Annotated in this window: 103 protein-coding genes and 1 tRNA gene (1 of these 104 running past the window's edge); 50 read left to right on the top strand and 54 right to left on the bottom strand. The window is 55.9% G+C overall.

Annotation, left to right across the window (positions count from 1 at the left end; genetic code table 11):
* A protein-coding gene (locus AB7E06_RS10695) for a bile acid:sodium symporter family protein (protein ID WP_427956886.1) crosses the window boundary here: on the top strand, positions 1 to 826 show its 3' portion. The gene continues 107 nt to the left of window position 1, outside the view; only the last 826 of its 933 coding nucleotides appear in the window; its start codon lies off the left edge, out of view; the stop codon is at positions 824 to 826.
* Positions 827 to 939: 113 nt separating this feature from the next.
* Here AB7E06_RS10695 and AB7E06_RS10690 read toward each other — a convergent pair whose 3' ends face one another.
* The gene (locus AB7E06_RS10690; protein WP_108727333.1) at positions 940 to 1,845 is read right to left on the bottom strand and encodes a DMT family transporter; all 906 of its coding nucleotides are present in this window, start codon (positions 1,843 to 1,845) and stop codon (positions 940 to 942) included.
* Between the two features lie 699 nt (positions 1,846 to 2,544).
* Between AB7E06_RS10690 and infA the strand changes: the two genes are divergently transcribed.
* The 5 genes from infA to lysS all read left to right on the top strand — a co-directional run bounded on the left by infA (position 2,545) and on the right by lysS (position 8,128).
* Positions 2,545 to 2,817, top strand: coding sequence for a translation initiation factor IF-1 (infA, locus tag AB7E06_RS10685; protein WP_094196433.1), 273 nt, complete (start codon positions 2,545 to 2,547; stop codon positions 2,815 to 2,817).
* Between the two features lie 111 nt (positions 2,818 to 2,928).
* On the top strand, positions 2,929 to 4,638 hold the full coding sequence (locus AB7E06_RS10680) for a methyl-accepting chemotaxis protein (RefSeq protein ID WP_108728696.1): 1,710 nt from the start codon (positions 2,929 to 2,931) through the stop codon (positions 4,636 to 4,638).
* Between the two features lie 111 nt (positions 4,639 to 4,749).
* A protein-coding gene (gene prfB, locus AB7E06_RS10675) for a peptide chain release factor 2 (RefSeq protein WP_108727332.1) occupies positions 4,750 to 5,854 on the top strand; the annotation gives its coding sequence in 2 pieces (ribosomal slippage) (positions 4,750 to 4,830 and positions 4,832 to 5,854; 1,104 coding nt in all).
* 1 nt (position 5,855) lies between these two features.
* The gene (locus AB7E06_RS10670) at positions 5,856 to 6,593 is read left to right on the top strand and encodes an SDR family NAD(P)-dependent oxidoreductase (protein WP_321278328.1); all 738 of its coding nucleotides are present in this window, start codon (positions 5,856 to 5,858) and stop codon (positions 6,591 to 6,593) included.
* A gap of 11 nt (positions 6,594 to 6,604) precedes the next feature.
* On the top strand, positions 6,605 to 8,128 hold the full coding sequence (gene lysS / locus AB7E06_RS10665) for a lysine--tRNA ligase (protein WP_094196431.1): 1,524 nt from the start codon (positions 6,605 to 6,607) through the stop codon (positions 8,126 to 8,128).
* 183 nt (positions 8,129 to 8,311) lie between these two features.
* On the opposite strand, the gene AB7E06_RS10660 is transcribed toward lysS, so the two are convergent.
* The 8 genes from AB7E06_RS10660 to uvrB all read right to left on the bottom strand — a co-directional run bounded on the left by AB7E06_RS10660 (position 8,312) and on the right by uvrB (position 16,065).
* On the bottom strand, positions 8,312 to 9,328 hold the full coding sequence (locus AB7E06_RS10660) for a Bug family tripartite tricarboxylate transporter substrate binding protein (protein WP_427956879.1): 1,017 nt from the start codon (positions 9,326 to 9,328) through the stop codon (positions 8,312 to 8,314).
* Between the two features lie 281 nt (positions 9,329 to 9,609).
* Positions 9,610 to 10,488 (bottom strand): methylglyoxal synthase, encoded by an 879-nt coding sequence (locus tag AB7E06_RS10655; RefSeq protein ID WP_042479804.1) that lies wholly within the window; start codon positions 10,486 to 10,488, stop codon positions 9,610 to 9,612.
* Positions 10,489 to 10,494: 6 nt separating this feature from the next.
* Entirely contained in the window at positions 10,495 to 10,818 is a 324-nt protein-coding gene (locus AB7E06_RS10650; RefSeq protein WP_094196429.1) for a HesB/IscA family protein, read from the bottom strand.
* Between the two features lie 53 nt (positions 10,819 to 10,871).
* Positions 10,872 to 11,255 carry an iron-sulfur cluster assembly scaffold protein gene (locus tag AB7E06_RS10645; RefSeq protein ID WP_094196428.1) on the bottom strand — a complete coding sequence of 128 codons (384 nt, stop codon included), beginning with the start codon at positions 11,253 to 11,255 and terminating at the stop codon, positions 10,872 to 10,874.
* Positions 11,252 to 12,445 carry an IscS subfamily cysteine desulfurase gene (locus AB7E06_RS10640; RefSeq protein ID WP_346548755.1) on the bottom strand — a complete coding sequence of 398 codons (1,194 nt, stop codon included), beginning with the start codon at positions 12,443 to 12,445 and terminating at the stop codon, positions 11,252 to 11,254. The genes AB7E06_RS10645 and AB7E06_RS10640 overlap by 4 nt, the downstream gene beginning before the upstream one ends.
* A gap of 34 nt (positions 12,446 to 12,479) precedes the next feature.
* Positions 12,480 to 12,956, bottom strand: coding sequence for a Fe-S cluster assembly transcriptional regulator IscR (iscR, locus tag AB7E06_RS10635; RefSeq protein ID WP_021446710.1), 477 nt, complete (start codon positions 12,954 to 12,956; stop codon positions 12,480 to 12,482).
* Between the two features lie 142 nt (positions 12,957 to 13,098).
* The gene (locus tag AB7E06_RS10630) at positions 13,099 to 13,590 is read right to left on the bottom strand and encodes a low molecular weight protein-tyrosine-phosphatase (protein WP_162988252.1); all 492 of its coding nucleotides are present in this window, start codon (positions 13,588 to 13,590) and stop codon (positions 13,099 to 13,101) included.
* Between the two features lie 453 nt (positions 13,591 to 14,043).
* Complete coding sequence (gene uvrB / locus AB7E06_RS10625; RefSeq protein WP_094196425.1) at positions 14,044 to 16,065, bottom strand: excinuclease ABC subunit UvrB; 2,022 nt, start codon at positions 16,063 to 16,065, stop codon at positions 14,044 to 14,046.
* Between the two features lie 84 nt (positions 16,066 to 16,149).
* Here uvrB and AB7E06_RS10620 point away from each other — a divergent pair, with 84 nt between their 5' ends.
* From AB7E06_RS10620 to lexA, 3 genes are all read left to right on the top strand, one after another.
* The gene (locus AB7E06_RS10620) at positions 16,150 to 17,352 is read left to right on the top strand and encodes an aromatic amino acid transaminase (RefSeq protein WP_094196424.1); all 1,203 of its coding nucleotides are present in this window, start codon (positions 16,150 to 16,152) and stop codon (positions 17,350 to 17,352) included.
* 71 nt (positions 17,353 to 17,423) lie between these two features.
* Positions 17,424 to 17,984 (top strand): GNAT family N-acetyltransferase, encoded by a 561-nt coding sequence (locus AB7E06_RS10615; RefSeq protein WP_094196423.1) that lies wholly within the window; start codon positions 17,424 to 17,426, stop codon positions 17,982 to 17,984.
* A 107-nt stretch (positions 17,985 to 18,091) separates the two neighbouring features.
* Complete coding sequence (lexA, locus tag AB7E06_RS10610) at positions 18,092 to 18,751, top strand: transcriptional repressor LexA (protein WP_108727327.1); 660 nt, start codon at positions 18,092 to 18,094, stop codon at positions 18,749 to 18,751.
* A gap of 459 nt (positions 18,752 to 19,210) precedes the next feature.
* Here the strand turns inward: lexA and lon are convergent, their stop codons facing one another.
* The 4 genes from lon to tig form a co-directional block, all read right to left on the bottom strand.
* A complete protein-coding gene (gene lon, locus AB7E06_RS10605; protein WP_094196421.1) occupies positions 19,211 to 21,676 on the bottom strand; it encodes an endopeptidase La in 2,466 nt (821 codons plus the stop codon).
* A gap of 275 nt (positions 21,677 to 21,951) precedes the next feature.
* Entirely contained in the window at positions 21,952 to 23,253 is a 1,302-nt protein-coding gene (gene clpX, locus AB7E06_RS10600) for an ATP-dependent Clp protease ATP-binding subunit ClpX (protein WP_094198325.1), read from the bottom strand.
* A 100-nt stretch (positions 23,254 to 23,353) separates the two neighbouring features.
* The gene (clpP, locus tag AB7E06_RS10595) at positions 23,354 to 24,007 is read right to left on the bottom strand and encodes an ATP-dependent Clp endopeptidase proteolytic subunit ClpP (protein WP_021446711.1); all 654 of its coding nucleotides are present in this window, start codon (positions 24,005 to 24,007) and stop codon (positions 23,354 to 23,356) included.
* On the bottom strand, positions 24,007 to 25,317 hold the full coding sequence (tig, locus tag AB7E06_RS10590; protein WP_094196420.1) for a trigger factor: 1,311 nt from the start codon (positions 25,315 to 25,317) through the stop codon (positions 24,007 to 24,009). The genes clpP and tig overlap by 1 nt, the downstream gene beginning before the upstream one ends.
* Positions 25,318 to 25,490: 173 nt before the next feature.
* Here tig and AB7E06_RS10585 point away from each other — a divergent pair, with 173 nt between their 5' ends.
* Both AB7E06_RS10585 and AB7E06_RS10580 read left to right on the top strand, forming a co-directional pair.
* The gene (locus AB7E06_RS10585; RefSeq protein WP_427956866.1) at positions 25,491 to 26,702 is read left to right on the top strand and encodes a CaiB/BaiF CoA transferase family protein; all 1,212 of its coding nucleotides are present in this window, start codon (positions 25,491 to 25,493) and stop codon (positions 26,700 to 26,702) included.
* Between the two features lie 123 nt (positions 26,703 to 26,825).
* Positions 26,826 to 26,910, top strand: a tRNA-Leu gene (locus tag AB7E06_RS10580).
* Positions 26,911 to 27,721: 811 nt separating this feature from the next.
* Here AB7E06_RS10580 and AB7E06_RS10575 read toward each other — a convergent pair.
* The gene (locus AB7E06_RS10575) at positions 27,722 to 29,212 is read right to left on the bottom strand and encodes an MFS transporter (protein WP_406846441.1); all 1,491 of its coding nucleotides are present in this window, start codon (positions 29,210 to 29,212) and stop codon (positions 27,722 to 27,724) included.
* 112 nt (positions 29,213 to 29,324) lie between these two features.
* On the opposite strand from AB7E06_RS10575, the gene soxR reads away from it, so the two are divergent.
* Positions 29,325 to 29,783, top strand: coding sequence for a redox-sensitive transcriptional activator SoxR (gene soxR / locus AB7E06_RS10570; RefSeq protein ID WP_230018564.1), 459 nt, complete (start codon positions 29,325 to 29,327; stop codon positions 29,781 to 29,783).
* A gap of 120 nt (positions 29,784 to 29,903) precedes the next feature.
* Here the strand turns inward: soxR and AB7E06_RS10565 are convergent, their stop codons facing one another.
* The 3 genes from AB7E06_RS10565 to AB7E06_RS10555 all read right to left on the bottom strand — a co-directional run bounded on the left by AB7E06_RS10565 (position 29,904) and on the right by AB7E06_RS10555 (position 32,061).
* On the bottom strand, positions 29,904 to 30,440 hold the full coding sequence (locus AB7E06_RS10565) for an AmiS/UreI family transporter (protein WP_094196416.1): 537 nt from the start codon (positions 30,438 to 30,440) through the stop codon (positions 29,904 to 29,906).
* Between the two features lie 389 nt (positions 30,441 to 30,829).
* Positions 30,830 to 31,717, bottom strand: coding sequence for an arsenic resistance protein (locus tag AB7E06_RS10560; RefSeq protein WP_427957035.1), 888 nt, complete (start codon positions 31,715 to 31,717; stop codon positions 30,830 to 30,832).
* 101 nt (positions 31,718 to 31,818) lie between these two features.
* A complete protein-coding gene (locus tag AB7E06_RS10555) occupies positions 31,819 to 32,061 on the bottom strand; it encodes a hypothetical protein (protein WP_094196415.1) in 243 nt (80 codons plus the stop codon).
* A 126-nt stretch (positions 32,062 to 32,187) separates the two neighbouring features.
* Between AB7E06_RS10555 and AB7E06_RS10550 the strand changes: the two genes are divergently transcribed.
* Positions 32,188 to 32,631: a hypothetical protein gene (locus AB7E06_RS10550; RefSeq protein ID WP_094196414.1), complete on the top strand. Its 444-nt coding sequence runs from the start codon at positions 32,188 to 32,190 to the stop codon at positions 32,629 to 32,631.
* Between the two features lie 15 nt (positions 32,632 to 32,646).
* On the opposite strand, the gene AB7E06_RS10545 is transcribed toward AB7E06_RS10550, so the two are convergent.
* Positions 32,647 to 33,570: a DNA/RNA non-specific endonuclease gene (locus tag AB7E06_RS10545; protein ID WP_427956859.1), complete on the bottom strand. Its 924-nt coding sequence runs from the start codon at positions 33,568 to 33,570 to the stop codon at positions 32,647 to 32,649.
* A gap of 186 nt (positions 33,571 to 33,756) precedes the next feature.
* Entirely contained in the window at positions 33,757 to 34,158 is a 402-nt protein-coding gene (locus tag AB7E06_RS10540; protein WP_230018566.1) for a DUF1090 domain-containing protein, read from the bottom strand.
* A gap of 347 nt (positions 34,159 to 34,505) precedes the next feature.
* On the opposite strand from AB7E06_RS10540, the gene AB7E06_RS10535 reads away from it, so the two are divergent.
* Entirely contained in the window at positions 34,506 to 34,826 is a 321-nt protein-coding gene (locus AB7E06_RS10535; RefSeq protein WP_230018568.1) for a DUF202 domain-containing protein, read from the top strand.
* A 17-nt stretch (positions 34,827 to 34,843) separates the two neighbouring features.
* Here AB7E06_RS10535 and AB7E06_RS10530 read toward each other — a convergent pair whose 3' ends face one another.
* The 3 genes from AB7E06_RS10530 to AB7E06_RS10520 all read right to left on the bottom strand — a co-directional run bounded on the left by AB7E06_RS10530 (position 34,844) and on the right by AB7E06_RS10520 (position 38,100).
* The gene (locus AB7E06_RS10530) at positions 34,844 to 35,311 is read right to left on the bottom strand and encodes a PaaI family thioesterase (RefSeq protein ID WP_199827879.1); all 468 of its coding nucleotides are present in this window, start codon (positions 35,309 to 35,311) and stop codon (positions 34,844 to 34,846) included.
* A gap of 40 nt (positions 35,312 to 35,351) precedes the next feature.
* The gene (locus AB7E06_RS10525; protein WP_268253675.1) at positions 35,352 to 37,181 is read right to left on the bottom strand and encodes an SLC13 family permease; all 1,830 of its coding nucleotides are present in this window, start codon (positions 37,179 to 37,181) and stop codon (positions 35,352 to 35,354) included.
* Positions 37,182 to 37,293: 112 nt separating this feature from the next.
* The gene (locus tag AB7E06_RS10520) at positions 37,294 to 38,100 is read right to left on the bottom strand and encodes a sulfite exporter TauE/SafE family protein (RefSeq protein WP_230018572.1); all 807 of its coding nucleotides are present in this window, start codon (positions 38,098 to 38,100) and stop codon (positions 37,294 to 37,296) included.
* 106 nt (positions 38,101 to 38,206) lie between these two features.
* On the opposite strand from AB7E06_RS10520, the gene AB7E06_RS10515 reads away from it, so the two are divergent.
* On the top strand, positions 38,207 to 38,974 hold the full coding sequence (locus AB7E06_RS10515) for an AraC family transcriptional regulator (protein ID WP_121740096.1): 768 nt from the start codon (positions 38,207 to 38,209) through the stop codon (positions 38,972 to 38,974).
* A 121-nt stretch (positions 38,975 to 39,095) separates the two neighbouring features.
* Here AB7E06_RS10515 and AB7E06_RS10510 read toward each other — a convergent pair whose 3' ends face one another.
* Positions 39,096 to 40,001 carry a hypothetical protein gene (locus tag AB7E06_RS10510; protein WP_230018574.1) on the bottom strand — a complete coding sequence of 302 codons (906 nt, stop codon included), beginning with the start codon at positions 39,999 to 40,001 and terminating at the stop codon, positions 39,096 to 39,098.
* 842 nt (positions 40,002 to 40,843) lie between these two features.
* Here AB7E06_RS10510 and dapD point away from each other — a divergent pair.
* The 6 genes from dapD to AB7E06_RS10480 all read left to right on the top strand — a co-directional run bounded on the left by dapD (position 40,844) and on the right by AB7E06_RS10480 (position 48,667).
* The gene (gene dapD, locus AB7E06_RS10505; RefSeq protein WP_427956851.1) at positions 40,844 to 41,662 is read left to right on the top strand and encodes a 2,3,4,5-tetrahydropyridine-2,6-dicarboxylate N-succinyltransferase; all 819 of its coding nucleotides are present in this window, start codon (positions 40,844 to 40,846) and stop codon (positions 41,660 to 41,662) included.
* Between the two features lie 2 nt (positions 41,663 to 41,664).
* A complete protein-coding gene (dapE, locus tag AB7E06_RS10500; protein ID WP_427956848.1) occupies positions 41,665 to 42,801 on the top strand; it encodes a succinyl-diaminopimelate desuccinylase in 1,137 nt (378 codons plus the stop codon).
* Positions 42,795 to 43,718, top strand: a complete 924-nt coding sequence (gene prmB, locus AB7E06_RS10495) for a 50S ribosomal protein L3 N(5)-glutamine methyltransferase (protein ID WP_427956845.1) — start codon at positions 42,795 to 42,797, stop codon at positions 43,716 to 43,718. The genes dapE and prmB overlap by 7 nt, the downstream gene beginning before the upstream one ends.
* Entirely contained in the window at positions 43,715 to 45,640 is a 1,926-nt protein-coding gene (locus AB7E06_RS10490) for an ABC-F family ATP-binding cassette domain-containing protein (protein WP_094196405.1), read from the top strand. Before prmB ends, AB7E06_RS10490 begins: the two co-directional genes overlap by 4 nt.
* A gap of 494 nt (positions 45,641 to 46,134) precedes the next feature.
* The gene (locus AB7E06_RS10485; protein ID WP_230018577.1) at positions 46,135 to 46,512 is read left to right on the top strand and encodes a hypothetical protein; all 378 of its coding nucleotides are present in this window, start codon (positions 46,135 to 46,137) and stop codon (positions 46,510 to 46,512) included.
* A gap of 235 nt (positions 46,513 to 46,747) precedes the next feature.
* The gene (locus AB7E06_RS10480; RefSeq protein WP_427956840.1) at positions 46,748 to 48,667 is read left to right on the top strand and encodes an alkaline phosphatase family protein; all 1,920 of its coding nucleotides are present in this window, start codon (positions 46,748 to 46,750) and stop codon (positions 48,665 to 48,667) included.
* A gap of 32 nt (positions 48,668 to 48,699) precedes the next feature.
* Here the strand turns inward: AB7E06_RS10480 and AB7E06_RS10475 are convergent, their stop codons facing one another.
* The 6 genes from AB7E06_RS10475 to purN all read right to left on the bottom strand — a co-directional run bounded on the left by AB7E06_RS10475 (position 48,700) and on the right by purN (position 56,388).
* Positions 48,700 to 49,008, bottom strand: a complete 309-nt coding sequence (locus AB7E06_RS10475) for a c-type cytochrome (RefSeq protein WP_094196403.1) — start codon at positions 49,006 to 49,008, stop codon at positions 48,700 to 48,702.
* A gap of 53 nt (positions 49,009 to 49,061) precedes the next feature.
* On the bottom strand, positions 49,062 to 50,282 hold the full coding sequence (locus tag AB7E06_RS10470) for a sulfite oxidase (RefSeq protein WP_094196402.1): 1,221 nt from the start codon (positions 50,280 to 50,282) through the stop codon (positions 49,062 to 49,064).
* 393 nt (positions 50,283 to 50,675) lie between these two features.
* Entirely contained in the window at positions 50,676 to 52,970 is a 2,295-nt protein-coding gene (locus AB7E06_RS10465) for a UvrD-helicase domain-containing protein (RefSeq protein WP_094196401.1), read from the bottom strand.
* Positions 52,967 to 54,193 carry a DesA family fatty acid desaturase gene (locus AB7E06_RS10460; RefSeq protein WP_094196400.1) on the bottom strand — a complete coding sequence of 409 codons (1,227 nt, stop codon included), beginning with the start codon at positions 54,191 to 54,193 and terminating at the stop codon, positions 52,967 to 52,969. The genes AB7E06_RS10465 and AB7E06_RS10460 overlap by 4 nt, the downstream gene beginning before the upstream one ends.
* A 99-nt stretch (positions 54,194 to 54,292) precedes the next feature.
* The gene (locus tag AB7E06_RS10455) at positions 54,293 to 55,558 is read right to left on the bottom strand and encodes an RsmB/NOP family class I SAM-dependent RNA methyltransferase (protein ID WP_230018809.1); all 1,266 of its coding nucleotides are present in this window, start codon (positions 55,556 to 55,558) and stop codon (positions 54,293 to 54,295) included.
* Positions 55,559 to 55,731: 173 nt separating this feature from the next.
* On the bottom strand, positions 55,732 to 56,388 hold the full coding sequence (gene purN, locus AB7E06_RS10450; RefSeq protein ID WP_094196398.1) for a phosphoribosylglycinamide formyltransferase: 657 nt from the start codon (positions 56,386 to 56,388) through the stop codon (positions 55,732 to 55,734).
* Positions 56,389 to 56,437: 49 nt separating this feature from the next.
* Here purN and AB7E06_RS10445 point away from each other — a divergent pair, with 49 nt between their 5' ends.
* From AB7E06_RS10445 to AB7E06_RS10415, 7 genes are all read left to right on the top strand, one after another.
* A complete protein-coding gene (locus AB7E06_RS10445; RefSeq protein ID WP_094196397.1) occupies positions 56,438 to 57,403 on the top strand; it encodes a bifunctional riboflavin kinase/FAD synthetase in 966 nt (321 codons plus the stop codon).
* A complete protein-coding gene (gene ileS, locus AB7E06_RS10440; RefSeq protein ID WP_427956832.1) occupies positions 57,393 to 60,233 on the top strand; it encodes an isoleucine--tRNA ligase in 2,841 nt (946 codons plus the stop codon). The genes AB7E06_RS10445 and ileS overlap by 11 nt, the downstream gene beginning before the upstream one ends.
* Positions 60,226 to 60,759: a signal peptidase II gene (lspA, locus tag AB7E06_RS10435; RefSeq protein WP_094196395.1), complete on the top strand. Its 534-nt coding sequence runs from the start codon at positions 60,226 to 60,228 to the stop codon at positions 60,757 to 60,759. The genes ileS and lspA overlap by 8 nt, the downstream gene beginning before the upstream one ends.
* A 20-nt stretch (positions 60,760 to 60,779) precedes the next feature.
* Positions 60,780 to 61,964: a bifunctional phosphopantothenoylcysteine decarboxylase/phosphopantothenate--cysteine ligase CoaBC gene (coaBC, locus tag AB7E06_RS10430; protein WP_427956829.1), complete on the top strand. Its 1,185-nt coding sequence runs from the start codon at positions 60,780 to 60,782 to the stop codon at positions 61,962 to 61,964.
* Between the two features lie 74 nt (positions 61,965 to 62,038).
* Complete coding sequence (dut, locus tag AB7E06_RS10425) at positions 62,039 to 62,500, top strand: dUTP diphosphatase (protein ID WP_123049011.1); 462 nt, start codon at positions 62,039 to 62,041, stop codon at positions 62,498 to 62,500.
* A gap of 132 nt (positions 62,501 to 62,632) precedes the next feature.
* On the top strand, positions 62,633 to 63,628 hold the full coding sequence (rlmF, locus tag AB7E06_RS10420) for a 23S rRNA (adenine(1618)-N(6))-methyltransferase RlmF (RefSeq protein WP_427956825.1): 996 nt from the start codon (positions 62,633 to 62,635) through the stop codon (positions 63,626 to 63,628).
* A 325-nt stretch (positions 63,629 to 63,953) separates the two neighbouring features.
* Entirely contained in the window at positions 63,954 to 65,138 is a 1,185-nt protein-coding gene (locus AB7E06_RS10415; RefSeq protein ID WP_427956822.1) for a restriction endonuclease, read from the top strand.
* Between the two features lie 429 nt (positions 65,139 to 65,567).
* Here the strand turns inward: AB7E06_RS10415 and AB7E06_RS10410 are convergent, their stop codons facing one another.
* Positions 65,568 to 66,245: a type 1 glutamine amidotransferase domain-containing protein gene (locus tag AB7E06_RS10410; RefSeq protein WP_125277489.1), complete on the bottom strand. Its 678-nt coding sequence runs from the start codon at positions 66,243 to 66,245 to the stop codon at positions 65,568 to 65,570.
* Between the two features lie 536 nt (positions 66,246 to 66,781).
* On the opposite strand from AB7E06_RS10410, the gene AB7E06_RS10405 reads away from it, so the two are divergent.
* Entirely contained in the window at positions 66,782 to 67,471 is a 690-nt protein-coding gene (locus AB7E06_RS10405; RefSeq protein ID WP_395029341.1) for a VIT1/CCC1 transporter family protein, read from the top strand.
* A gap of 55 nt (positions 67,472 to 67,526) precedes the next feature.
* Here the strand turns inward: AB7E06_RS10405 and AB7E06_RS10400 are convergent, their stop codons facing one another.
* Positions 67,527 to 68,030, bottom strand: coding sequence for an SDR family NAD(P)-dependent oxidoreductase (locus AB7E06_RS10400; RefSeq protein ID WP_257790049.1), 504 nt, complete (start codon positions 68,028 to 68,030; stop codon positions 67,527 to 67,529).
* Positions 68,031 to 68,506: 476 nt separating this feature from the next.
* Between AB7E06_RS10400 and AB7E06_RS10395 the strand changes: the two genes are divergently transcribed.
* On the top strand, positions 68,507 to 69,646 hold the full coding sequence (locus AB7E06_RS10395; protein WP_159063911.1) for a hypothetical protein: 1,140 nt from the start codon (positions 68,507 to 68,509) through the stop codon (positions 69,644 to 69,646).
* Between the two features lie 212 nt (positions 69,647 to 69,858).
* Here AB7E06_RS10395 and AB7E06_RS10390 read toward each other — a convergent pair whose 3' ends face one another.
* From AB7E06_RS10390 to clpS, 11 genes are all read right to left on the bottom strand, one after another.
* A complete protein-coding gene (locus AB7E06_RS10390; protein ID WP_427956817.1) occupies positions 69,859 to 70,596 on the bottom strand; it encodes an ABC transporter ATP-binding protein in 738 nt (245 codons plus the stop codon).
* Positions 70,593 to 71,429 carry an ABC transporter ATP-binding protein gene (locus AB7E06_RS10385; protein WP_427956814.1) on the bottom strand — a complete coding sequence of 279 codons (837 nt, stop codon included), beginning with the start codon at positions 71,427 to 71,429 and terminating at the stop codon, positions 70,593 to 70,595. The genes AB7E06_RS10390 and AB7E06_RS10385 overlap by 4 nt, the downstream gene beginning before the upstream one ends.
* Positions 71,426 to 72,532, bottom strand: coding sequence for an ABC transporter permease subunit (locus AB7E06_RS10380; RefSeq protein WP_376912741.1), 1,107 nt, complete (start codon positions 72,530 to 72,532; stop codon positions 71,426 to 71,428). Before AB7E06_RS10380 ends, AB7E06_RS10385 begins: the two co-directional genes overlap by 4 nt.
* On the bottom strand, positions 72,529 to 73,461 hold the full coding sequence (locus AB7E06_RS10375) for a branched-chain amino acid ABC transporter permease (RefSeq protein WP_094196387.1): 933 nt from the start codon (positions 73,459 to 73,461) through the stop codon (positions 72,529 to 72,531). Before AB7E06_RS10375 ends, AB7E06_RS10380 begins: the two co-directional genes overlap by 4 nt.
* Before the next feature lie 128 nt (positions 73,462 to 73,589).
* Entirely contained in the window at positions 73,590 to 74,747 is a 1,158-nt protein-coding gene (locus tag AB7E06_RS10370) for a branched-chain amino acid ABC transporter substrate-binding protein (RefSeq protein WP_376912740.1), read from the bottom strand.
* 128 nt (positions 74,748 to 74,875) lie between these two features.
* Positions 74,876 to 78,649 (bottom strand): trifunctional transcriptional regulator/proline dehydrogenase/L-glutamate gamma-semialdehyde dehydrogenase, encoded by a 3,774-nt coding sequence (putA, locus tag AB7E06_RS10365; protein WP_427956809.1) that lies wholly within the window; start codon positions 78,647 to 78,649, stop codon positions 74,876 to 74,878.
* Positions 78,650 to 78,760: 111 nt separating this feature from the next.
* A complete protein-coding gene (locus tag AB7E06_RS10360; protein ID WP_427956806.1) occupies positions 78,761 to 79,375 on the bottom strand; it encodes a PqiC family protein in 615 nt (204 codons plus the stop codon).
* On the bottom strand, positions 79,372 to 81,024 hold the full coding sequence (locus tag AB7E06_RS10355; protein ID WP_427956803.1) for an intermembrane transport protein PqiB: 1,653 nt from the start codon (positions 81,022 to 81,024) through the stop codon (positions 79,372 to 79,374). The genes AB7E06_RS10360 and AB7E06_RS10355 overlap by 4 nt, the downstream gene beginning before the upstream one ends.
* A gap of 10 nt (positions 81,025 to 81,034) precedes the next feature.
* On the bottom strand, positions 81,035 to 82,324 hold the full coding sequence (locus AB7E06_RS10350) for a paraquat-inducible protein A (RefSeq protein WP_234354400.1): 1,290 nt from the start codon (positions 82,322 to 82,324) through the stop codon (positions 81,035 to 81,037).
* Between the two features lie 3 nt (positions 82,325 to 82,327).
* On the bottom strand, positions 82,328 to 84,649 hold the full coding sequence (gene clpA, locus AB7E06_RS10345) for an ATP-dependent Clp protease ATP-binding subunit ClpA (RefSeq protein WP_094196382.1): 2,322 nt from the start codon (positions 84,647 to 84,649) through the stop codon (positions 82,328 to 82,330).
* Between the two features lie 93 nt (positions 84,650 to 84,742).
* A complete protein-coding gene (gene clpS / locus AB7E06_RS10340) occupies positions 84,743 to 85,066 on the bottom strand; it encodes an ATP-dependent Clp protease adapter ClpS (RefSeq protein ID WP_026482895.1) in 324 nt (107 codons plus the stop codon).
* Between the two features lie 165 nt (positions 85,067 to 85,231).
* Here clpS and AB7E06_RS10335 point away from each other — a divergent pair, with 165 nt between their 5' ends.
* Positions 85,232 to 85,477 carry a cold-shock protein gene (locus AB7E06_RS10335; protein WP_003801483.1) on the top strand — a complete coding sequence of 82 codons (246 nt, stop codon included), beginning with the start codon at positions 85,232 to 85,234 and terminating at the stop codon, positions 85,475 to 85,477.
* Positions 85,478 to 85,523: 46 nt separating this feature from the next.
* Positions 85,524 to 85,994, top strand: coding sequence for a DUF192 domain-containing protein (locus AB7E06_RS10330; RefSeq protein ID WP_094196381.1), 471 nt, complete (start codon positions 85,524 to 85,526; stop codon positions 85,992 to 85,994).
* On the opposite strand, the gene pcaF is transcribed toward AB7E06_RS10330, so the two are convergent.
* Positions 85,995 to 87,200 (bottom strand): 3-oxoadipyl-CoA thiolase, encoded by a 1,206-nt coding sequence (gene pcaF / locus AB7E06_RS10325; protein WP_094196380.1) that lies wholly within the window; start codon positions 87,198 to 87,200, stop codon positions 85,995 to 85,997.
* A gap of 324 nt (positions 87,201 to 87,524) precedes the next feature.
* Here pcaF and bfr point away from each other — a divergent pair, with 324 nt between their 5' ends.
* Complete coding sequence (gene bfr / locus AB7E06_RS10320; protein WP_042487888.1) at positions 87,525 to 87,989, top strand: bacterioferritin; 465 nt, start codon at positions 87,525 to 87,527, stop codon at positions 87,987 to 87,989.
* Between the two features lie 139 nt (positions 87,990 to 88,128).
* On the opposite strand, the gene sodB is transcribed toward bfr, so the two are convergent.
* Entirely contained in the window at positions 88,129 to 88,707 is a 579-nt protein-coding gene (gene sodB / locus AB7E06_RS10315) for a superoxide dismutase [Fe] (RefSeq protein WP_094196379.1), read from the bottom strand.
* 54 nt (positions 88,708 to 88,761) lie between these two features.
* The gene (xseA, locus tag AB7E06_RS10310; protein WP_094196378.1) at positions 88,762 to 90,108 is read right to left on the bottom strand and encodes an exodeoxyribonuclease VII large subunit; all 1,347 of its coding nucleotides are present in this window, start codon (positions 90,106 to 90,108) and stop codon (positions 88,762 to 88,764) included.
* A 426-nt stretch (positions 90,109 to 90,534) separates the two neighbouring features.
* On the opposite strand from xseA, the gene AB7E06_RS10305 reads away from it, so the two are divergent.
* The 10 genes from AB7E06_RS10305 (at position 90,535) to AB7E06_RS10260 (ending at position 98,149) form a co-directional block, all read left to right on the top strand.
* On the top strand, positions 90,535 to 91,140 hold the full coding sequence (locus AB7E06_RS10305) for a MotA/TolQ/ExbB proton channel family protein (protein WP_094196377.1): 606 nt from the start codon (positions 90,535 to 90,537) through the stop codon (positions 91,138 to 91,140).
* Positions 91,140 to 91,544 carry an ExbD/TolR family protein gene (locus AB7E06_RS10300; protein ID WP_094196376.1) on the top strand — a complete coding sequence of 135 codons (405 nt, stop codon included), beginning with the start codon at positions 91,140 to 91,142 and terminating at the stop codon, positions 91,542 to 91,544. The genes AB7E06_RS10305 and AB7E06_RS10300 overlap by 1 nt, the downstream gene beginning before the upstream one ends.
* Positions 91,541 to 92,620, top strand: coding sequence for a tetraacyldisaccharide 4'-kinase (gene lpxK, locus AB7E06_RS10295; RefSeq protein WP_230018607.1), 1,080 nt, complete (start codon positions 91,541 to 91,543; stop codon positions 92,618 to 92,620). Before AB7E06_RS10300 ends, lpxK begins: the two co-directional genes overlap by 4 nt.
* On the top strand, positions 92,620 to 92,805 hold the full coding sequence (locus AB7E06_RS10290; protein WP_094196374.1) for a Trm112 family protein: 186 nt from the start codon (positions 92,620 to 92,622) through the stop codon (positions 92,803 to 92,805). The genes lpxK and AB7E06_RS10290 overlap by 1 nt, the downstream gene beginning before the upstream one ends.
* A 1-nt stretch (position 92,806) precedes the next feature.
* On the top strand, positions 92,807 to 93,571 hold the full coding sequence (kdsB, locus tag AB7E06_RS10285; protein WP_427956789.1) for a 3-deoxy-manno-octulosonate cytidylyltransferase: 765 nt from the start codon (positions 92,807 to 92,809) through the stop codon (positions 93,569 to 93,571).
* Between the two features lie 102 nt (positions 93,572 to 93,673).
* Entirely contained in the window at positions 93,674 to 94,330 is a 657-nt protein-coding gene (gene adk, locus AB7E06_RS10280; protein WP_094196372.1) for an adenylate kinase, read from the top strand.
* A 63-nt stretch (positions 94,331 to 94,393) separates the two neighbouring features.
* On the top strand, positions 94,394 to 95,158 hold the full coding sequence (locus tag AB7E06_RS10275; RefSeq protein ID WP_108727303.1) for a 3-hydroxyacyl-CoA dehydrogenase: 765 nt from the start codon (positions 94,394 to 94,396) through the stop codon (positions 95,156 to 95,158).
* A gap of 18 nt (positions 95,159 to 95,176) precedes the next feature.
* A complete protein-coding gene (gene murJ, locus AB7E06_RS10270) occupies positions 95,177 to 96,730 on the top strand; it encodes a murein biosynthesis integral membrane protein MurJ (protein WP_094196370.1) in 1,554 nt (517 codons plus the stop codon).
* Positions 96,731 to 96,786: 56 nt separating this feature from the next.
* Positions 96,787 to 97,050 carry a 30S ribosomal protein S20 gene (gene rpsT, locus AB7E06_RS10265; RefSeq protein ID WP_094196369.1) on the top strand — a complete coding sequence of 88 codons (264 nt, stop codon included), beginning with the start codon at positions 96,787 to 96,789 and terminating at the stop codon, positions 97,048 to 97,050.
* Positions 97,051 to 97,207: 157 nt separating this feature from the next.
* The gene (locus AB7E06_RS10260) at positions 97,208 to 98,149 is read left to right on the top strand and encodes a 2-hydroxyacid dehydrogenase (RefSeq protein ID WP_427956784.1); all 942 of its coding nucleotides are present in this window, start codon (positions 97,208 to 97,210) and stop codon (positions 98,147 to 98,149) included.
* 55 nt (positions 98,150 to 98,204) lie between these two features.
* Here AB7E06_RS10260 and AB7E06_RS10255 read toward each other — a convergent pair whose 3' ends face one another.
* Positions 98,205 to 98,519, bottom strand: a complete 315-nt coding sequence (locus AB7E06_RS10255; RefSeq protein WP_094196367.1) for a DUF3579 domain-containing protein — start codon at positions 98,517 to 98,519, stop codon at positions 98,205 to 98,207.
* Positions 98,520 to 98,771: 252 nt separating this feature from the next.
* Here AB7E06_RS10255 and argF point away from each other — a divergent pair, with 252 nt between their 5' ends.
* Positions 98,772 to 99,713 carry an ornithine carbamoyltransferase gene (gene argF, locus AB7E06_RS10250; RefSeq protein ID WP_094196366.1) on the top strand — a complete coding sequence of 314 codons (942 nt, stop codon included), beginning with the start codon at positions 98,772 to 98,774 and terminating at the stop codon, positions 99,711 to 99,713.
* A gap of 276 nt (positions 99,714 to 99,989) precedes the next feature.
* Here the strand turns inward: argF and AB7E06_RS10245 are convergent, their stop codons facing one another.
* The 7 genes from AB7E06_RS10245 to AB7E06_RS10215 all read right to left on the bottom strand — a co-directional run bounded on the left by AB7E06_RS10245 (position 99,990) and on the right by AB7E06_RS10215 (position 108,960).
* Positions 99,990 to 100,697 carry a response regulator gene (locus tag AB7E06_RS10245; RefSeq protein ID WP_094196365.1) on the bottom strand — a complete coding sequence of 236 codons (708 nt, stop codon included), beginning with the start codon at positions 100,695 to 100,697 and terminating at the stop codon, positions 99,990 to 99,992.
* Positions 100,694 to 103,363 (bottom strand): DUF4118 domain-containing protein, encoded by a 2,670-nt coding sequence (locus AB7E06_RS10240; RefSeq protein ID WP_395029327.1) that lies wholly within the window; start codon positions 103,361 to 103,363, stop codon positions 100,694 to 100,696. Before AB7E06_RS10240 ends, AB7E06_RS10245 begins: the two co-directional genes overlap by 4 nt.
* A gap of 45 nt (positions 103,364 to 103,408) precedes the next feature.
* A complete protein-coding gene (gene kdpB / locus AB7E06_RS10235; protein WP_199827878.1) occupies positions 103,409 to 105,493 on the bottom strand; it encodes a potassium-transporting ATPase subunit KdpB in 2,085 nt (694 codons plus the stop codon).
* Between the two features lie 14 nt (positions 105,494 to 105,507).
* On the bottom strand, positions 105,508 to 106,182 hold the full coding sequence (gene kdpC, locus AB7E06_RS10230; RefSeq protein ID WP_094196363.1) for a potassium-transporting ATPase subunit KdpC: 675 nt from the start codon (positions 106,180 to 106,182) through the stop codon (positions 105,508 to 105,510).
* 12 nt (positions 106,183 to 106,194) lie between these two features.
* Positions 106,195 to 107,898, bottom strand: coding sequence for a potassium-transporting ATPase subunit KdpA (gene kdpA / locus AB7E06_RS10225; RefSeq protein ID WP_199827877.1), 1,704 nt, complete (start codon positions 107,896 to 107,898; stop codon positions 106,195 to 106,197).
* Between the two features lie 137 nt (positions 107,899 to 108,035).
* On the bottom strand, positions 108,036 to 108,131 hold the full coding sequence (kdpF, locus tag AB7E06_RS10220; RefSeq protein WP_107685428.1) for a K(+)-transporting ATPase subunit F: 96 nt from the start codon (positions 108,129 to 108,131) through the stop codon (positions 108,036 to 108,038).
* 76 nt (positions 108,132 to 108,207) lie between these two features.
* Entirely contained in the window at positions 108,208 to 108,960 is a 753-nt protein-coding gene (locus AB7E06_RS10215) for a type 1 glutamine amidotransferase (protein ID WP_094196361.1), read from the bottom strand.
* A gap of 247 nt (positions 108,961 to 109,207) precedes the next feature.
* Here AB7E06_RS10215 and AB7E06_RS10210 point away from each other — a divergent pair, with 247 nt between their 5' ends.
* From AB7E06_RS10210 to AB7E06_RS10185, 6 genes are all read left to right on the top strand, one after another.
* Complete coding sequence (locus AB7E06_RS10210) at positions 109,208 to 110,275, top strand: LacI family DNA-binding transcriptional regulator (protein WP_094196360.1); 1,068 nt, start codon at positions 109,208 to 109,210, stop codon at positions 110,273 to 110,275.
* A 152-nt stretch (positions 110,276 to 110,427) separates the two neighbouring features.
* Positions 110,428 to 111,393 carry an ABC transporter substrate-binding protein gene (locus AB7E06_RS10205; RefSeq protein WP_230018814.1) on the top strand — a complete coding sequence of 322 codons (966 nt, stop codon included), beginning with the start codon at positions 110,428 to 110,430 and terminating at the stop codon, positions 111,391 to 111,393.
* Positions 111,394 to 111,421: 28 nt separating this feature from the next.
* Complete coding sequence (locus AB7E06_RS10200) at positions 111,422 to 112,228, top strand: ABC transporter permease (protein WP_427956774.1); 807 nt, start codon at positions 111,422 to 111,424, stop codon at positions 112,226 to 112,228.
* A gap of 7 nt (positions 112,229 to 112,235) precedes the next feature.
* On the top strand, positions 112,236 to 113,048 hold the full coding sequence (locus tag AB7E06_RS10195; protein WP_427956771.1) for an ABC transporter permease: 813 nt from the start codon (positions 112,236 to 112,238) through the stop codon (positions 113,046 to 113,048).
* The gene (locus AB7E06_RS10190; RefSeq protein WP_094196356.1) at positions 113,038 to 114,123 is read left to right on the top strand and encodes an ABC transporter ATP-binding protein; all 1,086 of its coding nucleotides are present in this window, start codon (positions 113,038 to 113,040) and stop codon (positions 114,121 to 114,123) included. Before AB7E06_RS10195 ends, AB7E06_RS10190 begins: the two co-directional genes overlap by 11 nt.
* A 75-nt stretch (positions 114,124 to 114,198) precedes the next feature.
* Positions 114,199 to 115,032, top strand: coding sequence for a phosphodiesterase (locus AB7E06_RS10185; protein WP_094196355.1), 834 nt, complete (start codon positions 114,199 to 114,201; stop codon positions 115,030 to 115,032).
* 215 nt (positions 115,033 to 115,247) lie between these two features.
* Here the strand turns inward: AB7E06_RS10185 and AB7E06_RS10180 are convergent.
* Positions 115,248 to 115,343 (bottom strand): IS3 family transposase (locus AB7E06_RS10180; RefSeq protein WP_427955672.1); only part of this gene is annotated, 96 nt, incomplete at its 5' end.

The raw sequence follows: 115,343 nt of genomic DNA, 5'->3' as shown, positions 1-115,343 counted from the left end.
AGGCGCTTATATTGTTCCACTTCTGGGCATCATCATGTTCGGTATGGGGCTGACTTTATCGCGCCAGGACTTCGCTGAGGTGTTCGTACGCCCGGGCCGAGTGGCTGTGGGTGTTCTGGGTCAATTCCTCATCATGCCCGTCTTGGCCTGGTCCCTGGCCTATGCGTTTTCCTTGCCGCCCGAATTAGCGATTGGCGTCATTCTGGTTGGCTGCTGCCCTGGCGGGACCTCATCCAACGTAATGACCTTCCTGGCACGTGGTGACCTGGCCCTGTCGGTTGCCATTACCTCGGTCTCCACTTTGCTGGCGCCTATCGTCACCCCCGCCCTGATTTACATGCTGGCCAGCCAATGGCTGGAGGTCAGCGCCTCGGCCATGTTCTGGTCCATTGTTCAGGTCGTGATTCTGCCCATTGCCCTGGGTGTTATTGTGCAGTCCCTGCTGGGCGAAAAAATCAAAGCGGGCGTGGCTGCCCTGCCCCTGGTCTCTGTCGTGGCAATTGTGGCTATCGTAGCTGCGGTTGTAGCCGGCAACCAGGCCAAGATTGCGACCAGCGGCCTGCTGGTATTTTCGGTCGTTGTCGTGCATAACACCCTAGGCTACATACTGGGCTATGTATTGGCCCGCCTGAACGGCATGCCGTTGCCACAACGCAAAACCCTGGCAATTGAAGTAGGCATGCAAAATTCCGGTCTAGGCGTAGCTCTAGCCAGTGCCCACTTCTCGCCTCTGGCCGCCGTGCCCAGCGCCATTTTCAGTGTCTGGCACAATATTTCCGGTCCTTTGGTCGCGACGATTTTCCGCCGCATGGGTAATGGCAAGTAACCCTCTGCTGGCACGTTCAAGAACTTGAACCCGAGCCTACAAAGTAAAAAAGGACGCTCTACCGGGCGTCCTTTTTTCGCTGGAGCCCCCCCAATACCAGGTGCTCTCAGGCCTTAGCTTTTACGTGACGATACATAAATTCCGCCCACAATCAGAAGGAACGCCGCGCCGTGGTAGAGCTTGGGGGTATCGCCCAGAATAAAAACGGACATCAAGGCCGCAAATACCGGCATCAGGTTCACGAAAAAACCGGCGGTTGCGGCACCGACTCGTTGGACAGCCACCCCCCAGCAGCGCAAGGCAATCAAGGCGGGACCGGTGCCCACATACAAAATAGCCAGCAGTAAGCCCCAAGACCAATCGATATGCCAGTCCGTGAATGTCCACTCCATGGCGGCAAATGCACCGGACCAGATCAAGCCAAAAAACACCTGCGCCATCACGACGGTGGCCCATGTCTGTGCGATGACACCCTCATGGCGACGCGTACTGAGCATCCAGCTATAGATCGCCCAGGCAATGGTGGCGATCACCATATAGACATCGCCCGGCACAAAACGGAAGGCCATCAGCTCTTGCCAATCCGCACGAGTCAATACCAGCACCACACCCAGCAAAGACATCAAACCACCGACCAGTTGCCGCCCATTGACTGTAGATTTGAAAAACAGGCGGCCGATCACCAGCATCCAGAACGGCAAGCTGGCATTGACCAGCGTCACGTTAATGGGGGAGGAACTTTGCAGTGCCAGATATTGCAAAGCGTTATAGATCCCTATGCCCAGCAAACCCAAAATGGAGTAGCGTTTCCAGTTGGCCCACAAATTGCTGCCGCGTCGCAGCACTTGCCGTCCCACAAAAAGCAAGATGGTGAACGCCACCAACCAACGAAAAAAATTCAGGGTAATAGGCGGCACCTGATCATGAATCAAGCGTCCGACGATGGCGTTACTGGCCCACAAAATCGTAGGTAAAACCAGTAAAGCCGTCGTGCCAGGGGTCAGTTTCTGAGTGCTCACAACATGTCCTAAAAAACGGCAACGGCGCGTGTGATCCCTGCTCAGGTCAACACGGCGCCGCTACGATGGGGCTAGTATATAGGCAAGCATGCCCTGCCCTCTACGCCTTTACCCGCCTGCTTGTGACCATGCAGGCTGGTCAATCTTTGACCAATCCATAAATATTATTTATAATCATACAATTGTCACGTCATGGCGCTGATTGAGTTTTATTGGCCCATCCCATCCACGCTCGTCTGGCTTTGACAACATCAGATGCAGCTACCCAGGGTAAATCGACCTTGAAACACCCCCACTTTTGGGAATAAAGCTTGACCCGATCAAGCGCCCCAAGTGCATTACTTGGCACCACAACCAGCACTCTTAACCGCAAGGGACTGTCCCGCGCGTCGTTATGCAGGTCTACGTTTCTGGCAAGTATTCGTGTTTTTGCCCGTTTTTCAGGTAGGCAGACCCTGTCTGCCCTGGCCGGTTCTTCCCACGAACGGCGGGCGTGTTTTCAATTTGATCAACCCGACCCTGTCTGGAACCCAACCGTTCTGACAGACACAGATTCACCTCAATTTTCATGGGCCTAGTGCAAGGCTGGACACCAGACACCGTTTGTACGGTTTGTCGGTCTGCCTGGTTGCCACGCCCGTCCCCGTCCCGCCCAGCAGGGCCTGACGGGAATCATTATTTTTAAAGGAGTCCCGATTTATGGCCAAAGAAGAGCTACTTGAAATGCAAGGTTCCGTCACCGAAATCCTGCCTGACTCACGCTTTCGTGTCACCCTGGACAACGGTCACGCCGTTATCGCCTACACGGGCGGCAAAATGCGCAAGCACCACATCCGTATTCTGGCTGGCGACAGCGTCACCCTGGAAATGTCGCCCTACGACCTGAGCAAAGGTCGCATCATTTTCCGCCACTTGCCCAAGCGTGTTGGCGCCCCGACCTCTGCCCCTCGCCGCCCCCCCCACCGTCGTTAAGACATAGCGCCACACCCCTGTCACAATCAGATGCAAAGATAGGTGCGCCTGACAGGGGTGCGACAAGAGCCATCAGCGCTTGGGTGCACCCCACTCTTTGTGGGAGTCGCCTTGAAAAAACTACTGACGCTCAAAACCGGCTTTATCGCCTACTTTGCAACCCTGAGCCTGTTTTTAGTCCTGATGCTGATTGCCCTGCAGCACCTGAGCAACAGCATCGAACAACGCAAGCACCTGGAAGCCCAGCGCCACGACACCACGGCGCTCAGCAAAGACTTCAAACGCATCAGCGAATTGCTCAGCCGTCAGGCCATCGCCTTTGTCTCCAGCGAGCAAATTGAATTTCAGGATAACTTCCGCCGTCTGCTGGCGGTGTTTACCGGTGCCCAAGCCGATCAGGAAGGGGTCACCTTAGCAATGCTGGACCGTTTCAGGGATCTGGAGCTGGAGCCGGCTGAGCAGGATTTGCTGCGCTCTGCCTATGAACAGACCCTGGCCCTTAGTCAGGTTCAGTCCGAGGCGATTCAAACGGCCAGTGGCCAGTTTGAAGATGACAACGGCACGATCCGCATTGCCTTGCCCAATGCCTTGATGGCCAAAGTGCTGGTGTTCAGCCAGCAATACATTCAAGCCTCCGCCCAAATCACACACACACTGGATGAATTCGAGCATCAATTCAGCGAACGCCTGGACCGTTCTCTGGATCTGGCTGGCCGCAGCAGCGATCGTGCTTTCAGCCTTGCACTGGCCGCTCTGGCTCTGTTTTTCATCGCCAGCTCAGCGGCCCTGCGCTTGCTCTATCGCTCCATCAAACAACCCCTGGATCAAGGCGCAAATCTGGCCAAGGAACTGGCCAAGGGTAAACTCAACGCCCAGCTCAACGTCCGTCGTCACGACGAGTTCGGCACCTTGTTAAGCGCCCTGAACGGAATTGGGCAGGGCGTGCAAACCGTCGTACATCAGATCCGTGAACAAACTGGCCTGATCCGCGATGGCTCAACAGCAATTGTGTCGGCAAGCCATAACCTGGGCGAACAAATTCTAGAGCAGTCCACTGAGCTGAACCAGACGGTCAAAACCATGAATCAACTGGCCGATACCGTCAGACAGAACGCCAAACAGGCCCGAACGGCCGACCAACTGGCTCAAGACACGTCCAGTCAGGTCGCACAGGGCAACCAGGCCGCCCAAAACTTGCTCGATACCATCAACGCCATTGCCGACAGCTCACACAAAATGAGCGAGATCACCAAGCTGATCCGCAGCATTGCCTTCCAGACCAATATTTTGGCCCTGAATGCTGCCGTGGAAGCCGCCCGAGCGGGTGTGCACGGTCATGGCTTTGCGGTGGTTGCCGCTGAAGTGCGTAATTTGGCTTTGCGCTCCACCGATGCCTTGCAACAAGTTTCCACCTTAATTTCCAGCTCGGTCGAACAAACCGAACAAAGCTCGGTGGCCGCGCGCGGCATGGCGCAGGTCATGGCCAGCACACAAGACAAAGTCAATGAAATGCGCAGTATTGTGGCCGATATTGCCCAGGCCTCTCAGGATCAGGCGACACATATCGAATACGTAAACCAGGTCATGACGCGTCTGGACCAGCAAGGTCAGTCCAACCGCCAACTGCTTGAACACAGTGCCCACACGGCCCAGGAGCAGTTGGAACAAACGACGTTTCTGGCCCAGGTGGTGGCCCATTTCAGCCTGGATAGCGATCTTGCTGAACCCTCTGCCCCCACTGTGCCCACCCTCTCACACCGACCTTCCTATCAATCTGCGTCCACCTATCGCACCGCTGCTTGCACAATGTCCAGTTCCTGAGCGGCCAATACGTGCCATAGACCTCCGATAAGGGTAAAATCGGAAGTTTGCCGCGCGCCGCCCTGCTGGCTGGCGCGGATGGCACCTCAAATATAGGAAAGCCGCTGAATCATGGAATCGGAACGACTTAATCAACTGGAAGCCCGCCTTGCCGATTATTCGGAGCGGGAAAATGCCTTACGGAGGTATCTTTGACTACGATGACAAAGCGCATCGTTTGCACGTAGTCAATGCCGAACTCGAGGACCCCAACGTCTGGAACGACCCTCAACACGCCCAGGATCTGGGCCGCGAAAAGAAAAGTCTGGAAAACGTGGTGCATGTGCTGGACGCCTTGCACACGGGCTTGAAAGATTCCCAGGATCTGTTTGAGCTTGCCGCGATGGACGATGACGATGCCACCATCGCCGCCATCGAGGAAGATTGTGCCGCCATGGCCAGCCGCATCGAAGAGCTGGAATTTCGCCGCATGTTCTCCAACCCTGCCGATCCGCTCAATTGCTTTATGGATATTCAGGCCGGTGCGGGTGGTACCGAAGCCCAGGACTGGGCCTCCATGCTGCTGCGCATGTATGTGCGCTATGCCGAACACAAAGGCTTTAAGGCTGAAATCCTGGAACAGTCTGACGGTGACGTTGCCGGTATCAAATCGGCCACCATCAAGATTGAAGGCGATTACGCCTACGGCTTTTTGCGCACTGAAACCGGCGTGCATCGTCTGGTTCGCAAAAGCCCTTTCGACTCGTCCAACGGCCGTCACACCTCGTTCACCAGCGTATTCGTCTACCCGGAAATCGATGATTCCTTTGAAGTGGAAATCAATCCGGCCGACTTACGTATCGACACCTACCGTGCCAGTGGTGCGGGTGGTCAGCACATTAACAAAACCGACTCGGCCGTTCGTATTACGCACGAACCCAGCGGCATTGTGGTGCAGTGTCAGAACGACCGCTCGCAGCACCGTAACCGTGCTGAAGCCATGCAAATGCTGAAATCGCGTCTGTACGAGCTGGAAATGCGCAACCGCATGGCCGAGCAGCAAAAGCTGGAAGACTCCAAGAGCGATGTGGGTTGGGGCCACCAGATCCGTTCCTACGTGCTGGACCAAAGCCGCATCAAGGACTTGCGTACCAACTACGAAAGCTCCAATACCCAGAAGATTCTGGATGGCGACCTGGATGCCTTTATTCAAGCCAGCTTGAAACAAGGGGTTTAATATGCACACTTCCACGCTGACTGTTCTAAGCGGTGCCTCTCGCGGCCTGGGCTTGTCCCTGGCGCGTCAGGCGCTGGCTGCTGGCCATCAGTTGATCACTCTGGCCCGCAGCGAACTGCTACTGGATGCGCCCCAAGGGGCTCATCAGCATCTGCAAGTGGATCTGGCCAGCGCGGAAGGCGCACAAGAGGCTGCCAAGGCCCTGCAAGCCTTGATCAGCCAGACACAGGCTCAACGCTACGTCCTCATTAATAATGCAGGCACGGTTGATCCCGTTGGGCAGGCCAGCCACCTGCTCGATGCCCAGGCCATTACACAGGCGCTGCAATTGAATGTCGCCAGTGTCATGAGCCTGACCGCCGCCTTTTTGCAAGGCGCCCCCAAGGATGCCCAGCGCCAGGTGCTCAATATCTCCTCGGGTGCTGGCCGCAAGCCCGTTTCGGGCTGGGCCGTGTATGGCTCCAGCAAGGCAGCACTGGATTTCTATACGCAAACCCTGAAACTGGAAAATCCCGAGCTGGCCGTTTGCTCTCTGGCTCCGGGCGTGGTCGATACGGATATGCAAGGCCATATCCGTAGCCAGTCCCGCGATCAGTTCCCGAACCTGAGCCGCTTTATCGACCTGCATCAGCAAGGCCAGCTAAGCAGCCCGGACGATACCGCAGAGCGAATTTTGCGCCACCTGAACAGCCCGGAGTTTGGCCAGCACGTCCTGGACGACATCCGCCACTACGAATAAGTACTGACACAATGACTGAATCGCTAGACACTTCCGCACCCGTCGTAGACGAAAACCGCCTGATTGCCGAGCGTCGTTCCAAGCTGGACCGCCTGCGCGAAAATGGCATCGCCTACCCCAACGATTTTCGCCCTGATGCCCACGCTGCCGAGCTGCACAAGCAATACGGCGAGCAGGACAAAGAGGCGCTGGCTGCAAGCCATAAAGTCGTGAAAGTGGCTGGCCGCATGATGCTCAAGCGTGTCATGGGCAAAGCCAGCTTTGCCACGCTGCAAGATGCCTCCGGCCGTATCCAGATCTATCTGGACAAAGCCGCACTGGGTGAAGAGAACTATGCGCAATTCAAGGGCTGGGATATCGGTGACATCCTGGCCGTGGAAGGCACCGTCTTCAAAACCAATAAGGGCGAACTATCCGTGCACGCCTCCAGCGTGCGCCTGCTGGCCAAGTCCCTACGTCCCCTGCCCGACAAATTCCACGGTCTGGCCGACCAGGAATTGAAGTACCGTCAGCGCTACGTCGACCTGATCATGGGTGAAGACACCCGTCAAACCTTCCTGGCCCGCAGCAAGGTCATGAGCAGCCTGCGTCAGCACATGGCCCAGGCCGATTTCCTGGAAGTGGAAACCCCGATGCTGCACCCCATTCCGGGTGGCGCATCGGCCAAACCCTTTGTGACCCACCACAATGCGCTGGACATGGAAATGTACCTGCGTATTGCTCCCGAGCTGTACCTGAAGCGTTTGATCGTGGGCGGTTTCGAGCGCGTGTTCGAGATCAACCGCAACTTCCGTAACGAAGGCGTCAGCCCTCGTCACAACCCCGAATTCACCATGATGGAGTTCTACGCGGCCTACACGGATTACCAGTGGCTGATGGACTTCACCGAAAACCTGATACGCGAAGCCGCGATCAGCGCCCGTGGTACCGCTACCCTGCAATATCAGGAACGCGAGCTGGATCTGAGCCTGCCTTTTGATCGCCTGACCATTACCGGCGCCATCATGAAGTACGCGCCTTCCTACCAGATCGAACAACTGGAAGACATCCAGTTCCTGCGTACTGAGCTGGCTCGCCTGAAAGTGGACGTGAACTCGCCCCCGCTGCGTGATGCCGGCCTGGGTGCCTTGCAACTGGCTCTATTTGAAGAAACAGCCGAATCCAAGCTGTGGCACCCCACTTTCATCGTGGACTACCCCGTAGAAGTGTCGCCGCTGGCACGTGCCTCGGACACCCAGGAAGGCATTACCGAGCGCTTTGAGCTGTTCATCACGGGTCGCGAGATTGCCAATGGCTTCTCGGAGTTGAACGACCCTGAAGACCAGGCCGCTCGCTTCCAGGCTCAGGTTCAGGCCAAGGATGCTGGCGACGAAGAAGCCATGTTCTACGACGCGGACTACATCCGTGCCCTGGAATACGGCATGCCTCCTACAGGCGGCTGCGGTATCGGTATCGACCGACTGGTCATGTTGCTGACCGATAGCCCTGCTATCCGTGACGTGATCCTGTTCCCGCACCTGCGTCGCGAAGACTAATCACAGTCTCAAGACAGAAAAACGCGCGGCCTTGACCGCGCGTTTTTCTTTATGCGTCTTCGCCCCCCATACGCACATACGCACATACGCACATACGCACATACGCAGCTATTCTGTCTGTTCGGGAACCGCCCCTCACTCCCATCGCCGCATTAGCCAGCCCCAAGCCCGTAAGGGCAGACATCACTCAGGTTTGATACCAGCAACGGCCGCTACGTCACGAAACAAAGCAATATCACGCGCCACAATCTGATCCAGCGACTCAGCCGATCCAGGGGCGATCACAAAGCCCAGTTCCTCCAGAGGAGCAGCAAACTCGCGGGAACCAAGTACAGCCGTAATATCGCGATTCAGCACAGCGACGACCTCATCGGGCGTGGCACGTGGCACAAAGATGCCCTGCCAACTTTCGATCACGAAATCAGATACACCCAACTCATGAAAAGTGGGAACATCCGGCAAAACCTTCGAACGCTCCAGCGACGTCACCGCCAGAGGAATGAGCTCACGCTTCTGAATGTTCTGGGTTGTCCCAGAGATATCAATAAGCGCCGCATCTACATGCCCGCCTAATATGTCCAAAACAGCCGGCGCCCCTCCCGCGTAAGGGATGTTATTGGTTTGCGTACCCAAACGCTGATTAAGCATCTCGACAGCCAGATGATAGATACTGCCATAGCCAATCGGCAGCGCGGCGGATACTTCGCCAGGTCGCTGTTTAAGCAGCGTCACGTACTCATCAAAATGGCTGACACCCAAGCCTGGGCGAACTACCAACACCTGCGAATTAACAATGGTACGAGTTACGCCACGAACATCGGTCGGGCTATAAGGTAGTTTGCGGCCAAGGGCAGCATTGATCGCGAGCTGGTCACCACTGGACAACAACGTGTGGCCGGTCGGTGCCGCGCGAACGACCCGGTTGACACCAAGACTGGTGTGCGCGCCGGGCACATTGTCCACAATCACTGTTTGTTGCCACAATTCGGCAAGGCTTTGCGCCAGCATTCGCGCAATGCGATCGGCGTTGCCACCCGGATTCACCGGAACAACAATGCGCACGGGCCCCGAAGGGAAGTCATCGAGCTGCTGCGTGTGTGCCGACGCCGTAATAAATGCAGCACCTAGTGAGGAAACAGCACCTCCAAGCCGGGCAAGCATACCCGCACCCATAGCATTCAAGATCATGCGACGATTCAAGCCTGCCTCCGGTATCTCCACACTGCCCTATTGACTGGGCGACATTGTCTTGCGGTGCTTGCAAATCACGATCGTAGTCTAGAGAAGCCCCGCCCACGGATCAAGCAGACCTTTCCCGTGTCATTGATCAAGGCCCTGCCAGGGATGTTCGTACAGTCAGGGAAACTGGCCCAACGAACCTCATGTGAAACAAAAAAGGACGCTTTTAAGCGTCCTTTTTTACTGCCATCACAAGGTTTTTAAATAAACCTTGCAAGGCCTGTACGTCCATCCCTGCACAATCAATCCACCGGCAAACGCATCACCGCCTGTGCCCATTTATGGGCCACTTCGGGCGAGGAGAAACACGAAGCCTTATCTGCCACCACACGCACCGCGCGTTCCAGCAACTGGATGTCGGCCTCGTGCTGACGTGCGACGTGCGGGTCCTCGAAGAAGATCACACGCTGGCAACGGTTTTCCAGTACCAGCTCGGCAATTTGCGCATCGCCGCCCAAAGGACCGCTTAGATAAGACTGAATCCAGGGGGTTTCCTTGGGCCAGCCTTTGGACCAAGCCAGCTCGTTCAACAAGCGACTGGTCGTCCCTGTTCCCACGCGTTGGCCAAAACGGGACAGCAGGTCGAAATGCTTGTCAGCGAACTCAACCATCTTGTCCTTGAGTGCATCGTGCGCGATCAAGGCCAGAGTTTGGTTGGGGAAGTCAAAAATACGTTTGCAGCTGGAGTCGGGCCACAGGCCACGACTGACTCGCTCCACTTCAATCCATTCAATCGCCCCCATCAGGGTCGAAATAAAAGGACGACCATGCGTAATGCACTGACGCTTGAGCGCCAATGCTTCCGGGAAAATGGAAGATGGGTCTACCGGGTCAATCAGATAAATGGCGCCATCAAAAGGCGGAGTGCCATCCGGGCTTTGTGTGACCCGGGCAACCAGCTTCATCAAGCCGCCATCACGACCATAAGGATAGCGAACCAGGCCGCCATAGCCTTCCAGCAGGCCCGAACGCTCGATGGCATTACAGGTACGACCCACCGTATAAAGCTCAACTTCCAACTCGCGAATACCGCTGGCTGAGCGCCGCAACCACTGAAACAAAGCCGCATCTGCCGAATCATGGTGCAACTGATTGGCCGCCAAACCGAAACGTAATGACATGAGTTCCTACACGGTAAACGATTCGCCACACCCGCAGGAGGCTTTCTCGTTTGGATTGATGAATTTAAAACCTTCATTGAGGCCATCGCGGCCATAATCCAGACGCGTGCCATCAATAAAGGGCAGGCTCTTGGGATCAACAAACAGTTTAACGCCGTGCTCTTCAAACAGTTGATCGCCTTGAACCGGCTCATCAACAAAATCCAGCTTGTAGGCCAGACCCGAGCAACCGGTCAGACGTACACCTAAACGTAGCCCCAAACCGCCCCCGCGTTTTTTCAAATGACGCTGGATATGTTCTGCGGCGGGCTGAGTAAGAGAAATAGACATAATCTTTTCCTTTCTATAAACCTGAAGGGGATTCAGCCTTCAGGCTTGGACAACTAAAACGCGCCTTTGTTCTGTACCGAGGCAACGGCAGCCTGAACCGCCTCCTGGACCAACAAAGCACAATGCACTTTGACCGGTGGCAATTCCAATGCTTGCTGCACATCCGTGGACGAGAACTGGGCCGCTTGCTCCAGACTGCGATCTTGCAGCCATTGCGCCGCAAATGAAGCAGCTGCGATGGTACAGCCACAGCCATAAGCCTTGAAACAGCTCTCCTGAATCTGACCCTGCTCCGATACTTTGAGCTGGATACGAATCAAGGCCCCGGTTTGGTAGCTTCCTGCCTCCCCCGTGCCTACGTCAGCATCACTGCTGTTCATGACACCCACATGACGCGGGCGCAGAAAATGCTCCATGACAGCGTCACTATATCTCATTGCGTGAACGGCTCCGAAGCGGACTCGCTCCATAAAGGAGAGATGGCCCGCAATTGTTCAACCACACGACCGATGGCGGCAATCGTGTCATCAATGTCCTGCTCGGTCGTGAAACGGCCCAGACTCAAACGCAAGGAACTGTGTGCCAACTGATCGCTACGACCCAGGGCCGTCAATACATAAGACGGCTCCAAACTGGCCGACGTACAGGCCGAGCCACTGGACACGGCCAAATCAGTCAGGGCCATCATCAGGGCTTCACCCTCGATGTGATCCACACTGATGTTCAGGTTATGTGGCACACGCTCATCGAAGGTGCCGTTCAGGTACAAATCTGGGATCTGCTGCAAACCAGCCCACAGCCGATCACGCAGCGCGGTGATGCGCTGATTGTCTGTATCCATTTCCTGGGCGGCCAACTCAAACGCACGTCCCATGCCCACGATCTGATGTGTGGCCAAGGTGCCGGAACGAAAGCCGCGCTCGTGACCTCCACCATGAATCTGCGCTTTCAGACGCACCGCCGGTTTACGGCGGATATACAAGGCACCTATCCCTTTGGGACCGTAGGTCTTGTGGGCCGACATGGACATCAAATCCACCGGCCATTCCTGCAGATTGATCGCCACCTTGCCGGTAGCCTGGGCGGCGTCCACATGGAACAGCACCTTGTGCTCACGGCAAATTGCACCCAAAGCCTGCACATCCTGAATCACACCAATTTCGTTATTCACCAGCATGACCGAGGCCAGGATGGTATCGGGACGAATGGCTTGTTCAAACGCCTGCGGATCAATCAGACCACTGGGCAGGACATCCAGAAAGGTGACTTCAAACCCTTCGTCCTGCAAGGCCAGACAGGTGTCGAGCACGGCCTTGTGCTCCGTACGGACGGTAATAATATGGCGGCCCTTGGACTGATAAAACTGTGCGGCACCCTTCAAGGCCAGATTGATGGCTTCGGTCGCACCGGAAGTCCAGACGATTTCTCGCGGCTCTGCCCCGACCAGGGAGGCAACCTGACGACGCGCCTGATCCACGGCTTCTTCCGCATCCCATCCATAAGGATGGCTGCTGGAGGCGGGATTGCCAAATCGTTCCGTCAACCAGGGAATCATGCTGTCGGCCACACGCGGGTCTACCGGTGTGGTGGCGGCATAATCCATATAAATACGCTGAGCGCGACTCATACAAAACTCCGGAGTCAGTAGCGGCGACTGCCCGCTATAAAGTACATTCTTCTGGCTGACCGGCTTCCTGAGCGGCCAACTTGAGCTGACGCAGACGCTGCTGATCAACCAAGTCCTGTAGCGAGACAGAGTCCAGATAATCGACCATTTTACGACTAAGCGTCGCCCAAAGCTCGTGAGTCATGCACTCGCCTTTCTGCCCATTTGTGCCCTGCTTGCAATTACCCTTGCCACCACACTGGGTAGCATCAACGGGCTCATCGACCGCAAACACAATGTCAGCAACGGTGATGTGGCGGGCCAGACGCGCAAGCGTATAGCCACCACCCGGACCCCGCACACTATCGACCAGTTCATGGCGGCGCAACTTGCCAAATAACTGTTCAAGATAGGAGAGCGAGATACCCTGTCGCTGGCTGATGCCTGCGAGCGTCACCGGTCCACTTTGCTGGCGCAGCGCAAGATCGATCATCGCGGTTACGGCGAAACGCCCTTTTGTCGTCAAACGCATGATAGTTTCCTTGCCAAAGGCGAAAGCGGCCGGATTGCCAAGGGCAAATCCGACCAATTTGGTCCAGTATAGCAAATACAGGGGAAACTACCGTGCTTGAGCGTGTGTTTTTACACTTATACTGCAGTGTTATTTTAGTCGCTCAGGCAGCACGGTAATTGGGTACGCGCTTGCGAACCAACTCGAATACGCCCTGGCAGGCATCCTCAATATAGTCCATGACCTTATTGAAGCCATCCTGGCCACCATAATAAGGATCAGGCACGGTAGCCGCTTCGTAATCAGTGGCAAAACGCATCAGCAACATGAGCTTGTGACGGTACATGGGAGGACACATTTGCTGCAAGGCAGCGTGATTTTCCCAGTCCATGCTCAAGATAAGGTCGAAGTTGCGAAAGTCCTCGCGCTGGACCTGTCGGGCCTGATAGGTAGAGATGTCATAACCGCGTTTACGAGCGGCTATCTGTGCGCGTGTGTCAGGATGCTCGCCAACATGAAAGCCATGCGTGGCGGCTGAGTCCACCAAAATAGCCTCCGACAAACTGGCTTGGTCAACCAGTTGGCGCAAGACACCTTCGGCGCTGGGGGAGCGGCAAATATTCCCTGTACAGACAAACAGAACCTTACTCATAATGCGTCAAAGTCTGCGGGAAAACCCCAAATAAGGCAAGACGGAGCAAGGGCCTAAAACAGATCCCCGATACGGCCTTGGAAACAGCAAACCCGGATCGTTTGGGGGCTGCAAATAAGAACAGTACGCCGGTGCTTGAAGTTTGGAATAAACCAAAGGCGCGGCACCCTTTGCTTAGCGGATACTGCGCCTTCACGAGATGAGATAAATCAAGCAATACACCTGAGCGATGAAAGCCGGTAGCGGAACCGTGCTTTTACTGTCTTTTCGTCCAAGCCTAGTTGCGAATACACAACAGCAACAAGCAAAGATGAAAAAGCTCCACGTTCCCAGGAAGGGGTTAAGCCTGATACCGACACACACACGCCCCATCTGGTCCAAGCGAAGGTTTGCGCTCCTGCCCAAGGCACACTGCAAGGGGCAAGCCCTTGCCTGATGCCATTAGGCCAAGGGCCGTCACGCCATCAGCAACTTGGCCTTGAGCCTTTGCAACTTGTCGCGCGCAGCCGCAGCTTGTTCGAACTCCAGGTTACGGGCGTGATCCATCATCTCTTTTTCCAGACGCTTGATCTCACGTGCTGCCGCCTTCTCGTCGCGAATCAAGGCTTCTGGCACGTCCTCGCGCAAGCTGGCGGTAGGATCCGAAGCCACAACGCCGTCAATCAATTCGCGTACCGCCTTGTTCACGCCGCGCGGCGTAATGCCATGCTCTTCGTTAAAGGCGATCTGCTTGGCACGACGACGCTCGGTTTCCTCGATAGCGCGACGCATGGAGTCTGTCATTCTGTCGGCATACAAAATGGCCTTACCGTTCAGATTACGCGCTGCCCGACCTATGGTTTGAATCAGGCTGCGCTCGGAGCGCAGGAAGCCTTCCTTGTCCGCATCGAGAATGGCCACCAAAGACACTTCAGGCAAGTCCAGGCCCTCGCGCAACAAGTTGATCCCGACCAGCACATCGAATACGCCCAAGCGCAAATCACGGATAATCTCGGCCCGTTCCACGGTATCAATGTCCGAATGCAAGTAACGCACCCGGATGCCATTCTCGGACAAGTAATCCGTCAAGTCTTCGGACATACGCTTGGTAAGCGTTGTCACCAGCACACGATCTTGCTGCGCCGTACGCAACTTGATTTCACCCAGCAAATCATCGACTTGGGTGGTGGCAGGACGAACTTCAATTTCGGGATCCACCAGGCCGGTAGGCCGCACCACTTGCTCGACCACGTTGTCGGCATGTTCTTGCTCGTAAGCAGCCGGTGTGGCCGACACGAACACGGTTTGCGGCATGCGACGCTCGAACTCTTCCAGCTTCAAGGGCCGGTTATCCATGGCCGACGGCAGGCGGAAACCGAATTGCACCAGCGTTTCTTTACGCGAGCGGTCACCACGGTACATCGCTCCCAACTGCCCGATCGTGACGTGGCTTTCATCAATAAACATCAGGGAGTTACGCGGCAGGTAATCAATCAGCGTTGGTGGCGGATCGCCGGGCGCCGCCCCTGACAAGTGGCGGGAGTAGTTCTCGATGCCTTTGCAAAAACCCAGCTCCTGCAGCATTTCCAGATCAAAACGGGTGCGCTGCTCCAGGCGTTGGGCCTCGACCAAATGCCCTTCCCGCGTCAGAAATTCCAGACGCTCACGCAGTTCCAGCTTGATGGTTTCAATTGCCCGCAACACCGTTTCACGGGGGGTCACATAGTGCGAACTGGGGAACACAGTAAAACGGTTCAGCTTCTGCACCACTTTGCCAGTTAGCGGATCAAACAGTTCCAGCTCTTCCAGTTCGTCATCAAACAGACTGACCCGCAAGGCCAACTCGGCATTTTCCGCCGGGAAAATATCGACCACTTCGCCACGGGCCCGAAACACACCACGCTGGAAGTCCAGGTCGTTGCGCTCGTACTGCATGGCAACCAGCCGGGCCAGCAGCTCCTGCCGAGCGATTCGGTCGCCCTTGCGTAGCGTCAGCACCATCGCATGGTAGTCGCCAGGATTACCAATACCGTAGATGCAAGAGACCGTGCCCACAATAATGGTGTCCGGTCGCTCCAACAGGCTTTTGGTGGCCGACAAACGCATCTGCTCGATGTGTTCATTGATGGACGAGTCTTTTTCAATAAACAGATCGCGCGATGGCACATAGGCCTCGGGCTGGTAGTAATCGTAATAAGAGACGAAGTATTCCACGGCATTGCGTGGGAAGAACTCGCGCATCTCTGCGTACAGTTGCGCGGCCAGGGTTTTATTGGGTGCCAGAACAATGGCCGGACGCCCTGTCCGAGCAATAATATTCGCCATGGTATAGGTCTTGCCCGAGCCCGTTACCCCCAACAGGGTCTGGTACATCAAGCCGTCATCAATCCCCTCGACCAACTGCTCAATTGCCGCTGGCTGGTCACCAGCAGGCAAATAAGGTTGGAAAAGCTTGAAGGAACTCCCTGGAAACTCTTGAAAGGCAGGCTCAAATTTCATGCTAGACACACTTTAGGGTAAGCCCGTATTATCACATTAATGCTTTGTTTTTCTACCTTTCTGCGCTAACGCCCCCATATCATCATGACATCGCTCTTCGAAACCGTCGAACTGGCTCCACGCGACCCTATTTTGGGTTTGAATGAACAATACAATGCCGACGAACGCAACGGCAAAGTTAATTTGGGAGTCGGTGTTTATTACGACGATCAAGGGCGTATCCCGATTTTGCAGGCTGTTCAACAAGCTGAAGACGCCTTGATGAGCAAGGCCGCTGCACGCAGCTACCTGCCTATCGAAGGTATCAATACCTACAACCTGGGTGCTCAAACCCTGTTGCTAGGCGCCGACTCCCCCGTTATTGCCGAAGGCCGTGCCTTGACGGTGCAATCCCTGGGCGGTACCGGCGCACTGAAAATCGGTGCTGACTTTCTGCACCAACTGCTGCCACAGTCCGAGGTTTACATCAGCGATCCAAGCTGGGAAAACCACCGTGCTCTGTTCGAGCGCGCCGGCTTCAAGGTCAACACCTACGCGTACTACGATGCCACCACTCATGGCCTGAACTTTGAGGGCATGATCGCTTCGTTGCGTGCCATGCCTGCCCAGTCCATCGTGGTCTTGCACGCGTGCTGCCACAACCCCACCGGCGTGGACCCCAGCATGGAACAATGGGCCCAGATCGCCGAACTGATCAAAGAGCGTCAACTGGTTCCTTTCCTGGACATCGCCTATCAAGGCTTTGGTGCCGGTCTGGAGGAAGACGCCAGCGTGGTACGCCTGTTTGCCAAGCTGGGCCTGTCCATGTTCATCAGCTCTTCTTTCTCCAAATCCTTCTCGCTATACGGCGAACGCGTCGGCGCCCTGACACTGGTCACGTCCAGCAAGGACGAAACGTCCCGCGTGCTGAGCCAGGTCAAGCGCGTGATTCGCACCAACTATTCCAACCCGCCAACACACGGCGGCAAGGTTGTAGCCACTGTCCTGAGCTCACCCGAGCTGTTCCAGACTTGGGCTACCGAACTGGCTGGCATGCGTGATCGCATCCGTGACATGCGTGCACAACTGGTTGCCAAGCTGAAAGAACATGGTGCCACCCAGAACTTTGACTTCGTACTGCAACAGCGCGGTATGTTCTCCTACTCCGGCCTGACGGCCGAGCAAGTAGAACGCCTGCGCCAGGAACACGGCATTTACGCCGTCAGCAGTGGCCGTATCTGCGTTGCTGCGCTCAACAGCCAGAACATTGATGTCGTGGCCAAAGCCATCGCTCAAGTCCTGAAATAAGCTGGCCGTCCTTACCGCCTCCAACGCCCTTCTTCGGAAGGGCGTTGTCGTTCCGGACCTTGGAGTACCCCATGACAGACGCTATTTCCCTGCACACCGAACGCCTGATCCTGCGCCCCTGGAAACCGACCGACCTCGAGCCCTTTTACCGATTAAATAGCGACCCCCACGCGCTGCGCTTTTATCCGGCCACCCTGGACCGCGAACAAAGCGATGCTATCGCCCACCGCAGCCAAAGCCTGATCGAAGAACATGGCTGGGGGCCCTGGGCTGTGGAGCTGAAGGAAAAAGGGGCCTTCATCGGTATGGTCGGCTTGAACCGCCCAACTGCTGAGCTCTACTTTCAGCCTTGCGTAGAACTGCTCTGGCGTCTTCTGCCTGAATACTGGGGCAAAGGCTACGCCACCGAAGCCGCCCGAGCCTGCATGGATTTTGCCTTTAACGAACTGGACCTGGAGCAAATTGTGGCGTACACCGCTCAGTTGAACCGGCCTTCGCAAACCGTCATGCAACGCCTGGGCATGACAAAACAAGCCGGCACCTTTGCTCATCCTGGCGTACCTGTGGGCCACCAGCTTGTCCCTCACGTGCTGTACACGCAGGATCGCAAAGACTGGTCTCCATCTGCCTGAACAGACCTCGAAGGGTCGAAAATTAAGCCTTTAAGGTCCCCAAAGCTTGCAAAAACGGCAACTGTAACGCACAATCTTTACTGTATATATATTCAGCAGACAATACTATGACCGCCAAGCTCACTGCACGCCAGCAACAAGTGCTGGACATTATCCGTTCTGAAATCGAACGGACGGGTTTCCCCCCCACTCGCGCAGAAATTGCTCAAGTGCTGGGTTTCAAATCCGCCAATGCGGCCGAAGATCATTTGAAAGCTCTGGCCCGCAAAGGCGCGATCGAGCTAACCGCCGGTGCCTCGCGCGGCATACGCCTGCTTGGCACGGATACACGCGACCATGCTGCGCCCAATAGCAGCCCATTGGCCAATCTGACTGACGCCCTCTTACTGCCCATTATTGGCCGCGTTGCTGCCGGTAGCCCTATTCTGGCTACTGAGCATATCGAGCGCGAAATTGGTGTTGCCCCTACCCTGTTCACCCAAACGCCTGATTACCTGCTACGTGTGCGCGGCCTGAGCATGAAAGACGCCGGAATTTTTGACGGCGATCTGCTGGCCGTCAAAAAAGCTAGCGAAGCGCGTAATGGGCAGATCGTGGTGGTCCGCATTGGTGATGATGTCACCGTCAAGCGCCTGTCGCGCTCCAGCAATCAGGTCATCCTTTTACCTGAGAACGCGGACTTTGAACCCATCATCGTTACCGACCCGGACTCTCTGTCCCTGGAAGGTATTGCTGTAGGCCTGATTCGTACCAGCCCGCTGCATTAAACCTTGTCTCTCTAGGCTATCAGGCCTGTTTTATGAGCTTGGTGCACCTGATAAGAGAAAAACCCCATATACCGTTTGGTGCATGGGGTTTTTTTACTGGTCAAAGTGCATGCCGCTATACAAGTTTGAGCAGATTAACGGCGACAAGCGCTTTGACTATGGCCATCACGGTATGTCTGCAGTTGCAGTCATGGCTGCAATCGTGGGGGCAGCCATACCTGGCCCCCCCACATGCCTACATGCCTACATGCCTACATGCCTACAGCAAGAGTTGAGCAGCCGTAAACCTCTCGCGCAAGCTTGCGACCCTCACCTTCCTCATATCATTGCCCAAAGATCTGGCTCCCACTGCTGTCAACATGGCTAACCTCAAAGCCACGATCAGTCTGACCAAAATGCAAACAGGCTACCTTGGGTTCAAGGTAGCCTGTTTCACTGCTTGCTTACTACTGCTGATGCTTAGTGCTTGAAGGACTCCGAGCCCGTGCCTGCGGCACGAGTGGCGGCCAAAGCCTCAGCAGCCAGGCGAGCCACCTCTTCGTCGCTCAGAGGCGTGACGGCGTCTTGCAGGGCCACTTCTAATACACGATCAATCCAACGCACTGGAATGATCTCCAGCGTGTTCTTCACGTTATCTGGAATGTCGGCCAAGTCTTTGACGTTTTCCTCCGGAATCATCACCGTTTTGATGCCACCGCGCTGCGCTGCCAACAGCTTCTCTTTCAAGCCGCCAATAGGCAAAACTTCGCCGCGCAAGGTGATTTCACCCGTCATGGCCACATCAGAGCGAACCGGAATACCCGTCAGACTGGACACAATAGCCGTGGTGATGGCGATACCAGCCGATGGACCATCCTTGGGCGTAGCGCCTTCAGGAAAGTGCACATGCAGGTCGCGCTTCTCGAACACCGTGTTGGGGATGCCCCATTTCTGGGCACGCGAACGCACCACTGTGCGGGCCGCCTCAACGGACTCTTTCATCACATCGCCAATCGAACCGGTGCGTAACACATTGCCTTTACCGGGCATATCGGCCACTTCAATGGTCAGCAGATCGCCACCCACCTCGGTCCATGCCAGGCCGGTCACCTGTCCAATCTTGTTCTCCTTCTCGGCCAGGCCGAAGGAGTAGCGACGCACACCCAGGTACTCGTTCAGGTTCTCCGAATTGACCACCAGAGTTTCCTGTGTCAGGGCCTTGTTACGGGCAGCACGCGTACCAGCCTGTGGATTGGCCACCAGCAGCTTGCGAACCACCTTGCGGCAGATCTTGCTGATTTCACGCTCCAGCGAGCGTACACCCGCCTCACGCGTGTAGTAACGCACGATGTCGCGTACAGCATCTTCGGTGACTTCCAGCTCACCAGCACGCACACCGTTGTTCTTCATCAGCTTGGGCAAGAGGTAATCAAAAGCAATGCGTACTTTTTCGTCTTCGGTGTAGCCAGACAAACGAATCACTTCCATACGATCGAGCAAGGCCGGTGGAATATTCAGGGTGTTACTGGTTGCCACGAACATCACGTCGGACAAGTCGTAGTCCACTTCCAGGTAGTGATCCTGGAAAGTGTGGTTTTGTTCAGGGTCCAGAACTTCCAGCAATGCCGAGGAAGGATCGCCACGGAAATCCGCGCCCATCTTATCGATCTCGTCCAGCAAGAACAGCGGATTACGTACACCCACCTTGCTCATGTTCTGAACAACCTTGCCGGGCATAGAGCCAATATAGGTACGACGGTGACCACGGATCTCGGCCTCGTCACGTACGCCACCCAAAGCCATGCGAATGAACTTGCGGTTCGTTGCCTTGGCAATGGACTGACCCAGCGAAGTTTTACCCACGCCTGGAGGGCCAACCAAACACAGGATCGGAGCCTTCAATTTGTCCACACGTTGCTGAACTGCCAGGTACTCAACAATCCGCTCTTTAACTTTTTCCAGACCAAAATGGTCCGCATCCAATACTTCCTGTGCATTGCTCAAGGAATTATTGATACGGCTCTTTTTGCGCCAAGGCAGACCAACCAGCGTTTCAATGTAGTTGCGCACCACCGTGGCTTCAGCTGACATGGGCGACATCAGCTTGAGCTTCTTCATTTCAGCTTCAGCTTTCTTGAGCGCCTCTTTGCTTAGCTGAGCCTGCTCGATGCGTTTTTCCAGTTCCTCGACATCGGCACCATCCTCGCCTTCGCCCAACTCTTTCTGAATCGCCTTGACCTGCTCGTTCAGGTAGTAGTCGCGCTGGCTCTTTTCCATCTGCTTTTTCACACGGCCGCGAATGCGTTTTTCGACCTGCAAAATGTCGATTTCACCTTCCAATTGCGACAGCAAGCCTTCCAGACGCTCCATGGCCTTGGGCGTTTCCAGCATGCCCTGCTTTTGCTCCAGCTTCAACGGCAAGTGAGCAGCAATGGTATCGGCCAGCCGGCCAGCGTCATCGATCCCGGTCAGGGAAGTCAGAATTTCCTGAGGGATCTTTTTATTCAGTTTGACGTACTGTTCGAACTGACCCAGCACAGCGCGGCGCAAGGCTTCGGTTTCAGCCGCATCACCGGCATCGCCAGGCACTTCAACCACCGAGGCCATAAAGTGGGTGTCAGCATCCTGAACCTGAGTGATACGAGCGCGTTGCAAGCCCTCTACCAGCACTTTTACGGTGCCATCAGGCAACTTGAGCATTTGCAAAATACTGGCCGCACACGCAATTTCGTAGAGATCCTCAGGAGCGGGATCGTCCTTGCCTGCGGACTTTTGCGCCACCAACATAATGTTATTGCCGGACTCCATCGCCAGCTCAAGGGCTTTTATCGAGCGAGGCCGACCAACAAAAAGCGGAATCACCATGTGAGGGAACACCACTACATCGCGCAAGGGAAGCAGCGGCAGCTCAATAGGTTCCGTAGAAAGAATCTGGCTCGCAGACATAGTCATTTCCTATAAATGTCCTTAGACGCAAAAGGGAAGCCTGGGCTTCCCTTTCACGGTTTAACCTGTTGTAGCTCAGATTGTGGCGAATTTTGATATTTCAAGTAGGCCGTACGAACATTAGAACAGAACTTCACAGAGTTAAAGAGAGACAAATTTTTATGTCTGGTGGCCATCATGAACACCCACTCTTTTCTCTTTACCTTCGCCTGTCGCCCGGTCTTGCCTGTGCCCTTCCGGTCAGAGCCAGACAGAGCACAAACAAGGAGATATCTCTAAGCTACTGCGTTCTTCAAGGGCGACTCAGTGTCACTGGCTTCACTATCTGACAAAGTGCGACCCAAAATCAATTCGGGTTTACTCTTTCCGGCAACGGCGTCCTCGGTCAGCACCACTTTGCTGACATCCTTGCGCGACGGCAACTCGTACATCGTGTCTAGCAGCGCTTGCTCGACAATGCTGCGCAAGCCGCGGGCGCCTGTACGACGTTTGATGGCACGCTGGGCCACAGCACGTAGCGCGGCAGGTTGAACTTCCAGCTCCACACCTTCCATGCTCAGCAGTTTCTGGAACTGCTTGACCAAGGCATTGCGTGGCTCGGTCAAAATGCGGATCAAGGCATCTTCGTGCAACTCTTCCAGTGTGGCGACCACAGGCAATCGTCCTACCAGCTCAGGAATCAGACCGAATTTGATCAGATCCTCGGGCTCGGCCTCTGCAAACAGCTCACCTACGCCACGCTCGGATTTGGCTTTCACCGAAGCGGAAAAACCGATGCCGGATTTTTCTGTACGGTCACGAATCACCTTTTCCAGGCCATCAAAGGCGCCGCCTACGATAAACAGGATATTGGTGGTGTCGACCTGTACAAAGTCCTGGTTCGGGTGTTTGCGACCACCTTGTGGAGGCACCGAAGCCACGGTACCCTCGATCAGCTTGAGCAGTGCCTGTTGCACGCCCTCACCCGATACGTCGCGGGTGATCGACGGGTTATCCGACTTGCGGGAAATCTTGTCGATTTCATCGATATAAATAATGGCACGCTGCGCTTTTTCCACATCGTAATCGCAGTTTTGCAGCAGCTTCTGAACGATGTTCTCGACATCCTCACCCACGTAACCGGCTTCGGTCAGGGTGGTCGCATCGGCCATCACAAAAGGCACATCCAGCATGCGGGCCAGCGTTTGAGCCAACAGCGTTTTGCCCGAACCGGTAGGCCCGATCAGCAAAATATTACTTTTGGACAGTTCCACATCGTCACGGCCTGCCTTGCCGCCACGAATCCGTTTGTAGTGGTTATATACCGCTACGGCCAAGGTGCGCTTGGGCGTCTCCTGGCCAATGACATAACCGTCCAGAAACTCTTTGATTTCCTGGGGGGTGGGCAATTCTTTACGTTCACCATCAGGAGTGGCGCCCGCAGCTTCGTCACGAATGATATCGGTACACAGATCAATACATTCGTCGCAGATGAACACCGACGAAGGTCCAGCGATCAGTTTCTTGACCTCATGCTGGCTTTTATTGCAAAACGAGCAATGCAGAACTTTCTCGTCGGCCGATTTCTTTTCGGACATAAATTTAAATTTCACTTCAGGATGGTAAAAGGACGGGAACAAGTCCCGCCCCCGAACAGCCATAGTACTGCTTCAGATCGATCCCTGTTGGGACGGATGATTATTCGTCACGCGTATTCATCACCTTGTCGATCAGGCCATAGGCCACAGCGTCTTCAGCTGCCATGAAGTTATCACGCTCGGTATCGAGCTCGATACGCTCGACAGGCTGGCCGCAGTTCTCGGCCAGAATCTTGTTCAAGCGTTCACGCAGACTCAGGATTTCCTTGGCCTGAATCTGGATATCGGAAGCCTGACCACGCGCACCGCCCGAAGGCTGATGAATCATGATGCGCGAGTTAGGCAAGGCAAGGCGCTTGCCCTTGACGCCCGAAGACAACAAGAAAGCACCCATGCTGGCAGCCATGCCGGTACACAATGTCGAGACTTCCGGCTTGACGAACTGCATCGTGTCGTAGATGGCCAGGCCTGCGTAGACCGAACCACCGGGCGAATTGATGTAGAGCGAAATATCTTTCTCGGGATTTTCCGACTCCAAAAACAGTAGCTGGGCCACAATCAGGTTGGCCGAGTTGTCATGAACCGGGCCCACCAGAAAGATGATGCGCTCGCGCAGCAGACGGGAGTAGATGTCGTAAGACCGCTCTCCACGACCAGACTGCTCAATCACGATGGGCACGTAGCCCAGACCCGTAGGGGCAACGGACTGCCCCCCATGCATTGAAGCGTAGAAGTCGACAAAGGTTGACGACATTAGTTGGTTCCCATGATTTGGTCGAACGCCACCTCCTCGTCGGACACCTTGGCCTGGGACAGTACGTGCTCGACGACGTTGTCTTCGAGTACCACTGCCTCAATCTCGGCGCGACGCTGGCGATCGGACAAGTAGTAGGCCACCACTTGGGCGGGCTGTTCATAGTTCTGGGCAAACTCTTCGATGCGGGTACGAACCTGCTCGGGCTTGGCTTGCAGTTCAGCAGCCTTGACCAGCTCGGAGACCAGCAGACCCAGACGCACACGGCGTGTGGATTCTTCCTGGAAAGCCTCGGCAGGGATAGGCATCTTGTCTGCGTCGGGCACGCCACGGTCTTTCAGTTCAGCACGAGCCGAAGCGATACGGCCTTGGACATCGTTGTCTACCAGAGCCTTGGGCACCTCAAATTCGCTGGCGGACAACAAAGCATCCATCACGGCGGATTTATTGCGAGCATGCACACGAGCCTTGATTTCGCGCTCGATGTTGGCACGGATGTCTGCCAGCAAAGCGGCTACATCACCTTCGGCCTGACCCAGGGACTTGGCAAATTCAGCATCCAGCTCGGGCAGAACGGGCTGGGCCACGTCTGTCACGGTGATCTTGAATTCAGCGGTTTTGCCAGCCACTTCCTTGCCGGTGTAATCGGCCGGAAATTCCAGGGGGAATGTTTTGGTTTCGCCTGCTTTCATGCCGGCAACGGCAGTTTCAAACTCGGGCAGCATGCGGCCACGACCTTGCAGGTATTGGAAACCTTCAGCGCTACCACCTTCGAAAGGAACGCCGTCAATGGTGCCCACAAAGTCCAGAGTGATGCGATCATCTTCCTGGGCTTCGCGATCAGCGCTGGACTCGTAGTTGGCGCGTTGCTTGCGCAACACGTCTACGGTGCGCTGGATGTCTTCGTCGGTCACAGGCGTATTGGCACGCTTGATTTCCAGCTTGGACAGATCGGGCAAGGCCACTTCCGGATAAACTTCGAAGGTCGCGGTAAAGGCCATCGTGCCTTCAGCAGGCTCGCCTTCTTTGGCTTCCAGATTAGGAGTGCCGGCTACGCGCAATTTGGAGTCCTGGATCACTTTGTCCAGGGCTTTGCCGATTTCTTCGTTGATGGCGTCGTAACGAATACCAGGGCCGTGGCTGCGCTCGACAACGGACAAAGGCGCTTTACCGGGACGGAAGCCCTGTACCTTGGCCGTGCGAGCCACACGCTTGAGCTGGGCCTGGACTTGTTTTTCTACGTCGGCCACCGAAACGACCACATCGACTCGGCGCTCCAAGCCGGACAGAATTTCAACCTCGGGCTGCATTGAAGACCTATATTAAATTGAGTAATTGATAAGAGTAATCCGGCATTTTACCGGAAACTGGCACGGTAAATCCAAACAAACGTATTTTGAATCATAATTTCCTGTCAAGACAATACAGCCGTGCCGGACTATGATCCCTTACTTTACCTTCCCTACGCAAGACTGATATGCACATGACTACCCCTTTGGGCGGCATCCGGGTCCTGGAACTGGGCCAATTGATCGCCGGCCCCTTTGCTGCCAAGATCCTGGGCGAATTTGGCGCGGACGTGATCAAGGTCGAATCCCCTAAAGGCGGCGACCCCTTGCGTAAATGGCGTTTGCTGCATGACGGTAACTCGGTCTGGTGGGAGGTGCAATCACGTAACAAAAAATCGCTGGCCTTGGACCTGCGCCAAGCGCAGTGCCAGGACGTGATCCGGGCATTGGTAAAAGAGTGTGACATACTGATCGAAAATTTCCGTCCCGGTGCCCTGGAAGAATGGGGGTTGGGTTGGGAAGCCCTGAAAGCCATCAACCCAGGCTTGATCATGCTGCGCGTGTCGGGCTACGGCCAGACAGGCCCTTACAAGGACAAACCTGGTTTTGGCGTGATTGGCGAAGCCATGGGTGGTTTGCGTCACCTTAGCGGTGAAGCCGGACGCCCACCGGTACGGGTTGGCGTCTCCATTGGAGACTCTCTGGCGGCCTTGCACGGTGTCATCGGCATCATGATGGCCCTGCGCCAACGCGAGCAAAACCAGGGTGTAGGTCAATATATTGACGTGGCCCTGTATGAATCCGTTTTCAACATGATGGAGAGCCTGCTGCCGGAATACTCGGCTTTTGGCGCAATACGAGAACCTGCCGGCAGCAGCCTGCCCGGTATCACCCCCAGCAATGCCTATGTCTGCAAAGACGGCAAATATGCCCTGATTGCCGGTAATGGTGACAGCATTTTCAAGCGTTTGATGAACGCCATTGGCCGCGCCGATATGGCAGAAAATCCCGACTATGCTCACAACGATGGTCGCGCACGGCATGCAGGCGTGATTGATGCCGCTATCGGTCACTGGGCCAGCGCCCTGGAGCTGGACAAGGTACTGGAGATTCTTGACCAGGCCGGCGTTCCGGCAGGCCGCGTGTATGACATCGCCGATATTGCGACCGACCCCCACTACCAGGCCCGCGACATGCTGCTTGACAGTAATTTGCCGGATGGCACACCGCTTAAAGTGCCGGGCATTGTTCCCAAGCTTAGTGACACTCCCGGCGGTATTTACCGCCTTGCTCCCCATCTGGGCCAGGACACCGAAGAAATCCTGAATCAACTGGGCATCAGCGCCGAGCAACAGGCCGACTGGCAAGCACGTGGGCTGATCGCAAAAAGCCCAAAACGTCAATAAAACAAAGCGGTACAAAAACGTTTGAGGGCCACATCAAGATGGCCCCTAATCAATTTGCTTCCCCATAAGGCAGACTACTTGCCTAGGGTGAAAATCCACGCTAGAATCTACTTCTTTCGTGCTGCGAACGTGGCGGAATTGGTAGACGCACCAGATTTAGGTTCTGGCGCCGAGAGGTGTGAGAGTTCGAGTCTCTCCGTTCGCACCAAAGCATGAAAACCGTTGATTCAAAAAATTAATTTTAAACAAAATCAACGACTTAGCTTTCCCCCTAATGGCTTTTGATAGCCTGTTTTCACATATTGAACATCGTAAGCCCCATAAAGACCCCACGAAAACAGGCCATCGCCAGCATCAGCAAACCCACTTCTGGGTATCGAACCCGGATAAAACTGCCTCTGTTGCACAATCAGCCCTCTTATCGGGAAAGCCGGATCTTTTCGACTAAACAGGAAGCGCAGACCTGGGCGATGCAACGCGCGCTTTACCTTATCTCCCCTACGTTTGAGACCGCTCGCCTTGAATCGGCATAAGATGACACGCTCATCGTTGGCATCAAAGCCGCACGCCTGGCCAACTCAAAAGCAGCAAAATGTGCAATCGACCCAGTCATTTCTCAGAGCCCACACAAGTCTGCAATGAGGGTCGCTGCGCTTGCTCAAACACAAGCTTCAGACACAAAAAAGCCGCTCTTGGTGAACGGCCTTTTTATTTGGGTTTGAGGACTATTCCTGCCTATCATGCTTGCCGGGAAAGTCACTAGGCCAACGCATGGGCTTAGGTTCCGGATCGGGCCTGGGGGCTGGATTGGGAGAAGGGATACCATTCACGTCCGAACCTCCTTCACATAACAATCAAAAGTGTGCAAGGCCACGCATTAATTGCACTAAATACTATACCAATGGTGGAAAATCACCAGCCTTCTAGTATTTACCCCAGTGCAACATGGCACCACGTCCTCAGATCAAGCGTTCTCCGGGAAACGTAGTACGGACACGAAAGCAGACTTGCACTTCCTTTTAATCAGACTGTTTTTTAGCCTTGCAGTTCCGTGCGACTATGATCCCAAACAATGGCGCGACGGCAAATACGCCAAATAGATAATAAGCAGCCTGACGCGTCCCCGCCACTCCACCCGGATCAATAAGTCCACCTGCATTGGCAACCATCCCCGCCAAAGCCGCTCCGCTGGCCGTTGCGAAGAGCTGAATGGTGGTGATGGATGCCCCGGCCAGTTCTTGCTCCTGAACAGAAGCGGCTTTTAACACCCGTATCAGCAGGTGGGGCCAGGCCAGTCCTACTCCCAAGCCGATCAGCGCCAGTGCCAAACAAATCGGAACCAGGTCCAGAAACAGGCCCGTGCTGGTCTCCGGTACCAGAAAGGTGAGCCCTAGCATGCCCAGCAAGCCGCAAACCGGCCCGACCAGAATCGCCCGCTCAATCGCCCGTCCGCTCAGCCCCGAGCTGATGACAGCACCTACCGTCCAACCCGCTCCCATCAAGGCGGCCAGGTAGCCCGCCACCAAAGGAGACTGCTGATGCAAAACTTGCAGAAAAAGCGGTGCGAAAACCTCTCCGCTAGTGACAGTCAACACCAACAAGGACATCAAGGCATACAAACCGGCAATCTCGGAACGAAACTGAAAGGTCCCCGACGGCAACAAGCGGCTTGGCGAACGTTTTTCGACGGCAATCAAGGCGGCACCCAACACAAACGCCAGCGCCAGGCCCAGGACATTGTGCACCAGCTCTACCGAGGTGCTACCCGCAGAAATAGCCAGCACAGCCAGCGTCAATAAAATCAGCTGAATCAACGGGATAGATGCCTTTGCCTCAGTGCCGGATTGAGGCTCCCGTTTAGGCAAGACACCAGAAGCCACTACAGCAAAAAGAACTGCGATCAGGGCAACGGATCCAAAAGCAGCCCGCCACATGCCCCACTGCGCAAACAGGCCGCCGATCGCCGGGCCAGCAAGGGTGGCCACACCCCACATGCCCGACACCAAAGCCATCGCACGGGGCCATAACTGCTCGGCAAAAACCACGCGAATCATGGCGTAGGCCAATGCAAAGAGCAAACCCCCACCTATGCCCTGAACAAAGCGACCGAACAGCAAAATGGACATGCTGGGTGCCCCCGCACAAATCACCGCCCCCACCGCAAAGGTCACGGCGGCCAGGCCGTAGCTTCCTTTAGGGCCTGTCATGGCCAGCAACTTGGGGGACAAGGCCGAACCCAGGATGGATGCCACCACAAACAAGGTCGTGTTCCAGGCATAGAGATCCAGTCCGCCGATATCCTGCACAACCGTAGGCAAAATGGTGGTCGCAATATAAACATTGACGGCATGCAGCACCACGCCGCCCGCCAGCACCAGTGCACGCATGGCATTGGCGCCAGACAATAAATCCCCCCAGGCTGACTGGCTGGGCGCCCCCTGCCCCCCATTCGCGGCCAACTGGTCTTGTGCCGCTGGCACCTCGCCCGCAGGGGCTTGCTGATTCTTCATAAGATCTCGACTCGTTCACAATAAGACGCCCCGCTGCTCAAGGAGCTTGCAGGGGCAAGAGTCGTCTTTTATAAAACCTCATGCATAGATGAGGTCAAGAGAATCAGTCACCATGAAAATCGACATTACTATCCCGCTATCGGTAGGCGAAGTTGCACGCCGCAGCGGAGTAACCATTGCCACCGTGCATCACTATGAGGCCAAAGGCTTGATTCAAGGCTGGCGCAGCGATGGCAATCAGCGACGGTATCACCGCGAGGTTTTGCGGAAGATCGCGGTAATCAAAATTGCCCAAAGAGCCGGTATTCCGCTGGCAACAATCAAGGAGGCCTTGGATGAGCTGCCATCCGGCAAGCCACTACAGGCCAAGGACTGGGCGCTGCTCTCAACCCGCTGGCGCGACATGCTCAATGATCGGATCCGCAGCCTGACCCAACTTCGTGATGAGCTGGATGGCTGCATAGGCTGTGGATGCTTGTCCATGACGAATTGCCCGTTACGAAACCCGGGGGATCAATTGTCATTGGTGGGAGATGGGGCTGTGCTACTGAAGCAGAAGAGCACCATTTAAGGCATTCACCAGCAGGATCTGCTCAATTAGGCAAAGAGCCTTCAATGCCGCCCTGAGGGCCCGGTCGGGATGCCGGGCCTGTTCTTATGGGGATTTTTATCAAGCGAATACTAAGCCGCTTTAAATCACGCCCCAGAAATACAGCAAGGCAGGCAGCAGCGCCGTCAACACTCCCTGTACGGCGGACACCATGCCTGTCAAGCGGGCAATGGGTTTATTCAGGACCAGCAGCAAGAAGAACAGGAACCAGAGGACGGCCCAAGACAGCCAGCTTAGCACTTGCCAATAATCAAAAATCCGCTCGGCAAGACTCAGGTTGGTGATCGCGGCAGGAACGGCAATGCAGGCCACCGCCAGGGAGTACCAACCCAGCGCACGGCCGTCACTGCCAGTAAAGGCGTTCACCCCGACCCAGAAATAGGTCAGGGCAAACAGGCCCAGGTAAATGGCGGACAAGGGGGAGTACACCACGCTGTTGGCCGGATTCAGGATGTGAGACATGCAGATGAATCCCAGCACGGCGGTGAACAAATTAACAATGGCAGCATCTTTAGCATCCACCAGCCTGCCCGCGTGGTGACCTTCAGAATAGTAGAGACGAACACCATTCACGAACAGGCACAGGCCTGCAAACGCCAGAAAAGCGGCAACTAGCATTTTGAAGATTTCCTAAGTAATAGAAAGCGGACACAGAACATGCCCGCAACATGATGTTGCACTCAGAGCCGAGGCGGAGCAGATCATAGAGCCTGGTAGCCCAATCGCCATGTATGTTTTTTTATAAGCTCTATAAGAAAAAACCGCGCATTTTTACGGCGGTTTTCCAGTGAGTAATCATCCTAAAAAGCAGGGGTTTTGCACGGGCTTGAACAGGTCAGATCAGCCCTTACCCATTTTGAGAGCGAAACCTAGCCGAAAACAGGACAAACGTTCTCCATCAATACGTGGAAAATCCCATCGAATTCAGGACAAGCGTGCTGCAAATGATATTTGCCAGCCAACAAACGGCTTACACAAGAAACCACTCAAGCCTGTTCGTTTTAGCCTCAGCGAGCCAATACGCGCACATAGACCAGTTGCGCCAGCAACTCCACCAAGGTCTGGGTCAAAATGATAGCGGGCAACAAGGGCAAGGCACCTGGAATAGCCAGGGCCAAAGGCAGAACAACCAGGGAGTTACGAGTCGCGCTACTAAAGGCCACTGCTCGTCGCAAAGGGACTTCCAGACGTACTTGTTGCGCCAGCACCCAGCCAATGACAGGAGCCAGGACGGCAAACAGAACATACACTGGCAAGACGCGCCACAACACATCCAGCGCCGGCTCCAATTGCCTCAAAACGGCAGCTACCACAATAAACAACGCCAAGGCGGTAGCCGGGACAGGCGCCAGGCCTAAACCCGTCTGGATCTGCGCCCAGACGCGACTTTTCCCAGCAAGATACTGAGTCGCCCCCGCCAATAGCAGTGGAGTCAAAATCAGAAAAAAGAAGGCGTCCAGAAAAGGCCCGGCCTTGATGTACAGGCCAAACTGTTCTCCCAATGCCAACTTCAGGAACAAGGGTAAAAGCAGCATTTGCACCACAAGCAGCACCGGCGTAGCCGCTAGCAAGCTTCGCGCATCTGCACGGCCTAATTGAGCAAACGTGACAACGTAGTCAATGCAAGGGGCCAGCAGCACCAGCAACACACCCAGACGCAGCATGGTATGGTCTGGCAGCAAGGGCAGCAGCGCAAAGACAAAGAGAGGAATCAGACAAAAATTGGCCACGAGCAGCACGGCCAAAAAGCGCAGTTGCGTCAGCGCCTTACCCAGTTGAGAAACAGGCACCTGCAAAAAGGTGACATACAACATGAAAGCCAGTGCCGGATTGATCCAGTCGACCAAACTGGCCGGCATCACCCAGACACTGGCCATCAAACCGGCCAGCAACATCGCCACACAATAAATGGCGATTTGCCGACTTTCCAACGCTTCACGAATCACGGTCAGCACCTCGCTTGGCAGCAAACCCGCAGCACTGCCGTGAAAAAACCTTACAGACCGCTACGACGCAAACGGGCGGCCGACTGACGATTCAAGTCCCGAGCCTCACGCTCGGCATATTCGCTTTCACCAGCTTCGTAGCGACCTTCATGCATGCAGGACTCACGATCCCAGGTACATTCATTGAAGAGTTTGGAGACGGGGCCACCGCCTGGTTTGGCCGAAGAACACGCCGCCATCAAGGCAGTCAAACCAATGACCGCAGCACCTTGGATCAGTCGTCGAAGCATCATTTCGTCTTCCCTACAAAAAATCTTTTCTTACCGCAAATCGAAACGACAGCCAATCGCGGACAATACGAACACTGTACCCCGAGGCCTAAAAGCTCGTCGATTCCCTTTCCTGTTAATTTGCAATTTATGACTCAAGAACAATTTCTGCTATTGGCCCAAATTTTGCACTTATCACCCAGCCCGGAGCTTGAGCACGAGACGCAACGTCCAGACGGGCCCCTTAGCCCAGAGGCACAACAAATCCTGGCTCTACATCATCAACTCAAGCAGGCCTATGTTATTCACCGGCCCACCGCGTTTCGGGTTGTGGTCAGCCATGACGATCTGGATCGATTCCCTGGCGCGCTGGACCTAAAACAGGGCATGCGCGTCCAACTTGTCTCCTACATCAGTGAACGCTACATCAACGTTCGCATCACCGAAGTTCCCTCTACACCCAAGGCCTATTTCCGAGGGATGGTCACGGAGCAAAACACCGGCTACACGCTATTTGAAGTCGGGGACAGCGTGTATTTTTCTGAAGATCAAGTGCACGCTGTCCTCAAGCCGTCGGCCGGGCGACATCCCTGATCCCGGGTCCCGCCTCTATCCCAAGGTTTTCAGGCTGGAATCGGGCAACAAATGCAGCCCAGTCCGACGGACAAACTCTTCGTAGCTGATGGGTGGGCTAACGCGAGTGGACGCCTGATTCGCCTGCCAATGTACCCAGGAGCGTCGAGTGCTTGCGTCGTACACCAACTTGAATAAATGACTGGGAACGGCAACCTGACTAGCGCCAATGCTTGCCGCACGGCGCGCATACACTGGCCCGGTAAAGACATAGACATTACCGGCAGCACGGGCGACGTATTTACGAGTATCCGCTTCAATCTTGTTCCAGGGACCGGCATTATGAGCCTGGTTTTGCGGCACCATATTAGCCAAAGAAAAGCTTTGGGCCATACTCTGTGCAGAGGCCATGTCCCCTGCCGGCGCCATATGTCCACGTGAAAATCCCGAGCCCCGGTAATCATTCAGTTCGGCGCGTTCCGCCTGAGGCAAACGGCCTTCAGCATAAAAACGATCCGTACGCTTGACGCCCTTGGCCGACTGAATCTGTTGCCGATTCAAACGCTGCACAACAAACACCGGGGTTTTGGTTTGGCCGCTATGCAAAATCGCAAAAGCGCTAAAGCATAACTCCCGTTGCGCATAAGCCATGGGCACAACAGGCCGTGAACCGGGAAAGAACTGGGGGCATTGCGCAAAAGAGGTCTGGACATACCCATCAATGGCAGCAGGGACGGGAGCACTGTCTTGCTGAACGACCGTGGGCCAACCCAAAGACACCAGAAACGGCTCAAGACTTTGCCAGTTCAGCCCCTGGGGATGAAGCCAGGCAGTCGCAAGCCCAAAACTAGTGAGGGCCGCTGCAATGACTGATTTCAAAAATCGGGACGGGCTACTCTGCCCTACCTTCTTTCTACTACTGGTTTTTGTACCGCGACGACCTGTGCTTTTTCTGCTCATACCACTCTTGTTTTATGCTTGGTCGGCCTACATCATTGCGCCGACTGCACCTGTGATTATAAGCAGTCCTTTCTATATAAAAGGAACGTGCCCCCACCGGGAGCACGTATTTCCTTCTGACTCCTGCCTTTTTCAGTCCATTTGATGAGCCTAGCAGAAGCGGATTCAAAAGCTGGAGCGCGCTTCTTACTTTGCGCTCAAGGCCTGCAGCTCTTTCAATTCCTCTTGCAACTGCTCCAGCTTGGCGCGATCGCGCTCCAGCTTTTTCTCCAGCTCCTGCACCTTGTCTTGCCGCCCTTCAGCACGCTTTTCGGCGATTTCGTCAATACGATCCTGAATGTCCTCTTCTTGCTCGCGGATATCATCCTGCACATCGCGCAGCAAGTCAGCATCTCGACAATGCATTTGCACATTGGCCAATGCGCGCTGCAGACCACGCTCGCGGTGCACATTCCCGTGCTGGCGCGCATAGTCGATCTGGTTCTGGATCTCAGCAGCCCGATACTGGCAAGCTGGGTTATCCGCCCAGGCGGGCAAAGCCATCACACCTAAAACGGCACTCACGCACCATACAGAGCTTTTCATCATGATTACTCCTGCTGTGTTCCTGTGGAACACCATCATACAAGCGCATTCGCTGTTTACCTGGAGTGGACGCTTATAACAAACTTCGTCGTCTTGTCACGAATACGTGATTAAATTCGAAGATTCCTTCGTTTATGTCATGATCAAGTAACAGAATTGTCGCAAATTGTGCCAAAGAACTTACACAACGTGTCTTTAAGCATAAAACAGTTCAGTTACACTCAAAATCCTCATAAAGCAAACTTTTACTTTTCATCGTGTCCAACATCACCATCAGGAAATGGATCTTTTTCCTGTGCGCTGCTTTGATTGTTTTGTGGCTCTTTCCCTTTGCGCACATCAACGAAAGTTTGCTCAACTCCTCCCAGGCGTATTCCGCCTGGCATACCAGTGTGCTCAACTCCTTGATGCCTTTGTCGATCCTGGCGGTTGCCAGCTTGATCTGGGCAGACAAAGCAGTGTCCGCCTGCCTGGCCATGGCCGTCAACACCGTCTTGTTTTCACTGGCGATCAAAAATATCTGTGATACCGCCGACCGTTTCTCTCACGTGTGCGGTATTGATGTTTCTGTTTCCTACGGAGCCATGCTCTATGGGCTGGGCATGGCGGCGCTGTGGGTATTACTACTTAGCTATCGCTGGAAAAATCCTAAAGAGCGGTCCGGTCCCTGATGCAGCCCAGTCTGGTATCAGGACTTCTCCGCCCGCCCCTGCATCACCATAATCGTTTGCTGCATCAACGCACATAAGGTGTGCTTGCCCTCTTCCATGGCAAATACCTCGGCCTGCGTCACGATCAAACTGCGGCCCTGACGAACCACAGACCCTCGGGCCAATAAAGACTCCCCTTTGGCCGGCGCCAGAAAATTCAGCTTGTATTCCACGCTGAGCACGCTGGCGCCCAAAGGCGTACAGGTCATGGCGGCATATCCTCCGGCCGAATCAGCAATCATGCCCACAACACCACCATGTACAAATCCGTGCTGTTGCTGAACCCCCTCCCAATGCGGCAGATGGATCTCGACCAGGCCTGCCTCGACCAACGGCATGGTGGCGCGAATCAAGCTCATTGCCTGCTGGCGGGAAAAACTGTCTTGCACGGCTTGCCGCATGGATGGGTCCAATGCGGGCTTAGCAGAAGCGAGGGCTGAACGCATGGCTGAGGTCTTCTTTATTTTTATCGTGGATACAGCGGTGTCAAACGGGATTGAACGGCCAGAAAACGGGAATCAACATCACGCCCAAGACCCAGAAAATCAAGTTCAAGGGCAAACCGACTTTCAGAAAATCCGCAAACCGATAACCACCCGCGCCATAGACCATCGTATTGGTTTGGTAGCCCACGGGGGTTGCGAAACTAGTGGAAGCAGCAAAGGTCACCGCGATCAAAAAAGGCGTGGGATCAACCCCCATCATTTTGGCCGTGGACATCCCTATGGGCGCCAGTAACACCGCAGCGGCGGCATTGCTCATAAACTCGGTCAAGACCAAGGCCATCAGATAAACCACTGCCAGCACCGTCAACGGTCCAAAAGACTCGACCAAGCCGACCGTGTTTTCCACCAGAAACTGGGCGGCCCCCGTCTCACTCATAGCCAATCCCAAGGGCAACAAACCAGCCATCAAGATAATGATGCGCCAATCGATGGCGTCGTAAACATCATCTGCCTTCAGGCAACCGGCCAGCGTCATGGCTACGGCACCGAGCAATGAGGTGACACTGATGGGCACCCAGCCCAAGGCAGGCACCACAATCACCAAGGCCATGGTGACCAGGGAAAAAGGTGCGCGCCAGCCCATTTCTTTTTCAGCCTCACGCTCGGAGAGCACAATAATATTGCTGTCAGCCCGCAAGTCAGCCGCCTCGGAGGCCGGGGTCAACATCAACAAAATATCGCCCACCTGTAAACGTACAGCACGCAACTGCTCACGCAAGACCTGGCCACGGCGATGAATCCCCAACACAGTGGCATTCCTGTGCCAGCCCGCCCTCAAGCTGCCCAAGGTACGCCCGCTGATACGCGAACGCGGCGCAATCATGACCTCCGTCAAAACCTGATCAACCTGTTCAAAAGATCGTTGCTCCAACTTGAACTGCGGATCTACTTCCAGACCCGCTTCTTTGCGCAACTCATCCAGCTTGGTCCAATCTCCACGCGCCAACAGCACATCGTCCTGCTCAATCTTCTGCTCTCGCGGCCCCCACACTTTGATATCACCGCGCAACAGCTCCAGCACAAAGACGCCATACTGCTCACCCAACTTTGCGTCGCCAACAGACTGACCGATCAAGGAGGAGTCCGGCATGACGCGCAGTTCGGTTATGTACTTGCCCAACTCATATTGCTCGACCAGCTCGCCACCGCGCGCCGCAGGCAATAGCCAGCGCCCTACTGTCAGTAAATAAATACAACCGACTGCCATGCAAATGACACCCAGCTTAGTAAATTCAAACATCGTGAAGCCTGGATGCCCCATGTCGCGGGCAATGGCATTGACCAACAAGTTGGTAGACGTTCCAACCAAGGTACAGACCCCGGCCATTTGCGAGACATACGACAAGGGAATCAGCGCTTTGGAGGCTGACATACTTATCCGTGCGCTAGCGGCCATCACGATAGGAATGAATACCGCCACCACTGCCGTGTTATTGACAAAGGGGGCAATCACCGCCAGGACCAGAAACAAAAGCACCAGAAACTGAAGTGGGGAGCGGGCCTTGCCCAGCAAATCCCCAATCCCTGACAGCGCACCGCTATTTTGCAGGCCGGCGGCCAACACAAACATCGCAGCGACGGTGACTGTGGCCGGATTACTGAAGCCGCCTACGGCCTGTTCAGGAGTCACCAAGCCCAGAATAGCCAAGGTGCCAAGCACCAATAAAGCAATCGCGTCGATTCGGAGTTTTTCTGTGGCAAACAAGACAATCGCAACTAAAGCCAGGCCCAAAACCACTGCAATTTCGATTGTCATGTTGCCCCACTCCTGTTTATTCTGTGCTGCCAAGTATAGGTAAAAATGCAGCACCCCAAGCGCTGCATTTCGCCGTACTGAACAAAAAAACACAAGTTTTTCAAAACAGGCAAAGCGAAACCTGCTGCATCAGGTAGATGCTGATACCGCAGCGCCCTGGTCAGACCTAGACCAACAGCATCACCAGGAACACCCCTGCCAACAAGGCGATATAGGCTTTGGCGTGAATGCGGTCGGGGATCTTGCCAATCCAGCGTGAGGTAAAACGAATCCCCAGCCAGGAACCCAGCACCAATACCAGACAGGCACGCAGGTCGATGTAACCCGCATGCCAAGGCCCCAATGAGTCTGCATTCCAGGCCAGCATCGCGTAGCTCAGGCTGCCCACCACCGCCATAGGCAAGGACAAGGGATTTGCCGCTGCTGTGGCGGCCGTCATGCTGGCACCGCGTCGGCGCATCAAAGGTACCGTAATCACGCTCCCGCCCACGCCCAAAAAGGCGGCGATCGCACCAATAAGAACGCCGGCCCCGGCGCTGCTGGCCTTGCTTAAAGGGCGCATGGCCTTGCTTGCTGTCTGCGTAAAACCCGCTCGAAACAGGCTATCAAGAATCGTCAGGCCCAGATACACAACAAAAACCCAACGCACCCAGGCCCCACTCAAGGCCATGGCCGCTACCGCACCGGGAATCGCCCCCAGGGCGATAAACCAGAGCAAAGGACGCACCTGCCCCCAAGGCACGGTGCCAGCCTTGTGATGGCGCCAACTGGACAGGCCAGCCCCAAAGATCATGACGCAGGTGGATGTGGCCACCGCAATATGCATGGCCGCCTGCCCCATCTGGCTGTCTGCGCCATACAGAGCAATCAACACCGAATACAGCACGGGAACCACCACAAAGCCACCACCGAAACCAAACAGCACGGTGGTCACCCCGGCCAGCAAACCAAAAAACAGCAATAGCAAATACATAGTCGCCCATCAAAAGAGATACCAAAACCCAAGAATAGGTCGCTCCGCCTTGGCTGACATGCTAAAACCGGTCATTAATACTTTCGTTTCGGCCAGAGGCTTGCTGATGCACAATGTACGACTGGATAGCGTGGATGCCACCCCCCGCCCCTTGCTGGCGATTGGCACGGACTACGCCCCGGGCACTCTGCTGGACTTTCATGTACACCGGCGGGCGCAAATGCTCTATGCCATGACAGGCTTGATGGAAGTAGAAACGGACGATGGCGCCTGGGTCATTCCACCCTACAGTGGCGTCTGGATTCCGGCCGGCAAGCGCCATCGCGTGCGCATGCAAAGCGCCAGTACGCGCAGTCTATATATAGAACCCGAGGCCGCCCCCCGCCGCAGCACACATTGCGAAGTGCTGGTGATTACGCCCTTGCTGCATCACTTGCTGCTGGCCTCCCTGGCCTTGCCCGCCTTGTACGAGGAAAATGGCCGCGACGGTGCCTTGGCTCAACTTCTCTTGCATGAAGTTGGCCTGGCACACACCATGCCGCTCTTTGCGCCCATCCCCCAAGATTGCTCCTTGGCCGCTCTGTGCAAAGCATTCCTGGGCCAGCCTAATATCCAAAGCACGCCAGAACAATGGGCCAAGCAATTGAACAAAAGCCTGCGCAGCTTCACACGTCTGTTCCGGCAGCAAACCGGCATGAGCTTTAGCGAATGGCGGCAACAAGCCTGCCTGTTGACAGCCTTGACCAAGCTGTCTGCCGGCCAATCAGTCACCCAGATTGCGCTGGACCTGGGCTATGACAGTGCCAGTGCCTTTTCCACCATGTTCCGTCGCCGTTTAGGGCAAGCTCCCAGCAACTTTATTCGTGTTCCCTGACGCGTCGGGCCAGGCAGCAGCTTGATCGAAGCGGATACAAAAAGGCCCCCGAAGCTCTGAAATTCGGGGGCCTTGCACCGCTCGCTTCAAGGGATAAGCGGTTCATCGTCGTACAAAAGGCTTAACGCGTGATACGCGCCCGTCCACCAATCGTGGCCGCCAGACTGGCCACAAAGGCACCGACCAACAAGGATGCAAATGCCCACAGCGCGAAAGCAGCAGCAGCCTTGCGCGCGGTATCTGCTGCTTCGCGTGCTTGCTGCTCCAACTTCTCGGCTGTTTCCTTGGCTTGCATTTGAACTGAGTCCAGACGTTCCTTGGCCTGTTCAAGCGTCAGACCGGTGCGATTGGCCACCAGGCGCAGCAAGTAATCCTGATCCTGCTGGGACACCTCACCTTCTTTCAGGCTGCGCGCCAGAATGCGGCTGACTTCACGCTCAGGGTTGCCCGTGTGTGCCGATGCGTTGGCAGGGTCAGCCGGACGCAACAAGGCGTCGGTGAAATAGCTCAGACCTGGACCTTGAGCATGATCTTTCCCTGCCTGGCCCACAACCGCCGACGCGGCACCCACTCCGGCCCCAGCCAGATTCGCCCCTGCCTGTGCCGTACCTGACACCACGGAGGCAACGCCCGAGCCCAGCAAGAAAACGCTGACAACCACACTGACAGCCCACACAAGAAAGCCATGCGCCGTATCGCGGAAATGAACTTCGTCGCCATGCACACCGGCCCAGTTAGTACGCAAACGGCCAGTGACATAACCCGCAATGCCATAAGCGACGATCTGTGTGACAAACAACCAAACAATCGTGCCGATAGCCATGGTGGTGCCCGAGGCCCCGTCATTGCCCCAGGGAGAGATCGCCATGAAACCCAGCCCCGTCCCGCCTACCAGCAAGGTAGCCGTCAAGGCTGCGGCGATCACCGCGCCCCCGATGATAGCTCCCCAAGACACCGCGGAATGCGATGACTCTGCGCCGGCGTGCGTACCCAAAGCTGTCTCCGAACCCAATTGTGTTGTAGCCATGATGACTCCTTACTCAAGATTGTGATCGCAAATACCTTAGTGCCAAAACAAGGCCAGCAAAATGATGATAGGAATAGGGACACCTAAAAGCCATAAAAGAATCGATCTCATAACCCCTCCATTAAAATGAAGAAACAAGAGCAAAATCCGGCTAAAACAAAAACAGCACAATCATTCTAGGCAGATAAAAATCGAATGAATTTTAAAAAATGTAAAAAACACTACTGAATCATTGAGCATAATGACGACCCCTTTTTCTTCACGCCAACACGGAAACATGCGTAGGGGGAAAACGGTCAACCGCGTTTTGCTTAGCGCTCACAGAGAAAGGGCAGAAATTTTCAAGCTGAAAAACAATCCGACACAAACGCCAAGCCAAGCCTGATCAAGAACACTGCATACGATCACCACAGTAATTGGCGCTTATTTTTTATTATTTTGAAATAATTAATTACGTAGACGACTTAATAAAATAAACGCAATAAACAATAAAAAAATAGTCATATAAAAAAAAGAAATTTTTATCAAAAAACAAGAATTAAGAAAAACCGCCTTAAAAGAAAAAGAAACAGCGCAAACATGCACGTCCAGCCATGCTGCTCGTACGGTTTCACGGCTCAATCCTGGTCCAGAAACCACAACCGTCCCCCTTCACCCACCTTCATCCCACACTCATCTGCTCTCAAAAGCGACAAAGAAAGCCATAAAACCGTGCATGGATGGGGCAGACTCGGTTATTCTGTTGCCTCCATTCAAGCACGGCCGCTGCGGTAGTTAACCGCGCATCATGCGCCTTTATTCCGGTACTGCCCATGACGGCCTGCATTCACAGAGCCTAGCCTATGAGCGACCTCCAAAGTCTGATCGAGTCAGCGTGGGAACAACGAGCTTCCCTCAGCCCCCAAGAACACAGCATTGAACTGCGCACGGCCATCCACACCGTGATTGAAAAGCTGGATTACGGCTCCCTGCGCGTGGCGGAAAAAATCGACGGACAGTGGCAGGTCAACGACTGGGTCAAGAAAGCGATCCTCCTGTCCTTCAGGATCAACGAGAACCGCGTGATGGCCAGCGAGCCCGCTCCCTTCTACGACAAAGTGCCACTGAAGTTCGAACAGCATGATCAGGCCGCTTTTGCCCAGGCCGGTTTTCGCGCCGTCCCCGGTGCGGTGGTGCGCCAAGGTGCCTACGTCGCTCCAGATGTCGTGCTGATGCCCTCGTTTGTGAACATCGGCGCTTATGTCGGTGAAGGCACCATGGTCGATACCTGGGCCACCGTGGGTTCCTGCGCCCAGATCGGCAAGCATGTTCATCTATCGGGCGGCGTCGGTATTGGCGGGGTATTAGAACCTCTGCAGGCCAGCCCCACTATCATTGAGGACAACTGCTTTATCGGTGCCCGCTCCGAAGTAGTGGAAGGGGTCATCGTGGAAGAGAACTCGGTGCTGGCCATGGGCGTGTTCCTATCGCAGAGCACCAAAATTTACGAGCGCGAAACGGGCAAGATTTATCAAGGCCGCGTCCCTGCAGGTTCGGTGGTGGTCCCTGGTTCCCTGCCTTCGGCCGATGGGCTGTACAGCCTGGCCTGCGCCATCATCGTCAAGCGTGTGGATGCCCGTACCCGCGCCAAGACCAGTATTAATGATTTACTTCGCGCCTGAACATGAGCACTGACTTTTCCGTACTAGATACCCTTAAAGCCCTGATTGCCCGCCCCTCGGTGACCCCCGAGGACGCCCACTGCCAGCAATGGCTGGGCGCCAGGCTGGAGCAAGCGGGCTTTAGCCTGGAACATCTGCCCAGCGGGCCGGTGTCCAACCTATGGGCCCGCCGTGGCACCGAAGCGCCCTTGTTTGTTTTTGCGGGTCACACGGATGTGGTCCCTGCCGGGCCAGAAGCCGCCTGGGACTCGCCCCCGTTTGAACCTACCGTGCGCGATGGACAGCTCTATGGCCGTGGCGCTGCGGATATGAAGGCCTCGATTGCGGCCTTCATCCACGCGGTTGAAGAATTTACCCAGGCCCATCCTGAGCACAAAGGTTCGATTGCCCTGCTACTGACTTCGGATGAAGAAGGCCCAGCAACCGACGGCACCGTGCATGTTTGCCAGGTCCTGAAAGAACGTGGCGAACAACTGGACTATTGCATCGTGGGCGAACCCACTTGTTCACGCCAACTGGGTGACACCATTAAAAATGGCCGTCGTGGCTCCATGTCCGGTCATCTGATCGTAAAGGGTCGCCAGGGCCACGTGGCGTACCCGCAGTTAGCGATCAACCCACTGCATATATTCGCGCCTGCGCTGCACGAGCTGACAGACCGCATGTGGGACGCCGGCAATATCGACTTCCCACCTACCAGCTTTCAGATCTCGAATATCCATGCCGGTACTGGCGCGGGTAATGTGATCCCCGGTCAGTTGGATGTGCATTTCAACTTCCGTTTTTCCACCGAGCAAACCCCTGCCGGCCTACAAGCCGAAGTGGAGTCCATTTTGCGCCGTCATGGTGTGGACTTCCAACTGGAATGGACAGTAAGTGGCGAGCCCTTCCTGACCGAGGCTGGCCCGCTGAGCCAGGCCCTTGCCAAGGCCATCGAAACCGAAACCGGCGTACAAACCGATCTGTCCACGACAGGCGGCACCTCCGATGGTCGCTTTATCGCTAAAATCTGCCCTCAAGTGGTCGAATTTGGCCCGCTCAACGCCAGCATTCATCAAATCAACGAGCACGTTGCGGTTGCTGACCTTGAGCCTCTTAAAAACATTTATCGCCGTACATTGGAATCCCTGCTTTGTTAAGCCCTTGCATCGATCATTCCTCCCTGCTTCAAGCCCAGCAGGAACTGCGCACCGTGCGCGACGTGTTGCGCTGGTCTGTCAGCCAGTTCAACCGCTGTCAGTTGGCCTTTGGCCACGGCAGTGACAATGCCTGGGACGAGGCCGCCTACCTGCTGCTGCACACCCTGCATCTGCCACTGGACACGCTGGACCCGTATCTGGACGCCATCATGCTGGAGTCCGAGCGCGCCGCCTATCTGGCTCTGGTTGCCCGCCGCTGCAACGAGCGCGTGCCCGCCGCCTACCTGACCGGCGAAGCCTGGCTGCAAGGCCATCGCTTCCGCGTCACCACCGACACCATCGTGCCGCGCTCTCCGATCGCGGAATTGCTGGCAGAGCAGCTCCAGCCCTGGATTGCCGACCCAGACGCCATCTACAACGCCTTGGATTTGTGTACCGGCTCAGGCTGCCTGGCTATTTTGACGGCGCTGGCTTTCCCACAAGCGCAAGTCGATGCGGTGGATCTGTCCGATGCCGCGCTAGAAGTGGCGCAGTCGAATATCGATGCTTTTGAGCTGAACGATCGCATGAGCCTATACAAGAGCGATCTGCTGGATCAATTGCCACAAACCGCCTACGACCTGATCATTTGCAACCCACCGTATGTGAATGAGCAGTCCATGCAGAACCTGCCCCAGGAATACCAGCACGAGCCACAACTGGCTTTGGCTGGCGGTGACGACGGCATGGACCTGGTACGTCGCATTCTGGAAGCAGCCCCCAATTTCCTGGCGCCTGAAGGCGTACTGGTATTAGAAATTGGCAATGAGTACGACAATTTCATCGCCGCTTTCCCGGAGCTGGAGCCTATCTGGCTAAGTACGGAAACCGCTGAAGACCAGGTGCTCTTGTTAAGCCGGGAGCAACTGGCTCTGTGATACGCGCAACTGGAATTACGCTGCGTCGCGGCGTCAAAGTCCTGCTGGACAATGCGGATTTTATCGTCAATCCGGGTGAGCGCCTGGGCATTGTGGGCAAGAACGGTGCGGGTAAGTCCTCGCTGTTTGCCTTGCTGCAAGGCGAGCTGGATCTGGACGGGGGTGACCTGAGCATCCCCGAAGTCTGGGAAGTGGCCAGTGTGCGCCAAACCATTCCAGATCGTGACCGCCCTGCCCGCGAATTTGTTATCGACGGCGACGAGCGTCTGCGTGCCTTGCAGGAAAAACGCGCCAACACGCCCGATAGCGATGGCCAGGCCATTGCCGAGCTGGAAAACGCCCTGATCGAAGCCGATGCCTGGTCCGCCCCTTCGCGTGCCGAGCAACTGTTGGCCGGCCTGGGTTTCCGCCCCGATCAGTGGATGCTGCCCGTGCGCGAGTTCTCCGGTGGCTGGCAAATGCGCCTGTCCCTGGCCCGCGCCCTGATGGCCCCTTCTGACCTGCTCTTGCTGGACGAACCCACCAACCACCTGGACTTGGACGCCATGCTCTGGCTGGAGCGCTGGTTGGGTTCCTACCCCGGCACGGTCCTGCTGATTTCGCACGACACCGAGTTTCTCGATGCGGTGGCCCGTTCGATTCTGCACGTGGACCAAGGAAAGTTGGTTCGCTACAAAGGCGGCTACAACGACTTTCTGGTGCAACGTGCCGAGCGCGTCCAACAAAGCCAGATCGCCTACGAGCGCCAAACCCGTGAAGCCGCGCGTCTGCAAAGTTTTATTGACCGCTTCAAGGCCCAGGCCACCAAGGCCAAGCAGGCGCAAAGCCGCGTCAAGGCTTTGGCCCGCATGCAGACCGTAACGCTCTTGCGCGACGACTCAAGCGTTTCCATTCGCCTGCCCTCGCCCGAGTACACCCCCGATCCCTTGCTGACATTGGATCAGGCCGATCTGGGTTACCCCGGTCAGGACAAAGCGATTTTGAGCCAGGTCCGTCTGATGGTGCGCGGTGGTGCCCGTGTGGGGATTTTGGGGATGAACGGCGCAGGTAAATCCACGCTGGTCAAAACCCTGGCTGGCAAGCTGGAACCTATCAAGGGCGAACGCCTGGAATCCAAGGGCCTGGTAATTGGCTACTTTGCCCAGCACCAGTTGGACTCCATTGACCCGGACTCCACACCCCTGCAACATCTGGCGCGTCTGGCTCCGGATGTGCGCGAGCAGGAACTGCGCAATTACCTGGGCTCTTTCGGTTTTAGCGGTGATATGGTCACCAGCCTGACTGCCCCCTTCTCCGGGGGTGAAAAGGCGCGTCTGGCCCTATCCCTGATTGTCTGGCAAAAGCCCAATCTGCTCTTGCTGGACGAACCAACCAACCACTTGGACGTGGATACCCGCGAAGCCCTGGCGGCTGCTTTGGCTGACTACGGTGGCAGCGTACTGCTGGTATCTCACGATCGCCACTTGCTGCGTTCTACCGTTGATTCGTTCTGGATCGTGGCCGATGGTCAGGTTCAGGAGTTTGACGGCGACCTGGAAGACTACCGCGACTGGCTACTGGCCCGCAGCGCACAATCACGCTCGGAAGCTCGCCAGGAAGCGCGTGCTGATACGGGCAATGAAGGCACAGACCGCAAGACGCAACGCCGTCAGGAAGCCGAGCTGCGCCAACGTCAGGCCCAGCAACGCAAGCCCCTGGAAAGCCGCTTGAAGAAAGTGGAGTCGGCCATGGAGAAAGCTCAGCTACGTTTGCAGGAGCTGGATACCTTGATGCAGGACCCCGACTTTTATTCGGACAGCTACAAAGACCAACGGCCCGCCTTGATGACTGAGCATGGTGAACTCACCAAAACACATCAAACGCTGGAAGAAGAATGGCTGGAAATTCAGGAAGCGATGGAAGAAATTGGGCGGCAGGTTTAGGCCCATCAATTCCGTTCTGCTCATGAACTCCTGAAAAAGAAGGCGCCATATCCACCAGGATTGGCGCCTTTTTTAGCTCTTGATGGTCTGTAAAACACGCATTGAGGCTTTACGAGATTGCTGACACCTTGGGGCTGAGACAGGGCTATGGCACAGGTACTCGCAACCTGGCTATGACACCCCACGTCCTACGTTTTGCTGCAGTACGTCATTCACTGCCTGCGTTTAGCTAAGGCGATTCCGACCGCTAAACAGCAACAAGCTCATATCAGCCAAGCTCCTCTCGAAAATTGTATCGACAACTCAGCGTCCTGATTACTTCTTCCCGAAGCTGGTACAGCCCCACTAAGCGCACAGCAGACCCACAAGGGGGTCTTTCACCTATCCCGGCGAATAAAGCACACACGGCGAAAGAACTGCCCGAGCAGGCGGATTAATGGTACAAAGCAGCGCATTCACTTTGAATCATTAATCGGCTTACTCAGGACCCGCACATGCACCTTGCTACACAGGAATTCCCCCGTATCTGGATCTCGAACAGCTCTCCATCCAACTGGAAAGCAGAACTGGAAGCCTTGCTGAATCAAGGACAACGCTTTGTCTTGCTGACCCGCGAGCTGCCCGGTGCAGAGGAAGGTGCGGACAAGGAGGCGTTCTCGCAATGGATCAAGGACAACCGCAGCCGTTTAAGCGTTTCCTGTGCCGCCAGCCTGGTGGTCGTGGACAATGCCTTGATGGCCTTTTCCCTGAATGCCTTTGTCGCCCCCTTGAGCGAAAAACTCGGCTTTCCGGTACGTGTGGTGCATGAGGACGATCTGGACGCACAAGTGACTGCGTTTCTGCAAGCCAAGCCGGAAATGGAAAACAGCTAAGCGGCATGCTCTCACGGACAAGTGCTTATCAGCCGGACACGAAGGGCTCGCTCATTGGCAGGCGACTCTTCTTGTTGGTATTTCACGCATTAAGCACTTTATCTCCACATGCAGCGGTGGTGCAGGCGTACCGATAGACAGAGCTGGCACTGCAACTTTCTACACTCTACACTGTCCATTGTCTTTTCTGATTCTGGCTGTTACCCGTTTGAGTCTCTCCCAACTTTCATCGAACTTGCCTCCAGTACTAGCTGGCCCTATTTTGCGTCGCCTGGATTCCCAGCGTTTAGTCCTGTGGCTGGTCGGCAGTTCAAGCCTGTCACTGGATCTGATCCTGGAGCCAGAAGGTCACCCCGCTCAACGTATCTCGCTAGATGCGGATCAGTGCCGCATCGTGCCGCTTGGCACACACGCCTTTATTCATTTCCTGGATGTAGAACTCACTACCGAGCTGCCCCTGGACACGCTGGTGCATTACGATCTGATCCTCTCGGCCGGCCATGGAGCGGGACAAGGGATTGCGGATTGGGCGCCACATCTATTGCATCAAGATCAGACCAAGCCCAACTTTGTATTGGCCAGCCGCGCTGATAATCTGATGTTTGGCTCCTGCCGCAAACCTCATCACGCCTCACGCGATGGCCTGGCGCAGGCCGACAGGGTCCTGAGTGAACACATCACCGAAGCCAAAGCCCGACCCGCCTTGCTCATGCTGTCCGGCGATCAAGTCTACGCCGACGATGTGGCAGGCCCCATGCTGGCGGCCATTCATTCTCTGATAGCGCGCTTAGGCTTGTATGGAGAGTATCTGGAAGGCGCTGTCGTCTCGGATAGCGAAGCCCTTTACCAGCATCCCGCCAGCTATTACCGGCGCGCGGATTTGCTGCCAGCGTTCAAATCCAACGACGATCTGCGTGAGCGTTTTTTTGGTGGGGTAGAAAAACCAATTTTCACCACCGCGAACGCACACAACCACTTGGTGACACTGGCTGAAGTCTTTGCCATGTACTTGCTGGTTTGGTCCCCCACCCCCTGGCAGATCATTGCCGAGCCAGCGCCCCCTTGCCTGGAACCCAAGCATCAGCAACGTTGGGAGCGTGAAGCCACTGCTCTGCAGGGGTTTCGTCAGGATCTGCCCCAGGCAGCCCGTTTGTTGGCGCACGTGCAAACCTTGATGATTTTTGACGACCATGACATCACTGATGACTGGAATCTGTCGGCCAAATGGGAAAGCGTTGCCTACGGCCATCCTTTTTCACGGCAGATCGTGGGCAATGCCCTGATCGCCTATTTATTATGTCAGGCCTGGGGTAACCGCCCCGAGGTCTTTGAGTCTGTACTGGACACGGTCACCGCCTGGACCCGCTCGCCCGATGAGCATCAACGCCTTGAACATCAGACACAGGATGCAATCATCAAGGAGCTGCTGGAGTTTCGGCAGTGGGACTATGTCCTGCGCACCCAGCCTACGTTGATTGTGCTGGATACACGCACGCGCCGCTGGCATAACCGCCGCCTACCCAGCCGACCTTCTGGACTGATGGACTGGGAGTCCCTGACCGAGCTGCAACACGAGTTGCTGGACGAGCGTGCCGCAGTCATTGTGTCTGCCACGCCCATGTTCGGCGTCAAGCTGATCGAAGTCATTCAAAGCATCTGTACCTACGCGGGCTTTGCCCTGACGGTGGATGCAGAAAACTGGATGGCCCACCGAGGTGCCGCCAACACCATGCTGAACATCTTCAGACATTCACGCACTCCCGGTAACTATGTCATTTTGTCCGGCGATGTGCACTACTCCTTTGTCTACGATGTACAAGTGCGTCATAGCAAACATATTCCACATATCTGGCAAGTCACCAGCAGCGGCATCAAGAACGAATTTCCGGAAAGTTTGCTGAACTGGCTGGATCGGCTGAATCGCTGGCTCTATTCTCCACGATCCCCCCTGAACTGGTTTACGCAACGCCGTGACTTAAGCATCAGCCCACGTCTGCCAGATCAGCGCAAACACGGGGAGCGCGTCTGGAATGGCTCCGGCATTGGGCAGATCTGGCTGGATGAGAAGGGCCGCCCTGCCCGCATCCTGCATCACAACGCCAACAAAAAGCCGCCTACCGAATTTCTACCTCCAGATCAGGAGAAGAAAGGGTAAGGCGGCTAGCGTCTGGCTACTACAGGTATAACTTATTGACCCGCTACAGAGCTGACGTAGGTGGCGATAGCATCACGCTCTTGGTCACTCAGGGTCTGGGCAAAGGACGGCATGGCACCCATGCCTTCTTTCATGACTTTCAGGATCTGCTCCTTGCCTGGCTTGAGCTCATCCAGATCCGGACCGATTGCCCCGGCTGAACCCGCGTCAGCCAAGGTATGACAGACCGCACAGGCAATGGGCTTGGCGCCCGTTAAAAACAGTTCCTTGCCTGGCTCCTGAGCATAAGCCTGGGTACTAAAAACAACGACAGATACTGCAGCAACGAGATATTTCTTCATGATTCGCTTCCATAGCCGCCCCGAGCTGACGGGGCGGATACAACATTCAAGACTTAAACGACAGTGACAGCCAGCATGTGGTCACGCCAGCTATTGTTCAAATAGCCACGGTTATTAGGTACGCGTTCTTCAGGCTGGACCGTGCCTGCTTCGCTGGTTGCCCGACTAGTGATCTCATACTTGCCAGGTTTCAAATCCACGCCCACCACGAACTGGCGCCACGCATATTTGCCCAGATCAGGGCCTACAAAGCTTGCTTTCACCCAGTTCTTGCCACCATCGACGGACACCTCAACCTCTTTGGCGGCCGACATGCCCCCAAAAGCCAAGCCCTGAATCTGTACCTTGCCCGCCTTGAGTTCTTCGCCAGGCTCACCACTAGGGCTGGTCACCCAGGACTTGACGGGCATTTCCCATACCGACTCCTGATTCGGGTTGGATTTTTCACCAACCGGCGCCAGACGATAGCTGTTTTGCTGAATGTTGGCGGCAGACTGTTCCTTGGTAAACGCCAACTGCTTGATGTACTTGACGTTGTTGACGCCGGTGTAACCAGGCACAACTAAGCGCAAGGGACCACCGTGAGCCAATGGGATAGGCTGACCATTAATTTCCCAGGCCAGAATCGCGTCATCAATGGCATCCAAAGGAAGCGAACGCTCCACCATGATGGTGTTCGGGTCCAGTCCCTGAGGAATTTCCTCGCCACCTTGCCCTGTCATGTACTTGGCACCCTCGTCCATCCCACCGACAGCCTCCAGCACAGCCTTGATCGGCACGCCGGTAAAGACCACACAGCCTGCTGCGCCAACCGTCCACTGTGTACCGCTGGGTTTCTCGGGGAAAAAGGCACGGCCATTGCCCGAGCACTGCAGCACCATGGGCACAGCCACCAAGCCCAATCGTTTCAGCTCAGCTACGGTCATGTCTTTAGGATTTTTGACACCCTTGATCGACAGTACCCATGCGTCCGGATCGGCCACGATTTGTTCAGACGGGGGAGTCACGTTATTGCGTACGAACAAGCGGTCCAACGGTGTGATCAGCCCCGAACCAAATGCGCTGCGCTTGGTTTCAATGGTATTGGCACTGTGCACGATCAAGCTGTCGGCATGTTTCCAAGATGCATAGGCGGGCAAGGCTTTAGCCTGCGTTTTTGCCTTTTCCTGCGCCAGTGCGGCTGACAAGGGAGTCAGGCTTGCCGTTCCGGCCAGGGCCATCATCCCGCCCGTGGACAACAGCATGCGCCGGCGTGAAAGATTGCTAGGTTCCATGATCGCCTCCATGTGTATTTGGTATTTGTAATTAATTTAGGCTTCGATTTTATGGCGGCACCATCTTTATAACTAGAATCCATAACCCTTATATATAACGCTCATATAGAGGTTTAGCGACAAATCCTGAAAACGAGAACGCCTGATTAAACATGCGGTTTCCATGCAAGATCGCCTTTTGCCTGAACGGTGAGATCAGGCGTCGTTTTTTCTTGAAAGGTGGCAGCGACAGGCAAGACGGACTACAAAAAATAAACAGTGTGAAAGAAGACGCGTAAGAAAAACTGCAGCCGTCTAAAACTTCCCACGGCATTGGGCAGACCATAAAAAAGCCCCCGGGGGGTCCCGGGGGCCTTCGAACTGCAATTGATTGACTCAGTCTTTGTTTCGTCTTCAGCTAACAGGATCCAGCTTGGCGATGGCCAAGGCCAGAGTCTTGCTACCAACTTCACGGAACTGAATCAAGGCCTGGGCGTCGTCACCCTGCCCCGTCAGATTAACGATGGTGCCGTCACCAAAACGGTTGTGATGCACTCCCTGCCCCACACGGAACGTCTGCCCATTCACTTCCAGCACACTGGTGTGGCTACGACCGCCGTAAGGCTGGGCCGAATAGCTCTTGTCTTTGGACTCCCAGCTTTGACCGCGACGAAATGCCCCCGAGCTAGCCTCGGATTGCATGGGCGGGCTGGTGTAGCGGGCCGACAACCACTTGATATGTTGCTCCGGCAACTCTTCCAGAAAGCGCGAACGCATGGCGTAACGCGTCTGGCCGTGCAACATGCGGCTTTGCGCCAAGGTGATGTATAGACGCTGACGCGCCCGCGTAATCGCCACGTACATCAAGCGACGCTCTTCCTCAATACCGCCCGGATCGAACAAGCTGTTCTCATGCGGGAACAACCCCTCTTCCAGGCCAGTAATGAAAACCGCATCGAACTCCAGACCTTTGGCGGCATGGATCGTCATCAGTTGAATGGCATCCTGGCCTGCCTGGGCCTGATTGTCCCCTGCTTCCAAAGAAGCATGGGTCAGGAAGGAGCCCAACGGCGACATGGGGGCGAGCACAGAGGCAGCCGGCTGATCTGGATTTTGCATGGCCTGCTCGGACTCGCCCGCCACGGCTTCAGGCACTCGACCTGCGGGCAGCTCGGCAAAGCCTTCCTCACCCACAAAAACCGTGGCCGCGTTGACTAACTCCTGCAAGTTTTCCAGGCGTTCGGCACCTTCGCGGTCGGCCTGATAATGGGCCAGCAAGGTACTGTCGTGGACAACGTGCTCAATCAGCTCGGGCAAAGACAAGATCTGCGCCTGGCTGGCCATATCCTGAATCAGGTTCGAGAAACGCATCAAGCTGGCAGCCGCACGCCCTTGCAGATAAGGGATGGCACGCAGCAAACTGGTACCGCGCTCGCGCGCCAAATCGGCCAGTTGCTCTACCGAACGGGCACCAATTCCGCGAGTCGGGAAATTCACGACGCGCAGAAAAGCGGTGTCATCATCCGCGTTGTCCATCAAGCGCAAGTAAGCCAGCACGTGCTTGATTTCCTGACGCTCGAAGAAACGGTGGCCGCCATACACTTTGTAGGGCAAACCTTGGGAAAACAGCCTGTGCTCAATCACTCGGGACTGGGCGTTGCTGCGATACAGAATGGCAATTTCACGACGTGGCTTGCCTTCAGCAATCAGGGCGCGGACTTCATCCACAATCCACTGTGCTTCCAGGGCATCCGAAGCCAGTTCGCTGATGCGTACCAGCTCGCCTTCGCCGCTATCGGTCCACAGATTCTTGCCCAGGCGACCACTATTGTTCTCGATCAGCGCGTTGGCGGAATCCAGAATATGACCGCAGGAACGATAGTTCTGCTCCAGGCGGATCACATTGCCACGGGCATAGTCGCGCTCGAAGTCGGCCATATTGCCCACGTTCGCGCCACGGAAAGCATAGATCGACTGGTCATCGTCGCCCACGGCAAACATACAGGCCTGATCACCGGCCAACAGACGCAACCAGCGATACTGCAGCACGTTGGTGTCCTGGAACTCGTCCACCAGAATGTGTTTGAAGCGGCGCTGATAATGCTCGCGGATTGGTGCATTGCGAGACAGCAGCTCGTAAGCGCGCAGCAGTAGCTCGCCAAAGTCCACCACACCTTCACGTTCGCACTGCTCTTGATAAAGCTGGTAAAGCTCGATCAGGCGGCGGCGGTGAGGGTCATGAGCTTCCAGGTCGCCAGGACGTTGGCCGTCTTCTTTACAGGCGTTGATGAACTTCTGAATTTCCTTGGGCGGAAATTTCTCATCATCCACATTGTTGGCCTTAACCATGCGCTTGATGGAGGCCAACTGATCTGCCGTATCCAGAATCTGGAACGTCTGTACCAGACCGGCATCGCGGTAATGCATGCGCAGCAAGCGATTACACAGGCCGTGAAAGGTCCCGACCCACATTCCACGAGTATCGATAGGCAATAAAGAAGTAAGCCGCGTCAGCATTTCGCGCGCGGCTTTGTTGGTGAAGGTAACAGCGGCCAGTCCGTGAGGGCTGACCTGCCCAGTCTGGATTAACCAGGCCATTCGGGAGGTCAGGACACTGGTTTTTCCGCTACCCGCTCCGGCCAGCACCAGGGCATGGCCAGAGGGGAGAGTAACGGCGGCTCGCTGTTCCGGGTTTAAGCGATCCATCATGCCGCGTAGCGGCGCAGACGCAAGGCGAACTGCTCAAGACTTTCAATACCACTTTGCTGAGCGCGCTGGCACCAGGTGCGCAGGTCAGACAGCAACTGCTCGCTGGAGGCGCTGGAACTTTCCCAGATACCGGCCAGTTCACGCTGCATGCGAACCAGGATGGACAGGCGGGAATCGCCAGCCGCCACGGTTTCCAGTTCAGCACGCTGCTCGGGAGCCAGAACGTCATCGCCACGGCCAATCCAGTCGTTGCAGCTCTCCAACAGGGACCAGGAGCAATTTGGGTTGTCTTTGTTCACCTGTGGCTTCAAACGAGCAATTTCTTCCGAGGCCGTGGTTTTGATGATGTCCGCATAGCGGGCCAGAATTTCGTAGCGGTGCGTAATGACGCCTTGCAAGGTTGCCAAACTGATGCCGTCGATTGGGGCATTAGAAGGCACACTAGGTTCCAGACGCAGCTTGGGAGCAACCTTCTTGACCTTGGCCAGACCCAATGCCTTGAACACCGAGATATAGCACCAGCCCAAGTCAAATTCGTACCATTTGCTGGAGAACTTGGCGGACGTACCGTAAGCGTGGTGGTTGTTGTGCAGCTCCTCACCACCAATGATGATGCCCCAAGGGAATACGTTGGTGCTGGTATCAGGGCTGGCAAAGTTGCGGTAACCGATCGCATGACCCAGACCGTTGACCACACCGGCGGCCCAGAAAGGAATCCAGGCCATCTGGATAGCCCAGACCGTCAGGCCCAGCAGACCGAACAGGAACAGATCAATACCCAGCATGATGGTAATACCCAACATGCTGTACTTGGTGTACAGGTTGCGCTCGAGCCAGTCATCGGGAGTACCGTGACCGAAACGCTTCAAAGTTTCGGGGTTAGTGGCTTCCTGGCGGTACAGTTCTGCACCACGGAAGAACACCTGGCCCAGACCAAAGACCACGGGGGAATGGGGATCGCCTTCGCGTTCACATTTGGCGTGGTGCTTGCGGTGAATCGCAACCCATTCTTTGGTGACCATACCGGTGGTCATCCAGAGCCAGAAACGGAAGAAATGCATCAGCGCCGGGTGCAGGTCTAGCCCGCGGTGCGCCTGACTACGGTGAAGAAATACGGTAACTGACACAATAGTGACATGAGTCACCGCCAGAATGACAAGAGTAAGCTGCCACCAAGACAGTTGCAGCCATCCGTCAGCAAGAAAAGAAAGAAACGATTGCATAGACCCTTTTAGACCTGATCTTTGTTAAGGGAAACCGGAAAAGTGTAGCCCACCTAACCAGTTAACAATAACATTATTTAAGGACGAACTTGCTTTAAATCAAGCACTTTCCGTGATTCGTTCAAGTGCCGCACCAAAGAAACAGTCTGTCTGGTGACGGTCCGTGCGCAGATTCAAATAAGGCCCCTCTAGCGCAAGGGCTGGACATTTGTCCTTCAAGATTTCCCGGGCATCCAGCAGTCGGAACTCGGGGTGTTTGTCCAAGAATGCCTGCACTTGTTGCTCGTTTTCTTCGGGTAAAAAGCTACATGTTGCATAAACCAAACGGCCTCCTGGTGCGACACACGCCGCAGCCTGCTCCAGAATGTCGGCCTGCATCTGAGTGTACTGCTCCAGAGCTTGTGGATGTTGACGCCACTTAAGATCAGGATTTCGACGTAAAGTTCCCAATCCGCTGCAAGGCGCGTCCACCAATACACGCTGTGCCTTGCCATGCAGGCGGCGAACACGCTGGTCGCCCGATTCCTGTATGACAACAGGCACCACATTGGACAGGCCGGCACGTGCAAAGCGCGGCTTGGCCTTGTTCAAACGGCTTGCCGATACGTCAAAGGCGTACAAACGGCCTGTAGAGCGCATCAAGGCGCCCAGCAGCAAGGACTTGCCACCGGCACCAGCGCAGTAGTCAATCACCATCTCGCCACGACGAGGCTCCAGCAAGGCGGTCAGCAATTGGCTGCCCTCTTCCTGAATTTCCAGCTCGCCTTTCTCATACTGTGGCCATACCGCGACAGATGGGCGGCCTTCAATACGGATACCCCAGGGTGAAAACGGCATGGCAACCGGTTTGAAGCGGGCCATGGGGCCATTTTGCAACTGGCGCAATACCGTATCGCGCTCGGCTTTCATGGGGTTGACGCGCAGATCCAGCAAGGCCTGCTCGTTCATGGCGGCCATCAGCTTGTAGGAATCCGGGATCTCTTTCAGACGCTCTTCCAGCCACTCGGGCAGACTCAGGCGTACGCCAACCGGCAGACCGTCCACGTTCAGGGCACGGATATGGCCCAGCCACTGGCGCTCTTCTTCCGTCAACCCCAAAGACAGGGATTCCTGACCGATTGCGGTAGACAGGCCCAGAATCGCCAGACGACGGGTGGATGGGCCTACGCCGCTTTCCGCCCAGTTACGGTACTGACGCAAGTGGCGCAGCACATCGAACACGGCCTCGCGAATCTCGGCACGGTCACGCGAGCCCATTTTGGGGCGGGTACGCGCCCAGCGCGTCAAAGCCAGGTCGGCAGGATGCTTCCACTGCAAAACTTCACCCAGGGCGCTGGAGACCTGCTCCAGACGGCGCTGCGCCATCGCTCCCGGCTCGGGCGGACCCGAGGGTTTGTCGCGGCGTGCTGCATAAGGGCGACCACGCGCTCCGGACTCGTTACGTTGGGTAGACGAGGACGGGCGCTTGCGGTCCGAGCGGCCGCGGGATTGTTGGTGATCAGACATGAATATTCAAAAATTCCAAATAGCCCGCTCAATCAGGCGGGAAAATAAAAGCCGCGATGCGCAAGTCCGGCAACCTCGACACGGCCATCAGCCTGTAAACGCACTCGCCCCTCGATCAGCCAGCGGACGGCCTCGGTATAGACGTGGTGTTCGGTTGCCAAAACGCGCTCTGCCAGGGTTTGTGCATCATCGTCGTGCAAGACGGGCACGATACTTTGGGCAAGGATGGGACCATCATCGAGCACAGGGGTCACAAAGTGCACCGAGCAGCCATGAAACTGCACGCCCGCGTCAAGTGCCTGTTGATGGGTATTCAAACCGGGAAAGCTAGGAAGCAAGGATGGGTGTATATTGATGAGCTTGCCTGCATAGTGCTGAACAAAATCGGTGCTCAGGATGCGCATGAATCCCGCAAGTAGAACATAATCTGGCTGGTAGCGGTCAATCACGCGTGCCAAAGCCTGATCAAAGGCTTCACGTGTTGCAAATTCGCGATGCGAAACCGTCTCGGTAGGCAGCCCTTGACGCTGCGCCCATTCCAGTCCGGGCGCATCGCCCTTGTTAGAGATGACCGCCTCAATACGGCCATTTAAGCCCGCTGTCTTGATCAGTTCGCCAATGGCCTGCAAGTTGGAGCCCCGGCCTGAAATAAGCACAACAAGGCGACAAGGTAGGGTGGAATCGGTCAAAATCCTGTTTCCCGAGAAATAACGAATCCAAAATTGTAAACTCTCGCTTGTGAAATCTGATCTAAAACTCTATCGCTCTCTGCCACGGCGCAACAGCACGGCCCGCAGCGCTGTCACCATTGGCAATTTTGACGGGGTCCATCTGGGCCATCAGGCCATCTTGCACCGCGTCAATGAAGTGGCGCGCCAGCAGGACCTGAGCTCCTGTGTGATGACCTTTACGCCCCACCCGCGTGCCTTTTTTGCGCAGCGTGGCCAACGGCCCGAACTGATTCCCACGCAGATCAGCGGCCTGCGCGACAAGGTCGAAGCCCTGCACCAATGCGGCATTGAACAAATTTATCTGGCCCGCTTCAATCAGGCCATGGCCGATATGTCGGCCGCCACCTTCATTGACGAGATTCTGGTCCAGGGCCTGAACACCGGCTGGTTGCTGGTGGGCGAGGATTTCCGCTACGGCCACAAACGTGCCGGCGACATTGAAATGTTGCGCCAAGCGGGCAAACGCCATGGCTTTAGCGTCGAGACCTTGCACGATGTGGCCGATGCCGATGGCCGCCGCATCTCCAGCTCGGAAGTGCGCACCGCCCTGGCCGTGGGCCAACTGGACCGTGCCCGTGCTCTGCTGGGCAAACCCTTTCATATTAGCGGCCATGTCATTCATGGCCAGAAACTGGGCCGGGACATTGGCTACCCGACCTTGAACGTGCGCGTTCCCGAACACTGTGCCGCCCGCTCCGGCGTGTACGTGGTCCGGGTTCACGGACTGACCGGACAGGCTCTGCCCGGCATTGCCTCCTTGGGGGTACGCCCAACCGTCATCGACCAGGGACGGCTGCTGTTAGAGGTGCATTTACTGGACCAACGCCTGGATGCTTACGGTAAACTTGCCCGTATAGAATTTCTGGAATTTGTCAGGGACGAAGAAAAATTCCCGGACCTCATCACAATGATCGCCGCCATCGACAACGATGCACAACGCGCTCGCGACTACTTTGCTTCAAATGGACTATAAAAACTCTCTCAATTTGCCCGACACTCCCTTTCCCATGCGTGGTGACCTCGCCAAACGTGAGCCGGGCTGGATTAGCCAGTGGGAAGAAAACAAAGTCTATGCAGCAATTCGACAAGCCAGTGCCGGTCGTCCCAAATTTATTTTGCACGACGGCCCTCCCTATGCGAACGGCGACATTCACATTGGTCACGCGGTCAACAAGGTTCTGAAAGACATCATTGTCAAAAGCCGCAATATGGCCGGCTTTGACGCGCAGTACGTGCCCGGCTGGGACTGCCACGGCATGCCTATTGAAGTCCAGATCGAAAAGAAATACGGCAAGAACCTGCCTGTGGCTGAAGTTCAGGCCAAGGCGCGCGCCTACGCTCTGGAACAGATCGACAGCCAACGCAAGGACTTCAAGCGTCTGGGCGTGCTGGCCGACTGGGACCTGCCTTACCTGACCATGAACTTCAGCAACGAAGCCGACGAACTGCGCGTGCTGTCCAAGATCATGCAAAAAGGGTTTGTGTTCCGTGGCCTGAAACCCGTGAACTGGTGTTTTGACTGTGGTTCCGCCCTGGCAGAAGCCGAGGTTGAATACGCGGATCGCACCGACCCGTCCGTGCACGTGGCCTTCCCCTTCGCCCAGAAAGACAGGCTGGCAGCCGCCTTTGGCGTGGACAGCGTGGACGATGGCGCCATCGTCATCTGGACCACCACCCCCTGGACCATCCCTGCCAACCAGGCGCTGAACGTACATCCTGAAATCAGCTACGCTCTGGTCAAACTGGACAGCCCACGTGCTACCGGCTCCATGCTGATCGTGGCCGAAGATCTGGTGAAGTCCTGCCTGGAACAATGGGGCCTGAGCGGCCAGGTTGTAGCCACCGCCACTGGTGAAGCCCTGAACCTGATCGAATTCAATCACCCTCTGGCCCACGTGGACGCAGGCTACCAACGCCGCTCCCCTGTGTATCTGGGCGACTACGTCACCCTGGACAGCGGTACCGGTGTGGTGCACTCCGCCCCTGCCTACGGTATTGAAGACTTTATCTCCTGCAAAGCCCACGGCATGAAGGACGACGATATGCTCACGCCCGTGATGGGCAATGGGCATTACGCCGAGAATCTGCCCCTGTTTGGCGGCCAGATGATCTGGAAGGCCAACCCGCAAATCGTGGAAGCCTTGCAGAACGCCGGTACTTTGCTGAAAACCGAACAGCACCCGCACAGCTACATGCACTGCTGGCGTCACAAGACGCCCATCATCTACCGTGCCACCAGCCAATGGTTTGCCGGCATGGACAAGGAAAACAACAGCGGTCGTACCTTGCGTGAAATGGCTCTGGAAGCCATTGATAACACCGAGTTCTACCCCTCCTGGGGTCGTGCCCGCCTGCACGCCATGATCGCCAACCGCCCTGACTGGACCTTGTCGCGTCAGCGTCAATGGGGTGTGCCCATGGCTTTCTTTGTGCACAAGGAAACGGGTGAACTGCACCCCCGCACGCCCGAGCTGATGGAACAAGTAGCTGAGCGCATCGAAAAGAGCGGTATCGAAGCCTGGCAAAACCTGGACCCACGCGACCTGCTGGGTGACGAGGCCGACCTGTACGAGAAAAACCGCGACACACTGGACGTATGGTTTGACTCGGGTACCACGCACGCCACCGTGCTGGGCGGCAAGGATCACACTACCCACGGCTCGCACGCTGACAAACTGCAATGGCCTGCCGACCTGTACCTGGAAGGCTCGGACCAGCACCGTGGCTGGTTCCACTCGTCTCTGCTGACTGGCTGCATGCTGTATGGCCGCGCACCCTACAAAGCCCTGCTGACCCACGGCTTCGTGGTGGACGGCAATGGCCGCAAGATGAGCAAATCGCTGGGCAATATCATCAAGCCGCAAGAAATTGCCGACAAGATGGGGGCCGAGATCATGCGCCTGTGGGCCGCCTCTACTGATTACTCGGGCGAGCTGTCCATCTCCGACGAAATTCTGAAGCGTGTTGTGGAAGGCTACCGCCGTATCCGCAATACCTTGAAGTTCCTGCTGGGCAACCTGGCCGACTTCGACGTCACCCAACATGCTGTACCTGTTGATCAACTGACCGAAATCGACCGCTACGCCCTGCAAATGACCGCCGACATGCAGGCCGAGTTGCTGGAGAACTACAAGCGCTACGAGTTCCACCCCATCGTGGCTCGCTTGCAGACCTTCTGCTCCGAAGACCTGGGCGCGTTCTACCTGGATATTCTGAAAGACCGTCTCTACACCACCGCCAAAGATGGTCTGCCTCGTCGCTCGGCTCAAACAGCGCTGTATCACCTGACGCAGACCCTGCTCAAGCTGATGGCTCCTATCCTGTCCTTCACGGCAGAAGAAGCCTGGCGCGACTTGCACGGTGGTTCGGTTCCTAGCGGCACCATCTTCACCGAGCTGTTCCATACCCTGCCCGAGCAAGGCGAACAGTCTGCACTGAGCGCCAAGTGGCAACGCTTGCGCGCCATCCGTGCCGACGTGATGCGCCGCATTGAAGATGTCCGTAGCACCGGCGCCATCGGCTCCTCCCTGGCTGCCGAGATCGACATCTACGCCAAGGGCCAGGATCTGGAATTCCTGCAGTCCCTGGGCGAAGATCTGCGCTTCATGCTGATCGTCTCGCGTGCCGACGTGCACGCTGGCGAAGGCGATGTGCGCATCGACGTTACGCCTACCGAACAGGCCAAGTGCGAGCGTTGCTGGCACCACCGCCCAGATGTGGGCCAGAGCGCCGCGCACCCCACCCTATGTGGTCGTTGCGAGGACAATCTGTTTGGCCAAGGCGAAGTGCGTCACCATGCCTGATAAGGACATGGCCCCTTCTCCCGGCCAGGCCCGACTGCCCTCGCGGCAGTTCTGGGCCTGGATTGGTCTGGCCGCCTTTATTGTCGGTCTGGACCAATGGACCAAACAGTATTTCGACACCAACCTGTTCTATCAGGAACGTTGGAATATCCTGCCCTTTTTTGATTTCACCCTGGTCTACAATCCCGGCGCCGCTTTCAGCTTCCTGGCCGGTGGCCAGGGTTGGCAACGCTGGTTCTTTGTCGGCATTGCCGCTGTCGCTACCGTCTTTATCGTGACCATGCTGCGCCGCTCGGCCAAACAGCCCTTGTTTTGCCTGTCACTTAGCCTGATTCTGGGCGGTGCCATTGGCAACGTGGTCGATCGCCTGATGCACGGCCACGTGGTGGATTTTTTGCTGTTCTACTGGAATCAATCCTACTTTCCGGCTTTCAATATTGCCGACGTCGCCATCAGTTGCGGCGCTGCCTTGTTAGTGCTGGACGAGTTCATGCGCATGCGCCGCAACAAACGACAGCGCTCCTGAGTCTGTAAGGATCATGTCCTATGCTTAGCAATAAAAAACTGGTGTTTGGCATCACCGGCGGCATCGCTGCCTATAAAACTGCCGAGCTTTTGCGTCGCAGCCAGGACCTGGGTGCCCGGATTGACGTGGTCATGACCGAATCGGCCACGCGCTTTATCAGCCCGGTCACCTTTCAGGCCTTGTCGGGCCGTACTGTCTACACCGACCTGTGGGATGCGCGTGTTCCCAACAATATGGCCCACATCCAACTGAGCCGGGATGCCGACGCCATCTTGATCGCCCCCGCCAGCACCAACTTCATGGCTAAGCTGGCCAACGGTCTGGCCGACGACTTGCTCAGCACCTTATGCGTGGCCCGTGGACACTGCCCCCTGCTGATCGCCCCGGCCATGAATCGGGAAATGTGGCTACATCCAGCGACCCAACGCAACGTCGAGCAATTACGCCGCGACGGCGTGCATATTCTGGGCCCCGGCAGCGGCGACCAGGCCTGTGGTGAAACCGGCGACGGTCGCATGCTGGAACCGGCCCAACTGCTGGCTGAACTGACCGCCTTCTTCCAGCCCAAGCTGCTGGCCGGTAAACGAGTTCTGATCACCGCTGGCCCGACCAGCGAGCCTATCGACCCAATCCGCGTCATCAGTAACCGATCCTCCGGTAAGATGGGTTACGCCATTGCCCGTGCGGCTCAGGAAGCCGGCGCACACGTCACGCTGGTGTCCGGCCCGGTAGCATTGGAAGCGCCCTACCAGGTACGTCGCATCAATGTAGAAACCGCCCGTCAGATGCACGCCAGCGTCATGTCCCAAGTAAATGATGCCGATATCTTCATCAGCGTTGCCGCGGTAGCAGACTGGTACGTCAGCAATGCCAGCGACATCAAGATCAAAAAGACCTCCGAACAAGCCACGCCAGACCTGCAATTCAGCCCCAACCCCGACATTTTGGCCGAAGTTGCCGCACTGAAGAACGGTCCTTTCTGTGTCGGCTTTGCCGCCGAGACCGACAACTTGATCGAGCACGCTCAAGCCAAACGTCAACGCAAGAATGTTCCCTTGCTGGTTGCCAACCTGGCCCAGCGCGCCATGAACGCCGATGACACCGAGCTGGTGTTGTTCGACGAGCAAGGCCATATGCACTGGCCTGCCCAGGATAAACTGCTGGCGGCGCGCCAACTGGTTCAAGATATCGCCCAGCGGCTTTAAACTCTTTTCTCTTTTATGATGACGGGCAGCGCTAAAGCAGGTGCGCTGCCTCTCTTTTTTTCAGGATACCGTCTATGCACCGCCGTATTGAAGCTCGCATCGTCAATGACTTGTTGGGCACCACTATTGAAGCCCCCAGCTATGCCACAGACGGCTCGGCCGCCATGGACCTGCGCGCCTGCCTGAGCGAAGCCGTTACCCTGCCCGCAGGCGGCCGTACGCTGGTTAAAACCGGCCTGGCCATCAATATGATGGACCCTGGTCTGGTGGCCATCGTCGCCTCGCGCTCCGGCCTGTCGCTAAAGCACGGCGTGCGTGTTGCCCAAGGCATTGGCGTCATTGATGCCGACTACCACGGCGAAATCGGCGTGATTCTGGCCAACGACAGCGACCAGGATTATGTGATCCAGCCCGGCGAGCGTATCGCCCAATTGATGTTCCAACCCGTGGTGCAAGTAGCACTGCAATTTGTGAACGAGTTCTCTACCGAGACCGAGCGCGGTGCAGGTGGCTTTGGTAGCACGGGCAAAAACTAGGCAGTAAAGCCGGAGAAGGACGCGATGCAGAACGCCTTGGCACACAAGCATCGCTCCTATAACCCTGACACTGTGTTTTAAAAACGTAGCAACGCCACGATTCAGACTTACCCAGGCCAATTTCGGACTTCAATGCGCTCTTCAAAAACAGGTAATTCCAAGGCTGAATTACCCACTTCCAACAAAACAGCGGCCCAGCTCCACCCGCGCAACCACCATCAGGGCCGCTACGACTTTGACGCTCTGATCAAAGAAACGCCCGAACTGGCCGCTTTCGTTTTCTTGAATCCGTACGGTGATCAGAGTATCAACTTCGCTGATCCGAATGCCGTCAAAGCCCTGAATCGTGCCCTGCTCAAGAGCTTTTACGGCATAGCACATTGGGATATTCCGGCCAATTACCTGTGCCCTCCCATTCCGGGTCGAGCCGATTACGTGCACTACCTGGCCGATCTGCTGGCTAACAGCAATAAGGGGGCCATTCCTAATGGTGAGGCAGTACGTGTCCTGGATATTGGCGTAGGTGCAAATGCCATCTACCCGTTGATCGGCCATGCCGACTATGGCTGGCAGTTTCTAGGCTCGGACATCTCGGCTGATGCACTGACATCAGCACGAAGCATTATTCATGGGAATCCTGGTTTATCGGCTGCAATCAAGCTACGCCAACAAAAATCGCCCAGACATATTTTCAAGGGTTTGCTGGGCACAAACGATTACTTTGACCTGACGCTGTGCAATCCACCCTTCCATTCCTCGCAGGAAGAAGCGGTAAGCAGCAGTCAACGTAAATGGCGTGGCTTAGGCAAGGCTGCACCTAAGCACAATGCTCCTGTATTGAACTTTGGTGGGCAGAATACGGAGCTATGGTGCGAAGGCGGCGAGGCGCTTTTTATCCGCCGCATGATAGAAGAAAGCGTGACCGTAGGCGGGCAAGTGCTTTGGTTCAGTACCTTGGTGTCCAAAGCATCGAATGTACCCAGTGTGTTGAATGCCTTAAAGAAGGCCAAGGCGGTTAAGGTCAAAACCGTAGAAATGACACAGGGCCATAAGCAAAGCCGCTTCGTAGCTTGGACTTTTCTTGATGCGGAAGAACAAGAGGCTTGGCGCAAGGAGCGTTGGAAGTAGACTTACCTCAAATGTTTAGCGAAACAGAAGGTGAATAAATAGCTCTTTCCGCGCTAAAGGTGATGAGTAAAAACAGGTTTGACGGGTGTAAATCGCTGAAGATGTCGGCTCACGGCTAGGAGTAGCCATCTCAAGATGGCTATGGGCACTACACAGCACCTGAGGGTGGAAGACCCCCGTAGACGGAAAGGTAACAATAGGCTACCGTCTTTGATCAAATGCAGAGGCTTTTCAGGGCGTCAGATTCATATCCAGTGGCCACTGATCGAAACTGATAGATAAAGTCTTGCACCTCAGATCTGTCTTCAGCGCGGGAAGGATATGCATGATTTACCAATGCCACGGATGCAACAGAACAACTTTTGAGACGGCCTGCCCTTGGTGCAACAGCTCCGACACATCACCGTCTGCTACGCTGTCAACTCAGCAGTTGACCCCGCTTGACCCCTCTTTCTACCCTGACTTTCAGTATCAGTCCAAAGGACTTATCAAAGATTTTCTGGGTAAGAAGAAAGAGCAAGCACAGTTGAACGATTTGCTTAACAATGTACTGAGAAAATACGCGCAGCTTAAGCAGCCTTATTTCACAAATTTCATCCATACCACCCGGGAAACTGCGTCAACGTCCAACGACGTCGGGATGCCGGGGCCTAGGCCCGAAGGTATCTACACTGAACGTGAGCTCTTCAGAGAGGTGCTGATTCGTAAGGGGTTTGATGAGCTTGAAGGCTTGCCCTCACTGCTGGACAAGCTGCTTCTGACGACTTCGTTCAACTCAACTTACCTTGGCTTCTCCAGAGAGCTCAGCCGTCACATAAAAGCCGACCTGACCGAGACTCTTCGATCATGGATCGACGAGGCTGGAACGACGTTCAGATCCGATCTTGCTCTGTTTTATTACTACCTCTGGGAAAATGATATTTCCTACCCGGATATTCAATTCAACGCTCAAGCGAACGCAACGGTGAATATTCCTCTGATTTCCTTGTCCGCCTTCCTATCAGGGCTGAACCATTGTGAGCAGGTCTACTTCGACGTTCTCGTCGAGCGGCTGGGGAATCAGCTTGAACACTTCAATCCGAACCGGTTCATCACGATGTATCTGGTGGACGCAATGGACGGGTTCCAGTTCGAGGCCTTTTTGATGGAAGTTTTCCAAACCATCGGTTTCGACGTGAAAGAAACGAAGAAGACCGCTGACCAGGGTGCCGATTTGTTTGTGAGTCGGTTCGGCAAGAATATGGTGATCCAAGCAAAAAATTACACTGGCTCCGTTGGGAATGCCGCCGTTCAACAAGCGATCTCGGCCAAGGCATTCTACGGTTGCGACGAAGCCATGGTCGTGACCAATTCCTATTACACGAAATCGGCCAAAGAGCTTGCTTACACGGCTGGTGTTCGCCTCATCGATCGTGAAGGCTTGCAGACCTATCTGGATGATTACAATCAGAAGCTGATTGAGGTCTTCCAGGCTGAATCGGAGGATGAGGATGAAAAAACAATGGTGTAATTTAACCGTTCGATTAACTGCCAGATTGACCCTCACGGAATTGATTGAGCGTTTCGATGACCATTGAGCGGCAATGCCCATTCTTGATCACAGCTGCTGTTTCGCTCATGTGCAACTGAAAAAGCCTCGTTTTACATGCCAGGAAGCGAAGCCATACAGGGAAAGCACAGTGCACCAAAGCACCAGGCAGTGGTCAACGTTATCAGTCTATGTTGTGGTCGGAGAGATGCGCGAAGCAGCGAAAGCCGATGATGGGCTAAGGATAAGGTTCTAACCATTTCACTCCAATACATGTCGTCTGACCCGTTGCGACGTGACTGGCTGCTTCGGATCGATCACAGTCGCTCACTAAAGACGACTATCGGCTAACCAAGCAAAAAGAATCACTGCACCAACGATGCTGCTCACAGCATCGTTGGCTAGGCGGGTTCACCCCAACATCTTCAGCAAGGCCTCGGCGGCGGGTCTGGATGACGCCGGATTCTGACCGGAGATCAGCAGGCCATCGCTGACCACATGAGGTTGCCAGTCGCTGCCTTTGCTGTAATTGCCACCATTTCCTTTCAACATATCTTCCACCAGAAATGGCACGACGTCGGTCAGACCGACAGCCTCTTCCTCGCTGTTGGCAAAACCTGTAACCGACTTGCCTCGAACCAGCGGTGTGCCGTCAGCCGATTTCACATGGCGCAACACGCCTGGAGCGTGGCAGACGGCAGCAACCGGCTTGCCTGCGGCCAGCATGGTTTCGATCAATGCGATCGATGTGGGATCTTCGGCCAGATCCCACAAAGGCCCATGGCCGCCCGGATAGAACACGGCATCAAAATCAGTGGCCACAACGTCCATGAGCTTTTGCGTCTCGGCCAATACGGACTGAGCCGCCGGATCATCCTTGAAACGGCGGGTGTCATCGGTTTGCGCCGCTGGATCATCGCTCTTTGGGTCCAGTGGCACTTGTCCACCCTGCGGCGAGGCGACCGTGATCTGCGCGCCCGCGTCCTTAAAGACGTAGTAAGGCGCGGCGAACTCCTCCAGCCAGAAACCCGTTTTTTGGCCAGTGTTGCCCAGTTGATCGTGCGAAGTAAGAATCATCAAAATCTTCATGGAGCACCTTCTTTGAATGGAGGATAGGAAAGCAAGCAGTCACGCCAACGAGGTCTTACTCGCTAACGATGCCAATCACCAGCTTACCAAACGGCTGCTGGTAAGTATGCCGATCAAGGCCTGCGACGGCTGCCGAGATCGTCGTCCATGCCGTTGCGAGACAGAACCATGCCTTCCCGCAGCCACTTAAAATGATCACGTTGCGGCACCCACATTGCTAGGTCGTCCGTTCCAGGTTTATCTGAACCCAAGCTTTACTCAAACAGACAGACAGACAGACAGACAGACGGCGAATTTAACATTGCCAGTCTGGCTAACGTCAGTCAGGAACAAAGGAAGGATTTTGTATATGGATTCACCGCCGTTTCCTGCTGAAAACAAGGTACTGAAGAGACTGTTAGCGTCAACATCGAATTACTATTGATCCTGATACTTTCTAATTACATGCCAAGACTGAAAGCGCGTGCTTAACGTAAGCGGGTCATTCGTCACACCACCGGTTCAGTACGTAATCACACATCAACCTGGGGCTACCCATGAGACATACAGAAAGACACAAGACGCACCGGACAGGATGGCTTCGTGCTGCGGTTCTTGGTGCGAATGACGGGATTGTCTCTACAGCAAGCTTGGTCTTGGGTGTGGCCGCCACAGGAGCAAGCGCAAAGAGCATTCTTGTGGCCGGCGTTGCCAGCCTGGTCGCTGGGGCCATGTCTATGGCGGCGGGTGAGTATGTGTCGGTCAGCTCCCAAGCCGATACAGAGAATGCGGATCTGGCCCGCGAGAAGGCAGAGTTGGCTAAGGACCCCGAACAAGAACATGCAGAGCTCACTGCTATTTATGTCAATCGCGGCTTGGATGAAAACCTGGCTTCAAATGTAGCGACCCAGCTCATGGCTCACGACGCACTCGGGGCCCATGCACGAGACGAGCTTGGCATATCCGAGACCTTGGCGGCCAAACCGGTACAGGCTGCACTGGCCTCCGCTACGACGTTTGCAGCCGGCGCCCTGCTTCCTTTGCTTGTGGTTCTGCTGCTGCCAACGGCTGCACTCATGTGGTATGTCGCAGGCAGCTCACTGCTTTTTCTGGCACTGTTAGGCTTGATCGCTGCCAAGGCAGGCGGCGCTCCTCTATTTATCTCGACCGCCCGCGTGACCTTCTGGGGGGCATTGGCGATGGGACTAACGGCTGGCGTCGGTGCCTTGTTTGGCGTTGCTGCTTAATTGCAGTTTGTTCTTTGGCAATCATAGGCCCGAACACAAAATTTCCGACACTCTCTCAGCTACCCACGCTAAGACCCACGACTCCTAAACCTTTCGCCCAACAACTACGCCCAACAAACATCGGCCCTAGCGCGCATACAGCCTGAATTAACTCGACTGCAGCAAGGAAGTTTTGCTCCAGAGCGGCTTGCCAATGAGAAGTCTCCAACTGAGCAAAAGGCATAGACGGATGCCCGCCCGCATTGGTCACCAGAATGTCGATGTCCGAGCACGCGGCAGCTACGGTTTTTCTGTCGGCCGCCTGAGAAAGATCGGCGGCAATCCATTTGGCTGCGGCACCAATAGAGGCTTCAATCTGTTTGGCGGCTTCTTGCAACTTGTGTTCGCTGCGAGATACCAGGGTGACTTGCACGCCTTCAGCGGCTAGTGCCTGGGCACACGCCAGCCCCAAACCACTCGACGCCCCACAGATTAACGCGCGTCGTCCGGTAATTCCTGAATCCGTTTGTATTCTTCTTAGTGGAGCTTTACAACCGAGTCGTTCACATAGAAGTACCATTACAACTCACTATTTTTTTGGATAGAGCAAGCTCGCCCTATCCACATAGCTGCCTATCAGACATATCAAAACTGGTTTTTTAAAGGTTTACAGTCCCCCCTAGAGTCCGCTCAAAACTCCTAACGACTATTTGCATCGTATGTATCTACCAACAAATAGCTATCTACAAAAAACCATTATCCAATGCCACCGAACGATTCAGTTTTCTATTTATTCGATGTAGAGACACATTTCTTTTTGTTAGTTATTATTCTGTCTGCTTTCGGCCAGAAGCTGACGGTCAGCAAATAAGCCCAAAAGCTGCTGCTCGCGCCCTACAACTGTATGCTTACGGGGGCATTTGTGTGCTGCTGCTTTTCATTCCCCATTTGGTAGGGTAAAAACCCTTGAAAACCTAGGCTAGGAGCCAGTCGCCTCGTGATTCGAGCCGAAATCTTATACGGCAAAATTGCTACCCAAATTTATAGTTAGCCCTTATGAGAACAAAATCACCTCACCGCTCTAGCATCGTCGAAGAAATCCTAGCTGGAAGGGGCGCATTGGCAGAGCTTTTTGTAGCTACCGTATTGCTTGCATTGGGCGTTAACGTTCTCGCCTCAGCAATGGCGGCCATTCTCGGGATTTCAAATGAAGGGCTCCTTTTACTGGGCCTGTCTATGGTGCTCCTCGCATTTGCACTTATCTCTCGAAAGTTTATTGAAAAGCGACGTGTTCAACGCTCGTTTGAGGGATTGTTTGCCTACAGAAAGAACGAAAATATTCTTGTCAAGATCCCTCGCTACGATTTCTCTGAGTCATTAACCAGCTACTTGCAGAGTCTATTTGCTGAGAATGAAGCAATAAAAAAACTCTGGGATAAAGAACCACTCTCCGGAATTATTGAGTATGACAAGGACTCTCAGAAACTGAATTTTAAGAACGTCGCCTCGAAAGCTCTGATTGCGGAAGCCACTGAGTACTATCTTCTCGACATGCTTTCAACCCATCTCAAGGACTTCTTTAACCAACCTCCATTCGACGATGCTCTTCTCGTGGAGTTCGGCAGAGAAGACGTTCCATCCGTTCTTTTCAAGAACAGATTTCTAGATACGTTTTCTAGGCCAATGATAGAACGGCCTGCCTTTGTAGATTCAGCCATGTCAGACAAACCGAATCACGGGAGGATCGTAGTTTCCTATGGCCCAAACAATGTTCGCTTTGAGTCCTTCGACCTGGTTCTGCCTAGCGAAGCAACAGTCACGCGTATATCTGAGCGGCGAATTGAAATAGACACACCGAAATTTTGCTTGCATTTGGAAGTGAGCTTTCCTGGTGTTAATGCAAATCTTCCGAGAGGGTTTGAAAAGCTTTACTTAGAGGAGGAAGATCAGCTCTCATTAAGCGTCTATCAGATAGAAGTACGCATTTCTGTCGAATTCAAAGCTCTTGCATTGCTTACGCGAGCTGGCTGGGAGTACCACATGTGGCTTGACTCCTTCATCGCCTCCTTTGAGCGTAAATTCGCACAAGATTCATTCTTCGAAATGATCGACTGGGATAGAGCCATGACCGTCGCTCGGGTAATGCACAGAGCTTCTACGGTATCGAAAAAATCTGCAAATGTGCCTCAGGACTAACCAATCATTCCACTGGACTTGCGCGAAAAGCCCCGCATACCGGTGAATACAAACGTTGCTAAACGTTAGCTTCTCCATAATGTCGTCAATTACCGCTTAGGGTCGAAAGCAGACACCTATACGTTAATCTGCGTCACTAAGTAAGACTCAGCACAAAAAAAAAGCCAATCAACCCAAAGCTGATTGGCTTTTTCTTCAACCCTGAATCCTACTTACGCAGCAAAATCCTCTTCCCCCAGATACGCCGCCCTCACCTTCGGGTCATGCAGCAACTGCGCAGCCGGGCCTTCCAGGATAATCCGCCCCGACTCCATCACATATCCCCTATCCCCCAACTCTAAAGCCAGTCGCGCATTCTGCTCGATCAGCAAAATCGTCACACCTTCTTTAGCAATCGTCTGGATCAGTTCAAAAATCCGTTCAACCATGATCGGCGCCAAGCCCATGGACGGCTCATCCAGCAGCAGCAATGAAGGCCGGGAAATCATCGCCCGTCCCATTGCCACCATCTGCTGTTCCCCACCAGACAAAGTCCCTGCCGATTGTTTCTTACGCTCGGCCAGACGCGGGAACAAAGTATAGATACGCTCGATATCCTGGCGGACTTCGTGGTGGTCCTTACGGGTATACGCCCCCATGGCCAGGTTTTCTTCGATCGTCAGTTGCGGAAAAATCCCCCGCCCTTCTGGCACCATGACCACCCCACGGCGCACCAGTTGGTGCGATGGCAGGCCGATGATGCTTTCACCTTGATGTTCGATCTGTCCTGCAGCCGCAGGCACCAGGCCTGTGATCGCTCGCAGCGTGGTGCTTTTACCGGCGCCGTTGGCACCAATCAAGCAAACCAGTTCACCCTTGCCCACTCGCAGGTCCAAGCCGCGTACCGCCCGAATGCCGCCATAAGCCACATCCAGACCCCGAATATCCAGCATCAACGGTTCTGTGCTCATGCCTTTTCCTCTTCAACGGTAATACCCATGTCTTTGGCGGCACCTGCGCCCAGATAGGCTTCAATCACACGCGGGTTGTGTTGGACTTGGGCGGGTTTGCCTTCGGCTAGTACCTTTCCATACTCCAGCACCAGAACTCGATCACACAGGCCCATCACCAGCTTCATATCATGTTCGATCAGCAGGACGGTAATGCCGTCACCACGGATTTTTTCAATCAATTGGCGCAGGACGACAGTCTCGGACGGGTTCATGCCGGCAGCGGGTTCGTCCAGTGCCAACAGCATAGGATCCGTTGCCAGTGCTCGGGCGATTTCCAGGCGACGTTGGTCGCCATAGGACAGGGAGCGCGCAATCTCGTTGGCGTGCTGGGCAATGCCGACGTAATCCAGCAGCTCGTAGGCGCGGGCCTCGATTTGTTCTTCCTCCTGGCGGGTAGCGCGATTACGCAATACCGCCCCCAGCACGCCTGCACGGGTGCGGACGTGGCGGCCGATCATGACGTTTTCCAGGGCAGACAAGCTGCCGAACAAGCGGATGTTCTGGAAGGTACGCGCAAAACCGGACTCAGCGATTTGATGGGGTTTGCAGTCGGTCAGGTTGCGACCGGCAAAGGCACAGCGGCCCGACTCGGGGATGTACAAGCCCGTCATCACATTGAACAGCGTGGTTTTACCCGCTCCGTTCGGACCGATCAGACCGTAGATATCGCCCTTGCGAATGCTGAAACTGACGTCGGACAAGGCCTGCAAACCACCGAAGCGTTTGGACAAGCCTTCTGCCTGCAGCAGCACCTCGCCGTCTTTTACGTGTTGGTTCATGGTCAGACTCATGCTTGCACCTGCTTCATTTTGCGCTCACGACGGCGCACCGCAGAGGGCCACAGGCCTTCAGGGCGATAGATCATGACTAGTACCAGGGCAAAGCCAAACAGCAGCATACGAATGCCGTCCGGATCCAGAATCACATCACCAAACACGCTTTGCTGCAGCGGAACCACAACCGAGCGCAACAGCTCCGGGAATACGGAGAGCAGCAAGGCTCCCACGATCACACCAGGGATATGGCCCATGCCGCCCAGCACCACCATGCACAGCACGGAGATCGATTCGGTCAGGCTGAAACTCTCTGGGCTGACGAAGCCTTGCATGGAGGCAAACAAGCCCCCTGCCACGCCACCAAACGTTGCACCCATCGCAAACGCCAGCAGTTTGACGTTACGGGTATTGATCCCCATGGCCTTGGCCGCGATTTCGTCTTCACGAATGGCTTCCCAGGCACGGCCAATACGGGAGTGCTGCAAGCGTACGCAGATAAACACAATCAGTAGCGTGATCAGCAGGAGCAGGTAATAGTATTTCTCTGGCCCGGTAATCCGTATGCCAAACAGGGTTTCCGCCTTGCCGAAAATGAAGTCGCCAATCTTGAAGGTATCGACCCGGTTGATCCCTTGCGGGCCGTTGGTGATATTGACGGGCGCATCCAGGTTGTTCATGAAGATACGGATAATTTCTCCGAATCCCAGCGTCACAATGGCCAGATAGTCGCCTCGCAAGCGCAGCACCGGAAAGCCCAGCAGCACACCGAATACGGCCGCCAAGGCGATCCCGGCTGGCAGCACCATCCAGAACGGCAAGTGCAGACCAAAATGTGGTGAGGCCAACATGGCCCAGACATAGGCCCCAACGGCATAGAAGGCGATATAGCCCAAATCCAGCAAACCCGCAAAGCCCACCACAATGTTCAGGCCCAGGGCCAGCATCACGTACAGCAGGGCAAAGTTCAGCGTGCGAACCCAGCTTTGACCGGCCATCCCCAAAACAAACGGCAGAATGGCCAGCACCACACCGATAAGAAGCGCACCGACCCAGACTTTAGCGGGTGTTGCGGGACGCTGTTTGGAGCCAGCGCCACTTAGGGTTTGATTCAGACTCATGCGCGATCTCCCACACGTTCACCCAATAAGCCCGAGGGACGGAAAATCAGCACCAGGATCAGCACGATAAAAGAGAACACATCCTGATAGTTACTGCCAAAGACCCCATTGGTCAGGTCGCCGATATAGCCTGCGCCCAGAGCTTCGATCAGGCCCAGCAGCAAGCCCCCCAGCATGGCGCCGCCCAAATTGCCAATGCCACCCAAAACAGCGGCGGTAAAGGCTTTCAGGCCCAGCATGAAGCCCATGGTGTATTGGGCAACACCGTAGTAGGTCACGATCATGACGCCTGCGACAGCCGCCAAGGCCGAGCCAATCACAAAGGCTGCGGAGATCACCGTATTGATGTTCACCCCCATCAAACCGGCCACTTCCCGGTTCTGGGCGGTGGCACGCATGGCCGTGCCCAGACGGGTACGGTGCACCAGCACCATCAGGCCGGACATGATCGCAGCGGCACCAACAATAATCAGAATTTGCAGCAAGCTGATGCGCGCTTCGCCCAGTTGGAACACCATCGGCTCAATAATGTGCGGGAAGCTCAAATAATTGCGCCCCCAGATCATCATGGCCAGATTCTGCACAATAAAGGACACACCGATAGCCGTGATCAATGCCGCCAGACGGGGAGCACGACGCAAGGGACGATAGGCATAACGCTCTGCCGTCCAGCCTATGCCCATGCAGACCGGAATCGCGGCCAGAAGAGCCAGTCCCACCATCAGCCAGGCGGACAGCCCTGCCGGGTCCGCGCCGACCAGCGACAACACCACTGTCGTAGCCAGCATCGCCCCAACCATGACGACATCACCGTGCGCAAAATTAATCAGGCCAATAATTCCATACACCATGGTGTAGCCCAGCGCCACCAGGGCGTAGACACTGCCCACGGTCAGGCCATTTATTAGTTGTTGTATCAGGATTTCCATAGATTGGGACTCGTGGTCATTGCTCCCTGCCCTGGCGCATGGCGATAGAACAGGGAGCGTGGGCCTGCCAAACACAGGCCACGGTAAAGATGAGCCCCATAGGGCTCAAACTGCAGGATCAAACGCGCTTAGTTAGCCTGACTGACCATGGTTTTTACCATCGTCCACTTACCATCTTTCACTTCATAGATGGTGACGGCAATTTCTTTCAAGTCGCCGTTCTGGTCGTAGGCAATGTTGTTGCTGGTAGCGCCGTTGCGTTTCAAGGCGGCCAGCTTGGGCAGATAGTCTTCTGCTTTGGAGGAACCCGCTTCTTTCATGGCAGTGATCATGTTCCAGGCACCGTCATACGCGTAAGGCGCGTAAACACCAGGATCAGCCTTGAAGCGGGCCTGGTAGTCCTTGGCGAACTTCTCACCAGCGACCATGGTGGACAGCGGCACACCGGCCAGGGACGCGTAGGTGCCGTCAGCCGCATTGCCAGCCAAGCGCAGGAAGGTGTCGCTGCGGGTCATTTCGCCCGAAACCAGCGGTGCCTGAATGTCCAGAGTCTGCATCTGGCGCTTCATGGGGCCGGACTGCGCATCCAGACCGCCAAAGAAGATGGCATCGGGCTGTTTGGATTTGATGTTGGTCAGAATGGAGGTGAAGTCGTTGGCTTTGTCCGTGGTGTATTCACGGGCGACGATCTGGCCACCGGCTTTTTCTACCGCACGGGCCACCTGATCTGTCAGACCTTGACCGTAGGCGGTCCGGTCATCGATCAAAGCCACTTTCTTGGCAGCCAGATCCTTGACGATGAACTGGCCCACCGCCGCACCTTGCTGGGTGTCACTGGTCATCATGCGAAAGGTATTGTCGTACCCTTGCTGGGTGTACTCAGGCGAGGTTGCCATGGCGATCTGGGGGATACCCGCGTCATTGTAGACACGCGAGGCGGGAATGGTGGTGCCCGAGTTGAAATGGCCCAATACACCATCCACCTCATCGTCCACAATTTGCTGAGCCACCTGAACGGCGGTACGCGGGTCAGCCTGATCATCCTTGGCGACCAGCTCAAAGCGGGCGGTTGCACCGTCAATCTCAATCTTTTGGGCGTTGGCCTCTTCCAGCGCCAGCACCAGACCGTTGCGCATATCTTCACCGTAGTGAGCTTGCGGGCCGGTCAGGGGAGCCGCAAAACCCAGCTTGATAACCTTGTCAGCGGCCAAGGCGGGGCTAGCCGCCAATGCACCGAAAACCGCTGTCGAAACCAAGGCCAATTTAAAGGTCGTGATGGACTGCATATTGTTCTCCTTCGTTTTTAATATAGCCGCGCTACAAGCCGGCCCGTGCCGTGAGAATAGACGCCGGGCCGCCGCTCCAGGTGAAATGTGCGACCAAACGTGTGCATAGAAATGAGTGCCCGCCAAGATCAACCAACCATCATCAAACTGGCATTGCCTCCAGCTGCCGCTGTATTGGTACTAACTGAGACTTCACGCAGCAAACGCTCGATCACGTACGCTGCGCCCTCCTCCAATTCCTGTGTCAACAGCCCCTGAACCCCAACAATGGGACCAGGGCGTTCAGCCACCTGGCCCAGCACGTGCCGGAGTTCATCGCTGTCGCCTTCAAATAAAACAGCATCATAATCTGCCTCACCCAAATCGGACATGGTGATTTGCTCGGCAGGGGCATCGTGCCAATTGCCCAAACCCAAACGGTCCAGCAAGATGGCCTGGTTGCCGCTTTGTGCGCAGGCCTCACGCTGGGCGCGCCAGCCAGATACGCTAACGGGCATGCACAGAACGCGCCCCCGTGGGTACAGCCGATACATATTGGATTCACCCGTCGGGCCGGGCAAGACCACGCCCTGTTCCTGCCAAGCTTGCAAGGGCAGATTCTGCGGACAACGGCTAAGCAGTCGGCGCAGGTACAAGGGGCCGCCCGCTTTGGGCCCCGTACCCGACAAGCCTTCACCACCAAAAGGCTGTACGCCTACCACCGCGCCTACCATATTGCGGTTCACATAAACGTTACCGGCGTGAATGCGCGAAACGACACGATCCACGGTTTCGTCCAAACGAGTGTGAACGCCAAAGGTCAGGCCGTAACCACGTTCGTTGATCTGATTGATCAGGCTGTCCAGTTCGCTGCGCTTGAAGCGCATCACATGCAATACGGGGCCAAAAATTTCACGTTCCAGATCCTTGACCTGTTCGATCTCAATAATGGTCGGCAAGACAAACGTCCCTGTCTGGATACGGTTTTGCTCGCTTTGGGTAATGCGGAAACCCGCCTCGCGCATGGCGCTGATGTGCTCTTCAATACCGGAGCGGGCTTCTTCATCAATCACCGGGCCTACATCGGTACTGAGCAGATCGGGATTGCCCACACTCAGCTCCTGCATGGCACCGTTGAGCATGCTCAGCACGCGTTCGGCCACATCCTCCTGAATACACAGCAAACGCAAAGCGGAACAACGCTGACCGGCCGAGTCAAAGGCCGAGTTCAAGACATCAAACACCACCTGTTCAGGCAAGGCCGAGCTGTCAACCACCATGGCGTTCAAGCCACCGGTTTCAGCAATCAGCGGCACGGCCTGACCATCTGCCGTCAGGCGTGTGGCCAATTGACGGTTCAAGCCCTGGGCCACGGCGGTCGAGCCGGTAAACATGACGGCATTGACCTGCTCACTGGCAGCCAAAGGGGCTCCTACGGAAGGGCCATCACCAGGCAGAAGCTGCAAGGCACCGGGAGCAATCCCGGCTTTGTGCAACAACTCGACCGCCGCCGCCGCAATCAGGCAGGTTTGCTCAGCGGGCTTGGCCAGCACGACGTTGCCTGCCGCCAAAGCCGCCGAGACTTGACCCAGAAAAATAGCCAGGGGAAAGTTCCAGGGGCTGATGCACAGCACCACGCCAACAGGACGATATTCGTCATTATCAAAGTCGCGCAAGACTTGTCCCGCGTAGTAGCGCAGGAAGTCCACGGCTTCTCGCACTTCAGCAATCGCATTCGCATAGGACTTGCCGGCTTCACGTACCAGCAGGCCCATCAGATCTTGCATATGATCTTCCAGCAGTTGGGCGGCTTGCTGCAAGGCGGCGGCACGCTCTTGTACCGGCGTGGCCTGCCAGATAGGCGCATAGTGGCTAGCGGCTTCCAAGGCCTGCTCCACATCCTGCGCCGTAGCAAACATGACCTGCCCCACCACATCCTGATGATTGGCTGGATTGCGCACCATCGTTGCCTTGGACTCATCCCAGACCGGATTGCCCTGCCCCAGGATGGGCTGAGCCTGACGTGGCAAGGCGACGGTTTGCATCAAAGTTGCAGCCAGGGAACCCAGGCGATGCTCATTGCTTAAATCCAGACCGGCCGAGTTCAAGCGCTGCTCGGCATCCCAATACAACTGTCGCGGTAGAGGAATCTTGTCATGTGGGCGACCCAAGGGTTGCAGGCTCAAGGCCTGGGCGACGGGATCGGCAATCAGTTGCTCCATGTTCACATCGGCATCACCAATCTGATTCACGAAGGAGGTATTGGCACCGTTTTCCAGCAAGCGACGCACCAGGTAAGCCAGCAAGGTTTCATGCGAACCCACAGGTGCGTAGATACGGCAAGGACGATTCAACTTGCCGTCCTTGGTCGGGCCGACCACTTCGTCGTACAAGTCCTCACCCATGCCGTGCAGGCACTGGAATTCATACTGGCCGGTGTAGTAGTTCTGACCGGCCATCATGTAAATGGCGGCCAGAGTTTGGGCATTGTGTGTCGCAAACTGCGGATACACGGCTTCGGGGGCCTGCAGGAGTTTGCGAGCGCAAGCCAGGTAAGACACGTCTGTATGCACCTTGCGGGTATAGACGGGGTAGTCTTCCAGGCCATCAACCTGGGCACGTTTGATTTCCGAATCCCAGTACGCGCCTTTCACCAAGCGGAGCATCAAGCGGTGTCCACTACGGCGGGCCAGGTCAATCAAGTAATCGATGACAAAGGGTGCGCGTTTTTGATACGCCTGCACCACAAAACCAATGCCGTTCCAACCTGCCAAAGACGGGTCAAAACACAGCTTGTCCAGCAAGTCCAAGGACACTTCCAGACGGTCCGCTTCTTCTGCATCAATATTCAGGCCCACATCGTAGTGGTGAGCCAGTTGCGCCAAGGACAGCAGGCGCGGGAAGAGCTCATGCATAACACGATCGCGCTGGGCACGGCTGTAGCGCGGGTGCAGTGCAGACAGTTTGACGGAAATGCCGGGGCCTTCGTAAATCCCACGGCCCTGGCTGGCACGACCAATCGCGTGGATGGCCTGCTCATAAGCCTGGTAGTAGCGCTGGGCATCTTCCGCTGTCGTGGCGGCCTCACCCAACATGTCGTAGGAGTAACGGAAGCCCTGCTCTTCAAATTTGCGGCTATTAGCCAGTGCCGAAGCAATGGTCTGCCCGGTGACGAACTGCTCGCCCATCATGCGCATGGCGACGTCCACGCCTTTACGAATCAGGGGTTCGCCGCCCTTACCAATCATGCGGGTTAAGGCAGAGGATAAATTCTTTTCGCTATTTACGCTGACCAAACGACCTGTCAGCATCAACCCCCAGGTCGCGGCGTTCACAAACAGCGAGGGAGACTCGCCCATATGCGCGCGCCAATCACCGTGACTGATCTTGTCGCGAATCAAGGCATCACGCGTGGCGCGATCGGGGATGCGCAGCAAGGCTTCGGCCAGACACATCAAGGCCACACCTTCCTGGCTGGACAGGGAAAACTCCTGAATCAAACCCTCGACCCCACCACCACGGCGCTTGGCGCGCAGGGCTTTGACCAGACGAGCGGCCAGTTCCTGGGCACGCGCACTTTGGGACGCACGTGCGGCGCTCAGCAGCAAAGGCAGGCAATCAGTTTCGGGACGGCGATAGGCGGCCGTAATGGCAGCACGCAACACGCTTTGCGGTTGCACATCTTGGGCAAAGCCGTAAAACGGGATCGACGGCATCAACACACCGTCCTCAAGCGTCTCAGCATCGCCCCCACTACGCAGAGCCAACTCGCTGGGCAACACACCACGCTCTATCCCTTCGATATAGGACAGCAAAGCCTGCTTATGCAGCCAATGTGGGGTGCACTGCAACTGATCAGCCGCACGCCGCAAACGTTCGCGCAGCTCTATATCGACTTTGATCCCTAAGGTTGTGCTCGCCATGCTTCTTATCCCGGTTACGCTTTTTTGACTGCGATATGCCGAAATAATACTGACGGTTAACCCAATTTCGTATTCAGGTTAACCCGTGCAAGAAAAAGTTAACCCTAGCATTTAACTCACACAGATCATGGCCTTGCCCAACATCGCAGGAACAGATTTGCCTTGCATTTGAGCGGCCAGCGCATCGGCCCAGCGCTGCTGCAATTGACGATGTGCCTGCACCAGTTCTGGAACAGTAGACGCCGGCTCGGAGTCCAGCCAGCGGCACTGTTGGGTTTTCCCCTCAAAACCAATTGGCGTCAAGGTCCAGCTCAATTCCAGGGTGGCGCGTTCGCCATAGACAGACTCAAAGCGCTGCACCAACACATCAATCTGCCAGTGGGGTGTTTTCGCAGCGGTACTGGCCAACTGAGGAACACTCAGGCGATCCTGCAAACCGGACACCAAAGCCAGGGACATTTCATCGGGCAAAGGCGATGCCCACTGGCTATCGTTCAGCAAATTAACCTGTCCACCGGCCGCCTGCGTCAGCACAAAGGCTCGGCGATCCAACTGGGCGGGCATATCCATACGCCGCAACTGAAAGCCCTTCCATGCTTGTGTGGATGGGGCTGCAGCCGCCGGAGCGGCATGAGCGGTTTGCAAGGTGTCGTAAGTAGGCGTGGTCGAGGCGCAAGCCGTCAGCAAACCGGCAAACGCCACGGAAATCAGAAAACGGGACATCATGGCGCAGGCTCCGGCAGTACGTCAGGAGAACGACCTCGCAATATTGCCGAGGGCTGGCTTTGCAAGGTATCACTTAAATCACGCAGGGATCGCAAGGAGCGTTTCAGCTCGTTCAAGGTTTGATCCACCGAGGTATTGAAGGAAGAGTCCGCGTCCAGCATGGCGCCCAGTTTCTGAACTGCTGCATCCATGGATTTGAGAGCCCCATTCAATTGCGGCACCGTCGTCTTGTCCAGTTGCTTGAGCACCTGGCTCAACTCCGTCAGCCCGCTTTGCAGATTCTTGCCAATCTGATCGAACGGAATCGCTGAAATCTTCGTGACAATGTCGCTGACCTGCTCTTGCAAGCGATCAAAATCACCGGCGATCACGGGCACCACCAAGGGTTTGGCCGTCTCATCGAACTCGACCTCATCGGCCTTATCGAAAAACTCCAGGGCAATATACTGCTGACCGGTAATCAGGCTGGCAGGACGCAACTGGCCCCGCAACCCACGTTCAACCATCGGTTTAAACAAAGCACTTATCGGGTCTTTTTCGTCTGGTCGAGTTTCTACAATCCGCTCGTACAGGTGACCGAAGCGTTGCGGATAAATACGCGCTTTTACTAAAGCGAAAAAGCGTTTGCGCTCAAAGTCGAATTCCAGATCCACGTCGTAGACCTGGCCCAGTTCCAGGCCCCGGAATTCAACCTTGGAACCCGGCCTCAAACCGCGTACAGACTGATGGAAATGAAAGCGCAGCTCCACCGCCGGGCCGTCCGGCTCGGCCATGGCACGATCTTGTGTAGGGAAGAGCTCGTATTGGGTATCTGCTGCTGCTACTTCCGTGGGCTCGCCTTCCATCTGATCAAAAGCCAGACCGCCTGCCAAAGCAGAAACCAAGGAGTGCGTACGCACATTGAAACCCGTGGAATCCAGAGACATATTTACACCACTGACGTTCCAAAAGCGCGAACCCTGGGTCACGAATTTATCATTGGGTGCATCCACAAACACCTGTACACGTACCCCATCACCTTCTTCGTTCAGCTCGTAGCTGCTGACCTGCCCAACCTGAATACCTTTGTAGTACAGGGGGGAGCCCAGATCCAGCGAACCCAGTTCCGATGCGGTCAGCACATAGCGTTTGCCGGCACGGCCACTAATCACTTCGGGTGGGCTTTCCAGACCCACAAAGTCCATTTTCTGCGCCTTTTTGTCCACTTCAAAAGGCGCGTCTACACCGATATACACACCCGAGAGCAAGGTCCCCAATCCCGACACACCACTTAAGCCCAAACGTGGACGCACCACCCAAAAGCGCGTGTCTTTTTGTGTGATGAATTCAGAGCCATCGCGCTCTAACTGTGCGGTCACCAAGACTCCCTTACGGTCAGGGGCCACCTGAATGTCGGAAATCGTGCCCACATCCACTTCGCGGTAACGTAGCTTGGTCTGGTCTACCGCCAAGCCTTCGGCCGAGTCGAAGCTGATCGTGATACGCGGCCCGGTCAACATCCAGTTTCGCAGTACCAACGACGCCCCCACCAAAGCAGCGGCGATAGGCAAAATCCAGATCCAGGAGAATCGGGATCGCTGCGCGGAAATCAGTCTTGGCTGCGCGGGCTCGGTTTGACCGTCAGGCTGATTAGTTGTGGGATCGTGCACCTTGTTTCCTTCAGGAAGTCGCCTGTGATGCAGGCGAAGACAGCTTGGTTTGCGGTTCTATTGTTTGTTCTTCGTCGGTGTCCTGGTCCCAGCCCTGACGCGGGTCGTAGCTAAGCGCGGCCAGCATGGTCAAGACCACGACCATGCCAAAGCTCAAGGCCCCTGCCCCAGGAATAATTTGTGACAGTCCAGGGAAGTTGGCCAGCGCTGCCATCAGGACCACCACGAATACGTCCAGCATGGACCATTGCCCAATCAGCTCGACCATATCGTAAATACGGTTACGTTGACGCTGTACACCATTGCCCCGCCAACGACGCCCCACCAGCAGAACCACCAAAGCCAGGAGCTTGGTAATGGGGACGACAATACTGGCGATAAACACGATCAAGGCCAGGTCCCAGGAGCCCAGTTGCCAAAGCTGAATCACCCCACCCAAAATCGTATGGGCACTCGTACCCATAATGCTGCGCAGCTCCATCACCGGCAAGACATTAGCGGGAATATAAAAGACACAGGCCGTCAGCACCAGGGCGGCAACCCGCCTGCGGCTATTGGGTTTGCGTTTGTGGACAGGGGCTGCACAGCGATGACAGCGTGTATTCTGGCTGGCTTGAACAAAGCCGCAATGGGTGCAGGCGCTCCAGTCCGGATGCGCGCTCAAGACCTGGCGCGTCGCAACTGGAACCAGCTCACGATCCTCTGCCCAGCGCCAAAGACGAGCTGCGGTAATACGGCTCAGGCCCGTCAACAGGAACGTCAGCGCAAAAAATGCGTACAACCCTGGTGCCACAGTCAAATGCCCGATTCCGGCAAACTTCACAATCGCCACAATCAAGCCCAGAAACAGTACGGCCGTCATGGACCAATGCTCCAGATGACTCAGAACACGCAGACCGATGCCAAAATCGCCCGGCAAGGGCTTTTCACGGGCAATCAAACCCAAGGCCCAGAACTGGAAGATCAGTTGGAACAGCGGCAGCCAGAAACCGACCAAACCCGCCATCACGGACAGGCCCCAGTACCCCTGCTGCCAGATCAGCAACAAGGCTTTGGGAAACGTGGGCGATACTGTTTTACCCGCCATGCTTAGATAGACAACGGGAAACAGATTGGCAATCAGGAAAAGGATGAAAACCGCCAGAACCAGCGCTTGCCATTCACGTGGCGAAAAGCGGCTGTGGCGGTAAAGTTCGGTATCGCAACGTACACAACGCGCGAGCCCCGCTCCTGGAACGGGGACTCGCTCGTGTACGGTGTCACAGTGCGTACAGACGATTAAGGGGCGCGATGCCCTCACGGCTTAGTCGACTAATTCCGGCTCGGGACGCGAGGAGGTCTTGCTGCCGGGTTCGTCGGGTCCCGAAGAAGGATATTCCAGTACCACCTCGCCATTCTCGTCCAGATCAACCTCGACCTGACCACCATCGACCAGGCGGCCAAACAGCAGCTCGTCAGCCAGAGCACGGCGAATGGTGTCCTGGATAAGTCTGTGCATGGGGCGGGCACCCATGGCGGGATCGAAACCCTTGGCCGCCAGATGCTCGCGCAAGGCGTCCGAGAAGGACACTTCGACGCGCTTCTCGTGCAACTGGTTTTCCAGCTGCATCAGGAACTTGTCCACCACGCGCAGGATAATGTCGCGCGACAAAGGCTTGAAGCCAATAATCGCATCCAGACGGTTGCGGAACTCTGGCGAGAAGTGGCGCTTGATGTCCTGCATTTCATCACCCGAGCGCTGCGGCTGGGTAAAGCCAATGCTGGTTTTGTTCAGCGCTTCGGCACCCGCGTTGGTGGTCATGATCAGGATGACGTTACGGAAATCTGCCTTGCGGCCATTGTTATCCGTCAGCGTGCCATGATCCATCACCTGCAGCAGGATGTTGTAGACGTCCGGGTGCGCTTTCTCGATCTCGTCCAACAACAGTACGCAGTGCGGCTGTTTGGTAACCGCTTCGGTCAGCAAACCGCCCTGGTCAAAGCCCACATAGCCGGGAGGCGCACCGATCAGGCGCGACACGGTGTGACGCTCCATGTACTCGGACATATCAAAGCGCAGTAGCTCTACCCCCAGCACAAAGGCCAGCTGACGCGCCACTTCGGTTTTACCCACGCCGGTCGGGCCGGAGAATAGGAAGGAACCGATGGGTTTGTCGGGTAGACCCAAGCCGGAGCGCGCCATCTTGATGGCTGCTGCCAGGGCGTCAATCGCCACATCCTGACCAAACACCACCGATTTCAGATCGCGTGCCAAGGTTGCCAACTTATTGCGATCGTCGCTGGAAACGGTCTGGGGAGGAATGCGAGCAATACGCGATACCGTCGCCTGGATGTCCGCCTTGCCGATAACTTTTTTCTGCTTGGAGCGTGGCAGCAGACGCTGCGCCGCACCGGCCTCGTCGATTACATCGATAGCCTTATCAGGCAAAAAGCGATCGTTAATGTAACGGGCAGACAACTCCGCCGCCGCGGTCAGGGCAGCCGCCGAATAACGCACCCCGTGGTGCTCTTCAAAACTGGACTTCAAACCGCGCAAAATCTGGATGGTCTGTTCCACCGTGGGCTCGGCCACATCAATTTTCTGGAAACGACGCGACAAGGCGTGGTCTTTCTCGAAAATCCCCCGGTATTCCGAGTACGTGGTTGCTCCAAGACACTTGAGCTGACCGGAGGACAGCGCAGGTTTGAGCAGATTGGACGCATCCAGCGTACCGCCCGAAGCCGAACCGGCTCCGATCAGGGTGTGGATCTCGTCGATAAACAAAATGGACTGCGCTGTTTCCTTGAGCTGCTTGAGCACCGCTTTCAAGCGTTGCTCGAAGTCGCCCCGATACTTGGTACCGGCCAGCAAGGCCCCCATGTCCAGCGCATAAACACGCGCTTCGCTAAGAATGTCCGGCACATCACCACGCTGAATGCGTAGGGCCAGGCCTTCAGCAATCGCGGTTTTACCCACGCCAGCCTCCCCCACCAGCAAAGGATTGTTCTTGCGGCGACGGCACAGAACTTGGATGACGCGCTCCACTTCCTTTTCACGGCCAATCAAGGGGTCAATACGACCCAGGCTGGCTTCAGTGTTCAGGTCCGTGGCGTACAGATCCAGTGGCGACTTCTGGGCGTCCGAGCGGGTATCCGCTTCCGCCGCCGCAGCCGCCTTGGGAGGCTCGGGAGCGGCGGGCTCCGGATTGGCCTTAGTGATGCCGTGCGAGAGAAAATTGACGACATCCAGGCGCGAGACACCTTGTTGCTGCAGGTAATACACTGCATGAGAGTCTTTTTCCCCGTACATCGCCACCAGCACATTCGCGCCGGAAACCACGTTTTTACCGGAGTTGCTGGACGATACGTGCATGATGGCACGTTGTATCACTCGCTGAAATCCCAGCGTGGGTTGGGTGTCAACCTCGCCTTCACCAGGGAAAGTGGGCGTATTTTCGCTAATGAATTTACGCAGATTCTGGCGCAGTGCATCAATATCGGCAGCACATGCTTTCAACACTTCCAGCGTGGAGGCGTTATCGAGCAGGGACAACAGCAGATGCTCTACCGTGATGAATTCATGGCGCGCGGCACGAGCCTCGACAAAGGCCATGTGTAGACTGACTTCAAGTTCTTCGGAGATCATGCTTCCTCCTACACGGCAAGAGTAAAACTAGGGGTTAAAGCTATTCTATGACTAATTTGCCTGATCTGAACAATACGGTAAACCACTAAATGGTCAAGCATCAGGCACCGGCTCCATCACACACTGCAAAGGATGCTGTCGCGACTGCGCCAGTTGTCGCACAATTTCCACCTTGGTGGCCGCGATATCGCGCGGATACACACCACAGACAGCCCGACCCTCGTAATGTACTTTAAGCATAAGCTGTTCGGCCTGCTCCGGGGTCTTGGCAAATACCCGCTCCAGTATATTCACCACAAATTCCATGGGCGTGTAGTCATCATTGAGCAAGATGACCTGATACATGGGTGGTGGGGCAAGCCGCGCGGATTGGCGCTCTACCGTTGTGGCGCCTTGCTTATCGATCTCAATGGCCATAATACAGAACTAGGTGCTTTCCATAGGTTGACTGGGGGGAACAAAATTCAGCATCATCCGACTGATCGTGTCAACTTCACAATAAAAAGTGGGGTGCCGCGATCACAGGCCCAGGGAGGGGCCGAAAAAAGTATCAACCATACACTAAGTTGAGAGGCAGCAAGCATGTCGGAAACTACCACCACCGCAGGCACTGGAGACAATCAAAAACTATCCGGGACCGTTAAGTGGTTCAATGATGCCAAAGGCTTTGGGTTTATTACACCCGATAACGGCGGCGAAGATCTCTTCGCTCATTTTTCATCCATTCAGATGAACGGGTTCAAGACTTTGAAAGAAGGCCAGAAAGTTCTGTATGAAGTTGCCCAAGGCCCTAAAGGCAAGCAGGCACTTAATATTACTTCGCCTTAAGATCTCTTGCGCTCTCGATTCTAACAAAAGCAGGTTCGCAACACACATGCAGTATCGCACGACGACTACGGGGCCTGCGCGCCCTGTTTTTTTTGCCTGTCTTCTGGCCGCGTTTTGTATCAGCGCCCCGGCCCAGGCCAAAGAGACTCTTCCCACCCTGACCCTGAGCCTGGGTTCCAAACAAATTCAGGCTGAAGTGGCCGATCGCGACGAGACTCGTGCTCAAGGTTTGATGCATCGAGAAAGCCTGGCCCCCAATCACGGCATGTTATTTGTATTCGAGCAAACCGGAATGCCTTGCTTCTGGATGAAGAATACGCCCTTGCCGCTGGATATTGCCTTTATTACCGATGAAGGCACGATTACCAATATCGAAGCCATGCAACCCTTTGATCTTCAATCCCACTGCCCGGTGCGACCTGTGCGCTACGCCTTGGAAATGGAACAAGGCTGGTTCAAGCAAGCAGATAAAAAGGCCGGTGAGAAAATCACCGGCCTGCCTGCTCTGAAACCGTAGTTAGACGCGCTCAAGAATCAAAGCCACGCCCTGTCCGACGCCAATACACATGGTGCACAGGGCGTAGCGACCGCCTGTGCGGTGCAATTGGTTGATGGCTGCAATTGCCAGACGCGCACCACTGGCACCCAAAGGATGACCCAGAGCAATTGCGCCCCCGTTCGGGTTCACACGCGGATCGTTATCAGCCAGACCCAACATACGAGTTACCGCCAAGCCTTGAGCGGCAAAGGCTTCGTTCAGCTCGATCACATCCATTTGATCCAGTGTCAGGCCGGCCAAGGCCAGGACTTTCTGGCTGGCCGGTGCTGGCCCAATACCCATGATACGAGGCTCGACACCCGCAAAGGCCATGGCCACCACACGAGCGCGTGGAGTCAGACCCTGAGCTTGAACCGTTGCCTTGTCGGCGACCAGCAGCGCGCAAGCGCCGTCGTTCACACCCGAGGCATTACCGGCCGTCACGGTGCCATCGGCACGCACGACAGGCTTCAGACGAGTCAGGGACTCCAGAGTCGTGGCACGCGGATGCTCGTCCTTGTCCACCACAATGGGATCGCCCTTGCGCTGGGCAATGATCACGGGGGTGATTTCTTCAGCCAGAATGCCCGCTTCTTGAGCCGCAGCAGCACGCAGTTGGCTGTTCAGGGCAAAGACGTCCTGGTCTGCACGGGACACATTGAACTGCTGGGCGACGTTTTCAGCCGTTTCAGGCATGGAATCCACACCGTACTGCTCTTTCATGGCTTTGTTGATGAAACGCCAGCCAATCGTGGTGTCATAAATGTTGGCGCTACGGGAGAACGCCGATTCAGCCTTGCCCATCACGAAGGGAGCGCGGCTCATGCTTTCTACACCACCAGCCAGGATGAAGGAGGCATCGCCAGCGCGAATCGCGCGAGCAGCCGAACCAATCGCGTCCAGGCCGGAGCCGCACAAACGGTTCAAAGTCACACCAGGTACGTCCACGGGCAGACCGGCCAGCAGCGCGGACATGCGTGCCACGTTACGGTTGTCCTCACCCGCCTGGTTGGCGCAACCGTACATTACATCGTCCAACTTGGACCAATCGACTTGCGGATTGCGCTTGATCAACGCGGCGATAGGCACTGCACCCAAGTCATCCGCCCTCACAGCGGACAGCGAACCGCCATAACGTCCGAAAGGCGTACGAATTGCGTCACAAATAAAGGCGTCCTGACTCATGAAAATCACCCTGATAACTTGAATAAAATCACGCGAGAGCGCTATAGAGAGCGCTCGAAATCTACTGTTTTGATAGTAGCGCTTGAGAGCTGGCAGGATTTTTATCATTACGGAGGCCGTCCGCTGCGCGGTCAATTTCTCAGACCCCCAATAGCCAGCTCGAAAGAAAATACGGATAGACGAAATCCACCGTTTGCCGTCCAACTATCCGGCAGCTCTCTCGAACCTCAGCCTCGCCCCCCTCTCATCGTCCCAGTGTAAACCCCATGACGCGTAGCCCCATGGCATACTTTCACCGTTGGCATTCTCTACAGGCTCATCATCATGCAAGGTAATCCCGAAGTCCTCGACTATCTGAATCAATTGCTGCGCGGCGAACTCGCAGCGCGTGACCAGTACTTTATTCATTCCCGCTTTTATGAGCATCTGGGTTTCACGCAGCTTTACGAGCGCATGAACCACGAAATGGAAGAAGAGACCCAGCACGCTGACGCCCTGATCCGTCGCATCCTGATGCTCGACGGTATTCCCGACATGCGCCCCAATGCGTTTGAGCCCGGCAAAGACGTGGTCGGCATGTTGCGCAAGGACCTGGAGCTGGAATATGAGGTTCGCGCTGCTTTGCAAAAGGGCATTGAACTGGCCGAATCCGCCAGCGACTTTGTCACCCGCGACATTATTCTGGCCCAGTTGCGCGATACGGAAGAAGACCATACCTACTGGTTGGAAAAACAATTAGGTCTGATCGAGAAAGTGGGTCTGGAAAATTACCAGCAATCCCAGATGTAACGCTTTCGACAACAAGGTATGGCGGCCTCTGCCCTATGCCTTGTTTTCATTGAAGCCATAAAAAAAACCGCCAGCATGCGCATGGCGGTTTTTTCTTGCCGGGCAGCACTCCAATGAGCGCTACCCACGACCTGAGCGATTAACCCAGGTTTTTGGCGGCAAAATCCCAGTTCACCAGGTTCCAGAAAATTTCCAGGTACTTGGGACGGGCATTGCGGTAGTCGATGTAGTAGGCGTGTTCCCACACATCACAGGTGATCAGGGCAACGTCATCGGAAGTCAGGGTCGTGCCAGCGTTGCTGGTGTTGACGATATCCAGGGAACCGTCGGCCTTTTTGACCAACCAGGTCCAGCCCGAACCAAAGTTGCCAACAGCAGACTTGGTGAAGGCTTCTTTGAAGGCATCAAAGCTGCCCCATTTGGCATTGATGGCATCGGCCAGTTTGCCGGTAGGAGCGCCGCCACCGTTAGGGGACAGGCTGTTCCAGTAGAAAGTGTGGTTCCAAACCTGAGCAGCGTTATTGAACACGCCACCGGAGGATTTCTTGACCACATCTTCCAGGGAAGCATTTTCAAATTCGGTGCCAGCAACCAGGTTGTTCAGGTTGGTGACGTAAGCCTGATGGTGCTTACCGTAGTGAAACTCCAAAGTCTCTTTGGAGATGTGTGGCTCAAGGGCGTTGAGTTCGTATGGAAGAGCTGGAAGAGTGAATGCCATTTCAATTCCTTCTAAAAAAAAACCGGGTTTGGTATCCAACAAGGACGACGCAGCCTAAAGCAGATCGTGCGTGCGCACCACATCCACCGTCACATGACCGCGACTCAACTCGACATCGAGTCGTTCACCAATCTTTAAGTCTAACGCATTTTTTACAACTTTCCCCTCGCTATCCCTGACTATGGCATATCCACGATTGATGATAAGGCGCGGGGACAGGGCTTGCAGTGTTTGCTGAGCCGCAGCCAGGCGTTGACGGCGCAAAACCAGCGCATGGTCCAGACCTTTTTCCAGCCGCTGGAAAAGCATATTCAGATTTTGCTGTCTTGACGTCAGCTGCGGAATGTTGCGCTCCAAACGTGCCTGCAATGTGGCCAAGCGCAAAGCGGCAGCATCGGGCACGCTGCGGGCCACGCGTTGCAGTCTTTGGGTCAGATGATCCAGGCCTTGCTGCTGCTGGGCCAGGCGTTGATGTGGGGAAACCAGTTTGGCCACCGCTCGATCCAGACGCAAAGAGGCCCGGTCCACATGGCGCTGCACGCCGTGGCTCAAAGCCCCTATACGTGCAAAGACCTGCTCCAGCAATTGATCACGTCCCAGGCAAGCCAGTTCGGCTGCTGCCGTGGGTGTAGGTGCACGCAAGTCGGCCACGAAATCGGCAATGGTGAAATCCGTCTCATGCCCCACCCCACTAATAATAGGAATAGGACTGGAAGCGATCAGGCGCGCCAGCCCCTCATCGTTAAACGCCCAGAGATCTTCCAGGCTGCCGCCCCCGCGTACCAGCAAGAGCGTATCAACCTCGGCTCGCTCAATCGCGGTTTCCAGCGCTTGTCGCAATCGCGGTGGCGCTTCAGCACCCTGGACCGGGGCGGGGTAAACAATAATGCGCACATGCGGAGCGCGACGCTCCATCGCCGTCAGCACATCTCGCAAGGCCGCAGCAGCCAAGGAGGTGATGATGCCTATGCTACGCGGCAAGGTGGCAATGGGGCGTTTGCGTTCCGGCTCGAACAGTCCTTCGCTTTGCAACTGACTTTTCAGTCGCAAAAATGCTTCATGCAAATCCCCCAGGCCCGCGCGGCGCATGCCCTCAACCTGAACTTGAAAATCCCCACGCGCCTCGTACAAGGTCACCGAGCAGCGAAACTCGAAGCGCTCGCCTGCACGCGGCACAAAGCCCACGGCTTGGGCGCGCCCCCGGAACATCACGGCACGCACCGCCGCCTTGTCGTCCTTGATGGAAAAGTACCAATGCCCGGAAGCGGCCTGGGTAAAGTTGGATACTTCGCCGCTGACCCAAACTACCGGCATGTGCTCGTCCAGCAATTGGCTGACACGGCGGTTCAACTGCGCCACGGTCCATACTGCGGGTGCTCTAGATTCTTGATAATGCATCATATTCTTTGTTTTTGACTCGCCACGAGCTAGTTTTCCACCGCTCCGTATCCACAACTGTCATGCTTTTGTCAAATAGACGCCAAGACAATGGTTTCCGCCCAATACCTGATAGTTCACATCACATAAATTCATTAAGCAATTGAAATTACACGATATTTAATAAAACACAAAAATGGTCGAAAATTAGCCAGAGAACCTCTAAACCACCACCCGAGCCACTATGGGATGTTTTATGCACAGAATTATCCACAGTTTTTGTGGATAGTTTTAGCACTACACTTATTACTTCAAATACATCAGGGGTTTGGCGTCATTTTGCGTGGAAAAGACGTTAAAGTGTACCGCGCCAGCGCCGGAACATTCCCGCAATGCAGACAGGGGCTCTACAATAAGTGCTGATTTATTTCCTGACCGGATAATCGACTCGTGCTTACTTTGATCCATGCCGCTGGCTGGCCTGTCTGGTTTCTGCTGGCCTGCTCCATTCTTGCCCTGGGTTTGATCCTGGAGCGCCTTCTGGCCCTGCGCAGTAAACGGATCTTACCGGCTGGACTGGCACGCCAGATCAGCGAACTGACAAGCCAGAACCGTGTTCAGGATGACTCGCTGCCTCGCCTGTACGACAACTCCCCCTTGGGTCGAGTGTTAGCCACTGTACTGAAGAACCGCCACCTGTCCCCCGCCTTGCGTGAGGCTGCTGTGGAAGCAGAAGGCAAAGATATCAGCTACCAATTGAACAAATATATTCCGGCACTGGGCACCATTGCCGTGATCGCCCCCTTGCTGGGCCTGTTCGGTACAGTCATTGGCATGATCGACATTTTTGCCGCCTACGACCCCGCTGGGGGTGACCCCAGCCTGATTGCTCGTGGCATTTCCGTTGCCCTTTACAACACCGCCCTGGGGATTCTGATTGCCGTCCCGGCCATGATCTTTCACCGTTACTTTCGCAGCCGTGCCGACTATCTGCTGCACTGCCTGGAAACAGAAGCCGGTGCCCTGGATCGTCTGCTGGCTCAGAGGGCTGCCTGATGCGCTTTCGCCGAGCCCAAGACCCAGACACGCTGGAACTGAACCTAGTGCCCTTGATTGATGTCTTGCTGGTCGTGCTGATTTTTCTGGCTGCCAGTAGCACCTTCGTGCGCTATCGCCAGCTGGATGTGTCCTTGCCTCAGGCTCAGGCCCAAGCTGCCCAAGCGGCTGAACTGTTATTGGCCATCAGCCAGGATGGGCGCTATGCCTTGAACGGCATGTGGCTGGACGCCAGTAGCGCCTCCCCCCTTAGTCAAGCCTTGTCGACTGAGAAAACCGACGAGAACAGCAGCCTGCTGATTCTGGCCGATGCCCAGGCCCCTCACTTTGCCGTCGTTCAGGCTATGGAGGCCGCCCGTCAGGTAGGCATCCACCGCGTTCACTTTGCGACCCAGGCCCCATGAGTGTGCGTGTCCGCCTGACTGATTGGCTTCACCAACAGTGGCAGAAAAAAGGCTGGTTCAGTCTCTTGATGCGCCCTCTTTCAACGCTGGCTGCGCTTTTCGTACAGCGCAAACAACGACGCTACGAGCAAGATCCCAGCGCGTCCTACCGCAGCCCGGTGCCGGTCATTGTGGTGGGAAATATTATTGTGGGTGGCGCAGGCAAGACCCCCATCGTCCTGGCGCTGACCGAGCAATTGCGCGCGTTGGGATGGACTCCCGGCATTATCAGCCGTGGGTATGGCGTAAAAATCGGCCCCAGCCCTCGCGTAGGTCAAGGTCAGTTAGCTGCTGAACAGTTTGGCGACGAACCCGCACTCATTGCCGCCCAAACCCAGGCCCCCATTGCCGTCCACCCCCGCCGTGCGCTGGCTGCCCAGGCTTTGCTCACTAACTTTCCAGCAATCGACCTGATTATTTCAGATGACGGCCTTCAACACCTGGCCCTGCAACGCGATATGGAAGTCGTAGTTCAAGATGCCCGTGGCGTGGGCAACGGCTTGCTGCTGCCAGCCGGCCCATTGCGTGAAGGCCCCGAACGCCTGCGCAGCGTGGACTGGCTGATCAGTCAAGTGGTGGCCGATCAAATGGCTCCGCCCACCCCTCAACCCGCCGAACCTGGCCGCACCCTGACCATGAACCTGCGCCCGCATCAGGTGGAGCACTTGAGCTCGGGCCGCCGCCTGAACTGGTCAGACTGGCAGCAGGAATACGGTCAACAAGAACTGCAAGCTCTGGCCGCCATTGGCCAGCCCGACCGTTTTTTTTCGATGCTGCGCACTTGTGGTCTGCATCTGAACCAGACTTTCCCTCTGCCCGACCATGCTGCCTTGCAAGCCCAGGACTTTCAGGCCCTGCATGATGGATTGGTACTCATTACCCGTAAAGACGCCGTAAAATGCCAGCACCTTAACGACCCACGTCTGTGGGTTGTGGATGTCCAGCCCATGTTTTCACGTCCGGACTGGATTGCTGAACTGGATGGCCTGTTGCGCAAGCGGCGCTTAACCTCCCCCTCTTTACCCGGAGTTCAATAATGGAAACTCGCCTACTCGACGTACTGGTCTGCCCCCTGTGCAAGGGCCCTCTGCGCCACGACCGCGAACAAGAAGAACTGGTCTGCAAGGCCGACAAACTGGCCTTCCCTATTGTGGACGGCATCCCCACCATGCTGGTCAACGAAGCGCGCCAACTGAACGCGCAGGACCCCGCCAGCAACTGATATGACTTTTTCCGTCATCATCCCCGCACGCCTGGGTTCCACTCGTCTACCCAACAAGCCGCTGGCCGACATCGCTGGCCAACCCATGATCGTGCGCTGCGCCCAGCAAGCGGCGCTCAGTGGAGCGCGTCAGGTTTGGGTGGCGACGGACTCGACCCGCGTGCTCGAAGCCGTGCAGTCGCACGGTTTCAGGGCCTTGCTGACCGATGCCGAACATCCGACCGGCACCGACCGTCTAGCACAGGCCGCCCGTCTGCTGCAGCTGTCCGAGGACGAGATCGTGGTCAATGTGCAGGGTGACGAACCCCTGATTCAGCCCGAACACATCCATGCCGCCGCCGAACTGCTGGCTCGCAGCGAGCAGGCCGATATCGCCACGCTGGCCGCGCCCATCAAGAGCGTCGAGACCTTGTTCAATCCCAATGCTGTGAAAGTGGTCTGCGACCTGCAAGGCCGCGCCCTGTACTTTTCGCGCGCGCCCATGCCCTGGGCCCGCGACGCACTGGCCCAGGGAGAGCGGGTACTGGCCGACGGACTTCCCGCATTGCACCATATTGGCCTTTATGCGTACCGAAATCGCTTCCTGCAGCAGTACGCCCAGCTACCGCGTGGGCCGCTGGAGCACTTTGAGTCTCTGGAGCAGTTGCGAGCCATGGAAAACGGCTTCCAGATTATGGTTCACCGCCTCCAGGAGATTCCTGCAGCGGGGGTAGACACCGAACAAGACCTGGAAAGAGTACGCGCTCACTTCGCAAATCGGTTATAAAAGATCTTTTTTCTGCTCCATCCGAATAAAAAATGCGCTCATTATGCTGCAACGCATCATACTGAAGCGAGAATCGGATCGACGCATTTCCTGGAGGAATTCATGCGACTTATACTGCTCGGGCCCCCTGGTGCCGGCAAAGGCACTCAGGCTGCTTTCATCACCGAGAAATTTGGTATTCCACAAATTTCCACGGGCGATATGTTGCGTGCCGCTGTCAAAGCCCAGTCCCCGTTGGGTGTAGAAGCCAAAAAAATCATGGACGCCGGTGGCCTGGTCTCCGATGACATCATCATCGGTCTGGTTCGCGACCGTCTGAAAGAAGCAGACTGTGAGCCCGGCTACCTGTTCGACGGTTTCCCGCGCACGATTCCCCAGGCCGACGCCTTGAAGGATGCTCAGGTCAAACTGGACTTCGTGATCGAAATCGACGTACCGGAAGAAAGCATTATCGAACGCATGAGCGGCCGCCGTATCCACGCAGCCAGCGGTCGTAGCTACCACGTCACGTTCAACCCACCCCAAACCCCCGGTGTGGACGATGTAACTGGCGAACCCTTGCTCCAGCGCGACGATGACCGCGAGGAAACCGTCCGCCACCGCTTGTCTGTCTATCGCGAGCAGACCCGCCCTCTGGTCGATTACTACTCGCAATGGTCAGCCACCGGCGACCCGCAAGCTCCGGCCTATCGCAAGATTTCCGGCGTGGGCAGCGTCGATGAAATCCGCCAGCGCATTGTGGACGCCCTGGCAAGCTAAGCAAATCAAGATTCAGCCGGCCCCAAAAGGGCCGGTTGTTTATTATTCAAGGGAGACAAGCTCATGCAAATCAATAACAAGACTTTTATTGTCACGGGCGGCGCATCGGGTCTGGGCGCAGGCACCGTACGTATGCTGGTTCAAAACGGCGCCCGCGTGGTGATTGCCGACATTCAGGACGAGGCCGGCCAGGCTTTGGCCAAAGAGCTGGGCCAACACTATCAGCGCTGCGATGTGACTTCCGAGCACGATGCCCAGGCCGTCGTGGATCTGGCGTGCCAGGACAGCGCCCGCCCTCTGTTCGGATTGATCAACTGTGCCGGTGTGGCCCCTGCCTCACGCACCGTGGGACGCAACGGCCCACACACGCTGGACCTATTTCAAAAAACCGTCATGATCAACCTGGTCGGCACCTTCAATATGTGTCGTCTGGCCGCCGCTGCCATGAGCAACAACACGCCTGAAGCATCGGGCGAGCGTGGCGTGCTGATCAATACGGCTTCGGTCGCTGCCTACGACGGCCAGATTGGCCAAGCGGCTTACGGCGCCTCCAAGGCGGGCGTGGTCGGCTTGACCCTGCCCCTGGCCCGCGACCTGGCCCAAACCGGCATTCGTGTCATGACGATTGCTCCCGGCATCTTCGGCACCCCCATGATGTTTGCCATGCCTCAGGAAGTTCAGGACTCGCTGGCAGCCAGCATTCCCTTCCCCTCGCGTCTGGGTCGCCCTGAAGATTTCTCCCAACTGGTGCAGAGCATTATCAATAACGAAATGCTCAATGGTGAAACCATCCGTCTGGATGGCGCCATTCGTATGGCACCAAAATAACTTTCTGTATCGGCTCCAATGGGTTTGTTTCGCTCGGCGGCCACGATTAGTGGCCTGACGCTGCTGTCTCGTATCACCGGACTGGCACGCGATATTTTGATTGCCCGCGCCTTTGGGGCGGGTCCGCTTACCGACGCTTTCTGGGTCGCATTTCGCATTCCCAACCTGCTGCGACGTCTGTTTGCTGAAGGGGCGTTTTCGCAAGCCTTTGTACCCATCCTGGGACAGGTGCGCAAAGAGCATGGACAAGACAAGGTGCAGCAATTGCTGGACCGTGTCGCCCTGCTGCTGACCTTTGCCGTCATGCTGGTCACGGTCATCGGCATCCTGGCCGCCCCTTGGGTGGTCAGCGCCATGGCCAGCGGCTTGACCGCCCCCGAACGACAAACCGAATTTGGTGCCGCCATCACCATGACGCGGATGATGTTCCCCTACATCATCTGCATGTCGCTGGTGGCGTTTGCGTCTGCCGTACTCAATACCTGGAGCCGCTTTGCGGTGCCGGCCTTCACCCCTATCCTGCTGAATCTGTCCATGATTGGCGCCAGCCTGTTTCTGGTGCAGTACATGGACACGCCGATTTATGCGCTGGCTGTTGGGGTGATGATAGGTGGTCTGGCCCAATTGCTGGTGCAATGGGCCGCACTGGCTCGTCTGGGCCTGTTGCCACGATTCTCGCTACGACTGGGTCAAGCGCGCCGCGACCCCATCGTGCAACGCATTCTTAAACAAATGCTGCCCGCCATTTTGGGGGTGTCCGTGGCGCAGATTTCCCTGCTCATCAATACCAATATTGCCACCTGGCTGCAGTCAGGCAGCGTAACCTGGCTATCATTTGCCGATCGCCTGATGGAGTTTCCCACCGCCCTGCTCGGTGTAGCGCTGGGCACGGTCTTGCTGCCCAAGCTATCGGCTGCCCATGCCAGTAAAGATGACCAGAACTACAGCGGTTTGCTGGACTGGGGCCTGCGTCTGGTTCTGCTGCTGGGCCTGCCAGCCGCGCTGGGCATGGCCATGCTGTCCGACGGCCTGGTCGCCACTCTGTTTCATTACGGTGCGTTTGCCGCCGCTGACGTTGCCCAGACCAAGCTGGCCGTGGGTGCGTACTCAGTGGGTCTGGTCGGCCTGCTGGCCATCAAGATTCTGGCCCCCGGTTTTTATGCCCGCCAGGATATTCGCACACCGGTGCGCATTGCCATTGCTGTTCTGATCATTACCCAGCTCTTTAACCTGGTCCTGGTGCCTACCTTTGCCCATGCTGGACTGGCCTTGTCGATTGGCCTGGGCGCCACCGTCAATGCGCTAACCTTGCTGGTCATGCTGCGCAAACGCGGGATTTACCAGCCCAATCATGACTGGTTACGTTTTTTCCTGAAGATTATTCCCGCCCTGGCTGCCCTTGCAGCCGTCCTTGTGCTGGCTGACCGCTATATCGACTGGATCAGCCTGGGAGCCACGCCCTTGCTGCGTGTGCTGTATCTGGGCGGCGTGTTGCTTGCCAGCGGCATTTCTTATTTCGGCATGTTGTTTATCGTAGGCATTCGGCCCTCTTACTTTACAAAGCGGGCTTAGTGTCTTAGAATAATTGTCTTTGCCGATTAAACTTTAAAACTTAGGCTTTACTAAAAATGGCTAATACCGCACAAGCACGCAAGCGCGCCCGCCAAGCAGTGGCTCGCAACAAACACAACGCCAGCATCCGTTCCATGCTGCGTACCGCTATCAAGCGCGTTCGTCAGGCCATTGACGCCGGCGACAAAACTGCTGCTAACGAAGTTTTCCGCAAAGCGACCAGCATCATTGATCGCGTTGCCGACAAGAACATTATTCACAAGAACAAGGCTGCCCGCCACAAGAGCCGCCTGTCTGCTGCTATCAAGGCCCTGGCCTGATTGCTGAAGATTTTTAATGGTTTAATCGGCTCTGGCCTAAAAACCAGTTAGAAAGGGGGTGCTTAGCACCCCTTTTTTATTAGCCACAAAACCATTGCCTGAACATGCAGGCCAATCATGCTAAGTTATGGATTTGCTTGTTCATCAGCGAGTCCCCATGACACGTCCCATCGTGCTGCAACTGGCATCTTTGGCCCAGCACCCTTCTTTTGACGACATTGATCGTTATTTCGAGCGCATTGTCCTTCCGGACCTGAACCAGCTCTGTGCCGAACAGATCGAACGCGTACAGGTACTCCTGACCAGCGCCGTCACCCCCACCCCCCCCACCATGATAGACCGCCAGCCCGCTTTTAAAGCGATTTTCAGTGTGGGAGTAGGCTACGACAGCATCGACGTGCACGCCGCCCAACAGCGTGGCAACCAGGTCAGCACCACCCCCGATGTTCTGAACGACTGCGTGGCGGATATGGCCTGGGCCTTGATGCTGGATGCCGCCCGCCGGGTGACGGAGTCCGACCGCTACGTACGTGCCGGCCTGTGGGACAGCCCCAATGGTTTTGGGCTGGGCACTCGGGTCAGCGGCAAGAAACTGGGGATTGTGGGCCTGGGTCGCATCGGCCAGACCATTGCCCGCCGTGCCAGCGGCTTTGATATGGAGCTGCGCTATCACAACCGCCGTCCACGCCACGACGTCCCCTGGCACTATGAACCTTCCCTGATCGAGTTGGCCCATTGGGCCGACTTCATGGTGATTGCAGCCGTCGGTGGCGACGAGACACGCGGGCTGATCAATATAGATGTGCTGAATGCTTTGGGGCCCAAAGGGATTCTGGTCAATATCGCCCGCGGCAGTGTGGTTGATGAAAGCGCACTGATTGCCGCCCTGCAAGAAGGACGACTAGGCGCTGCCGGGCTGGATGTGTTCGAGAACGAACCCCAGGTCCCTCAGGCTTTGCGTGACCTCAAGCAGGTCGTTCTGGCACCGCACACAGCCAGTGCGACACACGAGACGCGTCAAGCCATGCTCTCGCTGGCACTGGACAATATATTGCAGTATCAAAAAACCGGCAAAGTACTGACTCTGCTTACGGTATAAAAAATAAATCGCCTACCGTTTTAACGGTGGCGACTAGTTGGATGTGCTGCCTTAATCAGGAATCGACAGGGCCCATATTGGTGGGATCAATGCCGCTGGTTTTTAAATTATTATCTTCCGCAAAGCCACAGACAAATTTCCAGGCCAAAGGCTCCAGCTCCCGCAAACGCGCATCGACCACCACACAGCGCACGCCGTCAATCAATCGCGGCACCACATAGGGCGAATACGTCAGATGCCCTCCCATCGCCCCAGCCGGACGGAACTGAGACATTACACCGGCCAAGCGTTCTGCCCAGTCACTGGGACGAAAGCGCTGATCCTGCCGGGTCACACCATGGATTACAAGTTGCTTCACTGGCTCTGTCATAACAATTGATCACTCATCGTGCAGTTCAGGTAGGCTGCACCTTTTCCTTTCTCGCTCCGCATTGTATCCGATCGCGGCCAAGCAAAGCCCGGGATTCAATAAATTAGCCACTTGACAATTTATTGCTAATCATTACCTTACCCTTTCTTTTTATCTTAAAACCAAGCTATTTCCCCTTGTCGTGCACAGGCCGGCTTTGCTCTAAATAGCTGGACAGGTTAAGATGGCTTTCTTTATCCGCAGGATTTTTTTATGGATGCCATCGTGCACGCAGGACCGCTTCGGCACTTTCTGCAATTTCGCGACTTTTCTCACGACGAAATTTTATATGTGCTGGAACGCGCACGCCTGATCAAAGACAAGTTCAAACGCTATCAGCCGCACCACACATTGCACGACCGCACCCTGGCGATGGTTTTTGAAAAAGCCAGCACCCGTACCCGTGTTTCCTTTGAAGCCGGTATGTATCAGTTGGGCGGTTCGGTCATTCACCTGACCACCACCGACTCGCAACTGGGTCGCTCCGAACCTATTGAAGATACCGCCCGCGTAGTTTCGCGCATGGTCGATATCGTCATGATCCGCACCTTCGAACAAACCCGTCTGGAGCGCTTTGCCTCCCACTCGCGTGTGCCGGTCATCAATGGCCTGACCAACGAATTTCACCCTTGCCAGATTCTGGCTGACATCTTCACCTTTATCGAACATCGTGGCGATATCAAGGGCAAGACCGTAGCCTGGATTGGGGATGCCAACAATATGGCTTACACCTGGCTGCAAGCGGCGGAAATCCTGGGCTTTACCCTGCATGTATCCGCTCCTAATGGTTACCACCTGGAGTCAGATCGTACTGGCAACCCGGACTCCAGCATCCTGCGCGAATTTGACGACCCGCTGGAAGCCTGCAAGGGCGCACACTTGGTCACCACCGACGTGTGGACCAGCATGGGTTACGAAGCCGAGAACGAAGAGCGTCGCAAAGCGTTTGCCGACTGGTGTGTGGACCAGGAAATGATGGATGTGGCTGCTGCTGACGCCATCTTCATGCACTGCCTGCCCGCTCACCGTGGTGAGGAAGTCACAGGCGAAGTCATCGACGGCCCACAAAGTGTGGTCTGGGACGAAGCCGAAAACCGCTTGCACGTACAAAAAGCATTGATGGAGTTCCTGATTCTGGGTCGTTTGGAAGCCTAAACGCTGCCACTCGGAGCCGATTGCTCATTGATGACAAAAGGGGATGCTACGGCATCCCTTTTTTACGCAACAACGTCGCACACCTGCATCCAGGCCATCATTGAAAAAAGCGCTTGAATATCATTTCAATAGGGCAGGACCTAGCCTGCTTCATGTAAACGACGCGAGACGACGGCTCTGTTGAGTGCTGCGACGATACCAACTACAAGCGACTACAGCCAGACCATGACCCTGTGCTGCGCTGTGCCCCTGATGCTCAGCGCAGCGCGCCCGCCCCTATTCTTCAACCTCCAAACCCGCCAATCGGTAACCAACCTGCAATTCCGTCAACAGATACTTGGGCTGTGCCGCATCCTCTTCCAGCTTTTGACGCAACTGCATCATGTACACCCGCAAATAATGGGGCCGATCACAGTAAGCCGCACCCCATGTTTCATGCAACAAATGCTGGTGCGTCAACACCTTGCCATGACCCCGAATCAAAGCCGTCAACAAGCGAAACTCAATCGGCGTTAAATGTACCGCCTCCCCGTCGCGGAACACCTCGTGGGAGGCCAGATCCACACGGACACCACCGAAGCGAACTAGCGATGAGGCTGTCTGTGCATTCGGGACTAATTGAGAACGCCGCAGCAAGGCCCGAATCCTGGCCAGCAACTCCGGCACCCCAAAAGGCTTGACCAGATAATCGTCCGCCCCCGCATTCAGCGCAGCCACTTTCTCCTCTTCCCGATCGCGCGCAGACAACACCAGAATGGGCGAGTAGACCCAAGCGCGCAGATCGTGAATCAAGTCCTTGCCGTCGCCATCGGGCAAACCCAAATCCACAATCATCAAATCCGGGCGACGGGTTGCCGCATCCATGCGCGCTTGCGCCAAGGTGCTGGCCTCGACCACGAACATACCTTCCTGTTCCAAGGCGATCCGTACAAAACGACGAATATTGGATTCGTCCTCCACAATCAATATCTGGGTTTTGTTCATGTCAGTAATTCGTCACCATCCATCTGAGGAGCCGCTTTCCAAGGCAGGCTGATTTCGAAGATCACCCCATGAGGCTGACGCGGCTTGGCGCTGATCGTACCACCATGCGCGGCAATAATTGTTCGGCATAGCCCCAAACCCAAGCCTACCCCTGCTACAGAAGACTCCTTGTACCCCCGCGTAAACGTCTCAAACAAACGCTCGGGATCGCCTGGCGGCAGGCCGGGTCCATCGTCACTGATCAATAAATACATGGATTGGCCAGAACACAGGCCGCGTAGCGAGATTGTGCTGGTAGCGGGGGTATATTTGGCCGCATTATCCAACAGATTCGTCACCACTCGCTCCAGCAACACACCGTCCACCTCGACCAAGGGCAGATCCGTGGCGAACTCGGTCACAATTTTGCGGGGCTGCAAGGCGGCTGCACAGCGGGCAACGGCGATCCCCACAATCTCGCCCAAGGCATGCCACTCTTTATGCAGTTTCACTCCTTCACTTTGCATACGGGCCAAATCCAGCAAGTTAGATACCTGGCGACGCAGTTCGTCAGACTCAATACGGATGGAATGGGCAATATCCGTGCGCTCCGCCTCACTCAAGCCCTTGGGCTGCTCCAAGGTTTCAGCCAAGCCCCGGATCACGGTCAAGGGCGTACGTAAGTCGTGTGAAACGGCAGACAATAAGGTATTACGCATTTTCTCCCCCTCCATGCGCAGCACGGTATCCTGGGCAATTTCCACGTAATGAATCCGCTCCAGAGCCTGAGCCAACGTAAAGCAACAAGCATCCAGCAAGCGCCGTCCGTCAGGAGTGCTTAAAGAGGCAGCAGCCCCGGACTGCACCACCAGGACACCCCGTGGGGCCATCGGGCCTTTCAAGGGCAGGTACAAGGCACTGGCACCGTTCAGGGTCTCCGTACCATTACCGGCAGCTTCCATGTGATCAAACACCCATTGCGCTACCGACAGCTCAACAAAGCCGGTGTGGCGGGTTGCCACCAGTTGGTTCTGTTGATCCGGCACCACCAGCACCAGTTGCATCTCAAACAAAGGCTCCAGCGTATCGCGGCAGACCGCCAGGACCTGCTCCAGGGCCAAGGCCCCCGCTAAATCCCGACTAACACGCGTTAACGCCGCCGCGCGACGTTCACCATCACGCGCAGCCCGGGCCTCGGCCTGCAGTTTGGCAGCCAACTGGCCAATAATCAGCGTCACGACCAACATGACGCCAAAGGTAAACACGTATTGGGTATCGGTGACCGAAAAGGAGTAGCGCGGCGCGACAAAGAAAAAATCAAAAAACGCCACTGACAGCAATGACGCCCATGCCCCCGCCAGCCGTCCCAAACGCAAAGCGATAAAGACCACTGTAATCAGGAACAGCATGATGACATTGGAGAGATCAAAAAAGGACAAAAGCTGCTCGGCCAACAAGGTGGTCGCCACGCAAATAATGGAGGCGATGGACAAGGCCTTGCCCTGCGCCATGGGCTGCTCCAGCTCCAAGGGCCGGATTGGTCGCTGAACCGTATCCATGCGCAGGAGCAGCAAACCAATTTCAGGATTACTGCGGGCCAGGCGCTCGGACAGGCTGGTGCGCCAGGGCCAGGCAGAGCGCGCTGAAGAGTTCCCCAGAATCAGCTTGGTGACATTGCGCTGACGGGCATAGGCCAGAATCGTATGCGCCACATCCTGCCCGGCAATATTGGCAAACTCGGCCCCTGCATGCTGAGCACTGGCGGCCAAACGCACCAACGCCTCCTGCGCCTTGATCTGCCCGCTTTCCTGTGGCGTATCCACATGCAGCACAATCCAGGGGGTTTGCAATTGCTGCGCCAAGCGCGCCCCCTCCCGAATCAGGGCTTCCTGAGCACTATCGGCGCTGACGCAAACCATTAACAGCTCACGGGTGGGCCAAACTGTTCGTATCGCATGGGAGATTCGGTAGACATGCACATCGGCATTGACCCGATCCGCCACACGACGCAACGCCAACTCACGCAAAGCGATCAGATTGCCGCGACGAAAAAAATTCTGGCGCGCGTGGGCGACCGAGTCGGCCAGATATACCTTCCCCGCATTCAGACGAGACAACAAATCGTCTGGAGGCAAATCCACCAGCAGGACATCCGCCGCTCGATCAAAAATACGGTCCGGCACCGTCTCCCGAACCCGTACCCCGACAATACCGCCCACTACCTCATTGAGACTGTCCAGATGCTGCACATTCAGCGCGGTATATACATCAATACCGGCATCGAGCAGTTCCTCCACATCCTGCCAGCGTTTGGCATGACGGCTACCCTCAAGATTGGAATGCGCCAGCTCATCGACCAGCAGCAACTGATAGCCCGACGCCAAGGCGGCATCCAGATCAAACTCCGTCACTACCCGCCCCTGACGCTGATACGCCTTGCGTGCCAGTACGGGCAAACCTTCGATCAAGGCCTGGGTTTCCTGGCGACCATGCGTTTCTACAATCCCGATGGCCACGGACACCCCTTCGGACTGGCGTTGATGCGCCTCCTTGAGCATGGCGTAGGTTTTCCCTACGCCCGCACAAGCGCCAAAGAAAATCTTGAGCTGCCCACGGCGAGGCTGATGCGGATCCTCGCCAATGACCTGCAACAGCGTATCCGGGTCCGGCCTATCCTCAGGTGACATGAATCTGTGCACTCCATCCAGAAAATAGCTATTGATCTTACGCTCTTATCCGAAAAACGGCGTCAGCAGCATATCAATCAGTTTGATACCTATAAAAGGCGCAATCAGCCCGCCCAAACCGTAGATCAGCAAGTTACGCCGCAGCAGTCTGCTTGCGGGCTCCGCCCGATATTTCACGCCGCGCAAGGCCAAAGGAATCAAGGCGATGATGATCAGAGCATTGAAAATGACCGCAGACAGAATCGCTGTAGCTGGGCTGTGCAGTTGCATCACATTCAAGGCGCCCAGAGCCGGATAGGTGACCACAAAAGCCGCAGGAATAATCGCAAAGTACTTGGCCAGGTCATTGGCAATACTGAAGGTGGTCAGGGCACCACGCGTCATGATCATCTGCTTGCCTACTTCCACCACACGCAAGAGCTTGGTGGGGTTGCTGTCCAGATCCACCATATTGCCGGCCTCTTTGGCCGCCTGGGTACCGCTATTCATGGCCACGGCCACATCTGCCTGCGCCAGAGCAGGCGCATCATTCGTCCCGTCGCCAGTCATGGCCACCAGGCGACCTTCATCCTGATAGCGTCGAATCAATTGCAGCTTGTCCTCGGGCGTGGCTTCGGCCAGATAGTCATCCACCCCGGCCTCAGCCGCGATTGCTGCGGCGGTCAGCTTGTTATCCCCCGTAATCATGACGGTCTTGATGCCCATGGCGCGCAGCTCGGCAAAACGCTCCTTGATACCGCCTTTGACAATGTCCTTGAGCTCCACCACACCCAGCGCCTTATTGCCCTCGGCAACGACCAGCGGTGTGCTGCCACGCCGTGCCACCTCATTGACCAAGGTATCCAGTTCACGAGGGAACACCCCGCCCTGGGACTCAATGTGCGCGCGCATGGTATTGGCCGCCCCTTTACGGATCTGGCGACCCTCAATATCAATCCCGCTCATGCGGGTATGGGCACTGAAGGCAATGGTCTGCGCGCCCTGCAATTGACGGCCACGCAAATTGAAAAGCTGCTTGGCCAGCACCACAATAGAGCGCCCTTCGGGAGTCTCATCGGCCAGCGAGGCCAATTGAGCCGCATCCGCCAAGGCGTGCTCCGATACCTGCGGCGCGGGCAGAAATGCCGAAGCTTCTCGATTGCCCAGTGTGATGGTGCCTGTCTTGTCCAGCAACAAGACATCCACATCCCCGGCCGCCTCGATCGCACGGCCCGAGCTGGCCAGTACATTGGCCTTCATCATGCGGCTCATTCCGGCCACGCCCACTGCCGACAACAAGGCCCCAATCGTGGTCGGAATCAGGCACACCAGCAAGGCGATCAGGGCCGTAATCGTGACGGGCGAACCTTGGCCGGTCAGCGCGGTGGCAAAACTGGAGAAAGGCAACAAGGTGACGCACACCAAGAGAAAGATCAGCGTCAAGGCGACCAGCAAGATATTCAAGGCAATCTCGTTTGGCGTCTTGCCACGTTTGGCCCCTTCCACCATCGCAATCATACGATCCAGAAAGGCTTCGCCGGGTTTGGCGGTGACCTGCATCACAATCCAGTCCGACAGAACACGCGTCCCGCCCGTGACCGAGCAAAAGTCCCCCCCCGACTCCCGGATAACCGGCGCTGACTCCCCAGTAATAGCGGACTCGTCTACCGAGGCTGCCCCCTGCAGCACTTCACCATCGGCCGGAATAATCTGCCCAGCTTCCACCAGCACATAGGCACCGGGCACCAACTCATCGCTGGGGACAGGCCAGGAACGACTATCTCGCCTGGGCTCTTTCAACACTTTGGCCATGACCCGCTTGCGAGTAGATCGCAGCGCATCAGCCTGCGCCTTGCCACGCCCTTCTGCCACCGCTTCGGCCGCATTGGCAAACAAAACCGTAAACCACAACCAGGCAGCAATGGACCAGATAAAACCAGCGGGGGCCTCGCCCTGCCCCATCAAAGCCTGCACACCCAGCAGGCTGGTCAGAATGCTACCCAGATACACCACACACATTACCGGGTTCTTGAACTGCACCCGAGGGGACAGTTTCTTGAAGGCTTCCTTGCACACGGTGCCCCAGGGCACAGCCTGAAACACCGTTGCGTGCTCCGCCTCTTGCGAGGCTTTTAAATCAGTAATAGACATATTGACACCTGCTCCTAACGCACGACGGGCTGGACGCTCTTGGCCATATCCAGCGCAAGATTTAGCTCCAGGACCTGCACACGTGGTTCACCCAGTACACCCAATTGACGAGCATGGGTATAGCGATCAATCAAGGCCAGCACCTGTTCCAGCGACATGCCGCGCACCCTGGCAATACGCGCAGCCTGCAAACGGGCATTAGCCACCGAGATATGCGGATCCAGACCCGATGCCGACGCTGTCACGGCATCGACAGGTACGGGGGCATCCTCTGCCAAACCATTCATCAGACGATAAGCCTTGCTTCGCTCTGCCACGGCATTGAGCAAATTCTTGCTTAATGCCCCTTGATTGCTGCCCCCGCTAGCGGCGGCGTTATAGGGCTGCGAGATACTATTGGATGGATCTGAAGGGTCCACACCCAGGGTCACACTGGGGCGGCCATGAAAATACTCTGGCTGACTGAAATATTGGCCAATCTGGCGTGAACCCACGACTTGGCCATCACGCTCAATCAAGCTGCCATTTGCCTGCTCCGGGAACAAAGCCGTCCCGATGACGGTCGTTGCCAAGGGATAGGCAATCCCGGTCAGAAGCATAAAGAACACAGCCGACAGCAACACGGGACGCAGCAGGCTTTTCACCGTCGGTGCCACTGGGGTTGAAACCATAAATTGATGGGTAGACATGACAGTCAATCCTCAAAAAGTAATGCCATCGAGCATCAACAGGTGCTCCACAATCGGGCCCAGCGCCAGAGCAGGCAGAAAAGTCAGACCGCCCACCACCAGGACCACGAAAATCAACAGGCCAGTAAACAAAGGGGTGGCCGTCGACAAGGTTCCTGGACCAGCAGGAACGGCTTTTTTGGCCGCCAGCACACCGGCCAGAGCCAGCAACGGCAATAAAGTCAGATAACGCCCGACCAGCATGGCCAGCCCGATCGTGGTGTTGAAGAAAGGCGTGTTCGCGTTAAAACCGGCAAAGGCCGAACCGTTATTGGCTGTACCCGAGGTGTAGGCGTACAGAACTTCGCTGAAACCATGCGGCCCCATGTTCGAGAGGCTGTCCATGGTGGACGGCAGTACGCTGGCCAAGGCCGTAAACCCCAGAATGCTGAAGGCGTGCGCCAGCATGGCCAGCATCACGTACTTCATCTCCCGGGCCTCGATCTTCTTGCCCAAAAACTCCGGGCTGCGTCCTATCATCATGCCCACCAGAAACACGGTCAGAATGGCGTAACTGACCAGGCTGATAAAGCCCACCCCGATCCCGCCAAACACATTGTTCAGCATCATTTGAGCAATCGGCACCAAGCCACCCAAAGGGGTCAGCGACGCATGCATGGCATCGACCGAGCCAGTGGTAGCTGCGGTGGTCACCGTCGCAAACAGACTGCTTTGCGCCACACCGAAACGCAGTTCTTTACCCTCCAGATTGCCCCCGCCCAGCGTACTGCTTTGGGTCTGATCGACTCCCAAAGGCGTCAACAAAGGATTGCCTGCTTGCTCGGCGCTGTAGATCAGGGACAGAAAACCGATGAACATCCCCAGAAAGGCCGCAAAAAAGGCCCAGCCCTGCCGGCGACGAGCCAGCATGGAGCCAAAGGCATAGGTCAGGGCCGAGGGCACCAGCAACATGCTAAGCATATGCACGGTATTGGTCAGCGGCGTGGGGTTCTCAAAAGGATGCGCCGCGTTCATGCCAAAGAAGCCGCCCCCATTGGTTCCCACATGCTTGATGCTTTCAAGACTGGCCACGGGTCCCAAAACAATCTGCTGCTTGAGTCCTTCCAGCGTGTTGACCACGACCTCAGAACTCAGTGTTTGCGGCATACCTTGCCAGATATAAAACAAGGCCAGCAAGAAGCTGCACGGCAAGAGCAGGCGATACAAAGAACGGGTAAAGTCCACCCAGTAATTACCAATATCAGCCGAGCTTTTACGGCTTAAGCCACGGATGAAACCACCTGCCGCCGCCAGACCCGTGGTGGCACTGATCATCATCAAAAAGGTGATGGCCGCCATTTGGGAAAAATTGGACAGACTGGATTCGCCCGAATACGCCTGCCAATTGGTATTGGTCGTAAAGGACACGGCCGTGTTAAAGGCCAAGTCTGGCGTTTGTGCGGCACGCTGCAGGCTGTCTCCGGGAATCCAGCCCTGCACCCGCAAAAGAACATATCCCAGAAGCAACATGGCGGCGTTGCTCAATAAAAGCGCCAGGCCATATCGCTTCCAGGACATTTTCTCTTCAGGATTCACACCCAGCAGCCGATACGTACCGCGCTCCATCAAACTGTGATTCGGGCTGCTGAAAAAATGGGCAATCCATTTACCCACCACCACTAACAAGACCGTTGAGACGGCCAAAATAACTAGAAACTGCATCAGATCGTCCAGCATGACAGCACCTCTTACAGTTTCTCAAGACCAAGAATAAATCCGGTCGCCATCGCAAAGAACGCGAACAGCACCGCTAGAAATAGAAAATCACTCATATGCACACCTGTTCCAAACAATGAACACTTGTCGGCCTGAAGTTAAAATTTTTCGGCCTTTATCAAGGCATAGAACAAATAAATAAACAGTCCCATAGAAATCCCTCCTGCCAGAACCGTAAAAAAAGACGCACTCATTCCACACTCCCTCTCAAAGCTGGCTTGCAGCAGACAGAGAAAGTCTAGAATTGGCGGCATAAATTCAGAGCAGTGTTTACTGGCCTGCGTATAAAGACGGCATATGGATTTGGGTGCGGGCAAACCCGGAGCGCTCCAGCAACTGATCTGTCCAGCGCTGGTAAGTCTGTCTGGCAAGAAGATGCAAGGTGCTCACATGCTGATCCAGCCCAAGCAAGATATGGTCAGCATCCTGAGCGGCAGGACCGTATACCTGCGCCAGCTCGTGGCGACCGTGGTCGCACCACTGCCGAATGCTATCGGCAGTCACTTCCAGATGACCTTGAAAAGCCCAATGCGGACCCAAGCCAAAGCCCTTGTTCAGACAATGAGGGCCATACAACGTCCGGCTGGCACCCGAAGGAATCTGAAAAGTGTCGTAATGCCAGTTAAACAGCACAGCACGTCTGGGCAGGCCCATCACACGCTGGGCATAAGGGCTGCTCCAGACCTGGCCCCAGCCTATATTCGGATACGGGCTGCGCTGCACCTTGGCGCCCAGAGAACGGGCCAGAAGCTGCGCCCCAAAGCAATGGCCCAGCACAGGAACATGGCGCTGGACTGCATCCTGCAAAAGCGCCTGTTCACACACTATCCAGGGCAGATCCTCGTTAACACTATGGTCGCTGCCCAAGACGACAATCCCGCTGTAATCACGTGCCAAGACCGGTGCTCTCCCCTCCAGCGGTGACATCAGTAGTTGATAGCAAAGGCCGTTTTTCTCCAGATGATCCAGTAATACACCTGGCCCTTGTGTAGCCTCGTGCTGCAAAACAAGAATGGGTTTCATGACGTGAAAGCCTGACCGCGCAGGCCTGTTGTTCAGGAGAGCCCACTGTAGAATCCGCCGCATCAAGACCAGGATCTGTTTCAGATCCCGCTCGTATAAGTGGCATCAATTTTGGTGAGGAACGATGCTTCCGGCCACGAAACCCGATAAGGTTCTTGGCACCCGGCAGGAAAAAAACCGATTCGTCATTTGCCTGACATATGCCTTTGCTCAAATGTAATCGTTTTCATTTTGACGGCTGAATGTCATGGCCAATGTTGGAATCCTGGATGTTGCCAAGGCAGCGCAGGTATCGGTTGCCACGGTATCGCGTGCGCTCAACGAACCTGAGAAAGTGGGTAAAAAAACCCTGCTGCGTGTGCAAGCTGCCATCCAGGCCCTGGGTTATCAACCCAATGCCTCGGCCCGCAGCCTGCGTAGCCAACGCAGCCGTGTGATTGGTGTGGTCTTGCCTACTTTGCTGAACCCCGTCTTTGCCGAGTGCCTGAAAGGGATAGCCGATACCGCCGCCCATGCCGGCTACGCCATCTTGCCCTTCTTTACGGAATACCACGTCGAACGTGAATCCCAGGCCGTAGCTCTGCTGTTGGCCAGCAATGTCGAAGGCATTGTGCTGGTGGTCTCCAATCCGGCCACGTCCCCGGCATTGGAACGCTTGAGCACCACACCCTGCCCCTATGTACTGGCCTACAACCAGCATCCCGAACACCCTTGCGTCAGCGTCAATGGTGAGCAAGCCATGGTTGAGCTGATTGGTCACCTTGCCACCCAAGGGCATCGCCGCATTGCTATGGTGAGCGGACATTTGCATGTTTCGGACCGGGCCCAACAACGCAGTTGCGGTTACCTCAAAGGAATGGAAAGCGCGGGCTTGGCCCCCATGCCGCTACTGGAAGTACCTTTTATGGGTCACCCTCCTGAGGACCCGACAGCCCCTGCCTCCACAGAAGGCGGCATTCATTTGGCCAGCGTCGCCCGACTGCTGCGTCAGGCTGATCGGCCTACGGCGGTCATTGGCTCCAATGACCTGATTGCCATTCGTTGTCTGCGCACCGCCCAGCAGATCGGTTTACGCGTCCCCCAGGACATCAGCATCATCGGCTTTGACGGCATTGGCCTGGGGGCTGAACTGTTCCCTCGCCCGGCCACCATTGCTCAACCCAATGAGGAAATTGGCCGCCAGTGCATTGGCCTGCTGCTGGGTTCTATCGCCCGGCAGCAAGCTGTCCCGGCTCAAGAGTCGATATTGCTGCCCTACACCTTTGATCCGGGTGAGTCCTGCGCCCCCTCTCCGTTCCAACTACAGGCGCCCTGACAATGCTGTGCCTTCCTTTCCGGGAAACGTTCCCGCAACACCCCTGCTTGCAAGCCATGCCGGCTTTATCTAGACCCACCTACTAACTGGAGTGACCAACCATGAAACACATCCTGAGCACACTGGCCTGCCGCGTCGCATTGCCATTGGCCATGCTGACATTGGGCAATGCGGCCGCCGCACAGACGGCGATTTGCTACAACTGCCCACCCGAATGGGCTGATTGGGCCAGCCAAATCGAGGCCATCAAACAGCACACCGGCATTACCGTGCCTCCAGACAACAAGAACTCCGGTCAGTCGCTGGCCCAACTGGTTGCCGAATCGGCCAACCCGGTGGCCGATGTGACCTATCTGGGTATTACCTTTGCCATTCAGGCCCAGAAAGAAGGCGTGACGCAGGCCTACAAACCCAAGGGCTGGGAGCAGATTCCGGAAGGCTTAAAGGATCCGCAAGGCCACTGGTTTGCCATTCACTCCGGCACCATGGGCATCATGGTCAACAAATCAGCCTTGGGCGATGTACCGGTCCCTGCCTCCTGGAACGACTTGCTCAAACCGGAATACAAAGGTCTGGTCGGTTACCTGGATCCTTCGTCCGCCTTCGTGGGTTATGTGGGCGCCGTGGCCATCAATGAAGCCCTGGGCGGCACGATGGATAACTTTGATCCGGCCATCAACTGGTTCAAGGCCCTGCAGCAAAACAATCCCATTGTCCCTAAGCAAACCGCCTATGCGCGCCTGATTTCCGGCGAGATCCCTATCTTGCTGGACTATGACTTCAGCGCCTATCGCGCCCAATACAAGGACGGAGAAGATGTGGCCTTCGTGATTCCGCAAGAAGGCACGATTGTGGTTCCTTACGTGATGTCGCTGGTCAACAAGGCACCGCACACCGAAGAGGGACGTAAAGTGCTGGATTTTGTGCTTTCCGAGCAAGGTCAATCCATCTGGGCCAATGCCTTCCTGCGTCCGGTTCGCAGCAGCGCCATCAGCGAACAGGCACAGTCGCGCTTTTTGCCTGACAGCGAATACGCCCGTGCCAAGGCAATTGACTATGACCGCATGGCACAAGGCCAGAAACCCTTTGCCGAACGTTACCTGGCCGAGGTCCGCTAAGCGGCCCTCTGAGATGTGGAGTGAGCGTATGCAACGCAAATACCTGTTACCCCTGTGCTCGGCCCCCGCTGTCGCTTTCTTTGCCGCCTTCTGGCTCTTGCCTGCAGCACAGCTCCTGGCACTACCCGCACAAGAAGGCATGCACACCTATTGGGTCGTTCTGACATCAGGACGTTACTTGCAGGCCCTGCTGCAAACGCTACTCCTGTCTGCCATCGTGACGCTGGCGACCCTGATATTGGGCGCCATGGTAGGAATTGTGATGGCTCGCTATCGCGTCCCTGCCAAGCGTCTGCTGCTCTCCTTGATGACCCTGCCCCTGTCTTTCCCAGGGGTGATTGTCGGTTTTTTCATTATTTTGCTGGGTGGCCGGCAGGGGCTGCTGGCCCAAATTACGCAGGGTCTGGGATTGGGACGCGTGACCTTTGCCTATGGCCTGTTAGGTCTGTTTCTGGCCTACCTGTACTTTTCACTGCCCCGCGCCATTGCCACCTACACTGCGGCGGCAGAATCCATCGACCGCAATCTGGAAGAAGCAGCACGCTCTTGCGGTGCCTCGCGTTGGGCCGTCGCCAGAGACGTCTGGATACCAGAACTCGCACCTACCTCCTTGTCCTGTGGCGCCATTGTGTTTGCCACCTCCATGGGCGCCTTCGGCACGGCCTTCACCCTGTCCAGCCGCTACGAAGTACTGCCCATCACCATCTATAACGAATTTACCAATTATGCGAATTTCACCCTGGCCGCCAGCCTATCCATTTCATTGGGGCTGCTGACATGGTTTACCTTGTGGATGGCTCGGCGTCTCGTGCGCGCCCCCTCCGTCATCGCGTGAGGGTTCCATGAAGACGATCTCTTCTGGCAGCATGCATCGCCCTGCTCCTTTGCTTTTGGCGGTCACTGGCCTCACTGTTTTGTTTCTGCTGGGTCCCATCCTGATTTCGGTGATGGCGGGCCTGGTCAACAACTATCGACTGGGCCTGAAAAGCGGCCTGACCCTGAAATGGCTGGAACAGGTCTGGGTGAACTATGGCGGTACGGTCTGGCTATCACTGCAACTGGCTTTACTCTGCGTACTGGCTGTCATTGTGCTTGGTGTGCCCTGTGCCTACGCATTGGCTCGCAGCCGCTCGCGCCTGGCCCGAGCCTTTGAGGAACTGCTGACCTTGCCAGTCGCCGTTCCCGGGCTGGCCTCGGCGTTAGCCCTGCTGCTGGCCTACGGCTCCTTGCAAGGTTTTCGGCAAAGCTTCTGGTTCATTTTGGTGGGCCACATTGTGTTCACCCTGCCCTTTATGGTGCGCACCACCAGTGCAGCCCTGCAAAAACGCAGCCTGATTGATCTGGAAGAAGCCGCCCGATCCCTGGGTGCCAGCTTTAGCCAGATCTTTTTCGGCATCTTGCTGCCCGCCATCCTGCCCGCGATTGTGGCGGGCAGCCTGATGGTGTTCACCTCGTCCCTGGGCGAGTTCAACCTGACCTGGATGCTGCATACGCCACTGACCCGCACCCTGCCCGTGGGGCTGGCTGACAGCTACGCGTCGATGCGTATCGAAGTGGGCTCGGCCTATACACTGATTTTCATGCTCGTCATCTTGCCCGTGCTCTGGGGGCTGCAAACACTGGCGCGCTTGCTGGAGAAACACGATGGAAAATAAACACGTCCCGGTACGTATCGAACAATGCGCCAAAACCTATGCGGATGGCACGCGGGGTTTGCATCCCAGCACACTGGACATCGACCCCGGTGAAGTCATGGCCTTGCTCGGGCCTTCGGGCTGTGGAAAAACCACCTTACTGCGATTGATCGCCGGTCTGGAAATGCCAGACGCCGGCAGCCGCATTCTATTCGATGGGCAAGATGTCACCCATCTGCCTATTGAAAAGCGCGAGGTAGGCATGGTGTTTCAACACTACGCTTTGTTCCCCTCTATGACGGTAGAAGCCAATATCGCTTATGGTCCCAAAATCAAGGGCATGGCACCAACCCTGCGCCAAGAACGAGTCGGCGAGCTGGTCGATCTCATGCGTCTGAATGGCCTGGAAAAACGTCTGCCCTCTGCGCTGTCCGGGGGCCAACGGCAGCGGGTCGCCATTGCGCGAGCCATTGCCAATCAGCCCCGCGTCCTGCTATTGGACGAACCCTTGGCCGCCCTGGATGCCAAGTTGAAAATCTCCTTACGCGATGAACTGGCCGAGCTACTGCGGCGTTTACGCATCACGGCCATTCATGTCACCCACGATCAGCAGGAAGCCTTTGCGATTGCCGATCGGCTGGCCGTCATGCACGAGGGCCGCATTGTTCAAACCGGTGACGGTGAAAGCCTGTACCGCAACCCGGCCCACCCTTTTGTGGCGACCTTTTTGGGGCGTGTGAATGTACTGCAACGTACAGCGCAAAACCTGCTGAACAAGGACATTCAGCTAGCCGATCTATGCCTGCCCTGCCCCGAGACCTTGCTCGGCACCGATCAGTTGCTGGTCCGGCCAGAAGATATTGACGTTTCCATGAACAGACCAATAGGCTGGGCACAGGCACAAGTGCGTCAACGCAGTTTTATGGGAGGAAGGGTGCAACTGACACTAGGCGTCGAAGGCCAGGCAGACATGATTGCCGAAGTTGATCGGGATCACACAGCGATGGTCGGCAGTATCGTGGGCATTCGGATCAATCCCATAAAACTGATGCCAGGCACCGTGACACACTCCCAGGATGTCCCTAATCAACCCTGATCCTGAACACGCCACTTACCTTCCCCACCGAACCGTTGACACAGAAAGCGCCCACCTAAGGGAGCTCGGAAAAAGATGCTGAAAACACTACTGATTCAAATGACAGACCCGCATATCCGGGAAGAAGGCAGGCTGGCCTATGGGCGCCTGAATACCGCCCCCTATCTGAAACAGGCCATAGAGCACGCTCTGGCCCTGCCCCAAAAGCCAGATGCGATCGTGCTGACGGGCGATCTGACTGATTTTGGCAGACCGCAGGAATATGCCCACTTGCGCCGCTTGCTTGCCCCTCTAGGAACGATTCCTGTGTACCTGCTGCCCGGAAACCATGACGATCGACAGCAATTACGCGCAAGCTTTCCCGAGCATACTTACTTGGGCAAGACCGGCCCCGTTTGCTACGGCGTGGATATGGGTGAGTTAAGACTGTTGGCCCTGGACAGTGCCGTCGCGGGTGCCAGTGCGGGGAGTCTGGATCAGGAGCAACTGGACTGGCTGGCAGCCGAACTGAGCGCACAGCCCAAGCGCCCCACCGTCATTGCCTTGCATCACCCTCCTTTCAACACCCTAATCGGCCATATGGACAAGATTGGCCTACTGAACGGGGCAGAACAACTGGAGGCGATTGTGCGTCAGCATAGCAATGTGGAACGTGTAATCAGCGGACATTTACATCGCAATATACAGATCCGCTTTGGCGGAACCATTGCCAGCACCGCCCCCTCTGTTGCCCACCAGGTCTGCCTGGACCTGGCTGAGGATGCTGCCTCGGCTTGGACGCTGGAACCACCGGGCTATGCCGTTCATGCACTGAGTAATCACGGCCAGATCGTCACCCATACCGCCACAGTGGGTCAGTTCGATGGCCCGTTCGCCTTTCATGAGCCAAGCGGGAAACTGATCGACTGATTCGATGCCCGACGCACGCTAAGCGCAGCTTGCGTCTTGCTGGTCTCATCAAACCAAATTGACGATAGGCTCATACCGCTTCTGCGTACTCAAGCAAATAGCGACAACTGCAGCCATTAAACAGAACGGCTCAGGAACGCTGGGCCAACTCCATAAAAAACACCCCAATGCCTGTTGAATCGGGTGAACTGACCCCATAAAGTTGGACAGTTAAATTAGATGAGCAAGGCCTGATTTCGGTATTGCACCGGGCTCAGGCCTTTTAGCTTTGTTCTGATGCGTTCGTGATTGTAATAGTGGATATATTGACG

The sequence above is a fragment of the Alcaligenes sp. genome (assembly GCF_050255915.1).
Taxonomy (GTDB): domain Bacteria; phylum Pseudomonadota; class Gammaproteobacteria; order Burkholderiales; family Burkholderiaceae_B; genus Alcaligenes; species Alcaligenes aquatilis.
The sequence above is the reverse complement of the archived record's forward strand: the minus strand, read 5'-3'. Positions and strand labels throughout refer to the sequence as shown.

Coding starts and splice junctions, on each gene's coding strand:
- infA (WP_094196433.1), top strand. CDS start 2,545: ATGGCCAAAGAAGAGCTACTTGAAATGCAAGGTTCCGTCACCGAAATC.
- AB7E06_RS10670 (WP_321278328.1), top strand. CDS start 5,856: ATGCACACTTCCACGCTGACTGTTCTAAGCGGTGCCTCTCGCGGCCTG.
- lysS (WP_094196431.1), top strand. CDS start 6,605: ATGACTGAATCGCTAGACACTTCCGCACCCGTCGTAGACGAAAACCGC.
- AB7E06_RS10655 (WP_042479804.1), bottom strand. CDS start 10,488: ATGTCATTACGTTTCGGTTTGGCGGCCAATCAGTTGCACCATGATTCG.
- AB7E06_RS10650 (WP_094196429.1), bottom strand. CDS start 10,818: ATGTCTATTTCTCTTACTCAGCCCGCCGCAGAACATATCCAGCGTCAT.
- AB7E06_RS10645 (WP_094196428.1), bottom strand. CDS start 11,255: ATGAGATATAGTGACGCTGTCATGGAGCATTTTCTGCGCCCGCGTCAT.
- AB7E06_RS10640 (WP_346548755.1), bottom strand. CDS start 12,445: ATGAGTCGCGCTCAGCGTATTTATATGGATTATGCCGCCACCACACCG.
- iscR (WP_021446710.1), bottom strand. CDS start 12,956: ATGCGTTTGACGACAAAAGGGCGTTTCGCCGTAACCGCGATGATCGAT.
- uvrB (WP_094196425.1), bottom strand. CDS start 16,065: ATGAAATTTGAGCCTGCCTTTCAAGAGTTTCCAGGGAGTTCCTTCAAG.
- AB7E06_RS10620 (WP_094196424.1), top strand. CDS start 16,150: ATGACATCGCTCTTCGAAACCGTCGAACTGGCTCCACGCGACCCTATT.
- AB7E06_RS10615 (WP_094196423.1), top strand. CDS start 17,424: ATGACAGACGCTATTTCCCTGCACACCGAACGCCTGATCCTGCGCCCC.
- lexA (WP_108727327.1), top strand. CDS start 18,092: ATGACCGCCAAGCTCACTGCACGCCAGCAACAAGTGCTGGACATTATC.
- lon (WP_094196421.1), bottom strand. CDS start 21,676: ATGTCTGCGAGCCAGATTCTTTCTACGGAACCTATTGAGCTGCCGCTG.
- clpX (WP_094198325.1), bottom strand. CDS start 23,253: ATGTCCGAAAAGAAATCGGCCGACGAGAAAGTTCTGCATTGCTCGTTT.
- clpP (WP_021446711.1), bottom strand. CDS start 24,007: ATGTCGTCAACCTTTGTCGACTTCTACGCTTCAATGCATGGGGGGCAG.
- tig (WP_094196420.1), bottom strand. CDS start 25,317: ATGCAGCCCGAGGTTGAAATTCTGTCCGGCTTGGAGCGCCGAGTCGAT.
- AB7E06_RS10585 (WP_427956866.1), top strand. CDS start 25,491: ATGACTACCCCTTTGGGCGGCATCCGGGTCCTGGAACTGGGCCAATTG.
- AB7E06_RS10575 (WP_406846441.1), bottom strand. CDS start 29,212: ATGAAGAATCAGCAAGCCCCTGCGGGCGAGGTGCCAGCGGCACAAGAC.
- soxR (WP_230018564.1), top strand. CDS start 29,325: ATGAAAATCGACATTACTATCCCGCTATCGGTAGGCGAAGTTGCACGC.
- AB7E06_RS10565 (WP_094196416.1), bottom strand. CDS start 30,440: ATGCTAGTTGCCGCTTTTCTGGCGTTTGCAGGCCTGTGCCTGTTCGTG.
- AB7E06_RS10560 (WP_427957035.1), bottom strand. CDS start 31,717: ATGTTGCTGGCCGGTTTGATGGCCAGTGTCTGGGTGATGCCGGCCAGT.
- AB7E06_RS10555 (WP_094196415.1), bottom strand. CDS start 32,061: ATGATGCTTCGACGACTGATCCAAGGTGCTGCGGTCATTGGTTTGACT.
- AB7E06_RS10550 (WP_094196414.1), top strand. CDS start 32,188: ATGACTCAAGAACAATTTCTGCTATTGGCCCAAATTTTGCACTTATCA.
- AB7E06_RS10545 (WP_427956859.1), bottom strand. CDS start 33,570: ATGAGCAGAAAAAGCACAGGTCGTCGCGGTACAAAAACCAGTAGTAGA.
- AB7E06_RS10540 (WP_230018566.1), bottom strand. CDS start 34,158: ATGATGAAAAGCTCTGTATGGTGCGTGAGTGCCGTTTTAGGTGTGATG.
- AB7E06_RS10530 (WP_199827879.1), bottom strand. CDS start 35,311: ATGCGTTCAGCCCTCGCTTCTGCTAAGCCCGCATTGGACCCATCCATG.
- AB7E06_RS10520 (WP_230018572.1), bottom strand. CDS start 38,100: ATGTATTTGCTATTGCTGTTTTTTGGTTTGCTGGCCGGGGTGACCACC.
- AB7E06_RS10515 (WP_121740096.1), top strand. CDS start 38,207: ATGCACAATGTACGACTGGATAGCGTGGATGCCACCCCCCGCCCCTTG.
- AB7E06_RS10510 (WP_230018574.1), bottom strand. CDS start 40,001: ATGGCTACAACACAATTGGGTTCGGAGACAGCTTTGGGTACGCACGCC.
- dapD (WP_427956851.1), top strand. CDS start 40,844: ATGAGCGACCTCCAAAGTCTGATCGAGTCAGCGTGGGAACAACGAGCT.
- dapE (WP_427956848.1), top strand. CDS start 41,665: ATGAGCACTGACTTTTCCGTACTAGATACCCTTAAAGCCCTGATTGCC.
- AB7E06_RS10485 (WP_230018577.1), top strand. CDS start 46,135: ATGCACCTTGCTACACAGGAATTCCCCCGTATCTGGATCTCGAACAGC.
- AB7E06_RS10475 (WP_094196403.1), bottom strand. CDS start 49,008: ATGAAGAAATATCTCGTTGCTGCAGTATCTGTCGTTGTTTTTAGTACC.
- AB7E06_RS10470 (WP_094196402.1), bottom strand. CDS start 50,282: ATGGAACCTAGCAATCTTTCACGCCGGCGCATGCTGTTGTCCACGGGC.
- AB7E06_RS10465 (WP_094196401.1), bottom strand. CDS start 52,970: ATGATGGATCGCTTAAACCCGGAACAGCGAGCCGCCGTTACTCTCCCC.
- AB7E06_RS10460 (WP_094196400.1), bottom strand. CDS start 54,193: ATGCAATCGTTTCTTTCTTTTCTTGCTGACGGATGGCTGCAACTGTCT.
- AB7E06_RS10455 (WP_230018809.1), bottom strand. CDS start 55,558: ATGGCGCAGCGCCGTCTGGAGCAGGTCTCCAGCGCCCTGGGTGAAGTT.
- ileS (WP_427956832.1), top strand. CDS start 57,393: ATGGACTATAAAAACTCTCTCAATTTGCCCGACACTCCCTTTCCCATG.
- lspA (WP_094196395.1), top strand. CDS start 60,226: ATGCCTGATAAGGACATGGCCCCTTCTCCCGGCCAGGCCCGACTGCCC.
- coaBC (WP_427956829.1), top strand. CDS start 60,780: ATGCTTAGCAATAAAAAACTGGTGTTTGGCATCACCGGCGGCATCGCT.
- dut (WP_123049011.1), top strand. CDS start 62,039: ATGCACCGCCGTATTGAAGCTCGCATCGTCAATGACTTGTTGGGCACC.
- rlmF (WP_427956825.1), top strand. CDS start 62,633: ATGCGCTCTTCAAAAACAGGTAATTCCAAGGCTGAATTACCCACTTCC.
- AB7E06_RS10415 (WP_427956822.1), top strand. CDS start 63,954: ATGATTTACCAATGCCACGGATGCAACAGAACAACTTTTGAGACGGCC.
- AB7E06_RS10410 (WP_125277489.1), bottom strand. CDS start 66,245: ATGAAGATTTTGATGATTCTTACTTCGCACGATCAACTGGGCAACACT.
- AB7E06_RS10405 (WP_395029341.1), top strand. CDS start 66,782: ATGAGACATACAGAAAGACACAAGACGCACCGGACAGGATGGCTTCGT.
- AB7E06_RS10400 (WP_257790049.1), bottom strand. CDS start 68,030: ATGGTACTTCTATGTGAACGACTCGGTTGTAAAGCTCCACTAAGAAGA.
- AB7E06_RS10395 (WP_159063911.1), top strand. CDS start 68,507: ATGAGAACAAAATCACCTCACCGCTCTAGCATCGTCGAAGAAATCCTA.
- AB7E06_RS10390 (WP_427956817.1), bottom strand. CDS start 70,596: ATGAGCACAGAACCGTTGATGCTGGATATTCGGGGTCTGGATGTGGCT.
- AB7E06_RS10385 (WP_427956814.1), bottom strand. CDS start 71,429: ATGAGTCTGACCATGAACCAACACGTAAAAGACGGCGAGGTGCTGCTG.
- AB7E06_RS10380 (WP_376912741.1), bottom strand. CDS start 72,532: ATGAGTCTGAATCAAACCCTAAGTGGCGCTGGCTCCAAACAGCGTCCC.
- AB7E06_RS10375 (WP_094196387.1), bottom strand. CDS start 73,461: ATGGAAATCCTGATACAACAACTAATAAATGGCCTGACCGTGGGCAGT.
- AB7E06_RS10370 (WP_376912740.1), bottom strand. CDS start 74,747: ATGCAGTCCATCACGACCTTTAAATTGGCCTTGGTTTCGACAGCGGTT.
- putA (WP_427956809.1), bottom strand. CDS start 78,649: ATGGCGAGCACAACCTTAGGGATCAAAGTCGATATAGAGCTGCGCGAA.
- AB7E06_RS10360 (WP_427956806.1), bottom strand. CDS start 79,375: ATGATGTCCCGTTTTCTGATTTCCGTGGCGTTTGCCGGTTTGCTGACG.
- clpA (WP_094196382.1), bottom strand. CDS start 84,649: ATGATCTCCGAAGAACTTGAAGTCAGTCTACACATGGCCTTTGTCGAG.
- clpS (WP_026482895.1), bottom strand. CDS start 85,066: ATGGCCATTGAGATCGATAAGCAAGGCGCCACAACGGTAGAGCGCCAA.
- AB7E06_RS10335 (WP_003801483.1), top strand. CDS start 85,232: ATGTCGGAAACTACCACCACCGCAGGCACTGGAGACAATCAAAAACTA.
- AB7E06_RS10330 (WP_094196381.1), top strand. CDS start 85,524: ATGCAGTATCGCACGACGACTACGGGGCCTGCGCGCCCTGTTTTTTTT.
- pcaF (WP_094196380.1), bottom strand. CDS start 87,200: ATGAGTCAGGACGCCTTTATTTGTGACGCAATTCGTACGCCTTTCGGA.
- bfr (WP_042487888.1), top strand. CDS start 87,525: ATGCAAGGTAATCCCGAAGTCCTCGACTATCTGAATCAATTGCTGCGC.
- sodB (WP_094196379.1), bottom strand. CDS start 88,707: ATGGCATTCACTCTTCCAGCTCTTCCATACGAACTCAACGCCCTTGAG.
- xseA (WP_094196378.1), bottom strand. CDS start 90,108: ATGATGCATTATCAAGAATCTAGAGCACCCGCAGTATGGACCGTGGCG.
- AB7E06_RS10300 (WP_094196376.1), top strand. CDS start 91,140: ATGCGCTTTCGCCGAGCCCAAGACCCAGACACGCTGGAACTGAACCTA.
- lpxK (WP_230018607.1), top strand. CDS start 91,541: ATGAGTGTGCGTGTCCGCCTGACTGATTGGCTTCACCAACAGTGGCAG.
- AB7E06_RS10290 (WP_094196374.1), top strand. CDS start 92,620: ATGGAAACTCGCCTACTCGACGTACTGGTCTGCCCCCTGTGCAAGGGC.
- kdsB (WP_427956789.1), top strand. CDS start 92,807: ATGACTTTTTCCGTCATCATCCCCGCACGCCTGGGTTCCACTCGTCTA.
- adk (WP_094196372.1), top strand. CDS start 93,674: ATGCGACTTATACTGCTCGGGCCCCCTGGTGCCGGCAAAGGCACTCAG.
- AB7E06_RS10275 (WP_108727303.1), top strand. CDS start 94,394: ATGCAAATCAATAACAAGACTTTTATTGTCACGGGCGGCGCATCGGGT.
- murJ (WP_094196370.1), top strand. CDS start 95,177: ATGGGTTTGTTTCGCTCGGCGGCCACGATTAGTGGCCTGACGCTGCTG.
- rpsT (WP_094196369.1), top strand. CDS start 96,787: ATGGCTAATACCGCACAAGCACGCAAGCGCGCCCGCCAAGCAGTGGCT.
- AB7E06_RS10260 (WP_427956784.1), top strand. CDS start 97,208: ATGACACGTCCCATCGTGCTGCAACTGGCATCTTTGGCCCAGCACCCT.
- AB7E06_RS10255 (WP_094196367.1), bottom strand. CDS start 98,519: ATGACAGAGCCAGTGAAGCAACTTGTAATCCATGGTGTGACCCGGCAG.
- argF (WP_094196366.1), top strand. CDS start 98,772: ATGGATGCCATCGTGCACGCAGGACCGCTTCGGCACTTTCTGCAATTT.
- AB7E06_RS10245 (WP_094196365.1), bottom strand. CDS start 100,697: ATGAACAAAACCCAGATATTGATTGTGGAGGACGAATCCAATATTCGT.
- AB7E06_RS10240 (WP_395029327.1), bottom strand. CDS start 103,363: ATGTCACCTGAGGATAGGCCGGACCCGGATACGCTGTTGCAGGTCATT.
- kdpB (WP_199827878.1), bottom strand. CDS start 105,493: ATGTCTATTACTGATTTAAAAGCCTCGCAAGAGGCGGAGCACGCAACG.
- kdpC (WP_094196363.1), bottom strand. CDS start 106,182: ATGTCTACCCATCAATTTATGGTTTCAACCCCAGTGGCACCGACGGTG.
- kdpA (WP_199827877.1), bottom strand. CDS start 107,898: ATGCTGGACGATCTGATGCAGTTTCTAGTTATTTTGGCCGTCTCAACG.
- kdpF (WP_107685428.1), bottom strand. CDS start 108,131: ATGAGTGCGTCTTTTTTTACGGTTCTGGCAGGAGGGATTTCTATGGGA.
- AB7E06_RS10215 (WP_094196361.1), bottom strand. CDS start 108,960: ATGAAACCCATTCTTGTTTTGCAGCACGAGGCTACACAAGGGCCAGGT.
- AB7E06_RS10210 (WP_094196360.1), top strand. CDS start 109,208: ATGGCCAATGTTGGAATCCTGGATGTTGCCAAGGCAGCGCAGGTATCG.
- AB7E06_RS10205 (WP_230018814.1), top strand. CDS start 110,428: ATGCTGACATTGGGCAATGCGGCCGCCGCACAGACGGCGATTTGCTAC.
- AB7E06_RS10200 (WP_427956774.1), top strand. CDS start 111,422: ATGCAACGCAAATACCTGTTACCCCTGTGCTCGGCCCCCGCTGTCGCT.
- AB7E06_RS10195 (WP_427956771.1), top strand. CDS start 112,236: ATGAAGACGATCTCTTCTGGCAGCATGCATCGCCCTGCTCCTTTGCTT.
- AB7E06_RS10190 (WP_094196356.1), top strand. CDS start 113,038: ATGGAAAATAAACACGTCCCGGTACGTATCGAACAATGCGCCAAAACC.
- AB7E06_RS10185 (WP_094196355.1), top strand. CDS start 114,199: ATGCTGAAAACACTACTGATTCAAATGACAGACCCGCATATCCGGGAA.